This window comes from Pseudomonas sp. B2021 (assembly GCF_018135665.1).
Classification (GTDB): domain Bacteria; phylum Pseudomonadota; class Gammaproteobacteria; order Pseudomonadales; family Pseudomonadaceae; genus Aquipseudomonas; species Aquipseudomonas lactis.
Genome location: NZ_SMOF01000001.1, coordinates 1,479,493 through 1,587,567, shown reverse-complemented (window position 1 = coordinate 1,587,567; position 108,075 = coordinate 1,479,493). Strand labels below are relative to the sequence as shown.

Annotated in this window: 110 protein-coding genes and 3 pseudogenes; 40 read left to right on the top strand and 73 right to left on the bottom strand. The window is 57.9% G+C overall.

What is annotated here, in order from left to right; genetic code table 11:
• Nucleotides 1-282: 282 nt before the first annotated feature.
• Nucleotides 283-1,098, bottom strand: coding sequence for a tRNA cyclic N6-threonylcarbamoyladenosine(37) synthase TcdA (gene tcdA / locus E1K68_RS07095; protein ID WP_212613908.1), 816 nt, complete (start codon nucleotides 1,096-1,098; stop codon nucleotides 283-285).
• Between the two features lie 211 nt (nucleotides 1,099-1,309).
• Here tcdA and E1K68_RS07090 point away from each other — a divergent pair, with 211 nt between their 5' ends.
• The 4 genes from E1K68_RS07090 to E1K68_RS07075 all read left to right on the top strand — a co-directional run bounded on the left by E1K68_RS07090 (nucleotide 1,310) and on the right by E1K68_RS07075 (nucleotide 6,550).
• Entirely contained in the window at nucleotides 1,310-3,901 is a 2,592-nt protein-coding gene (locus E1K68_RS07090; protein WP_212613907.1) for a glycosyltransferase, read from the top strand.
• A 256-nt stretch (nucleotides 3,902-4,157) separates the two neighbouring features.
• The gene (gene dapE, locus E1K68_RS07085; RefSeq protein ID WP_003189136.1) at nucleotides 4,158-5,309 is read left to right on the top strand and encodes a succinyl-diaminopimelate desuccinylase; all 1,152 of its coding nucleotides are present in this window, start codon (nucleotides 4,158-4,160) and stop codon (nucleotides 5,307-5,309) included.
• Entirely contained in the window at nucleotides 5,309-6,118 is an 810-nt protein-coding gene (locus E1K68_RS07080; protein ID WP_169912428.1) for a putative RNA methyltransferase, read from the top strand. Before dapE ends, E1K68_RS07080 begins: the two co-directional genes overlap by 1 nt.
• A 54-nt stretch (nucleotides 6,119-6,172) precedes the next feature.
• The gene (locus tag E1K68_RS07075; protein WP_034134906.1) at nucleotides 6,173-6,550 is read left to right on the top strand and encodes a hypothetical protein; all 378 of its coding nucleotides are present in this window, start codon (nucleotides 6,173-6,175) and stop codon (nucleotides 6,548-6,550) included.
• A gap of 137 nt (nucleotides 6,551-6,687) precedes the next feature.
• On the opposite strand, the gene E1K68_RS07070 is transcribed toward E1K68_RS07075, so the two are convergent.
• A complete protein-coding gene (locus E1K68_RS07070) occupies nucleotides 6,688-6,897 on the bottom strand; it encodes a cold-shock protein (RefSeq protein WP_003189131.1) in 210 nt (69 codons plus the stop codon).
• 181 nt (nucleotides 6,898-7,078) lie between these two features.
• Here E1K68_RS07070 and plsB point away from each other — a divergent pair, with 181 nt between their 5' ends.
• The 3 genes from plsB to E1K68_RS07055 are packed head-to-tail and all read left to right on the top strand — an operon-like array spanning nucleotide 7,079 to nucleotide 10,768.
• Entirely contained in the window at nucleotides 7,079-9,598 is a 2,520-nt protein-coding gene (gene plsB / locus E1K68_RS07065; protein ID WP_003189128.1) for a glycerol-3-phosphate 1-O-acyltransferase PlsB, read from the top strand.
• 51 nt (nucleotides 9,599-9,649) lie between these two features.
• On the top strand, nucleotides 9,650-10,051 hold the full coding sequence (locus E1K68_RS07060; RefSeq protein WP_003189126.1) for a YbaY family lipoprotein: 402 nt from the start codon (nucleotides 9,650-9,652) through the stop codon (nucleotides 10,049-10,051).
• A 27-nt stretch (nucleotides 10,052-10,078) separates the two neighbouring features.
• The gene (locus E1K68_RS07055; RefSeq protein WP_212613906.1) at nucleotides 10,079-10,768 is read left to right on the top strand and encodes a DUF4197 domain-containing protein; all 690 of its coding nucleotides are present in this window, start codon (nucleotides 10,079-10,081) and stop codon (nucleotides 10,766-10,768) included.
• An 81-nt stretch (nucleotides 10,769-10,849) separates the two neighbouring features.
• On the opposite strand, the gene E1K68_RS07050 is transcribed toward E1K68_RS07055, so the two are convergent.
• From E1K68_RS07050 to E1K68_RS07040, 3 genes are all read right to left on the bottom strand, one after another.
• Nucleotides 10,850-11,089, bottom strand: coding sequence for a hypothetical protein (locus tag E1K68_RS07050; protein ID WP_034134904.1), 240 nt, complete (start codon nucleotides 11,087-11,089; stop codon nucleotides 10,850-10,852).
• A gap of 142 nt (nucleotides 11,090-11,231) precedes the next feature.
• Entirely contained in the window at nucleotides 11,232-14,297 is a 3,066-nt protein-coding gene (locus tag E1K68_RS07045) for an efflux RND transporter permease subunit (RefSeq protein WP_169855399.1), read from the bottom strand.
• A 5-nt stretch (nucleotides 14,298-14,302) separates the two neighbouring features.
• Nucleotides 14,303-15,403 carry an efflux RND transporter periplasmic adaptor subunit gene (locus tag E1K68_RS07040; RefSeq protein WP_034134902.1) on the bottom strand — a complete coding sequence of 367 codons (1,101 nt, stop codon included), beginning with the start codon at nucleotides 15,401-15,403 and terminating at the stop codon, nucleotides 14,303-14,305.
• A gap of 93 nt (nucleotides 15,404-15,496) precedes the next feature.
• On the opposite strand from E1K68_RS07040, the gene E1K68_RS07035 reads away from it, so the two are divergent.
• Nucleotides 15,497-16,153 carry a TetR/AcrR family transcriptional regulator gene (locus E1K68_RS07035; protein WP_169855398.1) on the top strand — a complete coding sequence of 219 codons (657 nt, stop codon included), beginning with the start codon at nucleotides 15,497-15,499 and terminating at the stop codon, nucleotides 16,151-16,153.
• Nucleotides 16,154-16,722: 569 nt separating this feature from the next.
• Here the strand turns inward: E1K68_RS07035 and E1K68_RS07030 are convergent.
• Entirely contained in the window at nucleotides 16,723-17,505 is a 783-nt protein-coding gene (locus tag E1K68_RS07030) for a class I SAM-dependent methyltransferase (RefSeq protein WP_044272264.1), read from the bottom strand.
• Nucleotides 17,506-17,601: 96 nt separating this feature from the next.
• Between E1K68_RS07030 and E1K68_RS07025 the strand changes: the two genes are divergently transcribed.
• The gene (locus E1K68_RS07025) at nucleotides 17,602-18,222 is read left to right on the top strand and encodes a hypothetical protein (RefSeq protein ID WP_003189113.1); all 621 of its coding nucleotides are present in this window, start codon (nucleotides 17,602-17,604) and stop codon (nucleotides 18,220-18,222) included.
• A 3-nt stretch (nucleotides 18,223-18,225) separates the two neighbouring features.
• Here E1K68_RS07025 and E1K68_RS07020 read toward each other — a convergent pair whose 3' ends face one another.
• The 6 genes from E1K68_RS07020 to ppc all read right to left on the bottom strand — a co-directional run bounded on the left by E1K68_RS07020 (nucleotide 18,226) and on the right by ppc (nucleotide 24,608).
• Entirely contained in the window at nucleotides 18,226-18,924 is a 699-nt protein-coding gene (locus E1K68_RS07020; RefSeq protein ID WP_003189111.1) for an extensin family protein, read from the bottom strand.
• 10 nt (nucleotides 18,925-18,934) lie between these two features.
• Nucleotides 18,935-19,795: a DUF72 domain-containing protein gene (locus E1K68_RS07015; RefSeq protein WP_003189109.1), complete on the bottom strand. Its 861-nt coding sequence runs from the start codon at nucleotides 19,793-19,795 to the stop codon at nucleotides 18,935-18,937.
• Nucleotides 19,795-20,097 carry a hypothetical protein gene (locus E1K68_RS07010; RefSeq protein ID WP_032893222.1) on the bottom strand — a complete coding sequence of 101 codons (303 nt, stop codon included), beginning with the start codon at nucleotides 20,095-20,097 and terminating at the stop codon, nucleotides 19,795-19,797. The genes E1K68_RS07015 and E1K68_RS07010 overlap by 1 nt, the downstream gene beginning before the upstream one ends.
• 160 nt (nucleotides 20,098-20,257) lie before the next feature.
• The gene (gene tsaB, locus E1K68_RS07005; RefSeq protein ID WP_003189106.1) at nucleotides 20,258-20,944 is read right to left on the bottom strand and encodes a tRNA (adenosine(37)-N6)-threonylcarbamoyltransferase complex dimerization subunit type 1 TsaB; all 687 of its coding nucleotides are present in this window, start codon (nucleotides 20,942-20,944) and stop codon (nucleotides 20,258-20,260) included.
• A gap of 90 nt (nucleotides 20,945-21,034) precedes the next feature.
• Nucleotides 21,035-21,682, bottom strand: a complete 648-nt coding sequence (gene adk, locus E1K68_RS07000; RefSeq protein ID WP_003189104.1) for an adenylate kinase — start codon at nucleotides 21,680-21,682, stop codon at nucleotides 21,035-21,037.
• 280 nt (nucleotides 21,683-21,962) lie between these two features.
• On the bottom strand, nucleotides 21,963-24,608 hold the full coding sequence (gene ppc, locus E1K68_RS06995; protein WP_212613905.1) for a phosphoenolpyruvate carboxylase: 2,646 nt from the start codon (nucleotides 24,606-24,608) through the stop codon (nucleotides 21,963-21,965).
• Between the two features lie 196 nt (nucleotides 24,609-24,804).
• Here ppc and E1K68_RS06990 point away from each other — a divergent pair, with 196 nt between their 5' ends.
• Nucleotides 24,805-25,113, top strand: coding sequence for a hypothetical protein (locus E1K68_RS06990; RefSeq protein WP_212613904.1), 309 nt, complete (start codon nucleotides 24,805-24,807; stop codon nucleotides 25,111-25,113).
• Between the two features lie 88 nt (nucleotides 25,114-25,201).
• Nucleotides 25,202-25,522 (top strand): hypothetical protein, encoded by a 321-nt coding sequence (locus E1K68_RS06985; protein ID WP_101267180.1) that lies wholly within the window; start codon nucleotides 25,202-25,204, stop codon nucleotides 25,520-25,522.
• A gap of 34 nt (nucleotides 25,523-25,556) precedes the next feature.
• Here E1K68_RS06985 and E1K68_RS06980 read toward each other — a convergent pair whose 3' ends face one another.
• The 3 genes from E1K68_RS06980 to E1K68_RS06970 are packed head-to-tail and all read right to left on the bottom strand — an operon-like array spanning nucleotide 25,557 to nucleotide 29,921.
• The gene (locus tag E1K68_RS06980; RefSeq protein WP_212613903.1) at nucleotides 25,557-27,329 is read right to left on the bottom strand and encodes a P-loop NTPase fold protein; all 1,773 of its coding nucleotides are present in this window, start codon (nucleotides 27,327-27,329) and stop codon (nucleotides 25,557-25,559) included.
• Nucleotides 27,329-28,324, bottom strand: a complete 996-nt coding sequence (locus E1K68_RS06975) for a hypothetical protein (RefSeq protein WP_244858781.1) — start codon at nucleotides 28,322-28,324, stop codon at nucleotides 27,329-27,331. Before E1K68_RS06975 ends, E1K68_RS06980 begins: the two co-directional genes overlap by 1 nt.
• Entirely contained in the window at nucleotides 28,317-29,921 is a 1,605-nt protein-coding gene (locus E1K68_RS06970) for a hypothetical protein (RefSeq protein WP_346344322.1), read from the bottom strand. Before E1K68_RS06970 ends, E1K68_RS06975 begins: the two co-directional genes overlap by 8 nt.
• Nucleotides 29,922-30,151: 230 nt before the next feature.
• On the opposite strand from E1K68_RS06970, the pseudogene E1K68_RS06965 reads away from it, so the two are divergent.
• From E1K68_RS06965 to E1K68_RS06955, 3 genes and pseudogenes are all read left to right on the top strand, one after another.
• Nucleotides 30,152-30,250: pseudogene (locus E1K68_RS06965) on the top strand (pilin assembly protein); the annotation flags it as partial.
• Between the two features lie 283 nt (nucleotides 30,251-30,533).
• Nucleotides 30,534-30,959 (top strand): DUF4398 domain-containing protein, encoded by a 426-nt coding sequence (locus E1K68_RS06960; RefSeq protein WP_003189094.1) that lies wholly within the window; start codon nucleotides 30,534-30,536, stop codon nucleotides 30,957-30,959.
• A 56-nt stretch (nucleotides 30,960-31,015) separates the two neighbouring features.
• Nucleotides 31,016-31,801, top strand: coding sequence for an OmpA family protein (locus tag E1K68_RS06955; protein ID WP_003189093.1), 786 nt, complete (start codon nucleotides 31,016-31,018; stop codon nucleotides 31,799-31,801).
• A gap of 74 nt (nucleotides 31,802-31,875) precedes the next feature.
• Here E1K68_RS06955 and E1K68_RS06950 read toward each other — a convergent pair whose 3' ends face one another.
• Entirely contained in the window at nucleotides 31,876-32,244 is a 369-nt protein-coding gene (locus tag E1K68_RS06950; RefSeq protein WP_003189092.1) for a hypothetical protein, read from the bottom strand.
• A gap of 191 nt (nucleotides 32,245-32,435) precedes the next feature.
• Between E1K68_RS06950 and E1K68_RS06945 the strand changes: the two genes are divergently transcribed.
• A complete protein-coding gene (locus E1K68_RS06945; protein WP_212613902.1) occupies nucleotides 32,436-32,678 on the top strand; it encodes a hypothetical protein in 243 nt (80 codons plus the stop codon).
• 779 nt (nucleotides 32,679-33,457) lie between these two features.
• Here E1K68_RS06945 and E1K68_RS06940 read toward each other — a convergent pair.
• From E1K68_RS06940 to E1K68_RS06870, 15 genes are all read right to left on the bottom strand, one after another.
• Nucleotides 33,458-33,871: a hypothetical protein gene (locus E1K68_RS06940; RefSeq protein WP_169855394.1), complete on the bottom strand. Its 414-nt coding sequence runs from the start codon at nucleotides 33,869-33,871 to the stop codon at nucleotides 33,458-33,460.
• 125 nt (nucleotides 33,872-33,996) lie between these two features.
• The gene (locus E1K68_RS06935) at nucleotides 33,997-34,323 is read right to left on the bottom strand and encodes a hypothetical protein (RefSeq protein ID WP_003189087.1); all 327 of its coding nucleotides are present in this window, start codon (nucleotides 34,321-34,323) and stop codon (nucleotides 33,997-33,999) included.
• On the bottom strand, nucleotides 34,320-35,225 hold the full coding sequence (locus E1K68_RS06930) for an alpha/beta hydrolase (protein WP_192002019.1): 906 nt from the start codon (nucleotides 35,223-35,225) through the stop codon (nucleotides 34,320-34,322). The genes E1K68_RS06935 and E1K68_RS06930 overlap by 4 nt, the downstream gene beginning before the upstream one ends.
• 147 nt (nucleotides 35,226-35,372) lie before the next feature.
• A complete protein-coding gene (locus tag E1K68_RS06925) occupies nucleotides 35,373-36,650 on the bottom strand; it encodes a flavohemoglobin expression-modulating QEGLA motif protein (RefSeq protein WP_003189084.1) in 1,278 nt (425 codons plus the stop codon).
• A 52-nt stretch (nucleotides 36,651-36,702) separates the two neighbouring features.
• Nucleotides 36,703-37,419 carry a TetR family transcriptional regulator gene (locus tag E1K68_RS06920; RefSeq protein WP_003189083.1) on the bottom strand — a complete coding sequence of 239 codons (717 nt, stop codon included), beginning with the start codon at nucleotides 37,417-37,419 and terminating at the stop codon, nucleotides 36,703-36,705.
• Nucleotides 37,420-37,563: 144 nt separating this feature from the next.
• Entirely contained in the window at nucleotides 37,564-39,066 is a 1,503-nt protein-coding gene (lysS, locus tag E1K68_RS06915) for a lysine--tRNA ligase (protein ID WP_003189082.1), read from the bottom strand.
• A gap of 79 nt (nucleotides 39,067-39,145) precedes the next feature.
• A protein-coding gene (gene prfB / locus E1K68_RS06910; protein WP_096001736.1) for a peptide chain release factor 2 occupies nucleotides 39,146-40,241 on the bottom strand; the annotation gives its coding sequence in 2 pieces (ribosomal slippage) (nucleotides 39,146-40,168 and nucleotides 40,170-40,241; 1,095 coding nt in all).
• Between the two features lie 236 nt (nucleotides 40,242-40,477).
• Entirely contained in the window at nucleotides 40,478-41,479 is a 1,002-nt protein-coding gene (locus E1K68_RS06905; RefSeq protein WP_014717198.1) for a PleD family two-component system response regulator, read from the bottom strand.
• 52 nt (nucleotides 41,480-41,531) lie between these two features.
• Nucleotides 41,532-42,542: a chemotaxis response regulator protein-glutamate methylesterase gene (locus E1K68_RS06900; protein WP_003189079.1), complete on the bottom strand. Its 1,011-nt coding sequence runs from the start codon at nucleotides 42,540-42,542 to the stop codon at nucleotides 41,532-41,534.
• The gene (locus tag E1K68_RS06895; RefSeq protein WP_003189076.1) at nucleotides 42,539-44,815 is read right to left on the bottom strand and encodes a hybrid sensor histidine kinase/response regulator; all 2,277 of its coding nucleotides are present in this window, start codon (nucleotides 44,813-44,815) and stop codon (nucleotides 42,539-42,541) included. Before E1K68_RS06895 ends, E1K68_RS06900 begins: the two co-directional genes overlap by 4 nt.
• Nucleotides 44,812-45,513, bottom strand: a complete 702-nt coding sequence (locus E1K68_RS06890) for a chemotaxis protein CheW (RefSeq protein ID WP_003189074.1) — start codon at nucleotides 45,511-45,513, stop codon at nucleotides 44,812-44,814. The genes E1K68_RS06895 and E1K68_RS06890 overlap by 4 nt, the downstream gene beginning before the upstream one ends.
• Nucleotides 45,510-46,772, bottom strand: coding sequence for a protein-glutamate O-methyltransferase CheR (locus E1K68_RS06885; RefSeq protein ID WP_212613901.1), 1,263 nt, complete (start codon nucleotides 46,770-46,772; stop codon nucleotides 45,510-45,512). Before E1K68_RS06885 ends, E1K68_RS06890 begins: the two co-directional genes overlap by 4 nt.
• Nucleotides 46,769-47,281 (bottom strand): chemotaxis protein CheW, encoded by a 513-nt coding sequence (locus tag E1K68_RS06880; RefSeq protein ID WP_003189072.1) that lies wholly within the window; start codon nucleotides 47,279-47,281, stop codon nucleotides 46,769-46,771. Before E1K68_RS06880 ends, E1K68_RS06885 begins: the two co-directional genes overlap by 4 nt.
• The gene (locus tag E1K68_RS06875; RefSeq protein WP_014717193.1) at nucleotides 47,281-48,903 is read right to left on the bottom strand and encodes a methyl-accepting chemotaxis protein; all 1,623 of its coding nucleotides are present in this window, start codon (nucleotides 48,901-48,903) and stop codon (nucleotides 47,281-47,283) included. The genes E1K68_RS06880 and E1K68_RS06875 overlap by 1 nt, the downstream gene beginning before the upstream one ends.
• A gap of 210 nt (nucleotides 48,904-49,113) precedes the next feature.
• On the bottom strand, nucleotides 49,114-49,821 hold the full coding sequence (locus tag E1K68_RS06870; RefSeq protein ID WP_034135789.1) for a tellurite resistance TerB family protein: 708 nt from the start codon (nucleotides 49,819-49,821) through the stop codon (nucleotides 49,114-49,116).
• A gap of 304 nt (nucleotides 49,822-50,125) precedes the next feature.
• On the opposite strand from E1K68_RS06870, the gene E1K68_RS06865 reads away from it, so the two are divergent.
• On the top strand, nucleotides 50,126-51,751 hold the full coding sequence (locus E1K68_RS06865; protein ID WP_056790149.1) for a glucan biosynthesis protein D: 1,626 nt from the start codon (nucleotides 50,126-50,128) through the stop codon (nucleotides 51,749-51,751).
• A gap of 54 nt (nucleotides 51,752-51,805) precedes the next feature.
• Here E1K68_RS06865 and E1K68_RS06860 read toward each other — a convergent pair whose 3' ends face one another.
• The 4 genes from E1K68_RS06860 to E1K68_RS06845 form a co-directional block, all read right to left on the bottom strand.
• Complete coding sequence (locus E1K68_RS06860) at nucleotides 51,806-51,991, bottom strand: hypothetical protein (protein ID WP_003189066.1); 186 nt, start codon at nucleotides 51,989-51,991, stop codon at nucleotides 51,806-51,808.
• A 303-nt stretch (nucleotides 51,992-52,294) separates the two neighbouring features.
• On the bottom strand, nucleotides 52,295-53,401 hold the full coding sequence (locus E1K68_RS06855) for an NADH:flavin oxidoreductase/NADH oxidase (protein ID WP_003189065.1): 1,107 nt from the start codon (nucleotides 53,399-53,401) through the stop codon (nucleotides 52,295-52,297).
• 135 nt (nucleotides 53,402-53,536) lie between these two features.
• Complete coding sequence (locus E1K68_RS06850; protein WP_034135790.1) at nucleotides 53,537-55,438, bottom strand: potassium transporter Kup; 1,902 nt, start codon at nucleotides 55,436-55,438, stop codon at nucleotides 53,537-53,539.
• Nucleotides 55,439-55,631: 193 nt separating this feature from the next.
• Complete coding sequence (locus E1K68_RS06845) at nucleotides 55,632-55,814, bottom strand: hypothetical protein (protein WP_133298353.1); 183 nt, start codon at nucleotides 55,812-55,814, stop codon at nucleotides 55,632-55,634.
• A gap of 33 nt (nucleotides 55,815-55,847) precedes the next feature.
• Between E1K68_RS06845 and E1K68_RS06840 the strand changes: the two genes are divergently transcribed.
• The 7 genes from E1K68_RS06840 (at nucleotide 55,848) to tsaA (ending at nucleotide 60,758) form a co-directional block, all read left to right on the top strand.
• Nucleotides 55,848-56,171 (top strand): type II toxin-antitoxin system RelE/ParE family toxin, encoded by a 324-nt coding sequence (locus tag E1K68_RS06840; RefSeq protein WP_003189063.1) that lies wholly within the window; start codon nucleotides 55,848-55,850, stop codon nucleotides 56,169-56,171.
• A complete protein-coding gene (locus E1K68_RS06835; protein ID WP_003189062.1) occupies nucleotides 56,168-56,503 on the top strand; it encodes an addiction module antidote protein in 336 nt (111 codons plus the stop codon). The genes E1K68_RS06840 and E1K68_RS06835 overlap by 4 nt, the downstream gene beginning before the upstream one ends.
• 193 nt (nucleotides 56,504-56,696) lie before the next feature.
• Nucleotides 56,697-58,025, top strand: coding sequence for a 30S ribosomal protein S12 methylthiotransferase RimO (rimO, locus tag E1K68_RS06830; protein ID WP_169855583.1), 1,329 nt, complete (start codon nucleotides 56,697-56,699; stop codon nucleotides 58,023-58,025).
• A gap of 100 nt (nucleotides 58,026-58,125) precedes the next feature.
• Nucleotides 58,126-58,596 (top strand): GNAT family N-acetyltransferase, encoded by a 471-nt coding sequence (locus E1K68_RS06825; protein WP_057711497.1) that lies wholly within the window; start codon nucleotides 58,126-58,128, stop codon nucleotides 58,594-58,596.
• Between the two features lie 222 nt (nucleotides 58,597-58,818).
• Nucleotides 58,819-59,529: an rRNA pseudouridine synthase gene (locus E1K68_RS06820; RefSeq protein ID WP_003189059.1), complete on the top strand. Its 711-nt coding sequence runs from the start codon at nucleotides 58,819-58,821 to the stop codon at nucleotides 59,527-59,529.
• A gap of 68 nt (nucleotides 59,530-59,597) precedes the next feature.
• Nucleotides 59,598-60,059 (top strand): DUF1456 family protein, encoded by a 462-nt coding sequence (locus E1K68_RS06815; protein WP_003189058.1) that lies wholly within the window; start codon nucleotides 59,598-59,600, stop codon nucleotides 60,057-60,059.
• Between the two features lie 3 nt (nucleotides 60,060-60,062).
• Entirely contained in the window at nucleotides 60,063-60,758 is a 696-nt protein-coding gene (gene tsaA, locus E1K68_RS06810) for a tRNA (N6-threonylcarbamoyladenosine(37)-N6)-methyltransferase TrmO (RefSeq protein ID WP_212613900.1), read from the top strand.
• Nucleotides 60,759-60,894: 136 nt separating this feature from the next.
• On the opposite strand, the gene fpr is transcribed toward tsaA, so the two are convergent.
• Nucleotides 60,895-61,674, bottom strand: coding sequence for a ferredoxin-NADP reductase (gene fpr, locus E1K68_RS06805; protein WP_003189055.1), 780 nt, complete (start codon nucleotides 61,672-61,674; stop codon nucleotides 60,895-60,897).
• Between the two features lie 125 nt (nucleotides 61,675-61,799).
• Here fpr and E1K68_RS06800 point away from each other — a divergent pair, with 125 nt between their 5' ends.
• Nucleotides 61,800-62,726, top strand: coding sequence for a LysR family transcriptional regulator (locus tag E1K68_RS06800; protein WP_003189054.1), 927 nt, complete (start codon nucleotides 61,800-61,802; stop codon nucleotides 62,724-62,726).
• 3 nt (nucleotides 62,727-62,729) lie between these two features.
• Here the strand turns inward: E1K68_RS06800 and E1K68_RS06795 are convergent, their stop codons facing one another.
• The 3 genes from E1K68_RS06795 to E1K68_RS06785 all read right to left on the bottom strand — a co-directional run bounded on the left by E1K68_RS06795 (nucleotide 62,730) and on the right by E1K68_RS06785 (nucleotide 64,789).
• Nucleotides 62,730-63,092 (bottom strand): diacylglycerol kinase, encoded by a 363-nt coding sequence (locus tag E1K68_RS06795; RefSeq protein WP_003189051.1) that lies wholly within the window; start codon nucleotides 63,090-63,092, stop codon nucleotides 62,730-62,732.
• Nucleotides 63,093-63,167: 75 nt separating this feature from the next.
• Nucleotides 63,168-63,818 carry a response regulator transcription factor ErdR gene (erdR, locus tag E1K68_RS06790; protein WP_071488746.1) on the bottom strand — a complete coding sequence of 217 codons (651 nt, stop codon included), beginning with the start codon at nucleotides 63,816-63,818 and terminating at the stop codon, nucleotides 63,168-63,170.
• A gap of 251 nt (nucleotides 63,819-64,069) precedes the next feature.
• Complete coding sequence (locus tag E1K68_RS06785) at nucleotides 64,070-64,789, bottom strand: tRNA-uridine aminocarboxypropyltransferase (RefSeq protein WP_034135794.1); 720 nt, start codon at nucleotides 64,787-64,789, stop codon at nucleotides 64,070-64,072.
• Nucleotides 64,790-64,967: 178 nt separating this feature from the next.
• Here E1K68_RS06785 and E1K68_RS06780 point away from each other — a divergent pair, with 178 nt between their 5' ends.
• Nucleotides 64,968-65,402 (top strand): PA3611 family quorum-sensing-regulated virulence factor, encoded by a 435-nt coding sequence (locus E1K68_RS06780; protein WP_003189047.1) that lies wholly within the window; start codon nucleotides 64,968-64,970, stop codon nucleotides 65,400-65,402.
• 294 nt (nucleotides 65,403-65,696) lie between these two features.
• Entirely contained in the window at nucleotides 65,697-66,809 is a 1,113-nt protein-coding gene (locus E1K68_RS06775) for a TIGR00730 family Rossman fold protein (RefSeq protein ID WP_003189046.1), read from the top strand.
• A gap of 62 nt (nucleotides 66,810-66,871) precedes the next feature.
• Here E1K68_RS06775 and recX read toward each other — a convergent pair whose 3' ends face one another.
• The 24 genes from recX to E1K68_RS06655 form a co-directional block, all read right to left on the bottom strand.
• The gene (recX, locus tag E1K68_RS06770) at nucleotides 66,872-67,339 is read right to left on the bottom strand and encodes a recombination regulator RecX (protein ID WP_003189043.1); all 468 of its coding nucleotides are present in this window, start codon (nucleotides 67,337-67,339) and stop codon (nucleotides 66,872-66,874) included.
• 8 nt (nucleotides 67,340-67,347) lie between these two features.
• A complete protein-coding gene (gene recA / locus E1K68_RS06765) occupies nucleotides 67,348-68,406 on the bottom strand; it encodes a recombinase RecA (RefSeq protein ID WP_003189042.1) in 1,059 nt (352 codons plus the stop codon).
• A gap of 83 nt (nucleotides 68,407-68,489) precedes the next feature.
• Entirely contained in the window at nucleotides 68,490-68,990 is a 501-nt protein-coding gene (locus E1K68_RS06760; protein ID WP_003189041.1) for a CinA family protein, read from the bottom strand.
• A gap of 81 nt (nucleotides 68,991-69,071) precedes the next feature.
• The gene (locus E1K68_RS06755; RefSeq protein ID WP_034135795.1) at nucleotides 69,072-69,566 is read right to left on the bottom strand and encodes a lysis system i-spanin subunit Rz; all 495 of its coding nucleotides are present in this window, start codon (nucleotides 69,564-69,566) and stop codon (nucleotides 69,072-69,074) included.
• Nucleotides 69,554-70,111, bottom strand: coding sequence for a glycoside hydrolase family 19 protein (locus tag E1K68_RS06750; protein ID WP_003189037.1), 558 nt, complete (start codon nucleotides 70,109-70,111; stop codon nucleotides 69,554-69,556). Before E1K68_RS06750 ends, E1K68_RS06755 begins: the two co-directional genes overlap by 13 nt.
• Before the next feature lie 42 nt (nucleotides 70,112-70,153).
• A complete protein-coding gene (locus E1K68_RS06745; protein ID WP_003189035.1) occupies nucleotides 70,154-70,915 on the bottom strand; it encodes an N-acetylmuramoyl-L-alanine amidase in 762 nt (253 codons plus the stop codon).
• Between the two features lie 63 nt (nucleotides 70,916-70,978).
• Nucleotides 70,979-71,995, bottom strand: a complete 1,017-nt coding sequence (locus E1K68_RS06740) for a contractile injection system protein, VgrG/Pvc8 family (RefSeq protein WP_212613899.1) — start codon at nucleotides 71,993-71,995, stop codon at nucleotides 70,979-70,981.
• Between the two features lie 9 nt (nucleotides 71,996-72,004).
• Nucleotides 72,005-72,217: a tail protein X gene (locus E1K68_RS06735; RefSeq protein ID WP_003189032.1), complete on the bottom strand. Its 213-nt coding sequence runs from the start codon at nucleotides 72,215-72,217 to the stop codon at nucleotides 72,005-72,007.
• The gene (locus E1K68_RS06730) at nucleotides 72,210-72,593 is read right to left on the bottom strand and encodes a phage tail protein (protein WP_003189031.1); all 384 of its coding nucleotides are present in this window, start codon (nucleotides 72,591-72,593) and stop codon (nucleotides 72,210-72,212) included. The genes E1K68_RS06735 and E1K68_RS06730 overlap by 8 nt, the downstream gene beginning before the upstream one ends.
• Entirely contained in the window at nucleotides 72,593-74,422 is a 1,830-nt protein-coding gene (locus E1K68_RS06725) for a phage tail tape measure protein (protein WP_137204980.1), read from the bottom strand. Before E1K68_RS06725 ends, E1K68_RS06730 begins: the two co-directional genes overlap by 1 nt.
• A 127-nt stretch (nucleotides 74,423-74,549) precedes the next feature.
• Nucleotides 74,550-75,122 carry a phage tail assembly protein gene (locus E1K68_RS06720; protein ID WP_003189027.1) on the bottom strand — a complete coding sequence of 191 codons (573 nt, stop codon included), beginning with the start codon at nucleotides 75,120-75,122 and terminating at the stop codon, nucleotides 74,550-74,552.
• Between the two features lie 181 nt (nucleotides 75,123-75,303).
• Nucleotides 75,304-75,810: a phage major tail tube protein gene (locus E1K68_RS06715; RefSeq protein WP_003189025.1), complete on the bottom strand. Its 507-nt coding sequence runs from the start codon at nucleotides 75,808-75,810 to the stop codon at nucleotides 75,304-75,306.
• Nucleotides 75,810-76,976 (bottom strand): tail protein, encoded by a 1,167-nt coding sequence (locus E1K68_RS06710; protein ID WP_032877508.1) that lies wholly within the window; start codon nucleotides 76,974-76,976, stop codon nucleotides 75,810-75,812. The genes E1K68_RS06715 and E1K68_RS06710 overlap by 1 nt, the downstream gene beginning before the upstream one ends.
• A 2-nt stretch (nucleotides 76,977-76,978) precedes the next feature.
• Nucleotides 76,979-77,152, bottom strand: a complete 174-nt coding sequence (locus E1K68_RS06705) for a hypothetical protein (protein ID WP_212613898.1) — start codon at nucleotides 77,150-77,152, stop codon at nucleotides 76,979-76,981.
• Between the two features lie 90 nt (nucleotides 77,153-77,242).
• A complete protein-coding gene (locus E1K68_RS06700; RefSeq protein ID WP_034135801.1) occupies nucleotides 77,243-77,479 on the bottom strand; it encodes a tail fiber assembly protein in 237 nt (78 codons plus the stop codon).
• Between the two features lie 9 nt (nucleotides 77,480-77,488).
• Nucleotides 77,489-78,241: a hypothetical protein gene (locus tag E1K68_RS06695; protein WP_034135802.1), complete on the bottom strand. Its 753-nt coding sequence runs from the start codon at nucleotides 78,239-78,241 to the stop codon at nucleotides 77,489-77,491.
• 53 nt (nucleotides 78,242-78,294) lie between these two features.
• Nucleotides 78,295-78,825, bottom strand: a complete 531-nt coding sequence (locus E1K68_RS06690; RefSeq protein WP_014717163.1) for a tail fiber protein — start codon at nucleotides 78,823-78,825, stop codon at nucleotides 78,295-78,297.
• On the bottom strand, nucleotides 78,822-79,460 hold the full coding sequence (locus E1K68_RS06685) for a phage tail protein I (RefSeq protein WP_212613897.1): 639 nt from the start codon (nucleotides 79,458-79,460) through the stop codon (nucleotides 78,822-78,824). Before E1K68_RS06685 ends, E1K68_RS06690 begins: the two co-directional genes overlap by 4 nt.
• On the bottom strand, nucleotides 79,457-80,452 hold the full coding sequence (locus E1K68_RS06680; RefSeq protein ID WP_212613896.1) for a baseplate J/gp47 family protein: 996 nt from the start codon (nucleotides 80,450-80,452) through the stop codon (nucleotides 79,457-79,459). Before E1K68_RS06680 ends, E1K68_RS06685 begins: the two co-directional genes overlap by 4 nt.
• Nucleotides 80,449-80,781: a phage baseplate protein gene (locus tag E1K68_RS06675; RefSeq protein ID WP_044272184.1), complete on the bottom strand. Its 333-nt coding sequence runs from the start codon at nucleotides 80,779-80,781 to the stop codon at nucleotides 80,449-80,451. Before E1K68_RS06675 ends, E1K68_RS06680 begins: the two co-directional genes overlap by 4 nt.
• 9 nt (nucleotides 80,782-80,790) lie before the next feature.
• A complete protein-coding gene (locus E1K68_RS06670; RefSeq protein WP_169855383.1) occupies nucleotides 80,791-81,402 on the bottom strand; it encodes a phage baseplate assembly protein V in 612 nt (203 codons plus the stop codon).
• A gap of 3 nt (nucleotides 81,403-81,405) precedes the next feature.
• Nucleotides 81,406-81,921, bottom strand: coding sequence for a hypothetical protein (locus tag E1K68_RS06665; protein ID WP_212613895.1), 516 nt, complete (start codon nucleotides 81,919-81,921; stop codon nucleotides 81,406-81,408).
• A 23-nt stretch (nucleotides 81,922-81,944) separates the two neighbouring features.
• Nucleotides 81,945-82,283, bottom strand: coding sequence for a phage holin family protein (locus E1K68_RS06660; RefSeq protein ID WP_032893298.1), 339 nt, complete (start codon nucleotides 82,281-82,283; stop codon nucleotides 81,945-81,947).
• Between the two features lie 590 nt (nucleotides 82,284-82,873).
• On the bottom strand, nucleotides 82,874-83,617 hold the full coding sequence (locus E1K68_RS06655) for an XRE family transcriptional regulator (protein WP_169855582.1): 744 nt from the start codon (nucleotides 83,615-83,617) through the stop codon (nucleotides 82,874-82,876).
• Between the two features lie 224 nt (nucleotides 83,618-83,841).
• Here E1K68_RS06655 and E1K68_RS06650 point away from each other — a divergent pair, with 224 nt between their 5' ends.
• Both E1K68_RS06650 and E1K68_RS06645 read left to right on the top strand, forming a co-directional pair.
• Nucleotides 83,842-84,330: a type II toxin-antitoxin system antitoxin SocA domain-containing protein gene (locus tag E1K68_RS06650; protein WP_003189004.1), complete on the top strand. Its 489-nt coding sequence runs from the start codon at nucleotides 83,842-83,844 to the stop codon at nucleotides 84,328-84,330.
• Nucleotides 84,323-84,694 carry a hypothetical protein gene (locus E1K68_RS06645; RefSeq protein WP_032893301.1) on the top strand — a complete coding sequence of 124 codons (372 nt, stop codon included), beginning with the start codon at nucleotides 84,323-84,325 and terminating at the stop codon, nucleotides 84,692-84,694. Before E1K68_RS06650 ends, E1K68_RS06645 begins: the two co-directional genes overlap by 8 nt.
• Before the next feature lie 285 nt (nucleotides 84,695-84,979).
• Here the strand turns inward: E1K68_RS06645 and E1K68_RS06640 are convergent, their stop codons facing one another.
• Nucleotides 84,980-85,528: a hypothetical protein gene (locus E1K68_RS06640; protein ID WP_212613894.1), complete on the bottom strand. Its 549-nt coding sequence runs from the start codon at nucleotides 85,526-85,528 to the stop codon at nucleotides 84,980-84,982.
• A 413-nt stretch (nucleotides 85,529-85,941) separates the two neighbouring features.
• Here E1K68_RS06640 and E1K68_RS06635 point away from each other — a divergent pair, with 413 nt between their 5' ends.
• Nucleotides 85,942-86,223: a DUF3077 domain-containing protein gene (locus E1K68_RS06635; RefSeq protein WP_032893303.1), complete on the top strand. Its 282-nt coding sequence runs from the start codon at nucleotides 85,942-85,944 to the stop codon at nucleotides 86,221-86,223.
• Nucleotides 86,224-86,757: 534 nt separating this feature from the next.
• Here the strand turns inward: E1K68_RS06635 and E1K68_RS27715 are convergent.
• The 4 genes and pseudogenes from E1K68_RS27715 to E1K68_RS06620 form a co-directional block, all read right to left on the bottom strand.
• Nucleotides 86,758-87,093, bottom strand: a pseudogene (locus E1K68_RS27715) (autotransporter domain-containing protein); the annotation flags it as partial.
• A 143-nt stretch (nucleotides 87,094-87,236) separates the two neighbouring features.
• A complete protein-coding gene (locus E1K68_RS06630) occupies nucleotides 87,237-88,262 on the bottom strand; it encodes a sensor histidine kinase (protein WP_212613893.1) in 1,026 nt (341 codons plus the stop codon).
• Entirely contained in the window at nucleotides 88,255-88,899 is a 645-nt protein-coding gene (locus E1K68_RS06625; protein ID WP_212613892.1) for a response regulator transcription factor, read from the bottom strand. Before E1K68_RS06625 ends, E1K68_RS06630 begins: the two co-directional genes overlap by 8 nt.
• Nucleotides 88,900-89,776: 877 nt before the next feature.
• Nucleotides 89,777-90,316, bottom strand: a complete 540-nt coding sequence (locus E1K68_RS06620) for a hypothetical protein (RefSeq protein ID WP_212613891.1) — start codon at nucleotides 90,314-90,316, stop codon at nucleotides 89,777-89,779.
• 128 nt (nucleotides 90,317-90,444) lie between these two features.
• Between E1K68_RS06620 and E1K68_RS06615 the strand changes: the two genes are divergently transcribed.
• The 3 genes and pseudogenes from E1K68_RS06615 (at nucleotide 90,445) to E1K68_RS27705 (ending at nucleotide 91,807) form a co-directional block, all read left to right on the top strand.
• Complete coding sequence (locus E1K68_RS06615; RefSeq protein WP_212613890.1) at nucleotides 90,445-90,642, top strand: excisionase; 198 nt, start codon at nucleotides 90,445-90,447, stop codon at nucleotides 90,640-90,642.
• Nucleotides 90,643-90,704: 62 nt separating this feature from the next.
• Nucleotides 90,705-90,791 (top strand): annotated as a pseudogene (locus E1K68_RS27710) (DUF3596 domain-containing protein); the annotation flags it as partial.
• A 380-nt stretch (nucleotides 90,792-91,171) separates the two neighbouring features.
• Complete coding sequence (locus E1K68_RS27705) at nucleotides 91,172-91,807, top strand: site-specific integrase (RefSeq protein WP_244858780.1); 636 nt, start codon at nucleotides 91,172-91,174, stop codon at nucleotides 91,805-91,807.
• Between the two features lie 33 nt (nucleotides 91,808-91,840).
• Here the strand turns inward: E1K68_RS27705 and E1K68_RS06605 are convergent, their stop codons facing one another.
• Nucleotides 91,841-93,151 (bottom strand): PIN domain-containing protein, encoded by a 1,311-nt coding sequence (locus E1K68_RS06605; protein ID WP_212613889.1) that lies wholly within the window; start codon nucleotides 93,149-93,151, stop codon nucleotides 91,841-91,843.
• A 231-nt stretch (nucleotides 93,152-93,382) separates the two neighbouring features.
• Here E1K68_RS06605 and mutS point away from each other — a divergent pair, with 231 nt between their 5' ends.
• Together mutS and fdxA are read left to right on the top strand one after the other, a co-directional pair.
• Nucleotides 93,383-95,962 carry a DNA mismatch repair protein MutS gene (mutS, locus tag E1K68_RS06600; RefSeq protein ID WP_212614874.1) on the top strand — a complete coding sequence of 860 codons (2,580 nt, stop codon included), beginning with the start codon at nucleotides 93,383-93,385 and terminating at the stop codon, nucleotides 95,960-95,962.
• A gap of 142 nt (nucleotides 95,963-96,104) precedes the next feature.
• Complete coding sequence (gene fdxA, locus E1K68_RS06595) at nucleotides 96,105-96,428, top strand: ferredoxin FdxA (RefSeq protein ID WP_014717148.1); 324 nt, start codon at nucleotides 96,105-96,107, stop codon at nucleotides 96,426-96,428.
• 522 nt (nucleotides 96,429-96,950) lie between these two features.
• Here the strand turns inward: fdxA and apbC are convergent.
• The gene (gene apbC / locus E1K68_RS06590) at nucleotides 96,951-98,045 is read right to left on the bottom strand and encodes an iron-sulfur cluster carrier protein ApbC (RefSeq protein ID WP_034135812.1); all 1,095 of its coding nucleotides are present in this window, start codon (nucleotides 98,043-98,045) and stop codon (nucleotides 96,951-96,953) included.
• Nucleotides 98,046-98,217: 172 nt separating this feature from the next.
• Here apbC and metG point away from each other — a divergent pair, with 172 nt between their 5' ends.
• The 4 genes from metG to E1K68_RS06570 all read left to right on the top strand — a co-directional run bounded on the left by metG (nucleotide 98,218) and on the right by E1K68_RS06570 (nucleotide 102,314).
• Nucleotides 98,218-100,269, top strand: a complete 2,052-nt coding sequence (metG, locus tag E1K68_RS06585; protein ID WP_034135813.1) for a methionine--tRNA ligase — start codon at nucleotides 98,218-98,220, stop codon at nucleotides 100,267-100,269.
• An 87-nt stretch (nucleotides 100,270-100,356) separates the two neighbouring features.
• A complete protein-coding gene (gene rsxB / locus E1K68_RS06580; protein ID WP_212613888.1) occupies nucleotides 100,357-101,325 on the top strand; it encodes an electron transport complex subunit RsxB in 969 nt (322 codons plus the stop codon).
• A gap of 60 nt (nucleotides 101,326-101,385) precedes the next feature.
• A complete protein-coding gene (nth, locus tag E1K68_RS06575; protein ID WP_003188989.1) occupies nucleotides 101,386-102,024 on the top strand; it encodes an endonuclease III in 639 nt (212 codons plus the stop codon).
• A 107-nt stretch (nucleotides 102,025-102,131) separates the two neighbouring features.
• Nucleotides 102,132-102,314, top strand: coding sequence for a hypothetical protein (locus tag E1K68_RS06570; RefSeq protein WP_003188987.1), 183 nt, complete (start codon nucleotides 102,132-102,134; stop codon nucleotides 102,312-102,314).
• Between the two features lie 83 nt (nucleotides 102,315-102,397).
• On the opposite strand, the gene E1K68_RS06565 is transcribed toward E1K68_RS06570, so the two are convergent.
• From E1K68_RS06565 to E1K68_RS06555, 3 genes are all read right to left on the bottom strand, one after another.
• A complete protein-coding gene (locus E1K68_RS06565) occupies nucleotides 102,398-103,030 on the bottom strand; it encodes a response regulator transcription factor (protein ID WP_003188986.1) in 633 nt (210 codons plus the stop codon).
• A gap of 625 nt (nucleotides 103,031-103,655) precedes the next feature.
• Entirely contained in the window at nucleotides 103,656-104,873 is a 1,218-nt protein-coding gene (locus E1K68_RS06560; protein WP_003188984.1) for an argininosuccinate synthase, read from the bottom strand.
• 129 nt (nucleotides 104,874-105,002) lie between these two features.
• Nucleotides 105,003-105,911 (bottom strand): OmpA family protein, encoded by a 909-nt coding sequence (locus tag E1K68_RS06555; RefSeq protein ID WP_003188982.1) that lies wholly within the window; start codon nucleotides 105,909-105,911, stop codon nucleotides 105,003-105,005.
• A 156-nt stretch (nucleotides 105,912-106,067) separates the two neighbouring features.
• On the opposite strand from E1K68_RS06555, the gene pyrC reads away from it, so the two are divergent.
• Both pyrC and rnt read left to right on the top strand, forming a co-directional pair.
• A complete protein-coding gene (gene pyrC, locus E1K68_RS06550; protein ID WP_032893318.1) occupies nucleotides 106,068-107,114 on the top strand; it encodes a dihydroorotase in 1,047 nt (348 codons plus the stop codon).
• Nucleotides 107,111-107,782 carry a ribonuclease T gene (gene rnt / locus E1K68_RS06545; RefSeq protein WP_003188980.1) on the top strand — a complete coding sequence of 224 codons (672 nt, stop codon included), beginning with the start codon at nucleotides 107,111-107,113 and terminating at the stop codon, nucleotides 107,780-107,782. Before pyrC ends, rnt begins: the two co-directional genes overlap by 4 nt.
• Nucleotides 107,783-108,075: the final 293 nt, after the last annotated feature.

Here is a 108,075-nt window from a genome sequence, read left to right as displayed (position 1 = left end):
AAAGTGACCCGCTGTCAGAGCGGAACCCTAAGTAGCCGTTACCGCAGCAATGGATATGTACACAATCCAACTGTGTTGACTGCCAAGGCGCCTTCGCGAGCAAGCCCGCTCCCACATTGAGATCGTGGGGTGTCAGGTAGATTGCCGTCGGCTGGCAGGGCTTCATCGCAGGCAAGCCAGCTCCCACATTTGGATCGAGGTGCGTCAGTGAGATCAGCGTCGGCTGTCAGGCCGTCACGGGAGCAAGCTCCCACAGTTTGAATCTCTGTCGGGTGGTGAGATCTAGGTGCGCTTGATGCGCTCTGAGGGACGGCGCACCCCCGCCACAATCTTATCCACCGCCTTGGTGGCCGCTACCATGCCGAACGTGGCCGTGACCATCATCACCGCGCCAAACCCTCCGGCGCAGTCCAGCTTCACGCCATCGCCGACAAAACTCTTCTGCAAACAGATGCTGCCATCAGGCTTGGGATAGCGCAGTTGCTCGGTGGAAAACACGCACGGCACGCTGTAATGGCGGGTCACAGTGCGCGAGAAGCCATAATCGCGGCGCAAGGTAGAGCGCACTTTCGAGGCCAGCGGGTCATTGAACGTGCGGTTCAGGTCGCACACCTGGATCAGCGTGGGGTCAATCTGCCCACCGGCACCGCCGGTGGTGATGATCTGGATCTTGCGGCGCTTGCACCAGGCAATCAGCGCCGCCTTGGCGTTGACCGCGTCGATGCAGTCGATCACACAGTCGATCGTCGGAGTGATGTACTCGGCCATGGTATCGCGGGTGACGAAGTCTGCCACCGCGTGCACGGTGCAATCGGGATTGATACCGCGCAGGCGTTCGGCCATCACTTCGACCTTGGGCTTGCCCACGGTGCTGTCCAGGGCATGCAATTGGCGGTTGCTGTTGCTGACGCAGACATCGTCCAGGTCAAACAGCGAAATCTCGCCCACCCCACAACGGGCAATCGCTTCCGCCGCCCAGGAACCTACGCCGCCGACGCCGACAATCGCCACATGGGCGGCTTTCAAGCGTTCCAGGCCCTCAAGGCCGTACAAGCGGGCGACGCCTGCAAACCGCGGATCTTCTGTACTCATCATCATTACCCCAAAAACCGGCGCGCATTATAGGGCTACGCCGCGACAAGTTCGACGCTTGCAGCTACAAGTAAAGAACTTAAGCGGACTTTCGCAGACTAACGTCCGGCTTTTCTCTGTCTGCTGTACGCTCAGGGAAGGGCCGGTGTAGGATGCGCGCCGTTCGGCGTAGGCCGACACCTCTTTCGTTCCGCACCCTTTGGAACCCGACATAACCATGGCATCGCGTAAATTTGGACTCAACCTGGTGGTGGTGCTGGCAATTGCCGCGCTGTTCACCGGTTTCTGGGCGCTGATCAACCGCCCGGTCACCGCTCCCAACTGGCCCGATCAGATCTCCGGTTTTTCCTACTCGCCGTTCCAGCAGGGCCAGTATCCGCAGAAAGACCAGTACCCTACCGACGAACAGATGCGTCAGGACCTTGCGATCATGAGCAAGCTGACGGACAACATCCGTACCTACTCGGTGGACGGCCCCCTGGGGGATATTCCCAAGCTGGCCGAAGAGTTCGGCCTGCGCGTGACCCTGGGGATCTGGATCAGCCCGGACTTGGAACGTAACGAGCGGGAGATCCAGCGCGCTATCGAGATCGCCAACACCTCGCGCAGTGTCGTACGCGTAGTGGTGGGTAACGAAGCGTTGTTTCGGGAAGAAATCACCCCTGAAGCCCTGATCGTGCTGCTCGACCGTGTGCGCGCCGCCGTGAAAGTGCCGGTGACCACCTCCGAGCAATGGCACATCTGGGAAAAGAACCCGCAACTGGCCAAGCACGTCGACCTGATCGCCGCGCACATCCTGCCGTTCTGGGAATACATCCCGATGGACAAGGCCGGCCAGTACGTCCTCGACCGCGCCAAGGATTTGAAGAAAGCCTTCCCGAAAAAGCCACTGCTGCTGTCGGAAGTGGGCTGGCCGAGTAATGGCCGTATGCGCGGTGGCAATGAATCATCGCCGGCAGACCAGGCCATTTACCTGCGTACGCTGGTGAACAAGCTCAACCGCCAGGGTTACAACTACTTCGTGATCGAAGCCTTCGACCAGCCGTGGAAGGTCAGCGACGAAGGCTCGGCGGGCGCGTATTGGGGCGTGTTCAACGCCGCGCGCCAGCAGAAATTCAACTTTGATGGCCCGGTGGTGGCGATTCCGCAATGGCGGGTACTGGCCATCGGTTCGGTGGTGCTTGCGCTGCTGTCCCTGACCCTGTTGATGATCGACGGCTCGGCCCTGCGCCAGCGTGGCCGTACCTTCCTGACCTTTATTGCGTTCCTTTGCGGGTCGGTGCTGGTGTGGATCGGCTACGACTATAGCCAGCAATACAGCACCTGGTTCAGCGTGACCGTTGGCGTGTTGCTCGCGCTCGGCGCCCTGGGTGTGTTTATCGTGTTGCTGACCGAAGCCCACGAACTGGCAGAAGCAGTGTGGACTCACAAGCGCCGGCGTGAATTCCTGCCCGTGGAAGGCGACTCGGACTACCGCCCGAAGGTGTCGATCCACGTGCCGTGCTACAACGAGCCACCGGAAATGGTCAAACAGACCCTCGACGCCCTGGCCGCCCTCGATTATCCGGACTACGAAGTCCTGATCATCGACAACAACACCAAGGACCCGGCGGTGTGGGAGCCGGTGCGCGATTACTGCGAAACCCTGGGCCCGCGCTTCAAGTTCTTCCACGTCGCGCCCCTGGCCGGTTTCAAGGGCGGCGCGCTGAACTACCTGATCCCGCACACCGCCAAGGATGCCGAAGTGATCGCGGTGATCGACTCGGACTACTGCGTATCGCCCAACTGGCTCAAGCACATGGTGCCGCACTTCGCCGACCCGAAAATCGCCGTGGTGCAGTCGCCCCAGGATTACCGCGACCAGAACGAAAGCACCTTCAAGAAGCTCTGCTACGCCGAATACAAGGGCTTCTTCCATATCGGTATGGTCACCCGTAACGACCGCGACGCGATCATCCAGCACGGCACCATGACCATGACCCGCCGCTCGGTGCTCGAAGAGCTGGGCTGGGCCGACTGGTGCATCTGTGAAGACGCCGAACTGGGCCTGCGTGTGTTCGAGAAAGGCTTGTCGGCGGCGTACTACCACGACAGCTACGGCAAGGGTTTGATGCCGGATACCTTTATCGACTTCAAGAAACAGCGTTTCCGCTGGGCCTATGGCGCGATCCAGATCATCAAGCGCCACACCGCCAGCCTGATACGTGGCAAGGACACCGAGCTGACCCGCGGTCAGCGCTACCACTTCCTCGCGGGCTGGTTGCCGTGGGTGGCCGATGGTATGAACATCTTCTTTACCGTCGGCGCCCTGTTGTGGTCTGCGGCGATGATCATCGTGCCGACTCGGGTCGACCCGCCATTGCTGATTTTCGCGATCCCGCCGTTGGCGTTGTTCGTGTTCAAGGTCGGCAAGATCATCTTCCTCTACCGTCGTGCGGTAGGCGTGAACTTGAAAGATGCGTTCTGCGCGGCCCTGGCCGGTTTGGCGTTGTCCCATACCATCGCCAAGGCGGTGCTGTATGGTTTCTTCACCACCAGCATTCCGTTCTTTCGCACGCCGAAAAACGCCGATAACCACGGCTTCTGGGTGGCCATTTCCGAAGCCCGCGAAGAAATGTTCATCATGCTGCTGCTGTGGGGCGCGGCGCTGGGGATCTACCTGGTGCAAGGCCTGCCGAGCAACGACATGCGCTTCTGGGTGGTGATGTTGCTGGTGCAGTCGCTGCCCTATGTGGCGGCGCTGATCATGGCGTTCTTATCGTCGCTGCCCAAACCTTCGGCGGCGCCCGAGCCCGCACCGGCGGCGTAAAAAGTGACGCAATGCACTAAACGGCGGCCCTTGGCCGCCGTTTTGCTATAAGATAACGGCCCTTTTGTGAGGCTTGGCCTGGCCCAATTCTATGTGGGAGCTGGCTTGCCTGCGATACAGACGCCGCGGTCTGACAGGCACACCGCAGCGATGCTATCGCAGGCAAGCCAGCCCCCACATTGGAGTTGCGTCGCTCCAGGCTCTGTATTTCCACATTCGTCCTGCGCCCCATCACACGCTTTCCGGAGTTCCCCCCATGACGGCCCATGCCGACCTTTCGCCGACCCTTCAACTTGCCATCGACCTGATCCGTCGCCCGTCGGTCACGCCGGTCGATGCCGATTGCCAGAAGCTGATGATGCAGCGCCTGGGCGACGCCGGTTTTGCGCTTGAACCGATGCGCATCTTCGACGTGGACAATTTCTGGGCCACCCATGGCAAGCATGAAGGTCCGGTGCTGTGCTTTGCCGGTCACACCGACGTGGTGCCGACCGGCCCGGTGCAGGCCTGGCAGAACGACCCGTTCGACGCGCTGATCGATGAAAACGGCATGCTCTGCGGCCGTGGCGCGGCCGACATGAAAGGCAGCCTGGCGGCGATGCTGGTGGCAGCGGAACGTTTCGTCACGGACTACCCGGACCACAAGGGTTCGGTCGCCTTCCTGATCACCAGCGACGAAGAAGGCCCGGCGCACCATGGCACCAAGGCCGTGATCGAACGCCTGGCCGCACGCAAGGAGCGCCTGGACTGGTGCATCGTCGGCGAGCCGTCGAGCACCAGCCTGGTGGGTGACGTGGTCAAGAACGGGCGCCGTGGCTCCCTCGGTGCCACCTTGACCGTGCGCGGTGTACAAGGCCACGTGGCTTACCCGCACCTGGCGAAGAACCCGATCCACCTGGCCGCACCGGCCCTGGCCGAACTCGCCGCCGAACATTGGGATGACGGCAACACCTTCTTTCCGCCGACCAGCTTCCAGATTTCCAACCTCAACTCGGGTACCGGCGCCACCAACGTGATCCCGGGTGACCTGACGGCGGTGTTCAACTTCCGTTTTTCCACCGAGTCCACCGTCGAGGGCCTGCAGCAACGGGTCGCGGCCATTCTCGACAAGCATGGCCTGGACTGGCATGTGGAGTGGGCGCTGTCGGGCCTGCCGTTCCTCACCGAGCCGGGCGCTCTGCTCGATGCGGTGTCGGCCAGCATTCTGGCGATCACCGGGCGTGAGACCAAGGCATCCACCAGCGGCGGCACCTCCGATGGGCGCTTCATTGCGACGCTGGGCACCCAGGTGGTCGAACTGGGGCCGGTCAACGCGACGATCCACCAGGTCAACGAACGCATCCTGGCCAGCGACCTCGATGTGCTGACCGAAATCTACTACCAGACCCTGATCAAGTTGCTCGCCTGATGCTTGCCTGCCCCATTTGCAGCGCACCGCTCAATACCTTGGACAATGGCGTGGCGTGCCCGGCCGGGCACCGCTTCGACCGCGCACGCCAGGGTTACCTGAACCTGTTGCCGGTGCAGCACAAGAACAGCCGCGACCCGGGCGACAACCTGGCCATGGTCGAAGCGCGCCGCGACTTCCTCAACGCTGGGCACTACGCCCCGGTGGCCAAGCGCCTGGCCGAACTGGCCGCCGAGCGTGCACCGCAGCGCTGGGTGGACATTGGCTGTGGCGAGGGTTACTACACCGCGCAAATCGCCCAGGCCCTGCCCAATGCCGATGGCTACGCGCTGGATATCTCCAAAGAGGCGGTCAAGCGCGCGTGCAAACGCAACCCGGCGCTGACCTGGTTGATCGCCAGCATGGCCCGCGTGCCATTGGCCGACGCCAGCTGCCAGTTCCTCGCCAGCGTGTTCAGCCCGTTGGACTGGCAAGAGGCCAAGCGCCTGCTCAGCCCCGGCGGCGGCTTGATGAAAGTCGGCCCCACCCGCGGCCACTTGATGGAACTGCGCGAGCGCCTGTACGACGAAGTGCGTGAATACACCGATGACAAACACCTGGCCCTGGTGCCGGATGGCATGCACCTGGCGCACAGTGAAACCCTGGAATTCACCCTGAGCCTGGCCGAACCCAAGGACCGCGCCAACCTGCTGGCGATGACGCCCCACGGCTGGCGGGCCAGTGCCGAGCGCCGCCACGAGGTGATCGAGGCGGCTGAGCCGCTGCAGGTCACGGTGTCGATGCGCTACGATTATTTCGTGCTTCAATGACCGATTTTTACCCATCCGCGAATGGATTTTCGAATCCCGCAACGAGGAACATCCATGCGCCAACCCGATATTGAGATTTACCTGAAGGACGCCGACGTCGATCACAAGGCCATCGCCGCCTGGCTGGGCGCCGCCCTGGGCCCGTGCACCGACTGGGTCCAGAAAGGCCAGACCTACAAGTGCAAGGCCGGCAGCGTGCCGGTGACCTGGCTGCCCAAGGCGGTGGGCAAATGGAACAGCCTGTACCTTGAAAGCGACCAGACCCCGTGGGACGACGACATCGCCTGCGCCCGCGCCGCGTTTGCCGCGCTGAATGTTGAAGTGCGCTGCGCGCCGGGCACCTGGGTTGAAGAAGAGGGTGAAGAAAGCGCTGATCGCTGGATTCGCATCAGCGCAGACGGTGAAGAAGAGATCACGTGGAAAACCGCCTGACAGCGGATTGCTAACCCAATCAATGTGGGAGCTGGCTTGCCTGCGATGCAGACACCTTGGTCTATCAGTCAGACCACAGTGATGCCTTCGCAGGCAAGCCAGCTCCCACAGTTGATTGGGTTAGCAAAACAAAGTGGTTACAGGCCCACCACATCCTCCGCCTGCAAGCCCTTCTCGCCGGTCACCACGGCGTACTCCACCTGCTGGCCCTCGGCCAACGAGCGGTGGCCTTCACCGCGAATGGCGCGGTAGTGCACAAACACATCCTTGCCATCTTCACGCTGGATAAAGCCGTAGCCCTTTGCATCGTTGAACCACTTCACATTGCCGGTTTCACGCGTTGTCATCTGTTCACTCCCACTGGTTTTTTTATTGTTGAGTCGCTCGCATTGAACTGCCGAGTATAAGACAGGCTCAAAAACCATCAACTCAACTTTACATCGCTGCTTTTTTGCCGATTTTCGGCGAATACGGCACACTACCCGCCCGAGCGCCTGCTCGGTTTTTTCCACTTGAAGCAGTTCGCCTATGACCCGCTCCCCGTTCCGCCGTCTGGTGTTTGGCACCTTGCGCCGACTGTTGTACCTCTGGGTTCGCTCAGAGACGATCAACCAGTCGTCCCTCACCCTTAACCTGGACCGCAGCCGGCCGGTTTTCTACGTCCTGCAATCACCTTCCCTCACCGAGTTGGCGGTGGTCGATGCCGAGTGCACCAAGGCTGGACTGCCGCGCCCGGTGCTGCCGGTATCGGTGGGGCCGTTGATGGAGCCCGCGGCGTTCTTCTACCTCACGCCAGACCCGGATTGGCTCGGCCGCCAAGACAAGCGCGGCGCGCCCCCAACTCTGACGCGCTTGGTCAACACCCTCACCGAACACGCCGAAGAGAATGCACAAATCATTCCGGTCAGCGTGTTCTGGGGCCAATCCCCCGAAAGCGAGTCCAGCCCGTGGAAGTTGTTATTCGCCGACAGCTGGGCGGTCACTGGGCGTCTACGCCGGCTGTTGAGCATCCTGATCCTGGGGCGCAAGACCCGCGTGCAATTCTCCGCGCCTATCAACCTGCGTGAATTGATCGAGCACAATAAAGGCCACGAACGTACCGTGCGCATGGCCCAGCGCATCCTGCGTGTGCACTTTCGTAACCTGAAGACGGCGGTGATCGGCCCCGACCTGTCCCACCGGCGTAATCTGGTCAAGGGCCTGGTCAACATGCCGCTGGTGCGCCAAGCCATTGCGGATGAAGCCGAACGCGAAAAGATCGCCCCGGAAAAAGCCAAGGCGCTGGCCCTGCGCTATGGCAACGAAATTGCCTCGGACTACACCTACACCGCGATCCGCTTCCTGGAAGTGGTATTGAGCTGGTTCTGGAACAAGATCTACGACGGCATCAAGGTCAATAACATCGAAGGCGTGCAACAGGTGGCCCAGGGCTACGAGGTGATCTACGTGCCTTGCCACCGCAGCCACATCGACTACCTGCTGCTGTCCTACCTGCTGTTCAAGAACGGCCTGACCCCGCCGCACATCGCCGCCGGCATCAACCTCAACATGCCGGTGATCGGCAGCCTGCTGCGCCGTGGCGGTGCGTTTTTCATGCGCCGCACTTTCAAGGGCAACCCGCTGTACACCTCGGTGTTCAACGAATACCTGCATACCCTGTTTACCAAGGGCTTCCCGGTGGAGTACTTCGTCGAAGGCGGCCGCTCGCGCACCGGGCGCATGCTGCAACCGAAAACCGGCATGCTGGCGATCACCCTACGCAGCTTCCTGCGCTCCTCGCGCATGCCCATCGTGTTCGTACCGGTGTATATCGGTTATGAGCGCGTGCTTGAAGGCCGCACTTACCTGGGCGAACTGCGTGGCGCGAGCAAAAAGAAAGAGTCGATCTTCGACATCTTCAAAGTGGTCGGCGCGCTCAAGCAACGCTTCGGCCAAGTGGCAGTCAACTTCGGCGAGCCGATCAAACTGGCAGAATTCCTCGACGCCGAACAACCGGACTGGCGCGCCCAGGAACTGGGGCCGAACTACAAACCGGCCTGGCTCAACGAGACCACCAATCGCCTCGGCGAACAGGTGGCGCGCCACTTGAACGAAGCCGCTGCGGTGAACCCGGTGAACCTGGTGGCGCTGGCGCTGCTATCTACCACCCGCCTGGCCCTGGATGAACAAGCCATGGCCCGCCAGTTGGACCTGTACCTGGCGCTGTTGCGCCGCGTGCCCTACTCGCCCCACACCACCCTGCCGGAAGGCGATGGCCTGGCGCTGATCAAGCACGTCAAGGACATGAACCTGTTGTCGGAGCAGAGCGATGCCCTGGGTAAAATCGTTTATCTGGATGAGCAGAATGCCGTCCTGATGACCTACTACCGCAACAACGTGCTGCACATCTTCGCCCTGCCAGCGTTGCTGGCGAGCTTCTTCCAGAGCAGTTCGCGCATGAGCCGCGAGCAGATCCTGCGCTACACCCACGCGCTTTACCCATACCTGCAATCGGAGCTGTTTATCCGCTGGTCGCTGGAAGACTTGGACAGCGTGGTCGACCAATGGCTGGACGCGTTCGTTGAACAAGGCCTGCTGCGCTTCGAAAACGCCGTGTACCTGCGCCCGGCGCCGAGTTCGCGGCACTTTGTGCTGCTGACGCTGCTGTCCAAGAGCATCGCCCAGACCCTGCAACGCTTCTACATGGCGATCTCGTTGCTGCTCAACAGCGGCCAGAACAGTATCAGCGCCGAAGAGCTGGAAGACCTGTGCACGATCATGGCCCAGCGCCTGTCGATCCTGCACGGCCTCAACGCTCCGGAATTCTTCGACAAGAGCCTTTTCCGACATTTCATCCAGACGTTGCTGGAGCAAGATGTGCTACGTCGCGATGAAGCTGGCAAGCTGGGCTATCACGACCTGCTCGGCGAACTGGCCGAAGGCGCGGCCAAACGCGTATTGCCCGCGGATATTCGCCTGTCGATCCGCCAGGTGGCCTTGCACCGCGTGGACGGCGCAACCGAGGCCGCGGCCGAACCGGTTGCCGTCAACCCTGAAGAAAACCGCTAGATTGAACGAGGCGCCGGGCGGATTCCGGCGCCGTTGAAAAGGAGCTGCACCGTGAAAAAACTCATCCTCCTGGGCCTGACCGCCCTGCTCGGAGCCTGCCACTCGATGGCCCCAACCCCGAAGGCCAGCCTGGACGGCGAAGTGTTCTACCTGCAACGCATCGCCCTGCCGCCGGCTGCCACCTTGAGTGTCAGCCTGCAGGACGTGTCCCTGATGGACGCCCCGGCCGTGACCCTCGCCGAACAGAAAGGCCCGGTCAAAGGCCAGGTGCCGCTGCCGTTTCACCTGAGCTATGACCCGGCCCAGGTCAAACCGGGCCACACCTATTCGGTCAGCGCTCGCATCGAGCTGGACGGCAAGCTACTGTTTATCACCACCGAGCGGCACACCGTGCAACTCAACGGCCAGGACCCACAACCGCTGCGCCTGCGGGTAGATGCGGCCGCACATTGATCATTCCCACGTCATAAGGAAGCGCCCATGCTCCGCAAATCTCTTCGCCTCACCGCCCTGTGTGCTGGCTTGCTGTTCGGCGCCAACGCCATGGCCCTGGATCTGGGCAGCCTGTCCCAGGGCGACGCCAGCGGCGGCCTCAAGGATGCCTTGACCCAAGGTGCACAGATTGCTGTGAAACAACTCGGGACGCCCGGTGGTTTCAGCAACAACCCGGACGTGAAGATCGGCCTGCCGGGCAAACTCGGCAAAGTCGCCGACAAGCTGAAAATGTTTGGTATGGGTGACCAGGTCACGCAACTGGAAACCAGCATGAACAAGGCCGCAGAAACCGCCGTGACCCAGGCCCAGCCAATTCTGGTCAACGCCGTGAAGAACATGAGCGTGACCGACGCCAAGGGCATTCTCAGTGGTGGCCAGGACTCCGCCACCCAGTACCTGAACAAAAGCAGCCGTGAAGAAATTCGCGCCAAGTTCCTGCCCATCGTCAAGGCAGCCACCGACAAGGTTGGCGTAGCCCAGCAGTACAACGCCCTGGCCGGCAAGGCCGCAGCTTTTGGCGCGCTGGATGCCAAGAGCGCCAACGTTGAGAACTACGTGACCGAACAAGCGCTGGATGGCTTGTTCAAGATGATTGCGCAGCAGGAAGAAACCATTCGCAAGAATCCGGCGGCGGCAGCCACCAGCTTGGCCAAGAAGGTGTTTGGGGCGCTTTAAACCCCCTTTACTGAACGTACGCTGCAAACACTCTGCGGATGCAGAGTGTTTGCAATGGCTGAATATCAAAAATCAGCTCATTCAACGGCCGATTTGAGTATTGGTATTGGCGTTGCTATTCGCGTTGGCGTTGGCGTTGTTAATCGTAATATTACTGGTCGGCTGGGGACGATCATATTGGAGCGATTTTAGCGCGTCGGAAAGCTCACGCCGACTGACGGAGTCATTATGGGAATGTTTGGCGCAAGCGCCGCCCATCTGACCGCCGCCCAGCATCATGCCGATCCCAGAGTAAAAGTTACCCAATGCTTGTAGGAGCATATCTATTTCGCCTCTATGAACGTTCTGGAAACGTTATCCAGGTGATAAAAACCACCGGATAACGTACCTGCGAACAGGTAACTCTCTGTGGTGAGCCTGAAAAAAAGGTTCCCATTGGGCCCACCAAAAAACAGTCACAGATTTACTCCACGTCCTTCCTGATCCTGAACCAAGCCGCGTACAACGCCGGCAAGAACAACAACGTCAACGCCGTTGCCACAATCAACCCGCCCATGATCGCTACGGCCATGGGGCCGAAGAACACACTGCGTGACAACGGAATCATCGCCAGTACTGCCGCTAGCGCCGTCAGCACAATCGGGCGAAAGCGTCGGACCGTGGCTTCGATAATTGCCTGCCAGGGTGCCAGGCCAGCCTTGATGTCTTGTTCGATCTGGTCCACCAGAATCACCGAGTTACGCATGATCATCCCCGACAGCGCGATGGTGCCGAGCATGGCGACGAAACCGAAGGGTTGGCGGAACACCAGCAGGAACAAGGTAACGCCGATCAGCCCCAAAGGCGCGGTGAGAAAGACCATCGCCGTGCGCGAGAAGCTGCGCAGTTGCAGCATCAGCAAGGTCAGCACTACCACGATAAACAGCGGCACGCCGGCCTTCACCGAGTTTTGCCCACGGGCAGAATCTTCCACCGTACCGCCCACTTCCAACAGGTAGCCGTCCGGCAGTTCGGCACGCACATCGGCAAGCGTCGGCAAGATCTGCTGCACGAGAGTCGCTGGCTGTTCCTTGCCATAGATATCAGCCCGCACGGTCACCGTCGGCAAGCGGTTGCGATGCCAGATAATCCCCTCTTCGAATCCATATTCAAGGGTGGCAATCTGCGACAGCGCCACGCTTTTACCATTGTCGGTGGGCACGGCAAGGCTCGGCAGACGCGACAGTTCACTGCGCTCATGCACGGTGCCGCGCAGGAGGATCTCGATCAATTCGTTGTCCTCACGGTACTGGCTGACGCTGGAACCGGTCAGGGAACTTTGCAAGAATTTCGACAGGTTGGCGGTGCTCACACCCAGGGCACGTGCACGGTCCTGGTCGATATTCAGGTACACGATTTTGCTCGGTTCTTCCCAGTCCAGGTGCACATTGACCACATGGGTGTTTTCGCGAACCTTGGCCGCCACTTTGCGCGCCAGCGCGCGCACCTCTTCGATGTGCTCGCCGGTTACGCGAAACTGCACCGGGTAGCCTACGGGCGGGCCGTTCTCCAGGCGCGTCACGCGCGAGCGCAGCTCGGGGAATTGCTCGTTGAGGGTTTCGATCAGCCAGGTGCGCAGGCTTTCACGCTCCTCGATGGTGTTAGCCAGCACCACGAACTGGGCGAAGCTGGCAGCGGGTAATTGCTGGTCCAGTGGCAGGTAGAACCGCGGCGAACCGGTGCCCGCATAGGCAACATAGTTGTTGATGCCGGCATGCTCCTTGAGCAACGCCTCCAGGCGCTTGACCTGCTCGGCGGTGTTGCTCAGGGAAGCGCCTTCGGCCAGTTTCAGGTCGACCATCAACTCCAGGCGACCGGAAGCCGGGAAGAACTGTTGCGGCACGAAGCGAAACAGCGCAACCGAGCCGATAAACAGCAGCAAGGTCAGCACAATCACTGTTTTACGCCGCCGCACGCACCACTCCACCAACCGTCTTACACGCTGGTAGAAGGGTGTGCCGTAAGGGTCCGGGCCGTCGGTGCCGTGTTTGGCGGCGTGAATCTTCGCCAGGTCGGGCAGGAGTTTTTCCCCCAGGTACGGCACAAACACCACGGCCGCCACCCAGGAGGCCAGCAGAGCGATGGTCACAACCTGGAAGATCGAGCGGGTGTATTCGCCGGTGCTCGATTGCGCGGTGGCAATCGGCAAGAAGCCCGCCGCCGTGATCAGGGTGCCGGTGAGCATGGGGAATGCGGTGCTGGTCCAGGCGAAACTCGCGGCTTTGAGGCGGTCGTAGCCCTGCTCCATTTTGATCGCCATCATTTCCACGGCGATGATCGCGTCATCCACCAGCAAGCCCAAAGCCAGGACCAAGGCGCCAAGGGAAATCTTGTGCAGGCCGATGCCCAGGTAATACATGGTGGCAAAGGTCATCGCCAGTACCAGCGGGATCGCCAGGGCGACGACCATGCCAGTACGCACGCCGAGGGAGAAAAAGCTCACCAGCAAAACAATCGCCAACGCTTCAGCCAGCACCTGGACGAATTCACCGACGCTGGTCTTTACCGCTGCCGGCTGATCCGACACTTTGCGCAGTTCCATACCGGCAGGAAGGTTCTTTTGCAGGCGTGCGAATTCAGCCTCAAGTGCCTTGCCCAGTACGAGGATGTCGCCACCGTCGCGCATGGCCACGGCCAAGCCGATGGCATCGGCGCCCATGTAACGCATGCGCGGTGCTGGTGGGTCGTTGAAGCCTCGGTGAATGTCAGCGACGTCACCGATGCGAAAGGTGCGATCACCCACGCGGATCGGAAAGTTGCGGATCTCCTCCACCGTCTTGAAGTTGCCTGAAACGCGCAGCTGCACGCGCTCGGTGGGGGTTTCAAAGAAGCCGGCGGTGGACACCGCATTTTGTTCCTGCAAGGCCTGCTGTACCGCGGCCAAAGGCAAGCCGAGGGTGGCGAGCTTGAGGTTCGACAGCTCGATCCAGATCTTCTCATCCTGCAAGCCGAGCAGCTCGACCTTGCCTACATCCGGCACCCGTTGCAGCTGGATCTGGATACGGTCGGCGTAGTCCTTGAGCACCGCATAGTCAAAGCCGTCGCCAGTCAGGGCGTAGATATTGCCGAAGGTGGTGCCGAACTCGTCGTTGAAAAACGGCCCCTGGATATCCGGCGGCAAGGTGTGGCGAATGTCGCTGATTTTCTTGCGCACCTGGTACCACAGCTCGGGAATCTGCGCCGAACGCATCGAATCCCGGGCAATAAAGGTGACCTGGGATTCACCGGGCCGCGAGAACGACACGATGCGCTCGTACTCACCGGTCTCCATGAGTTTTTTCTCGATGCGTTCGGTGACCTGGCGCGAAACCTCCTGGGCCGTGGCCCCGGGCCAGTTGGTCTTGATCACCATGGCTTTGAAGGTAAACGGCGGGTCTTCGCTTTGCCCCAGCTTGGTGTAGGACAAGGTGCCAACCACGGCCAGCAGGATCATCAGGAACAGTACGATCTGGCGATTACGCAACGCCCATTCGGAAAGATTGAAACCCATGGGGACTACTCCTTGGCCGCCAGATTCACTACACGGTTGGAGCGATCCACCGGACGCACTGACTGGCCCTCATGGAGCACATGCACGCCTGCGGCCACCACCCAATCGGTGGCGGCCAAGCCTTCGAGTACCGGCACGGTGTTTTCGCCAAACGCACCAATGCGTACAGGGGTGCGTTCAAGGGTGTTGTCCGGTTTTACACGCCAAACGTAGGACGCACCGTTCTCGGCACTCAGGGCAGACAGCGGTACCGATAGGGGAATGACACCGTCGGCCTGGATGAACACCCGTGCGCTTTGGCCCAGTTCGGCGGGCACTTTGCCGCCGGTGAAGGCTACGCGCGCGGCGAAGGTGCGGGATTTGGGGTCGGCGGCAGGAGAGAGTTCACGAATGCGCCCGGCGAAGCGTTGCTCTGGCTGGCTCCACAACTCCACCGACACCGGCTGGCCGATCTTGAAGCGGCCAAAGCCCTGCTCGGGCAGGCTGATCAACACTTCGCGCTCGCCATCGGTGGCCAGGGTGAACACCGTCTGGCCAGCGGAGACCACTTGCCCCACCTCTACGGCACGCTTGGCGACCACACCGTCCTGAGGCGCGCGCAACACGGCGTAGCCGGCCTGATTGCTCGACACATCGAACTCGGCCTTGATCTGCTTCAGGCGTGCTTCACCGGCTCGGTAGAGGTTTTCGGAATTGTCGTACTGCGACCGACTGACCATCTGACGGTCCATCAAGGTCTTGTAGCGATCCCGCTCCGCACGTACCAGGCTCAGATTGGCCTCGGCGGCGGCCACTTGGGCACGGGTGGCTTCCAATTGTAGACGCACGTCCTGGGGGTCGAGTTCGGCCAGCGGCTGGTTGGCCTTGACCCGCTCGCCCTCCTCCACCAGGCGCTTGCTGACTTTGCCGCCGATGCGAAAGGCCAGGTCCGGCTCATACCGGGCACGCACCTCACCTGGGTAGCTGTCCATCGCCTGCGCCGAAGGCTGCGGTTGCACCACCATGGCCGGGCGCACGGTGGTCTGAGCCGCGTCTTCATGGCCGCAAGCGGCCAACAGGAAGATCAGGCTGACAGGCAAAGCAAGGGGCAGGAAAGCGCTGCGCATGCTGAAGGACCTTTCGCAAATAGAGCTTGGAATAATTATACTGGCCGGTATGTTATTAATACCAAACTCACCAGTCCAGTATTAAAGGTGAAAATGTCCGACAATCCTCTGAACACCGCAAGCCCCGGGCGTCCCAAGGACATGGCAAAACGCCAGGCAATCCTCGAATCGGCAAAATCGCTGTTCCTGGACAAGGGCTATGCAAACACCAGCATGGACGCCGTTGCCCTGGCGGCCGGCGTATCGAAACTCACGGTCTACAGCCACTTCACCGACAAAGAGACGTTGTTCACCGCTGCGGTGGTGGCCAAATGCGAAGAGCAATTGCCGGTGATGTACTTCGAGCTGCCCGTAGGCATGCCCGTCGAGACGGTGCTGCTTAACATCGCCCGCGGCTTTCATCGACTGATCAACAGCGAAGAGTCGGTAAACCTGCATCGCCTGATGATGACCACCGGTAATCAGGACGTGAAACTCTCCCAGATCTTCTTCAACGCCGGCCCCATGCGCATGCTGCAAGGCATGGAGCGCTTGCTCGGCAAGATTGACCAGAGCGGCGCCTTGAGCATCGACACACCGTTCAAGGCCGCGGAGCACTTCTTTTGCTTGCTCAAGGGCACGGCGAACTTTCGGTTGTTGTACGGGTGTGGAGGGCAATTGAGTGCGCAAGAGGCCGAGGAGCATGTGCAGGACGTGGTGAAGTTGTTTATGCGGGCCTATCGCAGCCAGGGTCCAGAAACACCTAAGTAAGTTGCACCAACCGACAGTAACCACGATGCGAAGCGAGTCGCTCTTGATCTGCTTTTGATCTTAGGCGCCCCGTTAAACCACGCTGGCCGAACGCAGGCTTGAATTCGTGGGTAACCCGGCAGGACGCCGGGTTAGCCGCCCCGCGCCAGGGATGGCGCGTGGCGGCGGCCCACGGATTCAAGCCTGCGTTCGGGCACACCGAGCCCAAGCGAGGTGCCGAGTGGTGGGGCAAGAGCGTTTTGCTCACTTTTGCGCTCTTTTCAAAAGTGAGCCGCCGTCAGGGCGGAACCCTAAGTGGCCGTTACCGCAGGAATGGATATGTACACGATCCAACGGTGTTGACTGCCAGGCCGCCTTCGCGAGCAAGCCCGCTCCCACAGTTTGGATAGGGGGGTGTCAGGTAGATAGGTGTCGGCTAGCTGGCCGTCATCGCAGGCAAGCCAGCTCCCACATTTGGATTGCGGGGTGTCAGGGAGATAGTTGTCGGCTGTCAGGCAGCCATCGGGGGCAAGCCCCCTCCCACATTTGGAGCTCGCCGCATCAGCAAGATGAGCGCTGTTGCTTGCCGCTTAAGCCTTGAGCGCCTTCTTGGGATAAATATCGTAGCGGCTGGACTTGCCATCCAACGCATGGCTCGGCTTCGGCCCCTCAATACAGGGCGCCTTGCGCGGCCGCTTGACCACCACACGATGGCTGGCTAGCGCCAGAGCCGCCGCGAGCAACGCCGGTGCATCCGGATCATCACCCACCAACGGCCGAAACAGGCGCATTTCCTTCTTCACCAACGCAGTTTTCTCACGATGCGGAAACATCGGGTCCAGGTAGATCACCTGGGGCGGCTCCCCCTGCCAATTGAGCATCACGTCGATGGAGTTGCCCTTGAGCAACTTCATGCGCGCCACAATCGGCGCCACCTCAAAATCCTCGGCAGCGCGGGCCAAGCCATCTTCGAGCAAGGCGCCGATCAACGGCTGGCGCTCGATCAGGCTCATCTCACACCCGAGGCTGGCCAGCACGAACGCGTCCTTGCCCAAGCCCGCCGTAGCGTCCAGCACCCGCGGGCGCACGCCCTGGGCGATGCCCACCGCCTTGGCGATCATCTGCCCGCTGCCGCCGCCATACAACCGCCGATGCGCCGCGCCGCCTTCGACAAAGTCGACCCGCACCGGCCCTGGCGCATCAGGCCCAAGCTGTTGCAACTGCAAGCCGTGCTCCCCCACTTGCAGGGAAAAATCCGCATCGGCCACCTGCAGAGGCAACCCCAGCAGCGAAGCCCAGTGTTCGGCGCGGGCCTGGAAACTGTCAGCCAAGGCTTGGACCTGGATGCGGCTGGCCGCTGGTTGTTCGTTCATCAATCGCCACGCTCAAAAATATTAAGGATCGGCAAACAACGGCCGATAAAAATCACAGTCAGGTATTTTGCCAGAGCTGAGCGTCGACCGAGAAAAATGTCAGACATTCTTCCCCTTTCCATCGGTGTACTGCCGACCCACAACCACTATGGCCTGCGCAATACCCAAGCGCTGGCTGGGGTGAGTCATGTGTGGCAGGACTTCTTCGCCCGAGCGTTGGCCGAGCAGCTGGGTGAAACGCCAGACGCGCTCGCCGCCAAGGCGCCTGCCCCGGCAGACCCGGCGGTAGAACCCCGCGAAGGCGCCGACCTGCTGGCGCAGATCCTCACCCAGCGTGAGTGCGATGTGAAAGACGCCGAGATCGTGCCACCTGAGCCACTGTTCCTGCCGATTGCCGAGTTCGAAACCGAACTGCTGCCACCGGCCGCGACGCCGTTCCCGGAAGAAGAAATAGTCGCCCAGCAACGCCAACAAGCGTTTGAGAGCGAGTGGGTGCGCCCCGTTGTGCTGAACGCCGGCCAACCGCTACCCGAGCCAGGCCCGGCGCCACAACCACGCCCCCTGCACCTGCCAATTGCCGAATTCGAGCTGGACCTGCTGCCACCGGCCGCCACGCCGTACCCTGAAGAAGAATTGCTGGCGCAGCAAAAGGCCTTGGATTTCGATTACTACTGGGCGCGCCCGCTAGTGACCCACAACTTGCGCCTGGCCGCCTGAACCTTAGCGACACACCCACCAACGCCCCATGTCCAGATGGAAATGGTTGCGATGGGCGGCGTTGTAGTCCGGGCTCAACACCACGTTGAAATCATCACAGGCGCCATCGCGTACCAAGCGCAGGAAACGCGCGCCGTCGCCCTGCCCTGGCCAATCCTTGAGCACGCTGATGCTGCGCCCATCCGCCAGGCGAAAACCGGCGATATCCAGGGCATTGGCCGAGGCGTGCTGGCTGAGCCTCCCGTCGGCGCGATTGTAGATATTACGGCAGGCAAAACTGCCCAAATGCTCGACTCGGCTCACCGCTTGGCCAAACACGGCCTGGGCCGCCGGTTGCAGGCTGTGGCGCTCGAACAACGCGAACGCCACCGCCAGCGGGCAACTGGCGAGAAAGCTGCTGCTCAAAGCCACGTCAGCGCCCTGCACACGCAGGACATTGCGCAAGGGGCACGCCGCATCGGCCGATGTATCAGCCTGGCGACTCACGCGCAAACCGGAGGTGTTCAGTACCTGGTCACACAACGCCGGATCATCCTGTAAACGACTGAGCTTGTAGCGCGTCAACAGGTTGGGGCTCGCTCGCACATCCAAAGGCGCCCAGGGGTTCCACTCAGACGGCATCGGCACCCAACCGCGCCAGACAGCCAGCGCAAAGGCGCCCACCAGCACCAGCAACACACTCAACGCCTTGACCACACCCACGGCTAAATCCTCAAAGTAGCCCGAGCTGCTCCGCCACGGGTTCTCGATGCAAGGTGGGCAGCGGCGGTAAACCTGGCAGGCGCACCATCAGCTTGGCGTGGAAGCGTAGCGCCAGCTGTGCCGCCAGACGGTTGTCCGACGTGTGCAGGAACATATAGGGCGTGCGGCCTTCTTCGATCCAACTGGCGATCTTTTCCACCCATGGAATCAGGAACGGGTCATTGGCCTCAAGGTCCGGATGCCCGATGAAGCGCACCTGGGGAAACTGCGTCAGTGCCGCTGGGCGCGGTGGCACCCGGGGCTTTTTGGACTGGGCATGCAGCACTGCTTCCGAGGTGGAAGTGCAACTGAACAGGGCACGTGGATCGAGGCAGATGCGCTCGACACCGCGATCGCGCAACAGGCGGTTGAGCATGCGCTCAGCATCACCCTTGGCGAAGAACTGTTCATGACGCACCTCCACGGCCAGCGGTCGATCGATGCCATCGAGAAATCCAGCCAGCTCCGCCAGGCGTGGCGGCGTAAAGCCCTTTGAGAGTTGCAACCACAGCGGTGAAACGCGCTCACCCAACGGGCTCATCAAGCCGACAAAGCTTTCTGCCGCCGGCAATTGTTCACGCAAATCGCCAGCATGGCTGATATCGCCGGGGAATTTGGCGGTGAAGCGAAAGTCGTCAGGCATGATTTCGGCCCAGCGCTGCACAGTGGCGGCCGAGGGGCGAGCGTAAAAAGTGGTATTGCCTTCAACGGCGTTGAAGACCTGGGAATAGAGCCCGAGGTAATCGTTGGAGCGTGCATCAACCGGATACAGGTACTCGCGCCAGGCGTTTTCACTCCAAGACGGGCAGCCGATGTAATAAGGCAAACGCATCAGATATGGATATCGAGACCCAGCACTTCCATATCCCATTCGACAAAGCCGGCGGTGGTCAGGTAGCTGGCCAAGGCGGTGGCAACGCTTTTGCTCATGGAACGGGGAAAGACCATGTCTTGCTGACGGGCAGGAACGCCGCTGATACGTGCACTCGCGGCGCCTTGCGCTTTGGAAGGCGTATCGGTGTGTACTTCGATGAAGTCCGGTGAATCCTCGACGGATTCGTCTACCGTCACGCTCGCCTTGCGCGGCTTACGCTTGAGGGGGTACGACTGTGAGGAAAAACCGTCTATACGCATACATGCAGACTCGGCATCAATGATGGCAATTTAGCGGCACTTTCCATGGCGCGCAAATGCTCTGGTGATAACTAGAACACATAATTTGTAAAAGGTTTAAAAACCCAGGCAAATTCTGACGATTGGAGAAATTTGCCGCGCAATGCCCACATTTCTGGCGTCAAATAATCCCGCGCTCGGCCTTGGTTTGTGCGACTTTATCGCGCAGATACACCGGTGCGGCCTGGTCCGCCGCAATCGCTTCGCCGCGCTCGAATGCGAAACGCGCCAACGCCAGCAGGTCTTCAGCGTGGGGCAACATCGCCGCGTCCTGCTGCGTACACGTCATCTTGATGCGTTCGCCATAACCCCAGCCCGTGCCGGCACCGAACCAATCGCCGCTGGCATCAGCGGGCAACTGCGCCGCTTCGGGGGCCAGCACCGCTTCGGCACCGACCAGGCGCATTTCGCCTGCGGTCTCACGGTAGCAACCCCAGTAGACTTCATCCATGCGCGCATCAATGGCCGCTGCCACCTGCGACGCCCCGTGCTCACGCAACGCGCGCTGGGCCAGTACCGCAAGGTTGGACACTGGCAACACCGGACGCTCCAGGGCAAAAGCCAGGCCCTGCACCACGCCAATAGCGATGCGCACGCCAGTGAATGCACCGGGGCCACGGCCAAACGCGATGGCATCCACCGCCGCCAGGGTGGTACCGGCGTCTTCAAGCAGTTGCTTGATCATCGGCAACAATTTCTGCGCGTGCAGGCGCGGGATCACCTCGTAGTGGCTCGTGACCTTGCCATCGTGCAGCAAGGCAACGGAGCAAGCTTCAGTCGCGGTGTCCAGGGCCAGCAGGGTACTCATCGGTGTCGGTGTCCAAGTCGGAAAAAAGTGCGCCAGTATAAACAACAACGACCCGCAAGCGGGCCGTTGTCTGTGCCGCCGATCACAGGATCAGCTCAGTGCTTGCAGCACCTTGGCGGTGATGGCCTCTACCGAGCCCACACCTGGGATGTGGCTGTACTTCGGCTTGCCCTGGGCTGCGGACAGCTTCTGGTAGAAGTCCACCAGGGGTTTGGTCTGGGAATGGTAGACCGACAGGCGATGACGCACGGTTTCTTCGGTGTCGTCTTTACGCTGCACCAGGTCTTCGCCGGTGACATCGTCCTTGCCTTCGACTTTCGGCGGGTTGTAGACAATGTGGTACACGCGGCCCGAGCCTTCGTGAACGCGACGGCCAGCAATGCGCTGAACGATCTCTTCGTCTTCAACTGCGATCTCGACCACGGCGTCCAACTCCACGCCCGCCTTCACCAGGGCTTCAGCCTGGGGAATGGTGCGTGGGAAGCCGTCGAACAGGAAACCGTTCTTGCAGTCTTCCTGGCTGATGCGTTCCTTGACCAGGTTGATGATCAGGTCGTCGGAGACCAGGCCGCCGCTGTCCATCACGCTCTTGGCGATCAGGCCCAGCTCGGTGCCAGCCTTGACGGCCGCACGCAGCATGTCGCCGGTGGAGATTTGTGGAATGCCGAATTTTTCAGTGATGAACTTTGCCTGAGTACCTTTACCGGCCCCGGGAGCTCCCAGCAGAATGACGCGCATCGATGTGCTCCTCAATTTTTTATAGAGATGACGCTCGGATTCGCCGCGTGGGGCCAATCTCGTAAAAATGTGGTTCTAGGCCGATCAAACGGCCAAAGGCTGATCAAGATACACAGCGGGCCCTCACCATACAAGCCGCCAAAAGTAGGAGAAACCCGCGCCGCACATGCGTCAGCGCCAGGGTGTGCCTGAGCGCAACCCACCCCCTCAAACGACGACCGCCCGTTTCCGGGCGGTCGTCGCGGCTTATCCGCAAGCCATTGAGTACACGCAAAAAACCTCAACCGGTGTTGCGCAAACCGGCCGCAATACCGGCCACGGACACCAGCAGCGCCTGTTCCAGAGGGCTGTCTTGCGCAGCCTCCTGCTGACGCGAACGTGCCAGCAACTCGGCCTGCAACAGGTGCAGGGGGTCGAGGTAGGTGTTGCGCAGGCGGATGAACTCCAGGGTGTCGGGGCTATGGGCCAGCAGCTGCGACTGGCCGGTCAGGCCAAGCACCACGTCGCACGCCTGCGACAATAGGTCGCGTAAGTGCGCACCCAATGCCAGCAGGTCCGGCTGCACCAGGCGCTCATCATAAAGACGGGCGATATCGGCATCGGCCTTGGCCAGCACCATCTCCAGCATGTCGATGCGCGTGCGAAAGAACGGCCACTGCTCGCGCATCTGCCCCAGCAATTGACCTTCACCGCGCTCCAGCGCCTTGCTCAGTGCCGCTTCCCAACCGAGCCAGGCGGGCAGCATCAGGCGCGTCTGGGTCCAGCCAAAGATCCAGGGGATGGCGCGCAAGCTTTCAATCCCGCCTGCACGACGTTTGGCCGGGCGGCTGCCCAAAGGCAAACGGCCCAACTCCTGCTCCGGCGTGGACTGGCGGAAGTACTCGACGAACTGCGGATTTTCCCGCACAACGGCGCGGTAAGCGCTGACACCGTCTGCCGCCAATTCGTCCATCAGGTGACGCCAGGTAGGCTCGGGAGGCGGCGGCGGCAACAGGGTCGCTTCCAGTACCGCAGCCAGGTAGAGATTGAGGTTCTGCTCGGCGATATCCGGCAGGCCGAATTTGAAGCGAATCATCTCGCCCTGTTCAGTGGTACGGAAACGCCCCGCCACCGAGCCCGGCGGCTGCGACAGGATGGCCGCGTGCGCCGGGCCGCCGCCACGACCAACGGTGCCGCCGCGACCGTGAAACAACAACAGCTCCACCTGTTGCTCGCGGCAGATATCCACCAGGCGTTCCTGGGCGCGGTACTGCGCCCAGGCGGCGGCCGTGGTGCCGGCGTCCTTGGCCGAATCCGAGTAGCCAATCATCACTTCCTGCGGGCCCTGCAAGCGCGCGCGGTAACCCGGCAGTTGCAGCAGGCGCTCCATCACTGGCCCTGCGTTATCCAGGTCGGCCAGGGTCTCGAACAGCGGCACTACGCGCATCGGCCGTTGAACGCCCGACTCTTTCAACAGTAGTTGCACCGCCAGCACATCCGACGCAGCGCCGGCCATGGAGATGACATACGACCCTAGTGATGCGGCCGGTGCGGCGGCGATTTCCTTGCAGGTATTGAGCACCTCGGCAGTGTCCGCCGACGGCTTGAAGTAACCCGGCAGCAACGGCCGACGATTGGTCAGTTCCTGGGTCAGGAAGCTGATACGCGCCTCTTCATCCCAGTCCTCATAACGCCCCAGGCCCAGGTAATCGGTGATTTCGGTCATGGCCGCCGAGTGACGGCTGGAGTCCTGGCGCACATCCAGGCGCACCAGGAACAGGCCGAACGTCACGGCACGGCGCAGGCAGTCGAGCAGCGGGCCATCGGCGATCACGCCCATGCCGCATTCGTGCAGGGACTGGTAGCACAGCTGCAGCGGGTCGAGCAGGTCGCGGTTGTTCTGCAACACGTCGGCCGGTGCCGGGGTGGTGCTGGTCAACGAGGTGTGGGCCCACTGGCGCGTGGCGCGCAGGCGTTCACGCAGTTGCTTGAGCAAGGCCCGATAAGGTTCGACGCTGTCGCCGACTTTGGCGTGCAGCGCCGGGCTGGCCTGTTGCATCGACAGCTCGGAAGCCAGCTGATCAATGTCGCGCAGATACAAATCCGCCGCCATCCAGCGCGCCAGCAACAGCACTTCGCGAGTGACCGGCGCGGTGACGTTCGGGTTGCCGTCACGGTCGCCGCCCATCCACGAAGCAAAGCGAATCGGCGCTGCCTCCAGGGGCAGGCGCAGGCCGGTGGCGGCGTGCAGGGCCTGGTCGGCCCTGCGCAGGTAATTGGGGATGGCGTGCCACAGCGAATGCTCGATCACCGCAAAGCCCCATTTGGCTTCATCCACCGGCGTGGGGCGCACGCGCCGGATTTCTTCGGTGTGCCAGGCTTCGGCGATCAAGCGTTGCAAGCGCTCACGAATCTGCTCGCGCTCGGCGGTGGTGAGGTCACGGTGATCCTGCAAAGCCAGTTGCGCAGCAATGGCGTCGTATTTTTGGATCAGCGTGCGGCGGGCCACTTCGGTGGGGTGGGCGGTGAGCACCAGTTCGATGTCCAGCCGCGCCAATTGCCGGGCCAGGGATTCATTGCTGTGCCCCTCGCTTTGCAGACGGGCCAGCAACTCTGGCAAGACCCGGGATTCGAACGGCGCGGGTTGCGACTCATCGCGCCGATGAATCAACTGATATTGCTCGGCAATGTTGGCCAGGTTGAGGAATTGGTTAAAGGCCCGGGCCACGGGCAGCAACTCCTGCTCCTGCAACTGGTTGAGGCTGGCGCTCAACTCATCGCCAGCGGTTTTCTCTGAAACGGCTCCGCGACGGTCGGCCTTGGCGCCTTTGCGGATCTGCTCGATCTTTTCGAGGAAAGCCTCGCCGTACTGCTCTCGAATGGTGTTGCCCAACAGCTCACCCAGCAGGTGAACATCCTCACGCAAGCGTGCATCGATATCACTCATCAGCCAATCTCCAGCCAGAAATCCGGGACGCGCAGGGGGTTCAGAGTGCCGCCGACGTCGGTTTCTGACAAGGCCGAACGCAAACGACTTTAAACCTTGGCGCTTACAGCTAGTCTCAACGGTAGGTCGCCGCGTTATTCCGCAGGCGGCTGGTCACTCATCACCGCCTGCCCTCGCAGGCTTTATTGAGGTAGCCATGAAAATTCGAGAACTGGCCCAGCATTGGGAAGAAACCGCCAAGGGTCGTTTGACCAAGACTGAATACGCGATTCATCTGGATGTGGAAGCCGCCGCCCGGCTGGCGGCCATCGCCGAGATGTACCCCAAGCGCCACGTTGAAGAACTGCTGGGCGAGCTGATCGGCGCCGCCCTGGAAGAGCTGGAAGCCAGCTTTCCTTACATCCAGGGCCAGCAGGTGATTGCCACCGATGAAGAGGGTGACCCGCTGTATGAAGAAAGCGAGCAGGCAATAGGAAAAACTCAATATCTCTTGAAAGCCGCGTAGAACATGGCTTAGCGATCATTTCAGAGAACCATGAGTGGTAAAGACAGTCTTAGATTTACGACATATGTAGCCACGCCGGAGACTCCCCATGGACACCTTCAAAACGATGCTCAGCAACTGGGAAAACAAAGCTCACGAAACCTCGAAGCTTGTTGAGATCACCCTGACCATTCGCCATCAAGACCTAGTGAAAATCAAGGCGTTTGCGGAAGCCTATGGACTGGATCAAAGCATCATCACGGAAGGTCTGATTCACTCTGCTATAAAAGAAGCGGAAACAGCCATGCCCTACGTCAAAGGGACTGAGGTGATCAGAGTGGAGGAAGGTGAAGAGATTTTTGCCGACGCTGGTAAGACACCCGCCTACGTCGAAGCTGAACAAGCAATTTCAAAGACCCTACGGGGATAGGGTCTTAGATACGAAACACTAGCCTCGCAAGGGGCTATTCAACCTTACCTTGGCGAGAGAGTATTTCCTTTTCAATCTGTGCGTAAAGCTTTTCGTAACCTTGAAATTTACTCATTCTGGCTTTATTGAGCGGAGAGCCTTCGCACATTTTCATTAGGCAACGGTACATCTTGAAAAAAATATCATGATAACCATCCTGAATATCATTATCAGGAGAACTAACCTGACCGCATTTCAAGCACATCCGCACAAGGTTTGTGAAATTATAATCATCTAAGCTTGAAAAATATTCTAAGAATTCAGCTTCTGTTTTTTTGGCAACGCTATTTCTAACATCAGTATTTTCAAAACCAGAAACGTTATAAGCGTAATTTATCAAATCAGGCAGACTCTTTTCTATTACCAGACCATCAAAAAACTCTTCAAGCTTCTGTTGAATATAGGGATTCGCAGGCCAGCGAAACACATCGCTTTTTTCACGTATATCACTTGGTGCAACAACCTCAATAAAATACTTATCTATGTCGCTGTTTATTTTATCGATCCGCCCTACATCGTAATAAATAGAAGCAACCGAATCTAAATCATTTATTGAAAAATTGACCAAAGACACATCTATAGCTAAATCGAATGCGGCAAAAACCTCATCATCATTTTTTGAAAAAGAAGCGTGGAAGACATTCCAAGCTTTCTGTAACAAAGCAATATCTTCATCATGCTTAATTTTGACTTCCAACGCGACGACTAAATCTCGCATTGACTGATCGTCAGCATAACCTTTTCTAACTAAATTTATGATCGCAACGTCGAATTCATCAGTGGAACTGAATCCATAATCTTGCAAATATTCAATCTTAAGGTCTATTTCTGCGAGTAATTTTATTTCTTCTGGGGATCGATCATCATCAGGCATACGATACCCAGATAAGCTACCTTGGTAAGTCAACAGGAAGTCGATATCTACGCCTGCCGAATTCCCGCCATAGATTGAAAGAACTGCAAGAGGCAACGTCCTATAAGCCTGCCGCTGCACAAGCTCATTACAACCATTCAGCCGCTCATGCAGAAGACCTGCGAAATAATCAATTTTCTTGAGCAAACGAACATTGTTTATTTTCAGCTTAATGGCGTTTTCCGAAACTATCTTACGTGCCTCACCGGATGGGCTAAAAACCAAAGAGGCTGATTCTTGCACCGAAGGACTAAAAACAATCTCATAATCAAAAACTTTTTCACTGTATGTGAAAAACTCATCATCCGGTTTGAGTGACCCTTCATTCAAAATTAAGATGACCGAGCAATTCTTTTTCTCGATCAAATTTGAAACCAATCCTAATACATCCCGTGCAGATAAAGAATTACCACGACGCTCAAAATCGTCAATGCAAATGATTGTTTCTGTAACAAGAGAGTATTGAATCGAATCAATAACTCCGCCAAAGCTTCCGACAAAGGGAATTTTTGCTTCCCGCCCATAGCCGAAAATCTTTCTTAAACCTACAACGCCATCACTGAAATCCAACTTCTTGATATTTTCAACAACAGAGTTTTTGGTAGTGACATCACCGGCACTTTTGCTGGGAACGGTATTCTCAAAAACTGAACGCTTTAAGTCAGCTAACGAATTTATTCCGAAAAGTGAAACGTAAGAATAGTTCACACGAGCAAAATTAGACCGATTCTTTGCAATTACAGAATTCCAGAGATAGGTTTTACCCGTGCCCCACTCCCCTTTCAAAACAATTGCAGAACCCATTCTCTTAACAGCGAAATCATTCAGTGCCTTTTCAACTTGAATGACAGACATCAGTTTATCCCTTTAGCTTTATCATCATCCTTTATGAAATCAGGATATTTTTGTGGTTGCAGAATAAAAATATATTTAACAAATTTGAGATTGAGAGCTTCGTCCAACGCCTTCTGAAAATTGGAAATTGAATGAAGGGGCGATTCATCAACAAGCAAAGATCGCCAATGTATATTATTTTCAGCATCAGACTTTTTCAGCTTCAACAAAGTCTCTATTGCTCTATGTGCGACATTGCCAACATCAGAACGCACAGTAAAACTTTGCCTGATAGTTTCATCATCAATCTCAGTATTTTCATCTAGCTCGCAGGTATTTAATATCGAGAGCGTCCTAGGCGAAAACGTGTAATTTTTATCTCCATTGTAATCCTGCAAATAGACATCTTCTATTTTAGTTTTCCAAGTCTCTGTATCATCACTTTCATGAATTTCATCTTTTCGCAATTTCAGGTGCAGCCCCACGCCATCACCTAATTGGTAATGCATATCACCGGCTAGCAAACTCATCAAACTATTCGACAAAGCTGAAAAGAAATTCACACGATAGTTTTTGTTAAATCTCTCAAATAGAGAAATATCGAAAAGGGTCCAAATGCTGTGACGCTTCCAAGCAAACAATATCGGGATACCCAACAACTCACTATACTTGATTAGCCTTTCCCGATCTTTCGCTCTAAGAGTAAGGTTTTCATCCTGCTTGGTTTTTACTTCGATCAAAACTCTGTATTGATTATTATCAGTGTTGAAAACGGCCAACAAATCAGGAACCTGAAAGGTTTCTTTAGAAGATTTCGGAATTTGTTGTTGATCCAATTTGTGGACAAGTGAACATTTACCGAGCCAGCTACAGATGACGGCAAATTCGTCTTCTGCGGGTAAACCGAGATCTAGACGCAAAACCCGCTGAACCACTTGATCAGCATTTTCCCAACCACACTGTTCAAGTGCCTCATGAAGAATTCGACTCCGATCCATCAGCATAAGCTCATCCATGTATTTCATCCTCATCACTGCAAATCAGCGGAATTTCATCGGGTGCAATGGAAATCACCGAATCACTAGAATGGTTTGCTCTTCCAATACACCATAGAGATTTCCAGTCTTCTTTTCTAATGCTCGAGAAGAAAACCAGATCGAAACACGATACTTTTTTTGACATTCTTGGCAATTTAATAACATTACCAAAAAAATCTATTATAGGAGATTTAGCAATCACAACCTCAGTTTGTTCTTCTGAACAGAAAACCTTGATTGCTCTGCTTTCTATTTCATCTATACGGGCAGTGAAAATACTTTCTCCATAATCAAGCTTGCGAATCACATCACCTTTGAATAGCTGGGCGTAGAGTTCTATGTATCGTTCATCCGGCAGCGTTAAGTCTAAAGTTTTCAATCTTAGCTGTTCAGGGATTTTCGAGGCGATGACTTTGGAGCACTCAGCAACCTCAACGATCTTTTTCAACCTATTGAAAAGCTCAGTGTAGTCACCATACGTTCCATCCCAAAGCCGCATAGGTTCACCATTCAGAACAATTTCGACTGAAATTCTGGACTTTGGATATTTTTTAACAAAGTCATAGGCTCGCTTGATACGGTGATAATGCCTCAAATTGTTGATGGGCTGACCCAACCATCCAGCAACGTCGAATGTATAAGTTGCATCTACCTTATATCGATCATGAATAAAATAACGAAAAGTAAAGAATCCGTTTAACGCAGAACCTGCAATATCGAACTGTTTAGACCCCTTACCCATGAATGATTCAGTTGAAGCCAGCTCAAATTCGGCTTCATCACTCACAAAGTAGATACTAGTTTCAAGTCGTCGTTTACCGGGCGTGAGGGTAAGGGTTCCACCTACAATGACATCATTAAGATGTTCGAATAGTTTTGAACCTACGAATTTGAAATCATTTGTAGGTATGTGAATCGGCTCCCCCACTTCAGTCATTTTTTGCCATGCCTGATCAGCAGAAGCATTGGCTTCGTCATCATTAAAAACTATCTGAATTTCTGGTGCAGGATCAGTGATCGGAATCAGCTCATGAACGACAGAACCGCTTGTAGCAGTGACTACAACCTTAAAATTTGGATCAATGCTATTTATTGATTGTTCATAACCTTCAACGACCGCCGAGACGTCGAAATTTCCCGGACTACCTGCCTTCGTAATCAGGGATATGGTTGCTTCGATAATCCCCGCACGAATTTTGTTTTCAGCCTCAAATGGTGCCATCGGAATCACACCAACCAGCGAAGAAACGTAGGATTGATGAACGGCCTTCATCTCTTTCAAATGAGCGACAGTGTGAAACGTCTCTTCGTTGTCGATCAGCTTGGAGCACGAATAGCACATCCAAATACCGTTATCGAAATGTCGTCTTTGGGCTTTTGTCTGAGTTGGGTCATACCGTTTGGCACCCGGCCCGCTCGCAGCAGCACAAATATGTGCAGCGACACCGATACTATTTTTCCTGTCACCCGCATCCGTTGAGCCAATCGTGAAGACACGACAACGGGAACAGAGGTTCGCGGCCCTCACAAGCAACTCAATCTTTGTCGTTTCAGAAAAGTCGTCACGGGTGCTCACGCCGGCCCCTTCTTCAACAACCTTTGGTGCTTTGTTCTTCCGTGGTGCCATCGTGCGTAACTCGCCATCGTGTGAGCGGAATCCTGTACAGGCGTTTTAACATCGAACGCTTGGGCACACCAAGAAATGGTGCTGGGATCGACACCCGGAAACGACCACAACCCAAGACAGTATTGGGCTACGCTGAGCTGTGCTGGCTTACCTCGACCGCAAAATTTTCCTTCGTAGTCCCGCTTTCCGAAGACGTCGGCCCCACACCACGTTTTCTCACGTTATCCCGTCGCCACTTGCACGATTTGTCGGCCGCTACTGACGAACAAAAGCACTGATAAACATTTATTGACGTCAATTAAACCCACGTATTCCGGGCCTTTTACGGGCCCGGAGGTACCGCCGCGCGCCGCGAAAGTTCCATTTTTCAAACACTGACCAGTCAGTCAGATATTTTTTTAGGCAAATCGCCATATCCGCTGAACTTTTGAAAAAAGCCTCCGGTCACAGCCAGTAGCCATCACGTGTGGAACGGTCGTTTGAACGGACGCCATGTGCTTTATCGACGGGCCCGAAATCGATACGCCCCGATGGATTTTGATGTTTTTCAGGAGTTATCCAATGGAGTTGAAGACGATGAACACCAGCACTGCCAAATCCTCGTTTAACCATCTGCGCGGGCTCAAATTGGCCGCGCTGGCAATCGGCACCAGCTTCGTTCTGGCTGGCTGCGCCGGCAACCCTCCAACCGAGCAGTACGCCGTAACCCAATCGGCCGTCAACAGCGCAGTCAGCGCCGGCGGCACCGAGTACGCGGCGGTGGAAATGAAGTCGGCCCAGGACAAGCTCAAAGAAGCTGAGATTGCCATGCACGACAAGAACTACGACAAGGCTCGCCAACTGGCTGAACAAGCCGAGTGGGATGCCCGCGTCGCTGAGCGTAAAGCCCAGGCTGCCAAGGCTCAACAGGCTGTGAAGGACTCCCAGAAGGCTGTTGACGAACTGCGTAAAGAAGGCATGCGCCCAGCTGCAATCATGCAGAAGTAAGCCGCAGCCTCTTGACTGCATCGCACCTGATATCGAATTGAAAGGACGACACGACTATGCGTAAACAATTGATGATCCCTGCCCTGCTGGCGATGAGCGTTGCCTTGGCGGCCTGCTCCACCCCGCCGAACGCGAACCTGGAAAATGCGCGGACCAATTTCTCGTCCCTGCAAACCAACCCGCAAGCCACCAAGCTGGCCGCGCTGGAAACCAAAGATGCCAGCGACTGGCTGGACAAGGCTGACAAGGCCTACCGCGACAAAGAAGACGAGAAGAAAGTCGACCAACTGGCCTACCTGACCAACCAGCGCGTTGAAGTGGCCAAGGACACCATCGTCCTGCGCGAATCCGAAGCCAAGCTGAAAAACGCCGGTGACGAACGTGCCCGCGCCCTGCTGGACGCCCGTGATGCGCAAATCAAGCAACTGCAAAACAGCTTGAACGCCAAGCAAACCGATCGCGGCACTCTGGTAACGTTCGGTGACGTGCTGTTCGCCACCAACAAGTCCGACCTGAAATCCAGCGGCCTGGTGAACATCACCAAGCTGGCTCAGTTCCTGCGCGATAACCCAGACCGTAAAGTGATTGTCGAAGGCTACACCGACAGCACCGGTTCCGACTCGTACAACCAGAGCCTGTCTGAGCGTCGCGCCGCTTCCGTTCAACGTGCACTGGCTCAGCAAGGCGTGGATATCTCGCGCATCGTGACCCAGGGTTACGGCAAGGAATACCCGGTTGCCGATAACGGCAGCGTTTCCGGCCGCGCCATGAACCGTCGCGTTGAAGTGACCATCTCCAACGACAACCAGCCGGTCAAGCCACGGTCTTCCGTCGCTAACTGATCAATAGCCTGGTAAAAAAGCCCCGCCTTTAGGCGGGGCTTTTTCGTTGCCGTTCATGAAAGCGCATTCAAGCTTTAGTCATTGAAGTATCTGAAGCTGCTGCGGTTGCCGTTCTGGCCAGAATTGATGTAACGGCTGGAATCGCCCGAGTTGCCGTTATTTCCGTAGTTACCATAGTTACCGTAACTGCCGTAATTACTATAGCCTTCAAAGTGACGGTAGTTCCCCGGCGCGCCCATCATGTCATTGCCGTTGCGCCCATGGTTTTCATAGTGACTGCACCGCCCGCTATTGCCGTTATTGCCATAGTTACCATAATTGCCATTGTTGCCGCCACTTCCCCACACCCGCTGACCCGGTGTGGAATGGCGGGGTTGCTCTTCAGCATAACGTGGAGGCCAAGCAACATACTGTGCAGGTCGCGAACCAAATAGATGAGTCATCTTATCTTCCCTGTCAAAATTTAATAATAGTGTATGCATTGACGACACATAAGCTGCATGCTGCGCAGTGCATCGTCCCTTTAGGTGGAGAATCGCTGCGAGCAGTTCCACTGCGAACACTCTAAAAACCACATCAAAATATGCACAGCAACGCAGTCACATTGTTTGTTTCAATCTTGAAGGCGCCGAGCATGGCCATTACCGACCGGCCTATGCCTGGAGGTCAATTGACGATTGCCGTTACTGCCATGATTGGAATAACCACTGTGGCTTCCGCTATTACCGTTATTGCCGTAATTGCCGAAGTTACCGTCATTCATGCTGTTATTACCGTTATTGATATGCACACCCACTTGCGCCGATTTTACGCCACCGACCGTCACATAATTAGTATTGAATACATAGGTCACGTAGTTGATCGTAGGCGGCTGTGAAGCCGTCGCCTGAGTACGCGGTGGCGGCCCCATGTAGCGAACGGTTCCACGATTCAAAGGTTGAGTTCCGGCATACCGTGGACGCCGACTCGATTGATAGTGATTGTAGTTATAGGTTTTACCCACTTGAGGGTATCTCCACCCCATACGCTGCCCCGTGACAGCGTTCCATGTATTGGACATGACCCCCATGGTATTCGTGAGCGCTGTATTGAAAAATGAATCTAACCTCATTCCTTGACTCCAAATGATTTCCCATACGCCCAGGTTTAAACTCCTGGCAACTATAAGAGTGGTCGGCTACGTCTATCAGTTCCCAACGGTATAATCCTGATATAAGTAGGGGCTCACCTGTTGGTCGCCCAAGCCGGTCATCTATCGCTGATGGATAAGATTGAAACGAAAAAAAACCACCAGTAACGGTGGTTTTTTTGACTAGGGAAACTTGATCTTGCGATCAGTATCTTCATCTGGCGGCGTTATCTTTTTGTTATGAGAGGAGGTATCAGACGAGCAACCTGCCAACTGATTACGCGCCTGTTCTTGCGCATCCGCCCGTTCCAACGCCTGATGCGCCCTGGCCATGGCCAGCATATTGCAAATCGCATCAATTCTTATCACTGCCTTCCCGCCCCCACTTTGCGTAATTACATTGCCTTTTGTGGCACCTGATGCAATTGGGTTCCAAACAATTTCGTTACGAGATCCGCGATGATGACCGTGAGGCCGCTGATATGAAAAACCCGCCGCTAAAAGGCGGGTTTTTGTAGGGTTGCCGATCAGTAGTTGATCGAGCCTTGACTCTCACCGCCGCCCATCTGGATTTGGCCTTGGCCCGATGCGCCACTTTCACCGCCTTGTGCCCCTTGGGCCGCTTTTTCTTCTGCCATCAGTTTCACCAGTTTTTTGAGCAACTCTTCAAGACTCTCATCCCCCCCAGCGCCTTGGGAGCCATTGGAACCCTGAGCGCCTCCCGCCCCTTGAGAGCCACCGGAACCACCGGAACCGGAATCTTGGGACCCCTCACCGCTTTTAGCTTGAATTTTCTCCCGGAGCTGCTGAATTTGCTGATCAAGACCTTGCGAAGGTCCCTGGATGCCTCCCGAATTGCCCGCGCCAACTGAAGGTGCTGCGCCAATACCATCCATAAACTCGTACTCCAGAGTGATAAATAAAGTGGACTGATCAGCCAAACCAATCAGTCCATCATCTGTGGCGCACGAGCGAAGATGGTTCCAGCCTATAAAAGTTCGGGCGGTCCCTGAACGACTAACCGGGAAACTCAACGGTATTTTTCATACCACGCAAAAACCCAGGCTCACTGTTGCAACTGCGGGGTTTCCTGGCCCATGCAACGCACAGCCTGCTTCTTATTGTTCACCAGCACGCCGCTCAAGCCTTTCTGTTCGGTATCAAACATCACCAACACGCCGTCAACGCACTGCGCCACTTGCGCCGCTGGGGTCAGGGAGACCTTGTAATCCTCACCCGGCACGGTCTTGAGCATGGTGAAGTCGCTGAGCAGCAACGCATCTTCCGGCTTGGCAAAGTGCAGGTAGCCGTAGTACCACAGGCAGCCAACGGTACCGATGATGGTGCCGATGCCGGTGAGAATCAGCGGGATCATGTTGCGTTCTTCGCTCATTGCGGGCTCTCTGATGAATCAACTTTAGGAATAGGGTAATTCGGAATTTCGCCCAGGCGGCGCAAGCCGTTGAAGTGCTGCGGGTCGTCCAGGTAACGCAGCATCACGGTCTGCCAGGTTTTATTGGCAAAGGTCTGCACATGGCCGCCACGGGTCAGTTGCAACACCCTGGGCGGCGGTGCGGCCTGATACAGGCGGATGCCATTGGCCACCGGCACGATGGGATCATCCAGGCTGTGGAACAGCAGCTTGGGCACGCTGGTCACGCGGGGCATGGCATTGATCGCACTGTCGGCGTCGGGCACCAGCCATGACAGCGGCACCTGCAACGGCCAGGTTAACCAGGAAGTGCTCAAGGCGAATTGTCCTACGTCACGATAACTGGCTGGCACGCCGTCCAGTACCAGAGCTTTGAGTTGGGCTTGACGCTCCGGGTGGGCTGCCAGGTAATGCACCGCCAGTGCACCGCCCAGGCTTTGCCCGAGAATAATCAACGGTTTACCCTGGGTTTCAGGCGCCTTGTCGATCCAGCCGAATGCGGCGTCGATATCCTGGTAGACCGCCGGCAACGATGGCTTGCCTTCCGACAGCCCATAGCCACGATAGTCCAGCAGCAGCACTTGATAGCCCTGTTCCGGCAACCACCAACTGCCCCCCAGATGCCAGGCGAGGTTACCGCCGTTGCCGTGCAAATGCAGGATGGTGCCTTTGAGTGGCACACCCGCTTTGGCTGGCAGCCACCAAGCGTGCAGCTTCACCCCGTCTGCGGTGGTGAGCGTGACGTCGCGGTATTGCAGGTGGGCTTTTTCCGGGGTGAAGGGCAGGCCGGGCTCGGGGTAGAACAGTAAGGAGCTGCAGCCGTTCAATGTGAGTAGCAGGCATAAAATGCCGAGGATTCTCATCCGTTGAAGCCTCATGGTGATTGACGCCCACTGTAGGAGCGAGCTTGCTCGCGAAGATCGTCAACGATAACGCGCTAATACTGAAGAAACGCGGTGCCTGAGCGTTCTTCGCGAGCAAGCTCGCTCCTACAAATAGCATTGCTGTGCTCAGAGGATATTGGAGTAATCCGCCTCGATCCGGTCCAGGCTCAAGTGGTTGAGGAAGTTGGAGAAGCACATCCAGGCCGCCAGCGCGTTCATGTCGCGAAACTGCTCCGGCAAATACTTGGGCGGCACCACCAGGCCTTCGTCGACCAATTGGCGCAGGGTGCGCATGTCCTCAAGGGTGGTCTTGCCGCAGAACAGCAGCGGCACCTGTTCCAGCTTGCCTTTACGTACGGCGAGCTGAATGTAGTTGTAGACCATGATAAAGCCCTTGAGGTAGGACAAATCCTTGGTAAATGGCAGACCGGTGGGCACCGAACCACGGAATACCCGGCTGGCATTCCCATAGCTTTCGGCCATTTCAAAGCCTTGCTCGCGGAAGAACTCAAACACCTGCAGGAAGTCGGCACCCTCCTCCACCATATGGATGGCGCGTGTCCGGTTGGTGAGTTTGCGCAGGCGGCTGGGGTAGGAAGCAAACGTGATGATTTCCATCAGGATCGCCAGGCCTTCCTGGGTGACGGTGGACGACGGCGGGCCCTTGGACAGGAACGTGCAGATCGGCTGGTTCTGGCCGTTGAGGGTGGTGCCCACATGCACCAACCCTTCATGCACTTCGAGGGCGCGAACGTCGCGGTCGTTGAACATCGCATCGGCGCGGATCTTGATGTAGTCGGCGCCCGCCGCTGCGTCGGCGACGATGCCGTCGGACTCGAATACGCGGATGGTCTCTTCGGCTTCGCCAAACACCTTGTTGAGGCGGGTTTGCAGCAGGCTGACCGCATCTTTGGCGGTGAGGGTCTTGGCTTCGTCCTTGAGGTCACCCCGACCGTCGATGTTGTTGAGGTAGTCGGAGAGCATCAGGCCAAGGTCGGCCAGGGTCGGGTCGCCAGCGTGGAACGCATCGGAGGCGGCGCCGTACAGCTCTTGGGAAATCAGGCCGAAGTCCTCGGTGCCGCGCGCTTCAAGCATGCGCACCACCATCCGGTATTCGCGGCACATGCGCCGCATGATCTGCCCCACCGGACTGAATTGCCCAAGGCGTCGAGTGATGTCGCGCTCGATGTTCTGGAACTCTAGCTTCACCGCACTGGAATCGAACGACAGCGGCCGGCTCAGGTAGTAATCACGGTCTACGGCAGGCATCGCCTTGCCTTTGGCCTTGAGGAATCCCTGGCGAATGTTCTCGTCCCATTTCACCGCATCAAGGACGCGGATCGGTGTTTGCGCCAGCACAATGCGATCGGACAAGGTGCGTATCGTCTGCTGGTAATCGTCCACCCGGTGCTTCCTCTTTAAACGTTGAACGTTATCAGGCTTTCATCGAACGCTGTCAGACCGAGGCCAATACCAGGTGCATGTAGCGCTTGAGGATTTCAAGCATCTCTTCCCCGGTCAGAGGCTCTGCGCCGCCCAACAGGCCCTGATATTCCATCCGACTGATGATAGCCGTCAACACCTTGGCATCCTGCTGCGGCTCACGGGAACCCAATACCTGGAAAAACTGCCCGGTGCCCTGCAACAAGATCTGTTGATGGGAGCGTACCAGTTCGGCCAGGCGTGGATTGAGCAGGGCTTCCTGGCGAAAGGCCTGCTCGGCCATCAGGTATTCGCGGCGATTGGTCAGTTGGCGTAGCACATAGTCGGCGGTCAGGCGCGCGATGTCATCGGCCAGTTGCGAGCGCGACTCCGGGCTGCCGTCGCCATAGGCGACCATTTCGCGTAACAGGCCTTCGTTACGTACCCACAGCTTGCCCATGAACGCGGCGCTGCGTTCCACGTACTGGGCGAAGGTGTCGGTGAGCAGGTCGTCGATGTCTTTGAAGTAATAGGTGGTGGCCGACAGCGGCACCCCCGCCTCTGCCGCCACTGCCCGGTGACGCACGGCCCGCACGCCATCGCGCACGACGATACGCATGGCCGCATCGAGAATGTCTTGCCGGCGTTGCTCGCTGCCCCGCCGACTGGCCTTGCGGCCCTGGTACTGAACGCTTTCAGCCACGGCAGCAGCAATGCCGGCGGCACCTTCTTGAGCTATTACGCGGTTCACCACACTTCTTCCTTTAGAGGTGACGCGGAGCGTCACAGGGTGCATTCCCACGCGGAGCGTGGGGAACGATCACTGACGAGCACCACTTGAACAGGCCACATAAAAAAGCCGCCTTATAAAAGGCGGCTTCGGATTTCGCTACGGTTACGCTTGTGGCCGCATGTGCGGGAACAGGATCACATCGCGGATCGACGGCGAGTTGGTCAACAACATCACCAGACGGTCGATGCCGATGCCTTCACCGGCAGTGGGCGGCATGCCGTATTCCAGGGCCCGTACGAAGTCGGCATCGTAGTGCATGGCTTCGTCGTCACCGGCGTCCTTGTCGGCCACCTGGGCCATGAAACGCTCGGCCTGGTCTTCCGCGTCGTTAAGCTCGGAATAGGCGTTGGCGATTTCGCGGCCACCGATGAACAGCTCGAAACGGTCGGTGACGTTCGGGTTGTCGTCGTTGCGACGGGCCAGCGGCGACACTTCGAACGGGTACTGGGTAATGAAGTGCGGCTGTTCCAGCTTGTGCTCCACCAGCTCTTCGAAAATCATCACCTGCAGCTTGCCCAGGCCTTCGAAGCCCAGCACCTTGGCGCCGGCTTTCTTGGCAATGGCACGGGCCTTGTCGATGTCGTTGAGGTCGTCAGCGGTCAGCTCGGGGTTGTACTTGAGGATCGAGTCGAACACCGACAGGCGCACGAACGGCTCGCCGAAGTGGAACACCTTGTCGCCGTACGGCACGTCAGTGCTGCCCAGCACCAGCTGTGCCAGCTCGCGGAACAGCTCTTCGGTCAGGTCCATGTTGTCTTCGTAGTCGGCGTAGGCCTGGTAGAACTCCAACATGGTGAATTCTGGGTTGTGACGGGTCGAGACGCCTTCGTTACGGAAGTTGCGGTTGATCTCGAACACTTTCTCGAAGCCGCCAACCACCAGGCGCTTGAGGTACAGCTCCGGCGCGATACGCAGGAACATTTCCATGTCCAGCGCGTTGTGGTGGGTTTCGAACGGCTTGGCTGCGGCACCACCCGGGATGGTCTGCAGCATCGGGGTTTCGACTTCCAGGAAGTCACGCTGCATCAGGAAGCTGCGGATGTGAGCAATGACTTGCGAGCGCACGCGGAAGGTCTGGCGCACGTCTTCGTTGACGATCAGGTCAACGTAGCGCTGGCGATAGCGCTGTTCGGTGTCGGTCAGGCCGTGGTGCTTGTCTGGCAGCGGGCGCAGGGACTTGGTCAGCAGGCGCACGTTGGTCATCTCGACGTACAGGTCGCCCTTGCCGGAACGGGCCAGGGTGCCTTCGGCTGCGATGATATCGCCCATGTCCCAGGTTTTCACCGAGGCCAGGGTTTCTTCGGACAGGGTCTTGCGGTTGACGTAGACCTGGATGCGACCGGTCATGTCCTGGATCACCATGAACGAGCCACGGTTGAGCATGATGCGACCTGCCACCTTGACCGGGATCGCAGCCTCTGCCAGTTCTTCCTTGGTCTTGTCCGCGTATTGCTTCTGCAAGGCATCGCAGTAGTTGTCGCGGCGGAAGTCGTTGGGGAAGGCGTTACCCTTGGCGCGCTCGGCAGCAAGCTTTTCCTTGCGCAGGGCGATCAGGGAGTTTTCTTCCTGTTGCAGGGCTTGCGGGTCGAGTTGTTGGTCGCTCATGTCTTTAAATATTCCATCAGGTTCGTTGCCCCCAGCCTTCGGCGGGGGATCGCGGGCAAGCCCGCTCCCACAGAGGGTATTAGAGGCCGGATTTCAGGCTGGCTTCCAGGTATTCGTCGATATCGCCGTCGAGTACCTTGTCGCAGTCGCTGCGTTCGATGTTAGTGCGCAGATCCTTGATCCGCGAGGCATCGAGCACGTACGAACGGATCTGGTGACCCCAGCCGATATCCGACTTGGTGTCTTCCAGCGCCTGGGAAGCGGCGTTGCGCTTCTGCATTTCCTGCTCGTACAACTTGGCCCGCAGCATTTTCATGGCGGTGTCCTTGTTGGCGTGCTGGGAACGTTCGTTCTGGCAGCTGACCACGGTATTGGTCGGTACGTGGGTAATACGTACGGCTGAGTCAGTGGTGTTTACGTGCTGGCCACCGGCACCGGAGGAACGGTAGGTGTCGATCCGCAGGTCGGCCGGGTTGATCTCGATTTCCACCTTGTCGTCGATCTCTGGCGAGACGAAAACGGCGGAGAACGACGTGTGGCGACGGTTGCCGGAGTCGAACGGGCTCTTGCGCACCAGGCGGTGCACGCCGATCTCGGTGCGCAGCCAGCCAAAGGCGTATTCGCCCTTGATGTGCACGGTCGCGCCCTTGATACCGGCCACTTCACCGGCAGACAGTTCCATGATGGTCGCGTCGAAACCGCGCTTGTCGGCCCAGCGCAGGTACATGCGCAGCAGGATGTTGGCCCAGTCCTGGGCCTCGGTGCCGCCGGAACCGGCCTGGATATCCAGGTAGGCGTTGTTCGGGTCCATTTCATGGCTGAACATGCGGCGAAATTCAAGCTTGGCGAGGTTTTCCTCGAGACGGGCCAGCTCGGCGACGACATCGCCCACTGCGCCTTCGTCGTTTTCTTCGACGGCCATGTCCAGCAGGTCGCGGCAATCACCCAGGCCGGTGTTCAGTTCGTCGAGGGTATCGACGATCTGTGCCAGCGCAGCGCGCTCGCGCCCCAGTTCCTGGGCGTATTCAGGTTTGTTCCAGACACTCGGATCTTCAAGCTCGCGATTGACCTCGGTCAGACGCTCATGCTTTTGATCGTAGTCAAAGATACCCCCGAATAGTTTCGGAGCGCTCGGACAGGTCCTTGATGGTGTTAAGGATCGGGTTGATTTCCATGGCGGGCAGCACTCGTTGGCGAACTTTTGAAAGCCGGCGAGTATAACGGCAAACGGCTGGAAACGGCAGTCCGCTTGGCCGAAAAGGCGGGGGTTTGTACACGATCCGCAGCCAGATAGAGATCAAATGTGGGAGTGGCTTTCCTGCGATGGCGGTGTACCAGTCGATACTTGTGTGACGGATACACCGCCATCGCAGGCAAGCCAGCTCCCACAGGGGTTGAGCGGCGCGTGGGATTACTCGATGCCCACCTGATTACGCCCATTGTTCTTGGCCGTGTACAACCCCTTGTCCGCCGCCATGATCAACTGCCGACAGTCCGTGCCCTGGACCGGTGTCAACGTCGACAGCCCAATACTGATGGTCAGGCTGGCACCTTCAGCCGGGGCGATGTGCGGGATTTTCAACGCCGCCACCGCCATGCGCAGTTTTTCCGCGACCAGGCGTGCGCCGCCCGGCGAGGTGTTGGGCAGGACCAGCGCGAACTCCTCGCCGCCGTAGCGCGCCGGCAAATCCGAAGGGCGGCTGCTGGCTTCACGGATGGTGTTGGCGACTTTGCGCAGGGCTTCGTCGCCCTCGACGTGGCCGAAGCTGTCGTTGAAGGTCTTGAAGAAGTCCACGTCGATCATCAGCAGCGACAGTTGGGTCTGGTCGCGCATGGCGCGGCGCCATTCCAGCTCCAGGTATTCGTCGAAGTGGCGGCGGTTGGACAGCCCGGTCAGGCCATCGGAGTTCATCAGGCGTTGCAGCACCAGGTTGGTGTCCAGCAACTGTTGCTGGCTGACGCGCAACGCGCGGTAGGCCGCGTCGCGCTGCAACAGGGTCATGTAGGACCGCGAGTGATAGCGGATGCGCGCCACCAACTCGATGTTGTCCGGCAGCTTGACCAGGTAATCGTTGGCCCCGGCCGCAAAGGCCGCGCTCTTGATCAGCGGGTCTTCTTTGGTGGACAGCACGATGATCGGAATATTCGCGGTGGCCGGGTGATTGCGGTATTCGCGCACCAGAGTGAGGCCGTCCAGGCCCGGCATCACCAGGTCCTGCAAGATCACTGTGGGCTTGATGCGGATCGCCTGGGCAATCGCCTGGTGCGGGTCGGCACAAAAGTGGAAGTCGATGTTTTCTTCATGGGCCAGGCCACGCCGCACGGCTTCACCGATCATGGCCTGGTCGTCGACCAGCAACACCATGGCGGCGTTTTCGTCGGTCTTGAAGTCGTCGAGCTGTAAATCATTCATGTGCAGTCACCTGAATTACTACCTGCAAGCCAGCACGGCGGGAGATTTTTGTTCATTTTGCAAAGACCTCCAGCAATCGGGGCGCAATTCTATCCAGTGGGCGAATTTCAACAGCGGCATCAATCGCCGCCGCCGCTTTGGGCATGCCATACACCGCCGAACTCTGTTGGTCCTGGGCGATGGTCAAATATCCTTGTTCCCGCATCAGCTTGAGGCCCTGGGCGCCGTCGCGCCCCATGCCCGTGAGCAAGACACCGACGGCGTCACCGTTCCAGTGGCTGGCGACGCTTTCGAAAAACACGTCGATCGACGGCCGGTAAATCTCGTTCACCGGCTCTGCGGTATAGGCTAGCGTGCCATTTTTCAACAAGCGAATATGGTGGTTGGTGCCGGCCAGCAATACCACGCCGGGTTGAGGCGGCTCGCCTTCACAGGCCAGGCGCACCGGCAGGCCGGAAGCGCTGCTCAGCCACTCGGCCATGCCAGCGGCAAACACCTGGTCCACATGCTGCACTAGCACGATGGCGGCAGGGAAATCCCGGGGCAACCCCTTGAGCAGAACTTCCAGGGCCGCCGGCCCACCGGCCGAAGAACCAATCGCCACCAGCCGTTGACGCTTGCCGGTGACCCGCTGCGGCGGGGTTTCGGCACGCACCCGCGTGCCGCGCTGGCCGATCAGCCAGCCAATATTGAGGATCTTGCGCAACAGGGGCGCCGCCGCATCCTTGGGGTTGCCCACGCCCAGTGCCGGGGTGTCCACCACATCCAGGGCGCCGTGGCCCATGGCTTCGAATACACGGCTGACGTTAGCCTGGCGGTCGACGGTGACGATCACGATCGGGCATGGCGTGTCGGCCATGATTTGCCGGGTCGCCTCCACGCCGTCCATCACCGGCATGATCAGGTCCATCAGGATCAGGTCCGGGGTCAGCTCGGCGCAACGCTGCACCGCTTCCAGGCCATTGCTGGCCACCCACACCACTTCATGGGCGGGCTCGTAACTCAAGGCACGACGCAAGGCTTCCACCGCCAGAGGCATGTCATTGACGATCGCAATCCTCATGCCCGGGCGCCTCCAATCAGTTCAACCACGGCGTCGAGCAAGGCGTCGTCATGGAAACTGGCTTTGGCTAAATAATAGTCGGCCCCGGCGTCGAGGCCACGGCGGCGGTCTTCTTCACGATCCTTGTAAGAAACCACCATCACCGGCAACGATTGCAGGCGACTGTCACGGCGCAAAAGTGTGACCAATTCAATACCGTCCATGCGAGGCATATCAATATCCGTGATAAGCAGGTCGAAGTCCTCGGAGCGCAATGCGTTCCAGCCATCCATGCCATCGACCGCAACGGCAACTTCATAACCACGGTTGAGTAACAATTTGCGTTGCAGCTCACGTACCGTCAGTGAGTCGTCCACCACCAGCACGCGCTTGCGCGGCGCTTCGGTGGCCTGCTGGCTACGCCGGGCGATGCGCTCCAGACGGCCAGTGTTGAGCAATTTATCCACCGAACGCAGCATGTCTTCGACGTCGACGATCAACACCACCGCGCCGTCATCGAGCAAGGCCCCGGCAGAAATGTCCTGGACCTTGCCCAGGCGATCATCCAGCGGCAACACCACCAACGTGCGCTCGCCGATAAAGCGCTCCACGGCAATCCCGTACACGGCATCGCGTTCGCGGATCACCACCACTTTCAAGGTATCTGAAGGGGTCTGCCCCGGCGGGCGCTGCAGCAACTGGCTGGCGGCAACCAGGCCGACGTGTCGGCCTTCATGCCAGAAGTGCTGGCGGCCTTCCAACTGCACGATGTCGTCGGGGGCCAGGTCGCACATGCGTTCGATATGCGCCAGGGGAAACGCATAGGCTTCTTCGCCGACTTCCACCACCAGGCTGCGCACCACCGACAAGGTCAACGGCACCTCCAGATGGAAGCGGCTACCCTGCCCTGCTGTCTGTTCCAGCACCACCGCGCCGCGCAGTTGGCGAACCATATGTTGCACCGCGTCCAGGCCAACGCCACGACCGGACACCTCGGTGACCTTGTCGCGCAGACTGAACCCCGGCAGGAACAGGAACGTGAGCAGCTCTTCTTCGCTCAGGCGCAAGGCCGTTTCCACCGGCGACAGGTGCCGGTCGACGATGGTGCCGCGCAGGCGCTCGAGGTCGACACCGTTACCGTCATCGCTCAGCTCCAGCACCAGCAGCCCGGCCTGATGGGACGCCCGCAGGCGAATCAAGCCTTCCGCCGGTTTGCCCGCCAACACGCGCTGCTCAGGGGTTTCGATACCGTGGTCGACCGCATTGCGCAATAAATGGGTGAGCGGCGCTTCGAGTTTTTCCAGCACGTCACGGTCGACCTGGGTCTTTTCGCCTTCAATCTCCAGGCGCACTTGCTTGCCCAGGCTGCGACCGAGGTCACGCACCATACGCACCTGCCCGGCCAGCACATCGGCAAACGGCCGCATGCGGCAGGCCAATGCGGTGTCGTAGAGCACCTGGGCGCGCTGGCCGGCCTGCCAGCCGAACTCATCCAGCTCGGCGTTTTTTTCCGCCAGCAGGGCCTGGGCTTCACTCAGCAGGCGACGGGTATCGGCCAGGGCTTCCTGGGCTTCCAGGTTCAGATCCAGGGATTTTAGCTGGCCATCCAGGGCATCCAGTGCACGCAAGCTGTTGCTCTGAATGCGCTTGAGGCGTTGCAGGCTGGCCAGGTACGGCTTGAGCCGCTGGGTTTCCACCAGGGATTTGCTGGACAAGTCCAACAGGCTGTTCAAGCGCTCAGCCGTCACCCGCAGCACACGCTCGCCGCCTTCTGTCATGCGTTTGCTCTGGCGCGGCGCTTCACTGCTGACCGGCGCGGGCTCCAGCTCGGGCTCCAGCAGCAATGCGTCAACCCGCGGCGCGGGGATGGGCTCGGGATTTGGCACGGGCGTGGCAATCGGCTGCGAGGGATCGAGCAAGCGCTCCATCAGCGCTACGTACGCCTCGATATCCGCCGGCCCCACGTCATTGCCCGGCGTGGCGATTCGCATCAGCAGGTCGGTGCCTTGCAGCAACGCGTCGATATGTTCAGGTTGCAGGTACAGGCGGCCTTCCTGGGCACTGACCAGGCAGTCTTCCATGACGTGGGCCACGCTGACCCCGGCATCCACGCCGACAATCCGCGCCGCCCCTTTAAGTGAATGCGCGGCGCGCATGCAGGCTTCGAGCTGGTCGGCCTGGGTCGGGTTGCGTTCCAGCGCCAGCAGGCCCGCGCTCAACACCTGGGTCTGCGCATCGGCCTCCAGGCTGAACAGTTCCAACAGCGAGGCATCGCGCATCTGGTCGGGGGTCATGCGAGGCTCCGGGTCACGGCGGACAACAATTGCGCTTCGTCCAGCCAGCGCAGGCTGCGGCCTTTCCACTGCAACACGCCTTGGGTGTAGCGTGCGCTGGCCTGGGTGCCGGACACCGACGCGGCCTTCAAGGTGCGCTCATCGATGGCGTGAATGCCGTCTACTTCATCCACCGGTACGACGACCGGCCCGTCCTGGGCGGCGATGATCAGCATGCGCGGCATGATCCGCCCGCCGCTGGCGCCGGTACTGGTGCTGTCCAGGCCCAACAGTTCCACCAGCGACAGGCATGCCACCAGCGCCCCGCGTACGTTGGCCACGCCCAGCAGCGCCCGGGAGCGCTGGTGCGGCAGCGAGTGGATCGGCTGCAACGGCGCCACTTCCACCAGGCAGCGGGTCGCGATGCCGAGCCATTCTTCGCCGAGGCGAAACATCAACAGCGAACGGGTGACCACCTCGTTATCCGCTTCGGCAGTTGCCTGCGCGTGATGGTCGTCCTGTTGCAGTGCGTAGCGGTCGAGCAGGCGCGTGGCGGCGGCGGAATACACCGAGCAATTGCGGCAGTGGATGTGCTCAGCCAACAACGGGCAGGACTTGTCGCCATGAATACCGATGCGGTTCCAACAGTCGTCAATGGCTTGGGTATCGGTCAGCGTCAGGTCCAGGCCTGCGGTGTCGAGCGCGTCAGGGCTACTCATCGTTTGGACTCACTGTCAGCTCGCTCGCTACGGGCGGCGCGGGCCTGAAGACGACGCGCGCCGGCACTGTCGCCCTGGGACTCGAGCAACGCGGCCAGGTGCATCAGGGCCTGGGGATGCTGCGGTTCCAGATACAGGGCTTTTCGGTAATACCCCTGGGCCTCCAGGGCGCTGCCAGCCACATCGCTGAGCAGCCCCAGCCAATAAAACACCTGGGCGGCCGGTGGGTGGCTGCTCAAATAGCGCTCGCAGGCCGCACGGGCCTCGGCACTTTTGCCCTCGTTGGCCAGGGTTGCGATCTGGCTGAGCAAATCCCCGGCATCGGTAGGCACCCCTTTGACCGGTGGCACGCGGGGGCTGACCGTGCTGAACGGCCGCGGCTTGAGCGGTATCGGCGCCGCCCTGCGCTGCGGCAGCGGCGCGGGCGTCGGTTTGACCAGAGGTGCTGGCGGCGGGGTCGGTTCTACATGCCGACTGAAAGCGAAGGACTGCGGTACGCCGATGGAGCGCATACCGTGGCGCCCCAGCAGGCTGCCCTCGGCCGGGCCGATAAACAGCACGCCGTCCACGTGTGTCAACGCCTTGAGCACATCAAAGACCTGTTTCTGGGTCGGCTGGTCGAAGTAGATCAGCAGGTTGCGGCAGAACACAAAATCGTAGGTTGGCTCGTTCGCCAGCAGTGCCGGGTCCAGCAAGTTGCCGACTTGCAGGCGCACTTGCTCACGCACTCGGTCGGCAATGCGGTAACTGCCTGCGTCTTCAGTGAAGTGGCGGTCGCGAAACTCAAGGTCAGCGCCGCGAAACGAGTTCTTGCCATACACGCCCCGCCGCGCGCGCTCCACCGACAGCGGGCTGACGTCCATGCCCTGTACTTTGAACTGGTGGGGCGCCAGCCCCGCATCGAGCAAGGCCATGGCAATCGAATAGGGCTCTTCGCCGGTCGAACACGGCAGGCTGAGAATGCGCAGGGCGCGCATCTGATTGATCTCGGCCAGGCGTGCCTGGGCCAGGCGAGCCAGGGTTGCAAAGGATTCGGGATAGCGGAAAAACCAGGTCTCGGGGACGATCACCGCTTCGATCAGCGCCTGCTGCTCGTCATGGGAGGTTTGCAGGTGTTGCCAGTAAGCCTCCGCCGACGGCGACTGGGACGACTGGCAGCGCTGGCGCACCGCGCGCTCGATGATCGCCTCGCCCACCGAAGCGACGTCCAGGCCGATGCGTTCTTTCAAGAACGCGAAAAACCGCGGGTCATTGCTCATAGGCTCAACTCGGCGCAGAACAACAAGGCGCGCACTGGCGCGGTCAACAGATCCGCGACGCCAATCCACTGCATCAAGCCTTGGGCATCCTCGCGCACCGGCCCCAGGTACGGCGCCTGCTGGTTGTCAAGGCCATAGGGCTGGAACTCGGCGGGGTCGCAACGCAGGGTGTCGGTGGCCTGTTCTAGGATCAGCCCCAGCCAACGCGCCTCACTCCAGGGCTGCGGTTGGTAATTGACCAGCACCAGGCGCGTACTGGTGCGCGCCTGGGCCGAAGTGCCGAACGTCAGCGCGCTCAAGTCGATGACCGGCACCAGCACCCCACGATGGGCGAAGATACCCGCCACCCATAACGGCGCTTGGGCGATGGGTTTAAGGGCCAGGCGCGGCAGCACCTCGGCCACTTCGGTGGCCTTGAGGGCAAAGCGTTCGTTGCCGATGCGAAACACCAGGAACAACGCCTTTTTCGCTGCCGGGACGGCACCGCGTTTAGCCGCGAGCTCGCTCATCAGACTTTGAAACGCGAGACGCCGCTGCGCAGACCGACCGCAACCTGGCTCAGTTCATCAATGGCAAAGCTGGCCTGGCGCAGGGATTCGACGGTCTGGCTGCTGGCATCGCCCAATTGCACCAGCGCATGGTTGATCTGCTCGGCGCCGGTGGCCTGGGCCTGCATGCCTTCGTTGACCATCAACACCCGCGGCGCCAGGGCCTGTACCTGATGGATGATCTGCGACAGTTGCTCGCCCACTTGTTGCACCTCGGACATGCCGCGACGCACCTCCTCGGAAAACTTGTCCATGCCCATCACCCCCGCCGACACCGCCGACTGGATCTCACGCACCATCTGTTCAATGTCGTAGGTCGCCACGGCGGTCTGGTCGGCCAGGCGGCGCACTTCGGTGGCAACCACGGCAAAGCCGCGCCCGTATTCACCGGCTTTCTCAGCCTCGATGGCCGCATTGAGCGACAACAGGTTGGTCTGGTCGGCCACCTTGACGATGGTCACTACCACCTGGTTGATGTTGCCGGCCTTCTCATTGAGGATCGCCAGCTTGGCGTTGACCAGGTCGGCGGCGCCCATCACCGAGTGCATGGTTTCTTCCATGCGGGCCAGGCCCTGCTGGCCGGAACCTGCAGCCACCGAGGCTTGGTCGGCGGCGGTGGAGACTTCGGTCATGGTGCGGACCAAGTCCTTGGACGTGGCGGCAATTTCGCGGGAAGTGGCGCCGATTTCGGTGGTCGTGGCCGCGGTTTCTGTCGCGGTCGCCTGTTGCTGCTTGGAGGTCGCGGCAATCTCGGTGACCGAGGTAGTGACCTGCACCGATGAACGCTGCGCCTGGGACACCAGGGCAGTCAGCTCGGTCATCATGTCGTTGAAGCCGGTTTCAACCGCGTTGAATTCGTCCTTGCGCTCCAGATTCAGGCGCTTGCTCAGGTCACCGGTGCGCATGACTTCGAGGATTTGAACGATGCGCTGCATCGGCGCCATGATCGCGCGCATCAGCAACAGGCCACACAGCGCGGCGGCGAGAATCGCCAGCAATAGCGAAACGCCCATGCTGATCTTCGCGGCCGCTACCGCATCATCGATGGCGGCGGTGGCGTTGTCGGCGACCTGCTTGTTCTCATTGATAATGTCATTGAGCTTCATGCGGCCTGCTGTCCAGGCGGGGGTCAGTTGCTCGTTGAACAACCTCAGTGCTTCGGCGGCGTTATTGCTCTGATGGGCCGCCAAAACCTGGGCGAGAATCTGGTTGTAGCTCTGGTGCAGTTTTTCGAAGGCATCGAATTCGGTGCGATCCTGGGTGATATTGATCGTCCCTGCGTAGCTGGCCATATGTTGCTCAAGCCGAGCCTCGAAAGACTTGTAGTCCTGTTTGTCGGTTTCGGAAATACCCTGGTTCTCGTGGATTCCGACCAACTCCTGGGTTTGCAGGTAGCTGTCGACCCAGGCGCTGCGAATCATCGAGCTGAAAAACACCCCGGGCACCGCATCGTCCCGCACTGAGTTTTCGCTGATTTCGATTTTCAGCAAGCGCGAATACGAGACCACGACCATCAGCAGCATGATCGCGATAATTACCGCAAAGCTCGCCAAAATCCTTTGGCGCAGGGTCCAGTTCTTCACAGTAATTCCTCGCAGGGCCATTCAAATGGAGGGGAGTATAGCTGAGCGGCTGCGCGCTTTTATCAAGGCTTTTGATGTGCAGTGCACAGAATGCAAAAGTGGGCGCGGGCTTGCTCGCGGATGCGGTGAGTCAGCCAGAAATAGAGTGACTGGTCTACCGCATTCGCGAGCAAGCCCGCTCCCACATTTTTGATGGGCGTGAGGCCTTGTTTATGCGTTAAGCCGCACTTGTTTTTCCAACTCCAGCTTCAAGCCTGGCTCAAGTTTCAGTTGGCGGGCCAGTTCGTCCAGGTAGGCTTTTTCCATGAAGTTTTCTTCGTCCACCAGCATCACGCTGGCGATGTACATTTCGGCGGCCATTTCCGGGGTGCTGGCGGCGCGGGCGACGTCGGTGGGGTCCAGGGGTTTGTTGAGCTCGGCGTGTAGCCAGTGTTGCAACTCCTGATCATTGTCCAGCTTGGTAAATTCGCCTTCGATCAAGGCGCGCTCGCGCTCATCCACATGCCCGTCAGCCTTGGCCGCGGCTACCAGTGCCTTGAGAATGCCTTGGCTGTGTTGTTCGACCTGGGCCGCTGGCAGGCGGTCGATGGTTTGCGGCTCGCCTTGGGGCGCGCTGGCCTGCTGGGCTTGCCAGTTGCCGTAAGCCTTGTAGGCAATCACACCGAGTGCGGCCAGGCCGCCGTAGGTGAGTGCCTTGCCCCCGAATTTGCGGGCTTTTTTGTTGCCCAGCAGCAAGCCCATGGCTCCCGCTGCCAGGGCGCCGCCGCCGGCACCGCCGAGCATGCTGCCGAGCCCGCCACCGTTGAGCAAGCCGCCGAGGGCGCCCTTTTCATTGGCTTTGCGTTGGCCGCCGGCCTTGTTTTGCAACATGTCCTGGCCAGACTTGAGCAGTTGATCGAGCAATCCACGGGTATTCATTCGTAGCCTCCAGACACTTGGGTTCGTAGGACCAATAGGCCTCCAGCGTAAAACTAAGTGCCAAAAAGCCGTGATCTAGAGTGCTTCCAGATGTAACGCTCAGTTGCGATGCTGGAAATGTCTTGTTGCACATGCAACGCCATCATCCCGCCATCAATCAATTTGCCTTGCTCATCGAACCGCTTAAGCTATCCGGCGTCTGTTTATTGTCCGTTGCGTTTGGCCGAAGGCATGTCCGAACCGTTATTTCTGATCCGCTACGTGCCAGGAACGGCGCGGGATTTGCTCACGACAGGTTGTCTCTATGCACCGCAGGAATTTGCTCAAAGCATCCATGGCCATTGCGGCTTACACCGGTTTGTCGGCCAGTGGCCTGCTGGCCGCGCAGGCCTGGGCCGGTAATCGGGCTGCCGATGGCAAGGCCGTGGCGTTCGATTTCGAATCGCTCAAGGCCCAGGCCAAGCAGTTGGCCACCCGTGGCTACCAGGACACTAAGCAGGTGCTGCCGCCGACCCTGGCCACCATGACCCCGCAGAACTTCAACGCCATCGGCTATGACCGTAACCATTCGCTGTGGAAGGAGTTGAACGGCCAACTGGACGTGCAGTTCTTCCACGTTGGCATGGGTTTCAAGACGCCGGTACGCATGCACAGCGTCGACCCCAAGACCCGTGAAGCCCGCGAAGTGCACTTTCGCCCTTCGCTGTTCAACTATGAAAAAACCACGGTGGACACCCAGCAACTGACCGGCGACCTGGGTTTCTCCGGCTTCAAGCTGTTCAAGGCGCCGGAACTGGACCGCCATGACGTGCTCTCGTTTCTGGGCGCCAGCTACTTTCGCGCAGTGGATTCCACCGGCCAGTACGGCCTCTCGGCGCGTGGCCTGGCGATTGATACCTACGCGAAAAAACGCGAGGAATTCCCTGATTTCACGCAGTTCTGGTTCGAAACCCCGGACAAGAACGCCACGCGCTTTGTGGTCTACGCCCTGCTCGACTCGCCAAGCGCCACTGGCGCCTATCGCTTCGACATCGACTGCCAGGCCAACCAAGTGGTGATGGCGATTGACGCGCACATCAATGCGCGCACCGCCATCGAACAACTGGGCATCGCGCCCATGACCAGTATGTTCAGCTGCGGCACCCATGAGCGCCGCATGTGCGACACCATTCACCCGCAAATCCACGACTCAGACCGCCTGGCCATGTGGCGCGGCAACGGCGAATGGGTCTGCCGGCCCCTGAACAACCCGGCCAAGCTGCAATTCAACGCGTTCGCCGACACCGACCCCAAAGGCTTCGGCCTGGTGCAGACCGACCATGAGTTCGCCAGCTACCAAGACACCGTCGACTGGTACAGCAAACGCCCAAGCCTGTGGGTTGAACCGACCACGGCCTGGGGCGAAGGCTCGATCGACCTGCTGGAAATCCCCACCACTGGTGAAACCCTGGACAACATCGTGGCCTTCTGGACTCCGAAAAAACCGGTGGCCGCCGGTGATTCGCTCAACTACGGCTACAAGCTGTACTGGAGCGCACTGCCGCCAGTGAGCACGCCGCTGGCACAGGTCGACGCGACCCGTTCGGGCATGGGCGGTTTTACCGAAGGCTGGGCACCCGGCGAGCATTATCCGAAAGTATGGGCCAGGCGTTTTGCCGTGGACTTCAAGGGCGGCGGCCTGGATCGCCTGCCGGCGGGCACTGGCATCGAGCCTGTGGTGACCTGTTCCCACGGTGAGGTGAAGGACTTCAGCGTGCTGGTGCTAGACAACATCAAGGGGTACCGCATCCTGTTCGACTGGTACCCCACCAGCGACAGCGTGGAGCCGGTCGAGCTACGCCTGTTTATTCGCACCCAGGACCGCACCCTGAGTGAAACCTGGCTGTATCAGTACTTCCCGCCTGCGCCAGAACAGCGCAAGTACACCTGATGCCACACTGCACGATCATTCCCACGCAATAACGTGGGAATGATCGGATTTGGCTCAGAACCGCGACACGCTTTTCATCGCGCCAATCAAATAGCGCATCGCCACCTGATCGCTCTCGGTCAGCGCCCGATATTGCGCCAGCAACTCCATTTCATCTGAACTCAACCTTCGACCCCGTAAAGACATCCGGCGGCTCAGAAAAGACGCCACCGCACCCGCTACGCCATAGGACTTGGCCATGGACCGCTACTCCTGATATCAGTCAAATACTCCTGGTGCCCATTTCCCAACTCCCGAGAAGCGCAACGGCTTCGCGGACCAACCGCCTGTCTCCCTGGGCCAGAAGTCGGGCTTACCCTTAGCGTAGAAACTATCTCATCATTCGTGGGATTTTTTTAGAGTATTAACTTAAAAAATAACGTCGGTAATAAAAGCCTACAGCGATTGCTCACAGGGTGGTCGATATCGGCTGCGCAACGCCTACAACGCGCGCAAGAAAAAACCCACCGTGTCAGGGTGGGTTTGGCACAGAGGTGAACAGGGTCAATCCCGCAGGTCTGACTCATGGATCGGCTGATCCCGGTGGGTCGCCCGTTGGTATTGCGCCGGCCAGATTGCCTTGCGCCCACCCAGGTCATCGTCGGCGTGCAGTGGCCAGTAGGGGTCACGCAGCAGTTCGCGGGCCAGGAAAATAATGTCGGCCTGGCAGGTACGCAGGATGTGCTCGGCTTGAGCGGGTTCGGTAATCATGCCGACGGTGCCGGTGGCCATGCCCGATTCCTTGCGCACGCGCTCGGCGAAGCGCGTTTGGTATCCGGGGCCGGTAGGAATCTCGGCATTCGCGGCGGTGCCACCGGACGACACGTCGATCAGATCCACCCCCAGATCTTTCAGGCGGCGCGCCAACTCCACGGTTTCATCCGGGTTCCAGCCGTCTTCCACCCAGTCAGTGGCCGACACGCGCACAAACAGCGGCAACTCATCAGGCCACACGGCGCGCACGGCCTTGGTCACTTCCAGCACCAGGCGGATGCGGTTTTCAAAAGAGCCGCCGTAGTGGTCCTGACGCTGGTTGCTGATCGGCGAGAGGAACTGGTGCAGCAGGTACCCGTGGGCGGCGTGGATTTCCACCACTTCAAAGCCTGCGGTCAAGGCGCGCTTGGCGGCGGCGACAAAGTCGGCGATCACTTGCTGGATCTGCCCTTCGTCCAGTGGCTTGGGCTGCGTGTGATTGGGGTCGAAGGCAATCGGCGAAGGCCCCACCGGCACCCAGCCGCCCTCCTCCGGCTTGACGCTACCATGTTTGCCGATCCATGGCCGATGGGTGCTGGCCTTGCGCCCGGCATGGGCCAGCTGGATCCCAGCCACCGCGCCCTGGGCCGCGATAAAACGGGTGATGCGCCGCAACGGTTCGATCTGGGCGTCGTTCCACAGGCCCAGGTCCTGGGCGGTGATACGGCCATCGGCGGTCACCGCCGTGGCCTCGGTAAAAATCAGCCCGGCGCCACCCACGGCCCGGCTGCCGAGATGCACCAGGTGCCAGTCATTGGCCAGGCCATCGTCGCTGGAGTATTGGCACATGGGTGAAACCGCGATGCGGTTGAGCAGGGTCAATTGGCGCAGGGTGTAAGGTTCGAGCAGCTGACTCATGGCGCACCTCTTCTGGGCTTCATAGGCATTTTTGTAGGAGCGAGCTCGCTCCTACCAGCCTAGTCGACAACCGTCGTTTGCACAGGGTTCAGAAGGAAAGCGGGAGCCGATTGCCGGCTCCCGGTAGGCAGCGCCTTACATCTCGACCTGGGTGCCCAGCTCGATCACACGGTTGACCGGCAGTTTGAAGAACCGCAGGTTGCCGTTGGCGTTTTTCAACATGAAGGCAAACAACACTTCGCGCCAACGGGCCATGCCTTTGATGCGCGAGGCGATCACCGTTTCACGGCTAAGGAAGTAGGTGGTGCGCATCGGGCTGAAGTCCAGCTCATCCAAGTGGCACAGCTTCAACGCTTCGGGCACGTCTGGTTCATCGGTAAACCCGAAGTGCAGGATCACTCGGAAGAAGCCTTCGCCGTAGGCATCCACCTCGAAGCGCCGCGCTGAAGGCACCCGTGGAATGTCTTCGTAAACCACGGTCAACAGCACCACTTGCTCATGCAGCACCTGGTTATGCAGCAGGTTGTGCAACAGCGCATGAGGCACGGCGTCGGGCCGCGCGGTGAGGAACACCGCCGTGCCCTGCACGCGATGGGGCGGCTGTACGCGGATACTGCTGATGAAGATCGGCAATGGCAAGCCACCCTCGTCGAGACGGCCGACCAGCAATTGCTTGCCGCGCTTCCAGGTGGTCATCAGCACAAACAGCACGATCCCCGCCAATACCGGGAAGGCGCCGCCCTGGAGGATCTTCGGCGCGTTGGCGGCGAAGAACAGACCGTCCACCAACAGGCAGCAGAGCAACAGCGGCACGGCCAGCACCGGTGGCCATTTCCACAGCAGCAGCATGACCGCCGATACCAGGATGGTGGTCATCAGCATGGTGCCCGTCACGGCGACACCATAGGCCGAGGCCAGGGCACCGGAGGATTCGAAGCCCAACACAAGCAGGATCACGCCGACCATCAACGACCAGTTCACCGCACCGATGTAGATCTGGCCCTGCTCGGCACTGGAGGTGTGCTGGATATGCATGCGCGGTATGTAACCCAACTGGATCGCTTGGCGGGTCAACGAGAACGCGCCGGAAATCACCGCCTGGGAAGCAATCACCGTGGCCATGGTGGACAAGCCCACCAACGGCACCAGCGCCCAGCTTGGCGCCAGCAGGTAGAACGGGTTGCGCGCCGCCTCCGGATCGCCCAGCAGCATCGCGCCCTGGCCGAAATAGTTGAGCACCAGCGCCGGCAGCACCAGCAGAAACCACGCACGGGCAATGGGTTTGCGGCCGAAGTGGCCCATGTCGGCGTACAACGCTTCGGCGCCGGTCAATGCCAATACCACCGCGCCGAGGATCGCCACGCCAATACCGGGGTGCACCATAAAGAAGCGCACGCCCCATGCCGGGTTCAGAGCATTGAGCACTTCGGGTTGCTGCAGAATGCCATACACCCCCAGGCCGCCCAACACCAGGAACCAGGTGACCATCACCGGGCCGAACAGCTTGCCGATGCGGTCGGTGCCGTGTTTCTGGATCAGGAACAGCGCCACCAGCACCACCAAGGCAATGGGCACCACCCATTTTTCCAGGCCGTCGAACGCCAGTTCCAAGCCTTCGATGGCCGACAACACCGAAATCGCCGGGGTGATCATACTGTCGCCGTAGAACAGCGCCGCGCCACACAGGCCACATACCACCAGGAAACTGCGCAATTTCGTGTGCTTCCCGGCAGCTCGCCGGGCCAACGCGGTGAGGGCCATGATGCCGCCCTCGCCCTGGTTGTCGGCACGCAGCACGAACAGCACATACTTGATCGACACCACCCAGATCAGCGACCAGAAGATCAGCGCCAGGATCCCCAAGACGCCGTCATGGTTGACCTGCACCCCATAACCGCCGTTGAACACCTCTTTAAGGGTGTAGAGCGGGCTGGTCCCGATATCGCCATAAACCACCCCGACCGCCGCCACCAGCATGCCAATCGGCTTGGCTTTTGAATGCTCGGCACCTGCTGCCTGACTACTTGCCTGACCCATCAACCACTCCTGCCCTTTGACCTGAGGTCTTTTATAAACAGCGCTTCTAAGCTGACCCTAGCATGCGCTGTTTTACTTCTCGTAACAGACGTTTTATTGACCCAAGGGCTTTACCCGTGTGCAACGGCGCGAAGCATAGCGCAGCACTCGTCGCATTTCCCTGCTCAAGTGATTTGGGTGTCGTTTTAGGCAGTCAGTAATAGATGACAAGGCGTTTTGGAGCCTTTTTGCCTGCATTGATCACATTTACCGTCAGCCGTATATTTTTGGCCCGACTCGGTAGAGCTGCCTTAGCGGCGTAAGCCGGGACTCCAGCTTGCTGATCAATAAAAAGCGTGCCGACTGTCTGGCGCTCGCGGTCGATATAAAAACTCAATCATCGACCTGTCTCTTTTAAGGTACATTCCGCATGTACGAAGTGAAACATGTACTGTCAGTCAATGGCGTGGATATCTATCAAGCTTGGCTAGATACCGTGCAAGACACGCGTTCAAAGGCACGAATCACCACCAGAGTGGACCGAGCATCCCTTGGTCACTTTGGAATTACCGAGCCGGTGGGTGATGGGGTCTTTGAGATGAAGCTCGACTTCGGACCTGGCTTTCGCGTGTATTACGCAATCCAAGATCGAAAAATTGTTTTCCTGTTGGGTGGTGGTTCAAAGGCCAGACAGCAAAACGACATCGATCAGGCCAAGGCTCTCTGGAAATCTTACAAGGTGCAGCAAAAATGACCATTCGTACTCGCTCTCATGAAGATAGCGTTCTTGAAATGCTCCGAGACGACGAAGCGTTTGCTCTCGAATATCTTTCTGTCGCACTTGAGGAAATTGATGAAGCGGGTGGTGAGGACGCCTTCCTTGTCGCTGTCCGCCGAGTCGCGGAAGCCCGTGGCGGAATGCTCAGCTTGTCGCAGAATACGGGCCTCAATAGAGCAAATCTCTACAGATCCATCGCCGTCGGCGGCGACCCGAAGCTCTCCACTCTCCTGAAAGTGCTTCAGGCGTTAGGTGTGGGCATGTCTAAAGTTGTATCGCACCGCGCAGAGCAAGACGTCCGGGCTTAAGAGAGTGGTAACGGCTGTAAGAATGCCCCGATACAGCACTCGTCGCATTTCCCTGCATAAAGCTGGTCAAGTGCGCTGCCCGCCGATAGAATTGCGCACTTTTTGATCAGAGGCGCACCAAGCGCCCATCCGTTGCCTTGTCGTGCACGACCGGCAGCGTCATTCAATACCGAGGTTAGACATGTCCACCACCATCGCAAAAGCCAACCCCAAGGTTGGCTTTGTTTCCCTGGGTTGCCCGAAGGCGCTTGTCGACTCCGAGCGCATCCTCACGCAATTGCGTATGGAAGGCTACGACGTCGTGTCCACTTACCAGGACGCCGATGTGGTGGTGGTCAACACCTGCGGCTTCATCGACTCGGCCAAAGCCGAATCCCTGGAAGTGATCGGCGAAGCCATCAAGGAAAACGGCAAGGTCATCGTGACCGGCTGCATGGGGGTGGAAGAAGGCAATATCCGCAACGTGCACCCGAGCGTGCTGGCCGTGACCGGCCCGCAGCAGTACGAGCAGGTGGTCAACGCTGTGCACGAGGTGGTGCCGCCACGCCAGGATCACAACCCGCTGATCGACTTGGTGCCGCCTCAAGGCATCAAGCTGACCCCGCGCCACTACGCGTACCTGAAGATTTCGGAAGGCTGCAACCACAGCTGCAGCTTCTGCATCATCCCGTCGATGCGCGGCAAACTGGTGAGCCGCCCGGTGGGTGACGTGCTCGACGAGGCCCAGCGCCTGGTCAAGTCTGGCGTCAAGGAGCTGCTGGTGATCTCCCAGGACACCAGCGCCTACGGCGTCGATGTGAAATACCGCACCGGTTTCTGGAATGGCGCGCCGGTGAAAACCCGCATGACCGAGTTGTGCGAAGCCCTTAGCAGCCTGGGCGTGTGGGTGCGCCTGCACTATGTTTACCCTTACCCGCACGTGGACGAGTTGATCCCGTTGATGGCCGCGGGCAAGATCCTGCCGTACCTGGACATCCCGTTCCAGCACGCCAGCCCGAAAGTGCTCAAGGCGATGAAACGCCCGGCGTTCGAAGACAAGACCCTGGCACGCATCAAGAACTGGCGCGAGATCTGCCCGGAGCTGATCATCCGCTCCACTTTCATCGTCGGCTTCCCCGGCGAGACCGAAGAAGACTTCCAGTACCTGCTGGACTGGCTGACCGAAGCGCAGCTGGACCGCGTCGGTTGCTTCCAGTACTCGCCGGTGGAAGGTGCTCCGGCCAACCTGCTGGACCTGGCCGTGGTGCCGGACGACGTCAAGCAAGACCGCTGGGAGCGCTTCATGGCGCATCAGCAGGCCATCAGCTCGGCACGCCTGCAACTGCGCATCGGCAAGGAAATCGAAGTGCTCATCGATGAAGTCGACGAGCAAGGCGCGGTGGGCCGCTGCTTCTTTGACGCCCCTGAAATCGACGGTAACGTGTTTATCGACGATGCCAGCGGCCTGAAGCCGGGTGACAAAGTGTGGTGCACCGTGACCGACGCCGACGAGTACGACTTGTGGGCCGAAAAGCGCGACTGATCGCCCGATGATAAAAAAGCCCCGCCTCTGAGAAGATGCGGGGCTTTTTTAGGTCTATCGTATTGCCCATCAACCCCGAATACAGCAAGGGACAGCGGGTATGCGTCAGCATTCGGTGATTCACACACCTAGAACCAGCGACTACGCGCGCCTGGTGCAGATCTGGGAGGACTCGGTACGCGCCACCCACGACTTCCTCCCGGACAGCTATATCGACATGTTGAAAAACCTGGTGCTGACCCGCTACCTCGATGCGGTGATGCTGATCTGCACCAAGGACTCGCGCCAACGCATCAACGGATTCGCCGGCGTGTCGGCGGGCAAGGTGGAAATGCTGTTTATCGACCCGCACTACCGTGGCCAGGGGCTGGGCCGGCAATTGCTGGGTTACGCGATCGAACACATGAATGCCGATGAACTGGACGTCAACGAACAGAACCCCCAGGCCTTGGGATTTTATCTCAAGCAAGGCTTCGAGGTGATCGGGCGAACAGAACATGATGGGCTTGGGCAGCCTTATCCGTTGTTGCACCTGCGTCTGCGCCAGCAGCAACAGGCCCGTAATGCCTGAAATCATCCCGTACAAACTGTGGGAGCTGGCTTGCCTGCGAAGGCGTCGGGTCAGTCTACCCATCCGGTGCTGGTATACCGCCATCGCAGGCAAGCCAGCTCCCACATTTGGCCCGTGTTGCGTCAGTTAAATAATTGTTAGGGCACATGCGCTGAAATGGAGCCGGGATTAACCGGCGCCAGGCAGGTACAATAGTGGCCCCCTTTTGTTACGGCCCTTGTCATGACTGACCCCATACGCCTCTCCAAACGCCTTATCGAACTGGTCGGTTGCTCCCGTCGGGAGGCTGAGCTGTTTATCGAAGGCGGCTGGGTCTCGGTGGACGGCGAAGTGATCGACGAGCCGCAGTTCAAGGTCACTGACGAGAAAGTCGAGCTGGACCCAGAGGCCAAAGCCACCGCGCCAGAGCCGGTGACCATCCTGCTGCACGCCCCCGCAGGCGTGGATGCTGAAACCGCCATGGCCTCGATCAGCGCCGATACCCTCTCTGAAGAACACCGCTTCGGCAAGCGCCCGCTCAAGGGGCACTTTCTGCGCCTGAGCGCCAGCGCCGACCTGCAAGCCAAGGCCAGTGGCCTGCTGGTGTTCACCCAGGACTGGAAGATTCTGCGCAAGTTGACCGCCGATGCCGCCAAGATCGAGCAGGAATACGTGGTGGAAGTCGAAGGCGACATGGTTGCCCACGGCCTCAACCGCCTGAACCACGGCCTGACCTACAAAGGCAAAGAGCTGCCTGCCGTCAAAGCCAGCTGGCAGAACGAAAACCGCCTACGCTTTGCGATGAAAAACCCGCAACCCGGCGTGATCGCGCTGTTCTGCGAAGCCGTTGGCCTGAAAGTCATCGCCATCCGCCGTATCCGTATCGGCGGCGTGTCCATCGGCAAGGTGCCGGTGGGCCAATGGCGTTACCTGTCCGGCAAAGAAAAGTTTTAAGCCGTTCCCTTTTCCCGACACCGCCTGATTCCGGCGGTGTCATCCGTTGAATACCAGGATTGCCCACCATGATTCACAACGACGTACTGCGCAGCGTGCGCTACATGCTCGACATCAGCGACAACAAGATGGTCGAGATCATCAAGCTCGGCGGCATGGACGTGACCAAGGAAGACCTGCTGACCTACCTCAAAAAAGATGAGGAAGAAGGCTTCGTGTTCTGCCCGGATGACGTCATGGCGCACTTCCTTGACGGTCTGGTGATCTTCAAGCGCGGCAAGGACGAAAGCCGCCCGCCGCAACCAATCGAAACCCCGGTGACCAACAACATCATCCTAAAAAAGCTGCGTGTGGCCTTCGAACTGAAGGAAGACGACATGCATGCAATCCTCAAGGCGGCGGAGTTCCCGGTGTCCAAGCCAGAGCTGAGCGCGTTGTTCCGCAAGTTCGGCCACACCAACTACCGCACCTGTGGCGACCAGTTGCTGCGCAACTTCCTCAAGGGCTTGACCCTGCGGGTTCGTGCTTAAGCCATGAGCTATCAGGTCTCCCCGGTCGGCTTCGTGCGCTCTTGCTTCAAGGAGAAGTTCGCCATCCCGCGCCAACCGCAGTTGGCGCCGGCTGCCCGCGGCGTGCTGGAGTTGGTGGCGCCGTTCGACCAGGGTGAGGCGGTGCAGGGGCTGGAGCAGGTCAGCCATGTGTGGCTGCTGTTCCTGTTCCACCAAACCCTGGAAGACAAGCCACGCCTGAAAGTGCGCCCGCCACGCCTGGGGGGCAATACCTCCATGGGTGTATTTGCTACCCGTGCGACCCATCGTCCCAATGGCATCGGCCAGTCGGTGGTGAAACTGGACAAGGTGGAGCCGGGGCGACTGTGGATTTCCGGCATAGATTTGCTCGATGGCACGCCGGTGCTGGATATCAAGCCGTATGTGCCCTATGCCGATAATGTTGATGCAGCCACCAACCACATCGCCAGCGATGCCCCCCAACTGATCGGCGTGCAATGGCTCAAGGCCGCACTGCAACAGGCGCAAGGCCATGCGCAGCGCCTTGGTGAACCGTTGGTAGAGTTGATTGATCAATGCCTGGCGCAAGATCCGCGACCGGCCTACCAAACGCCCGGCCCTGAGCGTGAATACGGTGTGCGCTTCTGGGACGTGGATGTGCGCTGGCACTACCCGGAGCCGGGAATGATTTGTGTGCTGGAAGTGGTTTCGGCTAACTAAATAGGGCGAAAACCAAATGTGGGAGCTGGCTTGCCTGCGATAGCATCACCTCGGTTCAACTGAACCACTGAGGTGTCTGCATCGCAGGCAAGCCAGCTCCCACACTTTTTGGATCGCTGGTGTTACTGACTCCGTATCACTTCTCGACGAACGCACGCTCGATCAGGTAGTCACCCGGCTCACGCATCCGTGGCGAAACCTTGAGACCGAAGCTGTTCAACACTTCGCTGGTCTCGTCCAACATGCTTGGGCTGCCGCACAGCATGGCGCGGTCGTCCTCGGGGTTGATCGGCGGCAGGCCGATGTCGCTGAACAGCTTGCCACTGCGCATCAGGTCGGTCAGGCGGCCTTCGTTTTCGAACGGCTCGCGGGTCACGGTCGGGTAGTAGATCAACTTGTCACGCAGGGCCTCGCCGAAGAACTCGTTCTGCGGCAGGTGCTCGGTGATGAATTCGCGGTAGGCGACTTCGTTGACGTAGCGCACGCCGTGGCACAGGATGACTTTTTCGAAACGCTCGTAGGTCTCTGGGTCCTGGATCACGCTCATGAATGGGGCGAGGCCAGTGCCGGTGCTGAGCAGATACAGATGCTTGCCCGGCTTCAAATCGTCAAGTACCAGGGTGCCTGTCGGTTTTTTGCTGATGATGATCTCGTCGCCTTCCTTCAGATGCTGCAACTGGGAAGTCAGCGGGCCATCGGGCACCTTGATGCTGAAGAACTCCAGATGCTCTTCCCAGTTCGGGCTGGCAATGGAGTAAGCGCGCATGAGCGGGCGGCCGTTGGGCTGTTGCAGGCCGATCATCACGAACTGACCGTTCTCGAAGCGCAGGCCCGGATCGCGGGTGCACTTGAAGCTGAACAGAGTGTCGTTCCAGTGATGAACACTGAGGACACGCTCGTGGTTCATGTTGCTCATGTACGGGGGACTCCTGGAAATGGGTCTGCGCCAAAGGTAAGGATGCGCAATTGCACAGCATTCTAATGGCGGCGACAATATCTGTTAACTGGATTATTAAGATAAGGGTTATCGGTTATATCGATATGCGATTTACTCTCCGTCAACTGCAAGTTTTCGTCGCCGTCGCCCAGCAGGAAAGCGTCTCGCGCGCTGCTGGCCTTCTGGCCTTATCTCAATCCGCCGCCAGCACCTCAATCACCGAGCTGGAGCGTCAATCCAGCTGCCAATTATTCGACCGCGCCGGTAAACGCCTGAGCCTCAACGCCCTCGGTCACCAACTGTTGCCCCAGGCCGTTGCGCTGCTGGACCAGGCCAAGGAGATCGAAGACCTGCTCAACGGCAAGTCCGGCTTCGGCTCCCTTGCGGTCGGCGCCACGCTGACCATCGGCAATTACCTGGCGACGCTGTTGATTGGCAGCTTCATGCAGCAACACCCCGAGAGCCAGGTAAAGCTGCATGTGCAGAACACTGCGCATATCGTGCATCAGGTTGCCCATTACGAAATTGACCTGGGTCTAATCGAAGGCGACTGCAGCCATCCGGATATCGAGGTGCAAACCTGGGTAGAAGATGAGCTGGTGGTGTTTTGCGCCCCTCAGCATCATTTGGCCAAGCGCGGCGTGGCAACCATGGACGAATTGACCCACGAAGCGTGGATCCTGCGGGAACAAGGCTCGGGCACGCGCCTGACCTTCGACCAGGCCATGCGTCATCACCGCAGCGCACTCAATATCCGCCTGGAACTGGAACACACGGAGGCAATCAAGCGGGCCGTGGAGTCAGGCTTGGGGATTGGCTGCATTTCGCGGCTGGCGCTGCGCGATGCCTTCCGCCGTGGCAGCCTGGTGCCGGTGGAAACCCCGGACCTGGACCTGGCCCGGCAGTTCTACTTCATCTGGCACAAGCAGAAGTACCAGACCTCGGCGATGCGCGAGTTTCTCGAACTGTGCCGCGCCTTCACCGCTGGGGTGCAGCGCAGCGACGAGATCGTGCTGCCGAGTATCGCGTGATCGTCAGATCAGGATCACGGCCCATACCAGGGTGATCATGGTCAGTGCCACGAACTGCGCGGCACTACCCATGTCCTTGGCGTTCTTCGACAGCGGGTGGCGGTCCAGGGAGATACGGTCAATGGCCGCTTCTACCGCTGAGTTGAGCAATTCAACGATCAGCGCCAACAAACACACTGCAATCAGCAGCGCCCGTTCAACCCGGCTGACCTGCAGGAAAAAGCTCAGGGGGATCAGGATGACGTTCAACAATACCAACTGGCGGAATGCCGCCTCGCCAGTGAAAGCTGCACGCAGGCCATCCAGGGAATAGCCCCCTGCGTTGAAGATACGTTTGATACCGGTTTGACCCTTGAAAGGCGACATAGATGTAGGCAACTGAACCAAAGAAGTGGGGAAGCTAGATCACGCAAAGTCAAAAAAGCGTGAAGCGGCTGTAACTTAATGTTGCGAGATAGACTCAAGTTGCTGCAGCAGCAACGCCGCCTGGGTGCGCGTACGCACGCCTAACTTACGGAAAATCGCCGTAACGTGGGCCTTGATGGTCGCTTCGGACACACTCAACTCGTAGGCAATCTGCTTGTTCAACAACCCTTCGCAAACCATGGTCAATACCCGGAACTGCTGGGGCGTCAAGCTGGCCAGGCCATCGCGGGCGGCCTTGGCTTCATCGGACACATTGATTTGTTCAAACGCCTGGGGTGGCCAGGACACATCGCCGTCCAACACCGTACGCACGGCTTTCTGGATATCTTCCATCGCGCTGGACTTGGGAATGAAACCGCTGGCGCCAAACTCTTTGGAACGCACCACCACATCGGCTTCTTCCTGGGCCGACACCATCACCACCGGTATTTGCGGATATTGCCCACGCAACAGCACCAACCCGGAGAAACCGTAGGCACCCGGCATGTTCAGGTCGAGCAATACCAGGTCCCAGTCGGATTTTTCGGTGAGGCGGGCTTCCAGTTCGGCAATGCTGGCCACTTCGACCAGACGTACATCGGGGCCAAGGCCCAGGGTTACGGCCTGATGCAGCGCGCTGCGAAACAGCGGGTGGTCATCGGCAATCAGGATTTCGTATGTGGCCATTGGTTAAATGATCCTGTTTTTTATGGGAGCCCTGATGGGTTCAGGGTTCACCAATACACGAGGCGACGGCCAGGCAGCGATCGCCACAGGGCCCGCTCAACGTCAAAAACACATGAAACGACGTCGATAATTCACGGTTGCACCCAATCGGCGCACAGCATGCCCAGCGTAGCCTGGAGGGTCAAGCACTACGCCCGTGGGGATTTTAGCGGGTTGCGGGCTTACAGTGCCATCATGCAAACGTCGTCTGGTTATCCCGCCGGGATGTAGGGTGCGAGGCGCGTATGCACGGCGTCCGCAGCATCCAATGGCAGTTGGAACTTGGCAGCCAGGTAGTGGGTGCTGAACACATCGAGGTAGGCATCCAGCACTTCGCTGGCGCCCAGGTCATCAGCCAGCTCCAGGCACAGCGCCGCCACCTCGGCGGTGCAGAAATGGTCATCACGCTTAGAGCGCCGTAGCTTGTAACGCGACAGCTGCTCGGGCGCCAGGCTCAGCACGGGTAAATGTTCCAGGTAGGGGCTTTTGCGAAACATCTTGCGCGCTTCGCTCCAGGTACCGTCCAGCAGAATGAACAGCGGGCGCTTGCCCACATCCACGCACACTTCACTGACCACCCGTTGCGGCGCCACGAATTCGCCGGGAAATACGATATACGGTTGCCACTGCGAGTCGGCCAGCAACCTGAGCAGCTCGGGGTCGACTTCGGTACGCGACCAGGCGAACGCGGTGGTGTCGTGTATGACATCGGCGATCAGCCAGCCCGTGTTGCTGGGTTTCATCGGCTCTACGTCATGCATCAACAGGCACATGGCGGACTTGGCTTCTACCTGCGGCCGCCAGGCACATAGGCAGTATTCAGGAATGACCCGACAGCCGGGACAGCGTTCAGCACGCGAACCCCGATTGAGAAACGGCCTGACGGCACGCGCCAGACGCTGGGTACGCAAACGGGAGACGGCGTGGCTCATCGGGCACGCGGCGAAGAAAAGGAAATCGACACGGAACAAACTCGTGAAAAACAGAAGTCCCGCAGTTTACCAGCGATACGCCTGGCTGTAGTGGCAAGGGCTCACCTATAATTGCGCGCCACTGAACGCACAGCCCAGTGGCTGGTCTATGCACCAGTAACCGAATCAGGAGAGTTTCATGCTGCGTTCCATGCTGCGCCTTGTTGCCCCATCCGTCGCCCTTGCGCTGGTCTTGCCTATGGGCGCCCATGCGGCCTCGCTGCTGGAGGCTCAAATGAACAAGAAGCTGCAAAGCGTCGCGGCCGAAAGCAACAAGGACCTGCCCCGGGAAATCGATGAAAAAACCCTGGAAGTCGCCTACACCGTTGAAGGCATGCAGTTGATCGATCACCTCAGCGTGCTGCCTGACCGTGCCGAACAGATGCGCGCCAACCCCAAGGCTGTGTATTTCCAGCTGGGGCGCAGTGTGTGCACCAACCCAGGCTATCGCGAGCTGATGGCCAAGGGCGCAGTGATGCGCTATGAAATCACCGAGAACAAGACCAATCGCCCGGTGGCTTCGGTCAAGTTTGCAGAGTCCGATTGCCCGGCTCCGGCGAAGAAGAAAAAGTAACCTCTGCTTGCCCCTCCGGCGCCGCTGTCCAGCGGCGCGCACGCCCGTGCTGCGTTTGCTGCCTGCGACTGAACTGCGTAATGAGCCACCAATAAGCGGTTGCCAGCCAAGGGTTTTTCGGCCCATCATCCGTTTAGCCCGGCTACCCGCCCACCACAGTTTTTAATGCTGCTCTGTCATATTTTCAGGACAAAAAAGGCCTGCCCTCCTGCGGCATGCCGCGACACAAGCAGTGTCGTGGCCCAAGCGACGTTCTCGTCGACTACCAGGCCCTGTAAAGAAAGGAGAAATTGAATGCCTTATGAATCGAATGATTTGCTGCTTCGTCATTTTGAAGAAAACGGGACCGACCTTACTCAGCAGGTCGACGCACAAATTCAGTTGATCGCTCCCAACAGTCCGAATATCCCTCTTTATCGAGACATGATCCTCACCGTCCTGCGCATGGCCCAGGACGACCGTGACCGCTGGAACGCCAAAATCACCCTGCGCGCCATCCGCGAATTGGACCATGCCTTTCGCGTTCTCGAACAGTTCAAGGGCCGGCGCAAAGTCACGGTATTCGGCTCGGCGCGTACACCAGTGGAAAGCCCCTTGTATGCGCTGGCCCGAGAAGTGGGTGCCGCGCTCGCACGTTCCGACCTGATGGTCATCACCGGCGGCGGTGGCGGCATCATGGCCGCAGCCCACGAAGGCGCGGGCCTAGAGCACAGCCTGGGGTTCAATATCACCCTGCCCTTTGAACAGCACGCCAACCCGACCATTGATGGCACCGAAAACCTGCTGTCATTCCACTTCTTCTTCACCCGCAAGCTGTTCTTCGTCAAAGAAGCCGACGCGCTGGTGTTGTGCCCTGGCGGTTTCGGCACCCTCGACGAGGCATTGGAAGTGCTGACCCTGATCCAAACCGGCAAAAGCCCGCTGGTGCCGGTCGTGCTACTGGATGCGCCGGGCGGTGGGTTCTGGCAAGGCGCCCTGGACTTCATCCGCGGCCAGTTGGAAGCCAATCGCTATATCCTGCCCACCGACCTCAAACTGGTCCGCCTGGTGTACAGCGCCGAAGAGGCCGTGGACGAAATCAACCAGTTCTACGCCAACTTCCACTCCACCCGTTGGCTTAAGCGTGAGTTCGTAGTGCGCATGAATCATCCGCTGAGTGAGCGCGCCCTGGCCCATATGCAACAAGCGTTTGCCAGCCTGCGGCTCAGTGGCGAGTTCCAGCAACTCGCCTATACCGGCGAAGACCATGACGAACCGAGATTCAGCCATTTGACGCGCCTGGTGTTCAATTTCAACGGTCGCGATCAGGGGCGGCTGCGGGAGTTGGTGGATTACATCAACCTGCCGGAGAACTGGGCACAGGCTCAGGGCAAGGCGCAGCAACGGATGACGCCAGAGACAGCGTGATTTTTTACAGGCGAAAAAAAAGGCCCACTATTTTCATAGTGGGCCTTTTGTTTTTTTGGCGTTCAGTCGTCCATATCCCGACCGCTCAATAAGCGGCTGATCATGTCCATCGAAAACCCGCGATAACTCAAGAAACGACCTTGCTTCGCACGCTCCCTGGCATCAATTGGAAGGTGGCCCGCAAACTTGCGACGCCAGGTTTCCTCCAATTGCGACTGCCAACTGATACCGCACTCACGTAGCGCGAGGTCGATATCGGCACGTTGCAGGCCACGTTGGCTCAGTTCTTCACGAATCCGCGCAGGGCCGTAACCGGAACGTGCGCGGTAAGACACAAAACTTTCAAGGTAACGGGCTTCCGACAACAGCCCTTCTTCCGTCAACCGGTCGAGGGCTGTTTCGATCATCTCAGGCTCTGCGCCGCGCTGACGCAGCTTACGTGTCAGCTCGACTCGACCATGCTCGCGGCGAGCGAGCAGGTCCATCGCAGTGCGCCGAACGGCGACGAGTGTATCAAGTACAACAGTCATCGTTTGCTTCAGATGTCAGTGTCGGCTTCTTCCACTTCTTCAACCGGCTCACGGTTGGCAGCCGCTTTTACATCTGGCGCGGCAGTCAGCAGCTTGTCGCGGATCTGCTTCTCAAGCGTGGCAGCGATATCCGGGTTATCCGCCAGGAACTTGGCCGAGTTGGCCTTACCCTGACCGATCTTGCTGCCGTTGTAGGCATACCAGGCACCGGACTTCTCGACGAAACCGTGCAGTACGCCCAGGTCGATCATCTCGCCGTTCAGGTAAATACCCTTACCGTAGAGAATCTGGAACTCTGCCTGACGGAATGGCGGCGCTACCTTGTTCTTCACAACCTTGACGCGGGTTTCGCTACCAACAACCTCGTCGCCTTCCTTCACCGCGCCGGTACGGCGGATATCCAGACGGACAGAGGCGTAGAACTTCAGCGCGTTACCACCGGTGGTGGTTTCCGGGCTGCCGAACATCACGCCGATCTTCATACGGATCTGGTTGATGAAGATCACCAGGCAATTGGCGTTCTTGATGTTACCGGTGATTTTACGCAGCGCCTGGGACATCAGGCGGGCTTGCAGGCCCACGTGCATGTCGCCCATTTCGCCTTCGATTTCAGCCTTGGGCACCAGGGCCGCCACGGAGTCGACCACGATCACGTCGATGGCGTTGGAGCGCACCAGCATGTCGGTGATTTCCAGGGCTTGCTCGCCGGTGTCCGGCTGGGAAACCAGCAGGTCATCGACGTTGACGCCCAGCTTGCCGGCGTACTCAGGATCCAGGGCGTGCTCGGCATCAACGAACGCACAGGTGGCGCCCATTTTCTGCGCCTGGGCAATCACCGACAGGGTCAGGGTGGTTTTACCGGAAGATTCAGGACCGTAGATTTCAACGATACGGCCTTTTGGCAGGCCGCCAATGCCGAGTGCGATGTCCAGACCCAGAGAGCCAGTGGAAATAGCCGGGATCGCCTGACGGTCGTGATCGCCCATACGCATTACGGCACCCTTGCCGAATTGACGTTCGATCTGACCCAGGGCCGCAGCCAAGGCTTTCTTCTTGTTGTCGTCCATTAAAGTCCTCACGTAATCAATAAGGCCTGACGGCCAACACCTGTATAAGTAGACAGTATTGTTCCACAAAGATCGGTGATCGCCTACCCCTGATTGTCTATTTCTGCTGCAGCTCGTCGCAACAAGCCCTCCAGCGCGGCTTTTACCGTTTGTCGGCGGACCTCGTCGCGGTTGCCGGGGAAGTGCGCAAGCTCGGCCGTAATTTCGTCGCCCACGGCAAAGGCCAGCCAAACGGTACCCACCGGCTTGTCCGGCGAGCCGCCATCGGGGCCCGCGACCCCACTGACCGCCACGGCAAACCGCGCCAGGCTTTTTTCCTGCGCGCCGCGGGCCATCGCTTCCACCACTTCCTGGCTGACGGCCCCGACTTTGGCAAACAGCTTTTCCGGCACATTCAGTTGCCGGGTCTTCTGCCGGTTGGAATAAGTGACATAGCCCGCCTCGAACCAGGCCGAACTGCCCGGGATCCGCGTGATGGCTTCGGCAATACCGCCGCCGGTACAGGACTCGGCAGTGGTGACGTGGGCACTGAGCACCTGCAAACGGCGCCCCAGTTCGGCAGCCAGTTGAGTGATTTCCTTCACGGTCGTCTCCAAGAATGGGCGGGGGTTTGCCTACCCTACAGGAGCCTATCGACCATGCAAGACACAGAGTGCATCAAGAGACTAATGCGCGACGGCCTGCACGTAGGCCTGGCAAGCACGCAAGGCGATCAGGGCGTTATCGCCGTCGTCGGTGATGCGGATAATTCGCTGAGCATGCGCCGGGTCAAGTCGGGCTCGCGAGGCTGCATGAACCACGCCGCCGGCGCTGGGGGCGGCTGGCACTGTGCAGCCACTGGCGACGGTGGCGAGAAGGACTGACAGCCGCACATCAGCAGTGGCCAGGCGATCGCGCAGAGCCGCTTGGTTGCGTTGGGCATCGTTCAATTCCTGAATGTATTGATGGTCACTAGTAGAGAGCTGTTGTTCAAGGGCCTGGCGTTTGGTCTGTTCGGCCTGTTGCTGGTCGAGGATTGCCTGGTTTTGCTGGCTGAGCGCCTGTGCATGTCGGACTGATTGCAGCTCCAACTGCGCCCCGTATCGCCATGCCTGCACCTGCCACACAAGCGCCATGAGCAGACACACACCGATCAAGCCAAACGCGCCTAGGAAACGCATAGCACCGCCTTCGCCCGCGCCCACAATTGCAAACGGGCGTCCAGGCCATTGAGGCCGCCGTTGATGCGGCGGGTGATGGTGGTGAACTGGCCTTTGTCGGCGAGCTCGTTGAGGCCGTTGCTTTGCCAGAACCAGGCTGCGGATTCGCAGGCCCATTGTGGCTGCTCCAACAATTTTGGTTGTCGCAGCAGGCGATCGTCACCGAACAGCGCTTGGCTGCACGCCATGTAATTGCGACGCCCGGTTATCTGGATCAGCCCCCTGCCCCGATACATTTGCCCATCACCGTCCGCTTCTGGGGTGTTGCCCAGGCGCGCCGCCAAGGTGCCTGTGTCGTATTTGCTCAGGTATTGATCACTGCCCAGTTCGCGGACATAGAACAACTGACCCGACTCATGGCCCACTTGGGCAAGGAATGCGGCAGTGCGCTGGGGTGTGGTGATTTGGTAACGAGACATGGCCGTGTTTAAGACCGAAATGAAAACTCCCGCTTTAAGGCGGGAGCTTGGTAACACTTTAATTAGCTGTTGCTCAGACACAACCATGCAGCCCTCCTCCCTGAAGTCGAGTGTTAAATGACACACGACTCAAGCGTATTTTTCATTCAGTGCATACAAAATCGCGCACGTTTCTGCATCAAGCACACCGTTATAGTTTTCAGGGCGAAAGTGCAGTTGAAAAGCACGTACCAACGCACTAAAGAACACATCAGAGGCGGGCGCATCAATGCCGTAGCCATAGCTGGCAAAAGCCTCGACCACTTGCTCTCGCCCAGGCATTTGGCAATTGAACCGCCGAAGGTATTTGTGTTTGATTGAGTCGTCGTACCAAGCGCCAATACCGGCCTCAGCAAGTTCTTTCCAGGGAAGCTTCGGACCCGGGTCTGATTTGCGACCGACTGCAATATCTGAATGGGCGATCACGTTTTTCGGCGTCATGTCCGGGTAACGTTGCAGAATATTAATCGCCAATTGCTTGAGGGCTAGGATTTGTGAAGCCTCGTAGTCGGGGAACGTGAATACACCGTCGACATCCGTGGCCTGATTGACGATCTCGATACCGATAGAGGTATCATTCAAGCCTGAGCGTCCGGCCCACTGGCTAACGCCCGCATGCCACGCACGGTCCTCTTCCGCCACCAAGTTGAAAATTTTCTGCCCTTTGTGACCCGCGGCAATGTAGCTCGAATCTGTTGGATCCGGGATCAGATAATGAGCACTTGCAGCGCCGGTGGTCAGAGACTTTATCGACTCAGAAAAATCCTGGGCAGTGTAATGCAACACTAAGAAGCGTACGCGTTTGCCGTAGGGTTTAAGAGTGCGATACGCGTTGTAGTCAATCGTATACATGGAACAGACCTCTTTCCTATAAGTACGTTGTTGGGGGGCTTAAGCGGGTCTGAACAATGCGCGTCAGGCCTGTTCCGCCAAACCACCAGCGATGATCGAACTGCGATATCCCGTCGCTGGATCACCAACGTGGGTCACCTTGGTGATCGACCAGCGCCCCTGCATGTACACAGGCCAGGTGTCATCCAGCATCAGCAACCCTTCGGCCGCCAGCAACGGGTTACCTGGGCAATCGATCTGTAACTTCAAGCCTTCACGGCCCACGCGACGCAGTTCGCCTTCGGCCACGGCACGGGCTTCGGCTTCGTTCTGGCAGGGCTGGCGCAAGGTCTTGAACGGGGCAATCCCGACCTGGACCACGCGCTGCTTGCCGGCGGCGGCGTCCCACCATCTGACGCGGCTGCCCATGTATTTGGAGCGTGATTTTTCATCAAGTTTGGCGGTGATAAAGGCCTGGTTTCCCGGGCGGTTGTCGTGTGTCACGGACAGCTTCACTTCGGGCAATAGCTGGCCGGTGAGTGATTTGGCTTGCCCCGCTTCGGCCAGCACATAGAGTTCGTTGAACGGCTTGGTGACCGCGTTGTAACGCTTGGCCAGGCGGGTGATGAAGGCCATGTCGCTTTCGTTTGACTGATCGATATGCTCAATCGCAATACCGTCCAACGTCGGTGCCACACGCGGTGAAAAACCATGACGGCTGACCAGTTGGCGAAACAAGGCGCCCAAGGTGGTCGGCCCATGGCTGGCGGAACGGCGCTGGCGGTAGCCGCTTTTATCCACCACGCTGAAGGGCGCGGCGGTGGCGACGATCATCAGGCGCATCGGAAACAGCACCGGGGTTCGCTGAGTGATCACAAATTCGCCTTTTTCCACCAGCCCCGTTTCCTTATATCCGACGCGCAGGCCGATCTTGCCACTGAGGCTGGGCAAGCCTTCCAACCCTTCGATATTAAGGGTCAGTTCCAGTCGATCGGTCTCGATGCCTGCAGCGTCGGTGTGGCTCCAGTGCATCAGGCGTTGATTGAGCAGCGCCGCGTTGGCGCCGTAGAACTCCACGATCGGCGTAAATCCCTGTGCCATGCAGCCTCCTCAATCCCAGGCCAGAACGGGCCGCATGGCAGCCGGTCGTGCTTGTATCTCAGGCACGATCACCCAGACACCGGCTGGCAGTACCGGGCCGTATTCGGCGAGTTCGGGGTTCAAGCGCCAAAGGGTTTCTTCGGCGGTGTCATCGCAACGGCCCAATTCGCGGTAAAGCAACAGGTTGACCGAATCACCGGCAATACTTCGTACTCTACGCATTGACGAATTCCTCCAGCTCAAGGGTCCAGTTCATGACCATGGCGGTGCCGTCATCGATCACATTGCTTTGGGCTTCCACTACCGAGTTGATACGCCACAGGCCCCAGTTGCGGCCGATGCCATCCACCAGCGGCAACGGCGCTCGCGCATTTTGCAAAGCGCGCAATTCGTCCAGGCGCTGCATGCCAGTGGCGCGCATGGCTGTGCCGCTGAACGTGAGTTTTTCCAGCTTCTGGCCGTTCTGCCGCGACTGGGGTTTGCTGGCGATAATCGCCAGGTCGCTCCAACCGCCATCGCTGTTGCGGGTCAGTGTGGAATAGGCGAACCCTCGGGATAACCCGAAAATAAAGTCGCCCAGTACCATTTGTTGTCGCATCAATCACCTCCTGGATCGGCCAATGCCGCGTTGCGTCGAATGCCCAGGGAATCAGTGACCATCGGCACGCATTGGAACTGCAGGGCCTGGATCACTTGATTGACGACTTGCTGGGCATCCGCCGGGTTAACGCCGGTAATCTGGATGCTCGGTGAGAGCGTGACCTGGACATTGTCGGTACGGGCACTGTTGAGTTCCTTGCTCAGCGCGTTGGGCGCCGGTAGGCGATCATTTGCGCCAAACACCTTGTCACCCAGCCAACTGCCCGCCTCGCTGCCCAGCAGGCCACCGATGGCGCCGCCGATTGCGGTGCCGACACCGGGGAAAACCAGGGTACCGAGCGCGGCGCCAGCGGACGCTCCGGCCCAGGCGCCACCGGCGGTGCTCAGGCCAGTCCCGACTGCCTTGGCATCCCCGTTGCGTACGCCCTGAATCACATCCAAAGCAGTGTCGGCGTACCTCATCGGGCCAAGGCGGCGAGCACCGGCCACTCCCAATTTGCTCACTGTTCCCAGCGGGTTGGAAGGCATCTTCAGCGGGCCAGGCAAAGCCTCACGACTGAAATGGCGAGTATGGGGCGCAGCAGCAGTTACCCGGCCTTCGGAAGACATGGGGATAAGCTTGCGCTCTACTGCCTCGATCAGCCCAGGGCCTCTGCTCGCTGTCGACTGGCCTGAAGATCTGCTCTTGCTTGGACGGTTCGCCGCGACCGCACGCGGTTGTAACCTTTGAACCGCCCGCCCCTCATCGAAGCCTAAGAACGGCGCTGGTAACAATGCCTTTGCATCACGTTCGAGGCTGGTTATCAGCCTGGCAAATACGCCGCCTTTTTTGCTGGCAGGCGATCGTTTGGTCGAGCCTGTCTTGGGCACTAGCGGCTGTTTTTGCTGCCTGATCTGAGAGCGCTGAGTGTTGTAAGAGCTCTGCTTTTTTTGCGACTTCGACTGACGAGGGCTCTTTTTCCCGCGCGAGCCCTGCGAGCGCGAACGAGGACTTTCGATAGGGTGCTGAGTGGCCGTCGCACAACAGCACGATTTATCTTTCGCAGAACCGCCATCCTTGAACAGCTTGCCAACGCCGGGAAGCTTACCCAGCGTCGCATCAACCACGTTGCCAGCAACGCGGTTTTTTATCGTGTCTCCCACACTTGAAAAAAAGCTGGAAAACACCGGCGTAATAGCTCCAGCCGTTTTAATCGCGCCAGCCAGAGCCGGTGAATCTTTAGCCACGTCACTGGCGCTGTCCATCAGGCCCGTCTTGGCTTTCAGCCAAAGCGCTTCGCCCAATACCGGCGTGGCATCCAGGGTCGTAGAGAAACGTTTGCCGCTTTCGCTGGACTCCTCGCGCAGCACCTTGATCGACTTTTCCGACGTTGCGGTTTTATCAAACTTCAGTTGGCTGCCTGAATGCTGCAGCGCACTTGCCAGGTCGATTATCTGCGCGGTGCCCAGCGTCATGGCCTCGCGGGTATGGCGCAAATTCTCTGAGGTAGTCGAAGCGGATTCAGACACTGTCTTCGATTCTGCCTGCTCACCCAGCTTGGGTGAACGCACCTCAATTGCCCTCAGCGACGACAGCGCCGTGTCGAGAGAATCCACACCCTCACGCAATGAGCCGAGCGACAGTGCGAGCTCATCAAGTTTGAGCGTTGCGCTGGTGAGTGCGGCAACGGTTCCGGACAAGGCAGCCAAATCTGTTGACGGGGTTGAGCTGCCAACCGACAACGCGCCAGGGCTGAGGATATCGGCGTCATGTGCGCCGTCTGTACTGCCGAACGCATCCCGGCCATTCCTGGCGACGGCATAGGCGAGCGAATAATTGTCCTGCATCTCGCTTACTCCTGTTTGACGCCAAGGCGAGTGATCGCAATGTCGTAGCGGCGCAATGCTTTTCCGGCGTCCCAGTCGAGGATCTCCGCCTCATTGACCGAGTAGATCAGCGGCACCACATCGAGGATTACTTCGATGTCGCGCTGCGAAAGAAGGCCGCCGGTTGATTTAAAAAATCGTCGATACGCTCCTGCAGTTCGGTCCAGTCGGGCACGGTCAAACCGGCCAGGTCGGGGATCATCAGGCCGGTGCAATGGGCGGTGATGAACTCGGCGCGCTCTTTGTTGGTGGCGAGTTTTTTCATCACCTTGGTGGCGCGCAGGGCCGGCATTTCCAGGGGCAGTTCGGTGAGGGTTCGGCCAGCGGCTTCCAGGGGCAAGAGCAGAGGGACAGGCTGATCGTGGGGCGTCGCTTCGTGCTCATTCAAAAAGAACGAAGCCGGCCGCGTCGACATTTCGTGTACGTATTGAGCAATGCTTACGTAGTCCGGGCGCTTGAGTTGGTCGAGCTCTTTTTCCGACAGGCCGGTGGCGAGTTTCGCCAGTTCGAAGAACTGGTCGTCCTCGTCATCACCGGCCCGGGCCAGCGCGTCTTTTTGCGCGGCGTAGAACAACGGTTTGAGCTGAACCTGCTGGATCGTCGCACCGGTATCGGCGGTGATCGGGGACAGCAGGATGTGCAACGGTGGCATCCAGGCCATGGGGCAATTCCTTGTTGAGCAGTGTTGAAAAGCACCGCAAATCTAAATCTGCGCGCGGTCCGTGTGGGAGCTGGCTTGCCTGCGATAGCATCCACTCGATACACCAGATACACCGAGTCGCCTGCATCGCAGGCAAGCCAGCTCCCACATTGATCGTGCCCGCCTTAGATAGCAGTCATCTTTAAGGCATCAGCACGGCACGGCGCGCATCGCCAAGAATGTCGACGCCGTTGAGCACAAACTTCTGGGTGCGTACATCGATGTCGATCACCGAAATGCCATTTTCCAGACGGTTGTAGGTACGGCAGGACAGCTCCAGCGTGGTGGTGGCCTTGTCGCCCATTTTCAGCTTCGCCTCCTCCAGGGATTTGAGCTTGCCGCCGACGGTGTGGTAGGTGAAGTAGGTCTTGCCGTCCTGGTCCTGACCGGCTTCACGCACGTTCAGCAAAATGTCGTCGCCCATGCGCACGCCCAGGGCCAGCATGATTTCCGGGCCGGCACCTTGCAGCACCAGCTTGGCATTGAGCACCTTGCCGCTCTTGGCCATTTCCTCGGCAATAAAGCGCCCGCCGGACATGGCTTCCATGTCGAACTCGATCTTCGGCGGGGTGAACTCTTCTACGGTTGCGGACAACGGCAGGCCTTGAAGGGTGGCCGCAATGGCCTGTCTGACTCGGTTGGTAAACATTAGAGAACGTCCTCCAGGAACTGCTCGATGATTTCATCGCGGGCGTTGAGTTGATAAACCATGTGTTCGTTCGGCGCGTAGCGGCCGTAGTCGATGACGATGAACCAGGTACCGTTCTTGTACTTCTCGACGCTGTTCAGTTCCGGGTGCAGGTACACGCTGCCGCCGGGAATGGTTTCGTCGGCCACCAGGGTTTGCAGCCAATCGTTGATGCGCTTGACCTCCTGGTCCATGAAGGACTTGGTGAGGTTCTTGGCCATGGCTTTCTGGCCGGCCTTGACCAGCTTGCGGCTGATGGCATCTTCCAGGCCGACGTAGCTGATGAACTTGCCGGTGATGGAGCGGTTACCCAGCAGGGAGAAGCCGCCGAGGATGGTGCGGGCGTAGTAGCTCACGCCGTATCGGTTGAGCAGGTCGCCTTCGGTGGAGGTGTCGAGGATGTTGTACTCGACCACGCGAGAAACGTCCTCGGCGAAGGTCACCTGATTACCCGGGCTTTCCCACTGCTTGACCTTGGCCAGTGCGGCGATGGCCAGCGAGGATGGCGACAGGAACACATTCTTCTTCGCAGCCTTGGAGTACACCGACGGCATGTTGTGCACCAGCAGGCAACGGTCGAAGCCCAGGTCGGCACCGCCCAGCTCGCCGCTGTAGGTCACTTGGTCGGCCACCGACGCGTCCTTGCCATCGAGCACCACACGGGCCTTGATGCGTTTGCCGAACGAGGCGAACTCACCGGCTACGGCTTTGGTGCCCGTGAAGCCTGGAGCGCCGATGATGGTCAGGTCTTCAGGGACGCTGCTCAGGGCAGCCAGGCCCAGCTTGCGACCGGTGACCGGGTCGTTGCCGCCGATCACATTGTTGATCGTGTCGGCCGGGGTAGCGCCCTCTTCGACGATGACTACATAGACCGGCACCTTGACCACTTTGAGGATCTGGTACACCGCCTGGAACAAGGTGCCCGACTCAGTGCCGGTAGGGTCCAGCAGCGCCTGGGTGGTGAAGCTGTTGATGCGAAACGGCGCGTTTTTGGGGATCGACGCGTGGGCATTCGGCGCAGTGCCGACCAGGCCAATGACGTTATCGCCAAGGCCACCCATGGCCTCGGGGGATTCAGTGGCATTCACAGTGATGCCGTTGTGCTCGAAGTTCAGGACTTCTGCCATGGTTATTCAGCCTTCTTGGGGGTGGAGTTGAGGACGCTGGTCAGTTCCAGACGGCCAGCGGTGCGCAGGGCGGATGCTTCGACGTCGAGCAGTTCCAGCTCCTCGCCAGCGGTGGACCAATGGCCGTTGCCGATGGGGAATGGGATGAGGACGGTGTAGGTTTGGCAGGTGGGCATGGGTGGAAATCTCCGGGTGGGAAAATGCAAAAAGCCCCTGCGGGGAGGGGCTTTGGGGAGGCGAAAAAAAACTGCTTTCGCGGTAATCAGTTATTTCAGAAAATCGGGTTTGGATGGCCAGAGCACTGCGTCTGGATCTTCTCCCTGATCTGGAATATCACGCAGTTTTTGACGATACTCAGCGAAGATAAGCTTATGGCTTTCGAGCATCGGATAGTCTGGCATTGCAGCATAATCACTCGCCGACAAGTCTTGATCCCTTGCCTTACGGATCATTTCCCACTTGATAATCGGATGCAGTTCAGCAGGTACAAATAGCGGTTTCATATTTTCTCCTCAGCCTAGAGCCAACATCGTTCCCCAATCACCTGGGTTGGTTACAACGCCTGTGCAAGCCCCTGCCAGCATCACCTCAACAACGCCAGTGGATGAGGTGCGCATCGGGTGCAGATGGTAATAACTCCCAAACAGTTCAGTAGGAGAAATAACACTGGAACACCAGCGCCATTTGCCTTTCTCAACACCATTACTCCATGCACCCGATACGTTACCTTCCAAAAGACGCACGAAGGCGCCTACCGTCAGGTAGGAGTTCTGCGGGACTGCACCAGAGCCATTCGCGAGCGCCATATCGACCGTGTATGGGAACGCAAGCCAAGGACTAACGTCTGACACCGACCACTTCATTTGCCACAGATATACAAACGTGCGCCAATAGTCGCTCGCCCTGATTTCAAAGCTTGGATATTGTTCACGCACATCTGCCTGCACTTGGAGCATGAAATCTACATCAGCTTGCGGGCGTCCGGCCGCTTGAGAAACAGGGGTGATAGTTCGCAGCTTAGTGGGCGTCACTTCAGCATGAATCCCCCAATTTTCAATCAGTGTTCCGTCGGCGTTGGGGGAAAGATTGAAGTTCTTGGTGACCGCTAACCTTGGGAGTCTATTTTTCAACTCCGCCAATTGTGCGTCATACGCCAAGCGGGCATCGGCTATCGCCTTGTCAATTTCTCCGACTTTTCCGGTAATTATATTAGTCAAGTTGTTTGCCGCACTAACGACGGCAGCAAGTTGCTGTTCAGTACTCAAATGGATGCTCCTAAACGCTTGGTGAGCGTTATGTAAATTCAATTAAAAACGCCCTATTTCTTTTCGACTTCCATCACCCGAAATAGAACCCCTACACCGCGTGCCATATTGTCTATGCTCGCGGCCGATAAGGCCGCAATTTCATCAGTCAATAGCACATTCAAATTGTCATTCCCCACCACAATCGTCACGCTATCCGCCGGCAACGGCGAAACATCCAGCGTAAACTTCTGCAGCACCCGCGCCGCCGCCGCTTTATACGTCAGCAACTTACCCGCCACGGAATACACCGCCAGCAAGGTGCCGCTGGCGAGGTAAAACCCGAACTCGCCAATCTCATACTCGCCGTCGCCGTCAAACAGCGCGGCCATCCTGAGTTGGCGCTCGCCCAGGTCTTCGTAATCGACGATGGCCACCCGTTGGCGCTCGTCACGCAAGGCCACTTCCGTGCCGTCGGGGTTGTAGCGGCCGGTGCCGGCGCCGATGTGGGTGATTTCGCCTTTGAGGCCCTGGTTCTTTGCCTGCAGCACTTCATCCAAACCTTTGGAGGTGAAGCGCACCAGGCGCGTGATTTCATCTGTCATGGCTGCGCCCTGAGGTCGTAATCGTTAATGGTGTAGTGCTGGGCAACCCCGGCACTGTTGAGCCGAGCTACCAGCGACAATTCCGGCAACGCGCCGTTCAGGTAGAACTCACCGTCGCTTAAAGGCGCGTCGAGCACTTGCGTGAGCGCGAGCTGGCCTTCGGTCTCATGCACGATGGTGATCGTCGCCTGATCGCGCTCACTCTTGGCCGCATTGATACGCCGGATCAGCCGGTTGTGGTCGCCGCTGGACCAACTGCGTCCGATGATCGCCTGCACGTCGAAGGTGTAAGGCACGCCCAGCGGACGTTGCTGGTACCAGGCGCTGATATTGGGCGTGAAGCCCAATGACTCCACCGCATGGCTCAGTGCCTTGGGTGTGCCGGCCTGGCGCTGGATCTGCCAGGACAAGGCCACGGTCAGGCGTTTTTCCGCCTCGCTGGCCTCGGCATCCCACTCGCTGACGCCACGGTCTGCGGCCAGGTAAGGCAGGAATTCGCTGGGGGTGTGCAGCGGGTTCATCAGCGCCGGAAACGGCGGAGTGACGCGCTCAAGCAATGTGCCGAAGCCCAGGTCCAGGGCCTTTTCCAGCGGTGAGCTGTTGGCCGGCAGCAAACTTGCGTTGGGTTCACTCATAGCGTGCGCACCTCCACCTCGACACCCGTGCAATACGGGGCCTGGAACGCGGTGCTGGCAATCGGCGCCAACGGTTCCAGGATGTGCAATTGCGCAGCGCCGGCACTGTGGATGGCGTAGTCGATCCAGCTGGGGTCCACCCGCCCTTCCAGACGGTGGCAGGACTCGGCGTAGTCTTGCAGCAGTTTCTGCGCGGCCACTTGGGTCAGCCCCGAGTCCGGGCCGGCGTTGATCTTGGCCACCACGCGAATTTTGTAGGGTTGAATCTGCGCGCCCTGGACGCTGACCAGGTCGGTTTCGGGCCGTACATCCGGCCGTGCGAAATGTCGACGTACACCGTCAAGCAAGTCGGCAGATGGCGTGCCGTCGCCTTCCCTGGAAAGCACGGTGACCATGACTTCACCCGGTGCGGTGCGGCGAGCGTTGCCGTCCTTGACCTGGGCCGCGTAACCGTCGGGGTCGAAGGTGTAGGTGACCGTGACCACACCGGGCGTCGCACTTTGCACTTTCACTGCTGGGCGCTCGCCCAAGGTGAACACTTCACGGCGATACTGCATGCGCGAGCCCGCCGCTGGGGCGTGGGGCGCCAGGTAGTAACGCAGGCGGGCGTCGTCGTCGCTTTCCAAGGTGGGCGGCACCGGCGGGAACGCGGCCGGGTCGCCGGGGTCGAGTACTTGGCGTTCCAGGCCCATATCGGCCAGACGCGCATCCAGGTTGCTGCCGGTGGCCCACCACGCCAGCATCTGCTTGATGCGGGCGTTGTATTTGCGCTCATGGGTTTGCAGGCGCACGCAAAAGGCTTCCAGAGCCAGGGTCAGCAGTTCGCTTTCGTTGTCGAGGCTGACCTGGAGTTTGGCCGCGCTTTGCGGTGCGCGGGTGGCGACATAGTCGATGACAAACGCTTTGAATTCGGCCAGCAACGGTTCGAACTCATCGACCTTGATGATGGTCGGTTCCGCCAGTTGGTTCTGGCCGGGGATCAGCATGCTCATGTCACGACCTCGAAGGATTGTTGGCGGTTTTTCCAGGTGCCGGCAAACCGCAGCAGCAGGCCGGCGCCTTGGCGGGTGGCGACGATGACCTGAGGGTCGAAGTCGCCGATACCGTTGTGGGTGTTGTAGAAGGCCTGCGCGGCGTGGCTCTGGGCGAGGATCAACAGGTCGTCGCCGAGGTTCTGGCCGAGCAACTGCGGGATCAGCGAGCCGTACAACGGGCGCTTTTGCCGCGTTCCGATGGGGGTGGTCAGCGCTCGGGTGGCGCGCTGCACAAATTGCAGCCAGTCGTCGACGGCCGCCCCGGTGTTCCTATCGATTCCGAGCATGGGGTGTCCTTATCGGGGGCTGATGACGCGTCCTTGATGGTCCACCACCGGGCCGCTGAAGTGCGCGCCGCCGGCATCCAGCAATAGGCTGGTGCCGCCGACTTGCAGGGTGATGCCTTGGGCGCTGAGGGTCAGGCTGGCGGCGCCGACCTTGACGTCAACCTGTTCGCGGGAACCGCTGAAGGTGGTAGGGCCATTGACCCAGTTGAAGGTGTGGCTGGCGTCGTCGTAGTCGCTTTGGGTGCCGTCTTGATGCCGGCGCCGAGTCAGCGTTGCCACGTTGGAGACCGGCGGGAAGCGATCACTGTTAAGGCCGAACAGAGCCACGGATTGCACACCGCCCTCCCCTCCGCCGTAGTTGAGCAGCAGGCATTGCTCACCCACCGTGGGGATGCGGGTTTCGGTTTGTGCACCGGCACTGGGGTTGAAAAAACGGATCGCCGGGGTGAGCAGGTCACCGTGGCTGACCTTGCAGGTGTTGCTGGCCGCATCAACCTGCTGGCAAATACCGATCCGACAGAAGCTCTCGGCGCGGCGGTAGAGGTCCTCGAGCTGGGACTCCATCTCGGCCAGGCGTTCGACGATCGGTCCCAATTGCATGCGTAACAGCGCGTCGAACATGGGCTACTCCGCCAGTGGCTTGTATTGGGCCGGGTCGTCGATGTTGGAGACGTCCCAGGTGCAGGCAAATAGCGGTTGGCCTGTGGGATCGTCGAGTAACGTCGGCCCTAGATAGAGGGTTTGAGTGAAGGAAACCGTCCAGGTGTCGTAGCCCGTTTCCACGGAAGTGCGCACAGCGGGAGCCGCGACGATATTCGCCGGCAAATCGCACTGCGCCTGGGGCAGGTACCAACGGTTATCCAGCACCAGGTCCATGAGCTGGCTGGCCAGGTCGCAGGCGTCGAACGGCAATGCACCGGGGGCGACCATGGCCCTAAGTGAAATGGCCAGGACGTGGGCCTTGCGCCCCTCGCGAGAGCGAATGCCCGGGCCATTGCCTTCGACCGTGACCATTACGCCGGTTTGTTCAGCATCGCCTTGAAAGTCTTGGTGACTGCCGACCTTGATGTCCGGGAAGGCCGCATGCAGCACCGCGCCGATGGCTTGGGGCAGTTGGGATGGCTTTTCGATAAACGTCATTTTAAGTCGCGTCCTTGCAACGATTAGTGCGGGTCCTGGCCAGAGCCTTGGTTGATCCCGATGCGCTTGGCCGCCCATCGCTCATAAAGGCCGATGGCCACGTCGGCACCGGCCATGGCGGTCAGGCAACCAATGGCACCGGCGGTCCAGATCGACATGCCGGCGGCGTAGCACAGCATCAGGGCCGACACCCCACAGACCATGCACGCCCCGGAACGCAGGGCCAATCGGCGGATCAGCGACCAGCCACGTGCGCCTTCTTTATCGGCGCGCCACATTTCACCTGACACCCCGCCGATCACCGCCAATATGATGACCAGCCAGATAGGCATTTCCGCTAACGCTTGCTGTTCATTTGTCATGTCACGCCTCCTGGCTGAGCAATAAATAGTCCGTATTTCATTTACAAATGCTTGGATAGGTAGGCATTCCAAAAAGCCCGGTCGCCCGGGCTTTTCAGTAATGATGTCCTCGGACTTTCGGCGCTACTGGCGCGGTACGGTCCTTTCCTCAATGTTTTTCCGACCACGATCCCTGTCTGCCGGATAACTGCTTCTGGTGCTTTACGCTGCACACCCGGGTCAGTTGCCAACCCTCTGAACCGTTAAGGCCGGTTCATCGCTGCCTGTTGTTGAAGCGTTGAAACTAAAGAGCGTCGGCATCCTTGCCGGTGTTGCCTGGCATCCCTGCCATCGCTTCGATGGCGTCCTTGCCGATGTTGCGTGCCTTCCTTGTCTTCCTTGGCAGCATCCTTGCCGCCTCCACCAGGCCTTGTTGGCTGGCTTGAGATGAAGAATATGCATGTATGCATATACAGTCAATGCACAGATGCATTTATTTTTGCCCTTAAAATGCACGAATGCATTGGAAGCCTTGCGGGCTTGGGCTTGGCCGGTTTTCTAGGGGCGAAAAAAAACCCGCACATGGGCGGGTTTCTTCTTACGCGTGGAGGTTAGCGGGCGTACATGCCCCACCAGAAAACATGACCGAGGATACTGATCTGCTCATCCTGGATCTCCTGGAAGCTGTAGTCCTCATCGGGGTGTTCATCACGGTTGAAGCTGCGCAGGCGAATCCCGGAAGGCAGGCGGTAGAGCTGTTTAACCCGCAACTGGCCGTTGTGATTGATGGCATACAGGTCGCCATCCACGATGTCGCCAATGCCGCTCTTGCCGGCATTCACCCCTACCGTGGCCCCGTCGCGCAACACCGGCAACATACTGTTGCCGCGCACCGTCACGCACTTTGCCTGGTCGAACTGCACACCGTTATGCCGCAGGCTGCGCTTGCCGAACCGCAGGCTGGCCTTTTCGCTTTCCTCGATGACGAATCTTCCTGATCCAGCAGCCAATTCAACCTCGCGCAGAAAGGGGATCGACACCTCGTCATCATTAACGGGGGTGTCGTCGTCCCACAGGCTTATGTCCTTGAGTTCCGAATGCATCGGGTCGCGCCCGTCATCGCGCAAAGCGCCCACTGCTGCGCGCCCGCGCAGGTAATCAGTGCTCACGCGAAAATACTCGGCGATACGGGAGATGTGTTTATCCGACGGATCAACGATCTTGCCGCTGAGGATCCGGGACAGTGTGGATTGAGGCACGCCAGTGCGTCGGTGAAGCTCCGTGGGGGAGATCCGGTCGCGGTCCAGCAATTCTCTTAAGACGATAGAAACGTTGCGTTTTTGCATAGCGCGGATAGTGACGGGAGTTTTTGGGGTTGGCAAATGCTAATTTGCATATTTATGCATTAAACATCAAATTTCAATTACCCCGAAACAAAATACTGTATATGAAACCAGTTATTTGAACTCTATTATTGCGCCACCTTGATATTGCCGCACGACAACACCTTGCATGTCGACAACTCAAGGCCTATGTATAAAACTCTTTGACAACGTAGCCAGCAAAGACGGAGGTGCTCATGGCTTATTCAGCGCTAGCTGTCGCTAACGCCTTCATTGAACGTGCGAAGGAAGGCAAGCTTTCGGGCCTGACGCCCATGAAGCTGCAAAAACTGCTGTTTTATACGCAGTCCTGGCATTTGCGCGAACGGGATCAGCCCCTTATGGATGATCACTTTGCCCGCTGGCAATATGGTCCGGTCATCCCGTCGCTTTACCATGAGTTGAAATCCTACGGTAATCGTCCGGTGACGTCGTTGCTCAGCAATCTGAAGCCCGACGCCGAAGATATTGTGTTCGTGACACCGAGAGTGCCTGAGAGCGACACCTACACCCATCGTTTGATTGACCGGATCATCAACAAATACGGCAAGTGGTCTGGCACCCAATTGTCCAACCTCTCCCACGAGGACGGCACAGCCTGGGCCCTCAAGGGCGCCGACGGTTCCGCCATCGACTGGGAAGACATGGCAACACTCATTCACCCAAAGAGCCGCATCCGTGAGTGAAGAACTCGACAACCTGGAACTCACCCTGCCCCCCGCGGCAGGGCCTGACCAGGACACCCAAGCCGGTGGCGAGCAAGCCATAGGCACCGACGATGAAAGAAACCAGAACCTCAAAGACCAGAAGGCCGAAAGGCAACTGCGCAAGAAATATGCGGGTCGGGCGTTTTGGTTTGCCGCTTGTGGTGTGATCTTCTGGGCGGTTTTACTGGTGTGGAATGGGTGGTCGACGTATTACTCGGGCAAAGCGCCGTTCTCGGACAATGTGTTGATTGCTATCACTACGGCGACTTCAATCAATCTGTTTGCGGCGTTTCTTGGGGTGATCCGAGGGTTGTTTCCGGCTAGTGGGCGTAGGTCAAAATAGCCTATTGGACCGCGCAGTCATTCCAACTTTGAAGGATTAATATGCTGCGAAAAAGCCAGATCATCACCTTCCCGGCATTGATCGCATCGGCTTTGAACCGAAGAGTAAAATGATTCTGGTCTGCCTGCCTTATCCCAACGTGACAGATTGTAAAAATGGCGCTGGAAAAAAAGAGTGATCAGAGCGATGAATCGCTGAGTTATGGCGGTGTTACTGCTTGGTGATTCGGCGCGAACTGCTTCCAGAGCGGCCGGTAGCTAATCATTCAGAAACGCAGAAATGGACTTAGCTGAAGTCAAGCGACTCGAAAACTCCTCCCGTAGCTTCACCCGAGGAGATGCAGACTTTGAACGGATACCAGCAATCGTCTACATACCATCCCTCCCCTGTAATGATCCCATCCGCGAGCGAGATTTGGATATTTCTAATCCCGTCCAGAGACAGGCGCTCAGAGCACCAGACCTCAGCCTCGCCTTTAACAAGCCTGAGCCACACCCCATTTGAAACAAGGATGCTGTCTAATTCTGGAATGCTGACCAAGTACTCGATATCGCCACCGAAATGCTTCAAGAGAAAGCCGCTACGAATGTCCACGATATAACCCTGACCACCGGCAACTATCATCACATGAAAAGTTGAACCCAGCGTCAGAACACAACTGAAGCGGCAAAAACCCGGTTGAAAATTCCCCACCCAAGAAGGCTTCGCCTCTGGCGAGAACCTGATGACGAATCCTTCACTATGGTGCCCTTGGCCGGTAGCGCTGAACTGCAAAGGAAGAGGCCCTTCGCCCGGTAGCCCAGCAAGAATCTGATACTTCAGGGTACTCGTCATAAATTTTCCAGGTTGCGAAGTTCAAACTAGTCGAATCATGATATTACCTGCCACATCGTTCTAGGAGGCGTGTTTCTCCAATGCTGCCTACTGGAGAAAAGCGGACGCATTTATTTCCAGGACACAGTTTCCCAGTTGCACCCTCCCTATCACCACGCTACCCTTCCATTCGTCGCTGCCAATTCAGCGACCGGGCCTGATAACCCGTCAAGATGCAGGCGCAACAAGCGCCACCAAACCCGATTTGCAGGCGTTTTTTTTCGCCCCTCATTTCGTGCAATGGCGGCTGTGCGTGGGAGACCTTCGGGTCTGCCGGGTTCCTGTATCTCCGGTTTATCAGCCTGCGCACAGCTGCCACCCCATTCGCCTGATAACGAACGTGGTAGCTCTCACTTGATATGGGAGTTTTACCGATGACCGCTACAAATCCGCCTGCGTTAACCACCCTCGGCGTCACCCCCTTCTCCTTTCACTCCGACCAACCTCTATTCCGCGTCAACAGCGGTGTTTCCCTGCAAGAAGCCCTGCACCACGCCTCCGATCTTCTCCATGTCGCCAAGCTGCTCGCAGAAGATGCGGCGATGACCAAGGAGACGGACCGTTATGCGTGGGCGTCGCATTACTTGCAGGAGATGGTCAAGGCGGTAGTTGATGATGTGGTGAAGGTGTTGGATTCGCCCGGCAACATTCAGTAAGTAGCTAGGAAGAGGAGCGCGGCGCATTTGAATAAATGCGTCGCCTCTTTTTGTGTTTTTACCTAGCCGAGAACCGACAGAACAACACCGGCGCCCTGTCCGCGTTACTCCGTACTGCAAATAGGAGCGACATACTAGAAACGAACAGTCTCTGCTGCGCAGCAGGTATCATTACTCCTCCAAGCGCCACTATGTACAGTCCTGAAATAGGTTTACATCTGTTTCAGGCCTAGACAGTACGTTCATCTCAGCAATCCGTGAGCAGGTTAGGTCGGCCACTGTTCGACGGATCCTTGGGCATCATGTCGCTTCTCCTTTTTTTGAACAGAGTGATCCATTGGGCCTCAGTGGCCACTGGATCCAATATTAGACAAAGAAAGGGGGCGGGGAATTGCGTATTAGGGTGGGTACTATGAATAAACGTCGAGTTAAAATTAAAAAACCCAAAATATCGGCGAGTAAATTTCAAGAAAAAAGATTATTGTTTTTGGGGATGACAGGGGCTCGCAAGAGCTCCCGTTCGCGTCCCCCCCTAAAACGCGTACGCGCCTTGACCATCACTCCGTTAACATCAAGCCCGCTACGCGCTTGGCGGGTATAGCTAGCGCACACCGTCAGCACCGACACTTGATAATTCAGGCCAAGGCTGGCTTCGTATCTGTCACGTGCAACCGAAGCGCCAGTGACGGTAAACGCAAGCACCAAACTCCTCCACTCCATAGCGCTGCGAGCCAGTGCTCAGCGCCGCTGAAGAGCCCTTCTCGGTGAAGCTATCCATCCGCACGTGGAATAACGCGCCGCCACTCGCGGTTCAATCACGGCAGCATCCGACATCATGAAGCTGTGGCCGCCCAGTACTCTGGCTCACAACTGTCCAACCTAAGCCTTCCGTATCCTTGGCGTTCAATAAGCAAAAATAAATCCGTGCTGTTTTTTAGAACTCAAAAATCAAAGAACTAATTTTAGAAATTCGCTCGGGAACGTCATTACACAGTACCAAAATATGCACAACCTTATCCAGCAGACTTTAAGCTAAGTACAAATGAGTTTCGAGCATAAGTATCACTAATCATAGGTCTGCCAGCATGCAGATATAGACCGCCTTCATTCAAACGCGCCATCTCGCGAGCTAAGAACAAACCAATACCGGCACCACTTAGCTTCTCATTCACAGCATATTTTCCTGACACAGCCTCATCAAACACACGACCTTGCTCTTCCGGAGCAATAGCTAGACTTTCCATTTCAAAGCGAATATCTATATAACCATTTCCGTCTTCTGAGGTTATAACATTGAGAACACTGTTACGCATTGTATATTTTACAGCATTCTCAACTAGATAATATATACAGGTATGAATAGAGTCGTAATCAAACACGGCTTGAAGCCTAGTCGGCTCTACATACGCCTTTACTTTCTTCGCAAGGAACTCTCCAAAAAATAGATAAAAAACATTCATCAGTACGCGATGAACATCATGCGATTCCATTTTCATTGACCCAACTTTTCCAGAGAGCTTTTCGAACGCAGAAAATTCGGCCTTTTGAGCAAGTTGGTTCTTCAGAATTTCAATAATCGCTCTTGCAGTATCCTGAGAGTTATCTCTGACCTCCCCAGAAACATACTCAATAGATTCTCTAGGAGAAGAGAGCAACATCTCTTGCTTCACTATGTAGAAAATTTCTTGACTTGTTTTCGCAGTTAAACTTTTCAGGTTATGTATTAACCTACGACTGCGCTGTTCAGCATGTTTAGTGGAAGCATCAATAGTGGGGGCAGCCAGTACAACAACATTCACCTCTAAGTCCATCAATTTCTTACTTTTGAGGCGATCTGTATCTGAAGAAGCTGCAATTACGGTATACCCTTGCTCAGACCTGCGAGTCAGACGCGTAACTTTACCATCCAACCGAATAATTTTGGACCCATCCGCAGGGAGTTCAGATTGACATACTTGCAAATACTCTCCTAGCTGGTTAATAAATGGTTCGGCACGCTCCTGCGACCACAAAGCTACCCTAGCAAATCGCTCAGCCATTTTTTAGCACTCGAACAATAGTTTCTTCAAAACGTATAGGTTCTGCTGTCTTAGGCAAGCTGTAATCTGCCTCTTGTAGAGCATCATGAAAACGCGCGCCTTCTTCTTCAGCTGAATATATAATTATCTTTTTCTTCTGATAACGACGTTTAATAGCCAAAGCAAGGCCTAAACCCTCGTCAACGTAGAACATTGATTTCCCCACACCTTGAATATCTACAAATACCACATCAGCATCAGATAGCACAGCCTCTTCGAGTGAGTTAATATCTTCAACAATTCTAGTATTCTCCCACCCCATCTTCTTGAGAATACCAACAATTTTAAATCCCTGATCATCATCAATAAAAAGTATTTTTATCTTTCTTTTTAATGCAGAAATATCAAAAATCGCATCTGCCGTTTTCGGAGAAGAGTCAGCAACTGATTCAGCAGCAGGACTTACATTTACCGTTAAATTATTAGTATTTGAGTTTTGTAGTGAATTATGAGCCTCGCCACCAGTAGAAACAGGGAGTACCTCGGGAGAGGACTTCGAACCCGACACTTTATTTTTCACAAAAAGATAAGAAGCTATAGCCAAGCACCCAACTATCAACGACACAACTTTTTCCGTTGTATCCAATGTAAGTTCCACGTCCATACCATCGACCAATCAATAGATTAATTATTATAAAATAAATACTCAGCCCCCAACCAACAAAGGTTGTGCACAGACTAATTATTTCAGTCTTTATAAAGAACAACGAGCCTCACAATTTTGGACCAACATTACCAAGGACATTTAAACTACTTGCGGCTTTCAACTTGAAAACCATTCTCAAGCATACGCCAACTCGCAAGGCTACTATTTTGACATCATCATGTCTAGTGGAGTACTGCTCGAATTTCAAATTTGATCTAAACGGCCCAATGGGTTCAATGGGGCTTTCAAAGAACATAGATACGGAGAAACGCTAGCAAGCCGCGTCGAGCACACCCATCCCCCAAAGGTATTCATATGATCCCGATTCTTCCTGCATAGCTAGCTCTATAGGTTCAGGTACCCCGACAAGTAAATAGGAATGGAGTCCAATGACCAAGGCTTCGCTGATTCAAAAAGAGGACAGATTTGAATGGCACTTATTTAACCTTTTTTCGGGTGTCCGTTTTTCCTGACCTCAATCCTTACCGCGGAACGCGTTTGCATAAGCATCCAGTGAGGCTTGGGTCTTCGTTTGATGGCGGGAGGCTCAATACGTCCCGGTCGGTTTCCGACACGCTTTCTAGTGATCAATCTGAGTAAATCCGGTACCCCACCGTCTTGTTCATCGGCACCGTACTGCCGCATCGCAAGCCATAACTAAAGAAAAATGAACACAGGGAACAGATTTATTCTTCAAAATGCCGACTCAGTTATATCCCGCGAAAAGCTGCGCGGGGCAGCGCTCAGTGATGCAACGCTAACCGATCAGAAACGGCCGCTCGCGCATCCTGCCGAAGAAGGTAAAAAGGCTCTCGCCCTAACCATTAATTTAGCCAAGAAGCCCATGTTTCTCACAGAAGTCCTCCAGGTATCCATGGACGACGCTGAGGACGTGAGCAACAGGCAACGTATCCACGCCATTGGAAATCATCACTACTGCAGCCGGAGAGTTCAACGCGTCCCCTGCTCGTGCAATCCCTGCCCTTGCCGGAAAAGAAGTAAACCAAACGGAGGCAGGCTTGACCGCTTCATCGGTATGACGATCTGGGGCGTAATGTTTGAAGGAGTTCGCGATCTCACGACATACCGTGAGGTTTGGGCAAGCATCTCTCAGATTCAACTGGAAGTTTGTCTTGGTAGGCTCCCCTACCTTCTGACCTTTTCCCCAAATCGCACGCTGCGACTCATTTCCGCTGTGCCAGATCCAGTCACAAATATGGAACGCCGTGAGGGCGCCGTTGATTGCAAAATAACTCGACGTGGAAAGGCTATCCACCGCATTGGAGATGTAACTGCGCTGCAGCTGACTTATCTCCCAGTCCAGCTTCAATAACATGTCATTGATACTTTTCACTTGGAACGTGTGCACCGATTAGCCTCCCTTTATCCCCGTTTTGCGAGTAGCGCCCCTGCTCACCGACGTGGGGGTGGCCTTGAGCAATACCCACTGTCAGTCCGCTCAATGTCGCATGACAGCAGCCTGTGGAGGGGAAAAATATGAGATTTCCACGCTGGGTAATGATCAGCCGCGCCTCAGAACTTACTGGCTACAGCGAAGACGCCATTCGCCACAAAGTGAAAAACGGCACCTGGGCCCAAGGCCGCATCTGGCGCAAGACGCCGGACGGCCGCATTGCAATCAACATGACGGAGTATGACAAGTGGGCCGAGAGCGCACCTCAGGAAGCGGCCTAGAAACCGAGCTGGCAAAGCACAGGGGGATTGAGATACACGGCGGCAATTTGCGCGTCGTGTTCATGTGGCGGCGTATACGCTGCCGCGAACCCCTCGGCCTTCCGATCACCAAAGCCAATATCAAACACGCCGCCCTCTTAAGGGCGGCAATTCTTCACGAGATCAAAACCGGTCATTTTGAATATGGACGGCACTTTCCTAACTCAAAGCACGCGACCAACTACAGCAGTGCCAAGGACGAAAGGCTTGGGGCGTTGCTGGAACGGTACAAGCCGTTGAAGGCAGTCGACATCACGCCCATGACCGAGGAGAAGTACGGCTATGCCTTAGACATCTGCACTGCCTTGGTTGGAATTGATCGTCTCGCCGGAGTTTTGTTGCCCGAAGACATTCAGTTGCTAAGGACGTTGCTGATTGCAGATCGAGCACCGTCAATCACTACCTGGCGACGTTCGCCGGTTTCCTGGGCTGGTGCGAGACCAATGGATACTGCCGCAAGGGATTATCAGAAGCGTGCAATCGGTTCGCAATGCAAGGCCAAGAGCCGGATCCGCTTACTCGTGACGAATTCCAGCTGCTGGTTGATAAAGGATGCCTTCACCCCCAGGACGCTGCGGCGATTACTTTGGCCGTGTATACCGGGCTTCGACCAAGTGAGATATGTGCGCTGGCTGTTGAGGACATCGACCTGGACGCAGGACAGATCAACATCACCCGCGCCATAACAGCCAACGGCACGTTCAAAGTACCTAAGACCGGGAGGCCGCGCTCAGTATTATTAATGCCACCAGCGGTCGAAGCCTGCAAGGTACTGCTGTCGCTAGTTGCCGATCATCCTGCACGCGTCATCGAGGTGTTCCAGAACAGGCACGAGAGCCGGAAAGAGAGTGTTACCCCAGTACTCTCCCCCTCAACCCAGGCGCGCAAGAAGATTATAAATTTCTGGTATGTCCCCACCGCTTGGAATACCAAATGGGCAGCAATCCAGAAACGATCAGGCATCCGCCCCAGACGACCTTATCAGACTCGCCATACATACGCGTGCTGGTGTTTAACAGCCCGAGGAAATCTTGCATTCATTGCAAAACAGATGGGTCATAAAGACTTCACAATGCTAGTACAGGTATATGCAAAATGGATGGATGATGAATCCAAAAGAGCTTGAAAAAATATGGCAATCTCTCAACATTGCGAAACACTAAAAACCGTCTCGAGACAGCTTTCTCTCAAGGGCATTCAAAGTTCTCTTTTTAGCACGCAGCAATCTAAACTCATGCAAATACGAATCTATAGCACCATCAACTCTGAATAGATTCTTATCAGCAACAACAACGCGTTCATCATCTAAGGGGACACCAGCCGAAGTTAACGCGGCCTTAGCAAGGGAAAGCTCGCCACGCTCAGCTCTATAAAGCTCTAAATATGACGACAGAGCTTTCGCTCTTTGCAAAATCACTTCCTTTTCATTTGCTATCGACTGAGAGGTTGAGCCTCTCACATACTCATCCGCATTTGAAGAAAGAATATCGGCATCATATTTTATATGCCACCCCTTCAAGGTAGCTATACGGGACCACGAATCTTCTAACGAGTCTTCTAAAAACTCACCTCTCAAACCATCCATCTTGTCCGCGTCAGCCTTGTTGATTGCGCGAACCTCCTCCATAACATTATCCGAAGTATCTTGTTTGAGATATTCATTAGCTTTAAGCAAAAATCTATCAGTCGAATAAAGATAAAAATCTTGTTTTACCGTGCTCATAAACTCCCTGCTGAGGGCTGGCAAGGCAGTTACCAATAGCTTATCTGACTTAAGCCACCAATCATCTTTCTTTTCACCGGTAACTAAAATCACAGACTTATTTTTAAGCACTGCATGATCAATTAACTGCTTCCACAAAATCAGATCACCAAACTTTTTGAGCTTAAACTTAGTCGTAGTAGCTTCAGGCATTTTCCCGCCATCTTGAAATCCAGGAGGTATCTTCTCTAAATATCTACTCTCACCCTCCACCGCTAACTCACTTAGCTTTTCTTCAGAATACGGCTCACCTACCCGCCCAGACAGAACCTCCCCGATCCTTTCCTTTACAAGATCAACAGTTACAAAAGAGTTATAAATATCCTTCTTACTCTCTAACTCAGCAATCATTGAGTCATATGAAGATATGAATGTTCTAAAAACATCATCAGAAACGAAAGGGTGTTTTGTACCTGCGTTAAATTTTTCTTTCGCGGCTTTTAGCCCAGAAATAGACTTAGCATATGCATCAGACTGATCCTCGATCACACCTAGACGATTTTCGAAATACTCATAAGCAACTTGATAAGGAACCCATAACCGATCCCCTAACGACTCCATAACTTTGAAAAGAGCATCTCTCGCGGAATCAGAGAATCTATAAAGATCAAGTAGAACATTTGTGTCCAATACGAAGATGCAATCCGCCCATAGCTTCTTCTGTCGCTCGGGCTCCCCTACAAAATGCTCTGGAAAAGCTGCTTTCATTTTTTTTTGCCTGCGGAAAATGATCTGCGAGCTTGATAGCACACCGCCATACATTTCGCCAAGGCTGGATGGCGTTCACCGAGTGAGCAGTTGCTCACCCTGTGTTAGTCTTTTATGCATACGTCCAACCAAGCGGTGGCGCGGCCCCCATCAAAATTCTAACTGATGAAATGCCCCATTTTCGCCCAAGACCTCTGAACAGATAGCGCTAAGTCACTGATGAATAAAGCAATTTCCGATCTCTCCTCCCACACCCCGATGATGCAGCAGTACTGGCGCCTGAAAAACCAGCACCCTGATCAGTTGATGTTCTATCGCATGGGCGACTTCTACGAGATCTTCTATGAAGACGCGAAGAAGGCCGCCAAGCTGCTGGACATCACCCTGACCGCGCGCGGGCAGTCGGCGGGGCAGTCGATTCCGATGTGTGGGATTCCTTATCACTCGCTGGAAGGCTACCTGGTCAAGCTGGTGAAGCTGGGCGAGTCGGTGGTGATCTGTGAGCAGATCGGCGACCCGGCCACGAGTAAAGGGCCGGTGGAACGCCAGGTGGTGCGCATTATTACGCCGGGTACGGTGAGTGATGAGGCGTTGCTGGATGAGCGTCGCGATAACCTGATTGCGGCGGTGTTGGGCGATGAGCGTTTGTTCGGCCTGTCGGTGCTGGATATCACCAGCGGCAATTTCAGCGTGCTGGAGATCAAGGGCTGGGAGAACCTGCTGGCGGAACTTGAGCGTATCAACCCGGTGGAGTTGTTGATCCCGGATGATTGGCCCAAGGACTTGCCGGCGGAGAAACGTCGTGGGACCAAGCGGCGTGCACCATGGGATTTCGAGCGCGATTCGGCGCTGAAAAGTCTGTGCCAGCAGTTCTCGGTGCAGGACCTTAAAGGCTTCGGTTGCGAAACGCTGACCCTGGCCATCGGCGCTGCTGGCTGCCTGCTCAGCTACGCGAAGGAAACCCAGCGCACCGCCCTGCCGCACTTGCGCAGCCTGCGTCATGAACGGCTGGACGATACCGTGGTGCTCGATGGCGCCAGCCGTCGAAACCTGGAATTGGATACCAACCTGGCCGGCGGGCGCGATAACACCCTGCAATCGGTGGTCGACCGTTGCCAGACTGCAATGGGCAGCCGCTTACTGACCCGTTGGCTGAACCGTCCGCTGCAGGACTTGACCGTGCTGCAAGCGCGTCAAACCTCTATTACCTGCCTGCTCGACGGCTACCGCTTCGAAAAGCTGCAGCCGCAACTGAAAGAAATCGGTGATATCGAGCGTATCCTCGCGCGAATCGGCCTGCGCAATGCGCGGCCCCGCGACCTGGCGCGCCTGCGTGATGCCTTGAGCGCCCTGCCGCAGTTGCAACTGGCAATGACGGAGTTGGATACGCCGCACCTGCAACAGCTGGCGGTGACTGCCGGCACGTACCCGGACCTCGCGGCGCTGCTGGAAAAAGCCATCATCGACAACCCACCCGCGATCATCCGTGACGGCGGCGTGTTGAAAACCGGCTACGACAGCGAGCTGGATGAGCTGCAGTCCCTGAGCGAAAACGCCGGGCAGTTCCTGATTGACCTGGAAGCCCGCGAAAAAGCCCGCACCGGCTTGGCGAACCTTAAGGTCGGTTACAACCGTGTCCACGGTTACTTTATTGAGCTGCCGAGCAAGCAAGCCGAGTCTGCGCCTATCGACTATCAACGTCGCCAGACCCTCAAGGGCGCCGAGCGTTTTATCACCCCCGAGCTCAAAGCATTCGAAGACAAGGCGCTGTCGGCCAAAAGCCGCGCCCTGGCGCGGGAAAAGATGCTCTACGAAGCCTTGCTCGAGGACTTGATCAGCCGCCTGGCGCCGTTGCAAGACACCGCCGCCGCCCTGGCGGAGCTGGATGTGTTGAGCAACCTCGCCGAACGTGCGCTGAACCTGGACCTCAATTGCCCACGGTTTGTCAGCGAACCGTGCATGCGCATCGTGCAAGGTCGTCACCCGGTGGTGGAGCAAGTGCTGACCACGCCGTTCGTCGCCAATGACCTGTCGCTGGACGACGATACCCGCATGCTGGTGATCACCGGTCCGAACATGGGCGGTAAATCCACCTACATGCGTCAGACCGCGTTGATCGTGCTGTTGGCGCATATCGGCAGCTTCGTACCGGCAGCCAGTTGCGAGTTGTCCCTGGTGGACCGCATTTTCACGCGGATCGGCTCCAGCGATGACCTGGCCGGTGGCCGTTCGACCTTTATGGTGGAAATGAGCGAGACCGCCAACATCCTACACAACGCCACCGAGCGCAGCCTGGTGCTGATGGACGAAGTGGGCCGCGGCACCAGCACCTTCGACGGCCTGTCCCTGGCCTGGGCGGCGGCTGAACGCTTGGCGCATTTGCGTGCGTACACGTTGTTTGCCACGCACTACTTCGAGCTGACGGTGCTGCCGGAAAGCGAGCCGCTGGTGGCCAACGTGCATCTCAATGCCACCGAGCACAACGAGCGCATCGTGTTCCTGCACCATGTGCTGCCAGGGCCGGCAAGCCAGAGCTACGGCCTGGCCGTAGCGCAATTGGCCGGAGTGCCGAACGAGGTGATCACCCGCGCCCGTGAACACTTAAGCCGCCTGGAAACCACGGCGCTGCCCCATGAAACCGTGGTCGCCAGCCCGGCCAAGGCCAGCAAGAAACCTGCCGCGCCGCATCAGAGCGATATGTTCGCCAGCCTGCCCCATCCGGTGCTGGATGAGTTGGCAAAGCTTGACCTGGATGACTTGACGCCGCGTAAAGCGCTCGAAATGTTATATGCACTGAAGACTCGGATATAACGCAGACGCTTGCAAGCTGATAGAATCTCGCGCGGTTTGGGATGCTGCGGGCTTTTAGCCTGGTCCGCAGACTATCGCTCTCAAACCTCGCGAACCCCACCATAAGGGGTTTCGCTGCCGCCGCCTGAGGAGAAAATTAGAAATGACCTTCGTCGTCACCGACAACTGCATCAAGTGCAAGTACACCGACTGCGTAGAAGTCTGTCCGGTGGACTGCTTCTACGAAGGCCCGAATTTCCTGGTTATCCACCCGGATGAGTGCATCGACTGCGCCCTGTGTGAACCAGAATGCCCGGCCGTCGCGATTTTCTCCGAGGACGAAGTGCCTGCGGGCATGGAGCAATTCATTCAGTTGAACGTCGAGTTGGCAGACATCTGGCCAAACATCACTGAGCGCAAAGATCCGATGCCGGACGCCGCCGAATGGGATGGCAAGCCCAACAAGATTGAGCAACTAGAGCGCTAAAGCGCCACTGCCCAACAAAAAAAGGCCCTTGAGGGCCTTTTTTGCGTTCGGGTGCCTGGGTTCACTTTTCTACAGGCAAAAAAAGGGGCGGTATGACCCGCCCACATTTTTTCCCTAGTCCCTGTATTCCTTTTCATCATCCTGATGAATCGCATCCTGCGACGTTCCTTCAAACCATCGTTCCTTGATGGCTGTGCCAATCCGTGGACACAGGGCTGATGTTAGAGCGTTCCGAGGGAAGTTCAACGCGATGCCCTCAGCGGTCTGACAAACTCTACCGCTCTCACTCGCGAAAATAATCGTTATCTTTCAATAAGATAGATAATAGCTTCGTCATTTCAAGACGTACGCAACAGCCAAAAAAACCAAACACTTACGAAAAAGTAAGCGAATGCTTACACGCGCATTACGCAAAGTAGCAACAAGCCCTATTCACACCCCACCTGTAGGAGCGAGCTCGCTCGCGAAAAACCCGAGAGCACCACGGGTCGTCAGGCTTTTCGCGTATCCGTTACAGCCTAATCAATCGTCGCTCACGGTAATGGTCGGCATCGCCGGTGCCGTCGCTTCCTGCAAGACAATCCGCGCACCGACATGACGGGCCAACTCCTGATAGATCATCGCAATCTGCCCATCAGCCTCGGCCGCGACGGTAGGTTTGCCACCATCGGCCTGCTCACGAATCTCCATCGCCAATGGCAACGATGCCAGCAGTTCAACGCCATACTGAGTAGCGAGCTTCTCGCCCCCGCCCTCACCGAACAGATGCTCGGCATGCCCGCAGTTGGAACAGATATGCACCGCCATGTTTTCCACCACGCCCAGCACCGGGATGTTGACCTTGCGGAACATCTCCACACCTTTCCTGGCGTCCAGCAACGCCAGGTCCTGAGGCGTGGTGACGATCACCGCACCGGCCACCGGCACTTTCTGCGCCAGGGTCAACTGGATGTCACCGGTGCCTGGCGGCATGTCGATCACCAGGTAGTCGAGGTCACCCCACGCCGTTTGTGTGACCAATTGCAGCAACGCGCCGGAGACCATCGGCCCGCGCCAGACCATCGGCGTGTTGTCATCGGTGAGAAACGCCATGGACATCACTTCCACACCCAGCGACTCGATGGGCACAAACCATTTCTGATCCTTGACCTTCGGCCGTGTGCCTTCGGCGATGCCGAACATCACGCCCTGGCTCGGCCCGTAGATGTCGGCATCGAGAATGCCCACGCGCGCACCTTCCCGCGCCAGGGCCAGGGCCAGGTTGGCCGCGGTGGTGGATTTACCCACGCCGCCCTTGCCGGACGCCACCGCCACCACATTCTTGACGTTGGCCAGGCCCGGGATCTGCGCCTGGGCCTTGTGCGGCGCGATCACGCATTGGATGTCGACCTTGGCCGAACCCACACCGTCGAGGCCCTCGATGGCCATTTGCAGCATCTGTGCCCAACCGCTTTTGAACAGACCCGCGGCATAACCCAGTTGCAACTGCACCGACACCTGGTCGCCCTGGACCTCGATGGCACGCACACAGCCGGCACTGACCGGGTCCTGGTTCAAATAAGGGTCGGTGTACTGGCGAAGAACGGCTTCCACCGCTGCGCGATTGACGGCGCTCATGGGCTACTCCCGAAAAAAGACTGACTGAAACAGGCGGCTATCCTAACCGTTCCAGCCGCTGAACGGCATGCTTTCGAAGGCGTGGAAGATTCTGAAACAGCGTCACGGGGTGAAATAAATTTCCCGGCGCTTTATAGTGGCCGACCTCCGTTTCATCAAGTAGCCGAGCCCCATGTCCGAGCCACGCAAGATCCTCGTCACCAGCGCCCTGCCCTATGCCAATGGTTCGATCCATCTTGGCCATATGCTTGAGTACATCCAGACCGATATGTGGGTGCGCTTCCAGAAGCATCGCGGCAATCAATGCATTTATGTCTGCGCGGACGACGCCCACGGTTCGGCCATCATGTTGCGCGCCGAAAAGGAAGGCATCACCCCAGAACAACTGATCGCCAATGTGCAGGCTGAACACAGCGCCGACTTTGCCGAGTTCCTGGTGGACTTCGACAATTTCCACTCGACCCACTCCGAAGAAAACCGCGAGCTGTCGAGCCAGATCTACCTGAGGTTGAAAGAAGCCGGGCACATCGACCAACGTTCGGTGACCCAGTATTTCGACCCGGAAAAGAAAATGTTCCTGGCCGACCGTTTCATCAAGGGCACCTGCCCGAAATGCGGCACCGAAGACCAGTACGGCGACAACTGCGAAAAATGCGGCGCGACCTACGCACCGACCGACTTGAAGGATCCCAAGTCAGCGATCTCCGGCGCCACGCCGGTGCTCAAGGACTCGCAGCACTTCTTCTTCAAGCTGCCGGATTTCCAGCAAATGCTGCAAACCTGGACGCGTAGCGGCACCTTACAGGACGCTGTGGCCAACAAACTCTCCGAATGGCTCGACAGTGGCCTGCAGCAGTGGGACATCTCCCGCGACGCGCCGTACTTCGGCTTCGAGATTCCGGGCGAGCCGGGTAAGTATTTCTATGTATGGCTGGACGCGCCGATCGGCTACATGGCCAGCTTCAAGAACCTGTGCGATCGCACCCCGGAGTTGGACTTCGACGCGTTCTGGGGCAAGGACTCCACCGCCGAGCTGTACCACTTCATCGGCAAGGACATCGTCAACTTCCACGCGCTGTTCTGGCCGGCAATGCTTGAAGGCTCTGGCTACCGCAAGCCGACCGGCATCGCCGTGCACGGCTACCTGACGGTCAACGGCCAGAAAATGTCCAAGTCCCGTGGCACCTTTATCAAGGCGCGCACCTACCTGGACCACCTGTCGCCGGAATACCTGCGCTATTACTACGCGTCCAAGCTGGGCCGTGGTGTGGACGACCTGGACCTGAACCTGGAAGACTTCGTACAGAAGGTCAACTCGGACCTGGTGGGCAAAGTCGTCAACATCGCCAGCCGTTGTGCCGGGTTTATCCACAAGGGCAACGCCGGTGTACTGGTAGCCGAGAACGCCGCACCGGAGTTGACCGACGCCTTCCTGGCCGCCGCACCGAGCATCGCCGACGCTTATGAAGCCCGCGACTTTGCCCGCGCCATGCGCGAGATCATGGGCCTGGCCGACCGCGCCAACGCCTGGATCGCCGACAAGGCGCCTTGGTCCCTGAACAAGCAGGAAGGCAAGGAAGCTGAAGTCCAGGCTATCTGCGCCACCGGGGTCAACCTGTTCCGTCAGTTGGTGATCTTCCTCAAGCCGGTGCTGCCGTTGCTGGCCGCCGATGCCGAGGCGTTCCTCAATGTGGCGCCGTTGAGCTGGAACGATCACACCACCTTGCTCGGTAATCATCAGTTGAACGCGTTCAAGCCCTTGATGACCCGTATTGACCCGGTGAAAGTCCAGGCCATGACCGACGCTTCGAAAGAAGACCTGGTCGCCAGCCAGACCGATACCGGCCAATCCGCGCCGGCGGGCAATGGCGAGCTGGCCAAGGACCCGATTTCCCCGGAAATCGATTTCGACGCCTTTGCCGCCGTGGATTTGCGCGTGGCGCTGATCATCAAGGCCGAAGCCGTGGAAGGCGCCGACAAGCTGCTGCGCCTGACGCTGGATATCGGCGACGAACAGCGCAACGTGTTTTCCGGCATCAAGAGCGCTTACCCGGACCCGTCCAAGCTCGATGGTCGCCTGACCATGATGATCGCCAACCTCAAGCCACGGAAAATGAAGTTCGGCATTTCCGAAGGCATGGTGATGGCGGCCGGCCCTGGCGGCGAAGAAATCTACCTGCTGAGCCCGGACAGCGGCGCGAAGCCGGGCCAACGCATCAAGTAACCTCTGAAAAATGCCCCGCTGTTGCTACGGCGGGGCCTCTCAGCTTGCCCTTCTCCCTGGGCCGGGCGTCAACGCTATGATCACAGCATGAACCTCATTCAACGTATCGACGCGCTGCTGCCGCAGACTCAATGCGGCAAGTGCGGGCACCCGGGTTGCAAACCTTACGCAGAAGGCATCGCTAAAGGCGAAGCCATCAACAAGTGCCCGCCCGGCGGGCAGGAAACCATCGTCGGGCTTGCACAACTGCTGCGCCTGCCGGTACTGGACCTGGACACGAGCCGTGGAGATGCGCCTGCGCAAGTCGCCTATATCCGCGAGGCCGAATGCATCGGTTGTACCAAATGCATCCAGGCCTGCCCGGTGGATGCCATTGTGGGTGCCGCCAAGCTGATGCACACCGTGATTGTCGACGAGTGCACCGGTTGTGACCTGTGTGTTGCGCCCTGCCCTGTCGACTGTATCGAGATGCGTCCGCTTGCTGACGTTCTGCCTATCGTCGGTGACTTGGCCAGCAACGATAATGAACGGCGTGCACGCGACTTCAAACGCAACCGGGCGCGGCGGCGCTTCGAACAACGTAACGCCCGCCTGCAACGTGAAGAGGCTTGCAAGCTCGCCGAACGCCTGGCACGCGCCAAGCGCACAGCGCCGATGGCGGTGGCACCGGTCGATGACTCTCAGGCCGCTCAGGACGCCGCGATCAAACAGGCCAAAACCAACGTCGCCATGAGTCGCGCGCAGTTGCACAAATCCTTGAAAGCGTTTGGGCATCCGCCGACCTTTGAGCAACAGTCGCAATTGATTATGCTGCATCGACAGTTCGAGGCATCCGAGCAGGCGCTTGCCGCACTTGAGGCCAACAGCTCACCGCAGCCACCAAAGACGGCCGCTAAAAGTACCGAGTTCAAGCGCGCAAAGATCCAGTTGGCCATGCGCCGGGCTGCGTTGAAAAAGGCTCAGGATCAGCAAGCTGATGCGCATGAAATCGCAACCTTGAAAGCCGCATTGAACGCCGCCGAGCAAACGCTGCAGGATGCCGAGGCCAACGGCTGACCCACTGCACTGTGTATTGCTAACATCACGCCGACCGCCTGCAAGGAAACGCCTGCCCCTATGAATGCCGCAAAACGCCTGGAAATTTTCCGCAGGTTTCACGAAGACAATCCGGAACCGAAAACCGAATTGGCCTACTCCTCACCGTTCGAGTTACTGATTGCGGTGATCCTCTCGGCTCAATCCACGGACGTTGGCGTCAACAAGGCCACGGCGAAGTTGTACCCCGTGGCCAATACACCCGCCGCGATTTACGCCCTGGGTGTGGAAGGCCTGTCCGAATACATCAAGACCATCGGCCTGTATAACAGCAAGGCCAAGAATGTGATCGAAACATGCCGCCTGCTGTTGGAGCTGCATGGGGGGGAGGTGCCACAAACCCGCGAAGCCCTGGAAGCCTTGCCAGGCGTGGGCCGCAAAACGGCGAACGTGGTGCTCAATACGGCATTCCGGCAGTTGACCATGGCGGTGGACACGCACATTTTCCGCGTCAGCAACCGAACCGGCATTGCACGGGGCAAGAATGTGGTTGAGGTAGAAAAGCAGTTGATGAAGTTCGTGCCCAAGCCCTATTTGCTCGACTCCCATCATTGGCTGATCCTGCACGGACGCTACGTTTGCCAGGCCCGCAAGCCGCGCTGTGGGAGCTGCCGTATCGAAGACTTGTGCGAATACAAGGACAAAACCTCCGACGATTGAGCGATCATTGGTTTTTGTGATCAGACGATTGAAAAAATCTTTTTTACCCGTCCGCGGATTATCGCTATAAGGAGCCCCAACGGCAGTCTTAGCCTGGAGTTGACCTTATGAGCGCTGGCAACGAACAACTGGAAGTGGAAGACGACCTCGTTGAGTCGGATGACGATGTGGTAGAGGCACCGGTGGCAGAGGTGGCCAAGACCAATTTGAGCAAACGCCGCACTATCGACAATCTTCTGGAAGAGCGACGCTTGCAAAAACAGCTGGCCGATTACGACTTCGATTTCTGATCGAGCCGTTGGCGGCCGGAAGCCTCCCTGACGGAGGCTTTTTTCTGCCGGTTACACGGGTATTCAAGGGGTGCAATATCCTCCTAAACCAGGCCGTTGCGCTGGGCCAGTTCGATCAGGTCCACAAGGGACCGGGCATTGAGCTTGAGCAGCAAGCGCGTCTTGTAGGTACTGACGGTTTTGTTGCTGAGGAACATGCCATCGGCAATCTCCTTGTTGGTTTTGCCACGGGCCAGCTGCTGCAGCACCATCATCTCCCGCCCCGATAAGCGTTCGACCATGTCGGCTTCACTGGCATTGCCCATGGTTGAGCGTACCGAATTGAGCGCCTGGTTCGGGAAATAGCTATAGCCGGAAAGCACCGCCTTGATGGCACTGAGCAACTCTGTCAGATCCTGCTGCTTGCACACATAGCCGGCGGCCCCCGCCTGCATGCAGCGCATGGAAAAATGGCCGGGGGCCTGGGACGTCAGCACCAGCACCTTGAACGAGACGGCTTGCTTGGTTGATGCCAGCCGACAAATAACTTCCAGGCCGTCAAGCTTGGGGATTCCGATATCCAGTATCACAATATCCGGCATATGTTCCCGTGCAAGTTGCAACGCATCGACACCGTTATCAGTCTCGGCAACGACCTCATAACCATGACGCTCCATTAGCATGCGCACAGCAAGACGAATGACGGGATGATCATCCACGATCAGCACTTTATTCATGAGAAAGTCCAATTTCGCTGTTCGAATTATTTAGAGCAAACACAATAGCCTAGTCGATTACTAGTTGGCATAGCATTCCCCCCCGAACGAGAGCAGGCAGAGACCCAACCCACAAGAAGATAGGAATTAACCTACAAAAAATCGCCAACTTAGATGCATAGAGCTTTATGGCTGCTTTCAGACCTTTCTCGACGCGTACATATTTTGAGTGAAATATCGTGCCCATTAGCCCCTGAAAGTAAACGTGCCGCACAACACTTTCAGGAAATGCCCCTTGCTTGTCGCCGTGACGCGCACAAATCAATCCGGAACAACCGTTCCCATTAGTTCCATTTAACATATTTCAGCACTTCCAAAATTCCTACAGAAAATTCAACAATTCACATATCCATTGCAACTACATGAGTGAATTTTCTGTCAGACATAGTTCCTCCTCAGATGTAAAAAATCATTCAGACTTAAAAACAAATGACAAAACCGGAAAATAATTGCGCAAGTTACGAAAAAATCCTTAAACACAGGCTAAACATTAATACACGGCTCTGTTTTTAAAGCGCCCATAAAAACCCAGGCAAAAAAAATGGCCTCTTGCGCAAGAGGCCATTTTTCACAACAGGCGCGCGACTCAGAACAACGAGCGGCCCTTGTTGGCAGCAATGCGCATGCGCAGTGCGTTCAACTTGATGAAGCCTGCCGCGTCGGCCTGATTGTAGGCACCGCCGTCTTCTTCGAAGGTGGCGATGTTGGAGTCGAACAGCGACTCATCGGACTTGCGACCGGTGACAATCACGTTGCCCTTGTACAGCTTCAGGCGTACGACACCGTTCACGTGAGCCTGGGAGGCGTCGATCATCTGTTGCAGCATCAGACGCTCTGGGCTCCACCAGTAACCGGTGTAGATCAGGCTCGCGTACTTGGGCATCAGCTCGTCTTTGAGGTGAGCGACTTCGCGGTCCAGGGTGATGGATTCGATGGCGCGGTGCGCGCGCAACATGATGGTGCCGCCTGGGGTTTCGTAGCAGCCACGGGACTTCATGCCCACGTAACGGTTCTCGACGATGTCGAGACGGCCGATACCATGCTGGCCGCCGATACGGTTCAGGGTCGCCAATACGGTGGCCGGGGTCATTTCAACGCCGTCCAGCGCGACGATATCGCCGTTGCGGTAAGTCAGTTCCAGGTACTGCGCCTTGTCTGGAGCGTTCTCCGGGGAGACGGTCCATTTCCACATGTCTTCTTCGTGCTCGGTCCAGGTGTCTTCCAGCACGCCGCCTTCATAGGAAATGTGCAGCAGGTTGGCGTCCATCGAGTACGGCGACTTCTTCTTGCCATGACGCTCGATCGGGATGGCGTGCTTTTCAGCGTAATCCATCAGCTTTTCACGGGACAACAGGTCCCACTCACGCCACGGCGCAATGACTTTCACGCCTGGCTTGAGTGCGTAGGCACCCAGTTCGAAACGGACCTGATCGTTGCCCTTGCCGGTGGCGCCGTGGGAAATGGCGTCGGCACCGGTTTCGTTGGCGATCTCGATCAGGCGCTTGGCGATCAGCGGACGGGCGATGGAGGTACCCAGCAGGTACTCACCTTCATAGACAGTGTTGGCGCGAAACATCGGGAAAACGAAATCGCGGACGAACTCTTCGCGCAGGTCGTCAATGTAGATCTCTTTCACGCCCATGGCTTGCGCCTTGGCACGTGCAGGTTCGACCTCTTCACCCTGACCCAGGTCAGCGGTGAAGGTCACCACTTCACAGTTATAAGTATCCTGCAGCCACTTGAGGATCACCGAAGTGTCCAGGCCGCCGGAATACGCGAGAACGACCTTGTTTACGTCGGCCATGCCATCACTCCACGGGGTTGTACGGAAAGGCGACGATTCTACCGATCAAAACCGCGAAATTACAGGGGCGCGACAGCAAATGAAGATAAAGCGACAGATTATGTCGAGTGGGCGACCGATGGTCGCCTCTTATGAGGTCGCCGCCGGGTTGCTCGGCGCAGTGGCCTGGGGCGCCGGTTTCTCAGGCGTAGCCACGCGCTCAAGCTGAATATTCACACGACGGTTACGCGCACGGTTGGCGGCATTGGTGTTGGGCGCCAAGGGGTAGCTTTCGCCATGGAAGCGCATCGTGATCTGCGATTCCTGGATGCCGTTGGCCTTGAAGTAGTCCATCACCGCCAGGGCACGGCGGCGGGACACGTCGCGGTTGGTCAGACGGTTGCCACTGTTGTCCGAATGGCCGTTCAACTCGACATGATTGACCGTGGGATCGGCTTTCATGAAGGCTAGGATCACGGACAACTTCTTCTTGGCCGCCGCGTCCAGCTCAATGCCGCCACCGGGGAAGCCCACTTCGGTCTGTTTGACCTGGTCGTAATTCATGGGCAGCAGCTTGGTGGTGCACAGCTGATAATCGTTATAGGCCTTGTTGAACTTCACCGGCAGCAGGCGAATTTCCGAGTAACCACCTTCACGCCCGTAATGCCGCACCGTCGGGCTGCGCCCTTCGAGCAAGCCGGTGAACAGGCGACCGGCCTGGGCCTGGGAGCTATTGAACAGCACGTCGCCGCTGCCGACACGCACGGCCCCAAGGTTGATATCACCTCGGCCCGGTTGCCACGGCGCCGCAGCGGCCAACAGGGTTGCCGAGCCGGCGCCGAGGCTGCTGCCATAGGTTTTCAGACGAAACGTCGCCTGTTCGCCGGCCCGGCGTACGAATTCACCGGAACCGAAATCGGTGATCGGCTGGGTCAAGCGGCACTCGAACTGATCGCCCTCTACCTTCCACTCAATATTCTCCAGACGTGTCTGGAACGTGAGGGCCGCCGCAGGCAGGCTGGCGAACACACTGAGCAGGGCTAGATAATACTGGCGCACGGGAGGCTCCATGGGTTTCTACAACACTTCACAGCGTCATACATCGTTAAGGCATACCCGGAGATATCGGTAGCATCCGGCAAAACTTGATAGCGAGTGCCTGCAAGAGTCTTTTCCGGTAGCATTCCCACCAGATTGACCCGCCTGGAATCCCCAATGTCCGACCGCCTGACCCTGCTGCGTCCCGACGACTGGCATATTCATCTTCGCGATGGTGCTGCGTTACCCCAAACCGTGGCCGATGTGGCCCGCACGTTTGGCCGTGCCATCATCATGCCTAACCTGGTACCTCCGGTGCGCAATGCCGCAGAAGCCGACGCCTATCGCCAGCGCATCCTCGCTGCACGACCGGCCGGCAGCCGCTTCGAACCGTTGATGGTGCTCTACCTGACCGACCGCACCCAGCCTGAAGAAATCCGTGAAGCCAAGGCCAGCGGTTATGTGCACGCCGCCAAGCTGTACCCGGCAGGTGCGACCACCAACTCCGATTCCGGTGTAACCAGTATCGACAAGATCTTGCCGGCGATCGAAGCCATGGCGGAGGTCGGCATGCCATTGCTGATCCACGGGGAAGTCACCCGTGGCGACGTGGATGTGTTCGATCGCGAAAAAATCTTCATCGATGAACACATGCGGCGTGTGGTCGAGTTGTTCCCGACGCTCAAAGTGGTGTTTGAACACATCACCACCGCCGATGCCGTGCAGTTTGTCAGTGAGGCGTCGGCCAACGTGGGCGCGACCATCACCGCCCATCACCTGCTCTACAACCGCAACCACATGCTGGTGGGCGGGATTCGGCCGCACTTCTACTGCCTGCCGATCCTCAAGCGCAACACCCATCAGGTAGCCCTGCTGGATGCCGCCACCAGCGGCAGCCCGAAATTCTTCCTCGGTACCGACTCGGCGCCCCACGCCCAGCACGCCAAGGAAGCCGCATGCGGCTGCGCCGGCTGCTACACCGCGTTTGCCGCCATCGAGTTGTACGCCGAAGCATTCGAACAGCGTAACGCGCTGGACAAGCTCGAAGGTTTTGCCAGCCTCAACGGCCCGCGTTTCTACGGCCTGCCGGCGAATACCGACCGCATTACCCTGGTTCGTGAAGACTGGACCGCCCCTGCCAGCCTGCCCTTTGGCGAGCTGACCGTTATCCCGCTGCGCGCCGGTGAAACACTGCGCTGGCGCCTGCTGGAGGAAAGCAAGTGAGTGAAGACCATTACGACGACGAACAAGAGCACGGCGGTGGCGGCTCGCGCCATCCGATGGCCGAGCGTTTTCGCGGCTATCTGCCGGTCGTCATCGACGTAGAAACCGGTGGGTTCAACTGCGCCACCGATGCCTTGCTGGAAATTGCCGCAACCACCATCGGCATGGACGAACAGGGCTTTGTGTACCCGGAGCACACGCATTTCTTTCGCGTAGAACCCTTCGAAGGCGCCAATATCGAAGCCGCTGCCCTGGAGTTCACCGGGATCAAGCTCGACCACCCCCTGCGCATGGCGGTGAGTGAAGAAGCGGCGCTGACCGATATCTTCCGCGGCGTGCGCAAGGCGTTGAAGGCCAATGGCTGCAAACGCGCGATCCTGGTCGGCCACAACAGCAGTTTCGACCTGGGTTTCCTGAACGCCGCCGTGGCGCGGCTGGACATGAAGCGCAACCCATTTCACCCGTTCTCCAGCTTCGACACCGCCACCCTTGCCGGCCTGGCCTACGGTCAGACCGTTCTGGCCAAAGCCTGCCAGGCAGCCGGTATCGACTTTGACGGGCGTGAAGCCCACTCGGCCCGCTACGATACCGAGAAGACCGCCGAGCTGTTCTGCGGCATCGTCAATCGCTGGAAACAGATGGGTGGCTGGGAAGACTTCAACGACTGAGCCCCGATGAGCATAGGTACCTACACAATTTTGTAGGTTGTCGCAGCAGACGCTAACCACGATGCGAAGCGAGCCGCTCTTGATCTTGATCTGCTTATGATCTTGATCTCAGGCGCCCCGTTAAACCACGCTGGCCGAACGCAGGCTTGAATTCGTGGCTAACCCGGCAGGACGCCGGGTTAGCCGCCCCGCGCCATGGATGGCGCGTGGCGGCGGCCCACGGATTCAAGCCTGCGTTCGGGCACACCGAGCCTAAGCGAGGTGCCGAGTGGTGGGGCAAGAGCGTTTTGCTT

Bases quoted from the DNA above. Each gene is read 5' to 3' on its own strand.
- tcdA (WP_212613908.1), bottom strand. From the start codon at position 1,098: ATGATGATGAGTACAGAAGATCCGCGGTTTGCAGGCGTCGCCCGCTTG.
- E1K68_RS07090 (WP_212613907.1), top strand. From the start codon at position 1,310: ATGGCATCGCGTAAATTTGGACTCAACCTGGTGGTGGTGCTGGCAATT.
- dapE (WP_003189136.1), top strand. From the start codon at position 4,158: ATGACGGCCCATGCCGACCTTTCGCCGACCCTTCAACTTGCCATCGAC.
- E1K68_RS07080 (WP_169912428.1), top strand. From the start codon at position 5,309: ATGCTTGCCTGCCCCATTTGCAGCGCACCGCTCAATACCTTGGACAAT.
- E1K68_RS07075 (WP_034134906.1), top strand. From the start codon at position 6,173: ATGCGCCAACCCGATATTGAGATTTACCTGAAGGACGCCGACGTCGAT.
- E1K68_RS07070 (WP_003189131.1), bottom strand. From the start codon at position 6,897: ATGACAACGCGTGAAACCGGCAATGTGAAGTGGTTCAACGATGCAAAG.
- plsB (WP_003189128.1), top strand. From the start codon at position 7,079: ATGACCCGCTCCCCGTTCCGCCGTCTGGTGTTTGGCACCTTGCGCCGA.
- E1K68_RS07055 (WP_212613906.1), top strand. From the start codon at position 10,079: ATGCTCCGCAAATCTCTTCGCCTCACCGCCCTGTGTGCTGGCTTGCTG.
- E1K68_RS07050 (WP_034134904.1), bottom strand. From the start codon at position 11,089: ATGCTCCTACAAGCATTGGGTAACTTTTACTCTGGGATCGGCATGATG.
- E1K68_RS07045 (WP_169855399.1), bottom strand. From the start codon at position 14,297: ATGGGTTTCAATCTTTCCGAATGGGCGTTGCGTAATCGCCAGATCGTA.
- E1K68_RS07040 (WP_034134902.1), bottom strand. From the start codon at position 15,403: ATGCGCAGCGCTTTCCTGCCCCTTGCTTTGCCTGTCAGCCTGATCTTC.
- E1K68_RS07035 (WP_169855398.1), top strand. From the start codon at position 15,497: ATGTCCGACAATCCTCTGAACACCGCAAGCCCCGGGCGTCCCAAGGAC.
- E1K68_RS07030 (WP_044272264.1), bottom strand. From the start codon at position 17,505: ATGAACGAACAACCAGCGGCCAGCCGCATCCAGGTCCAAGCCTTGGCT.
- E1K68_RS07025 (WP_003189113.1), top strand. From the start codon at position 17,602: ATGTCAGACATTCTTCCCCTTTCCATCGGTGTACTGCCGACCCACAAC.
- E1K68_RS07015 (WP_003189109.1), bottom strand. From the start codon at position 19,795: ATGCGTTTGCCTTATTACATCGGCTGCCCGTCTTGGAGTGAAAACGCC.
- E1K68_RS07010 (WP_032893222.1), bottom strand. From the start codon at position 20,097: ATGCGTATAGACGGTTTTTCCTCACAGTCGTACCCCCTCAAGCGTAAG.
- tsaB (WP_003189106.1), bottom strand. From the start codon at position 20,944: ATGAGTACCCTGCTGGCCCTGGACACCGCGACTGAAGCTTGCTCCGTT.
- adk (WP_003189104.1), bottom strand. From the start codon at position 21,682: ATGCGCGTCATTCTGCTGGGAGCTCCCGGGGCCGGTAAAGGTACTCAG.
- ppc (WP_212613905.1), bottom strand. From the start codon at position 24,608: ATGAGTGATATCGATGCACGCTTGCGTGAGGATGTTCACCTGCTGGGT.
- E1K68_RS06990 (WP_212613904.1), top strand. From the start codon at position 24,805: ATGAAAATTCGAGAACTGGCCCAGCATTGGGAAGAAACCGCCAAGGGT.
- E1K68_RS06985 (WP_101267180.1), top strand. From the start codon at position 25,202: ATGGACACCTTCAAAACGATGCTCAGCAACTGGGAAAACAAAGCTCAC.
- E1K68_RS06980 (WP_212613903.1), bottom strand. From the start codon at position 27,329: ATGTCTGTCATTCAAGTTGAAAAGGCACTGAATGATTTCGCTGTTAAG.
- E1K68_RS06975 (WP_244858781.1), bottom strand. From the start codon at position 28,324: ATGGATGAGCTTATGCTGATGGATCGGAGTCGAATTCTTCATGAGGCA.
- E1K68_RS06960 (WP_003189094.1), top strand. From the start codon at position 30,534: ATGGAGTTGAAGACGATGAACACCAGCACTGCCAAATCCTCGTTTAAC.
- E1K68_RS06955 (WP_003189093.1), top strand. From the start codon at position 31,016: ATGCGTAAACAATTGATGATCCCTGCCCTGCTGGCGATGAGCGTTGCC.
- E1K68_RS06950 (WP_003189092.1), bottom strand. From the start codon at position 32,244: ATGACTCATCTATTTGGTTCGCGACCTGCACAGTATGTTGCTTGGCCT.
- E1K68_RS06945 (WP_212613902.1), top strand. From the start codon at position 32,436: ATGGCCATTACCGACCGGCCTATGCCTGGAGGTCAATTGACGATTGCC.
- E1K68_RS06935 (WP_003189087.1), bottom strand. From the start codon at position 34,323: ATGAGCGAAGAACGCAACATGATCCCGCTGATTCTCACCGGCATCGGC.
- E1K68_RS06930 (WP_192002019.1), bottom strand. From the start codon at position 35,225: ATGAGAATCCTCGGCATTTTATGCCTGCTACTCACATTGAACGGCTGC.
- lysS (WP_003189082.1), bottom strand. From the start codon at position 39,066: ATGAGCGACCAACAACTCGACCCGCAAGCCCTGCAACAGGAAGAAAAC.
- E1K68_RS06905 (WP_014717198.1), bottom strand. From the start codon at position 41,479: ATGAATGATTTACAGCTCGACGACTTCAAGACCGACGAAAACGCCGCC.
- E1K68_RS06900 (WP_003189079.1), bottom strand. From the start codon at position 42,542: ATGAGGATTGCGATCGTCAATGACATGCCTCTGGCGGTGGAAGCCTTG.
- E1K68_RS06895 (WP_003189076.1), bottom strand. From the start codon at position 44,815: ATGACCCCCGACCAGATGCGCGATGCCTCGCTGTTGGAACTGTTCAGC.
- E1K68_RS06890 (WP_003189074.1), bottom strand. From the start codon at position 45,513: ATGAGTAGCCCTGACGCGCTCGACACCGCAGGCCTGGACCTGACGCTG.
- E1K68_RS06885 (WP_212613901.1), bottom strand. From the start codon at position 46,772: ATGAGCAATGACCCGCGGTTTTTCGCGTTCTTGAAAGAACGCATCGGC.
- E1K68_RS06880 (WP_003189072.1), bottom strand. From the start codon at position 47,281: ATGAGCGAGCTCGCGGCTAAACGCGGTGCCGTCCCGGCAGCGAAAAAG.
- E1K68_RS06870 (WP_034135789.1), bottom strand. From the start codon at position 49,821: ATGAATACCCGTGGATTGCTCGATCAACTGCTCAAGTCTGGCCAGGAC.
- E1K68_RS06865 (WP_056790149.1), top strand. From the start codon at position 50,126: ATGCACCGCAGGAATTTGCTCAAAGCATCCATGGCCATTGCGGCTTAC.
- E1K68_RS06860 (WP_003189066.1), bottom strand. From the start codon at position 51,991: ATGGCCAAGTCCTATGGCGTAGCGGGTGCGGTGGCGTCTTTTCTGAGC.
- E1K68_RS06855 (WP_003189065.1), bottom strand. From the start codon at position 53,401: ATGAGTCAGCTGCTCGAACCTTACACCCTGCGCCAATTGACCCTGCTC.
- E1K68_RS06850 (WP_034135790.1), bottom strand. From the start codon at position 55,438: ATGGGTCAGGCAAGTAGTCAGGCAGCAGGTGCCGAGCATTCAAAAGCC.
- E1K68_RS06840 (WP_003189063.1), top strand. From the start codon at position 55,848: ATGTACGAAGTGAAACATGTACTGTCAGTCAATGGCGTGGATATCTAT.
- E1K68_RS06835 (WP_003189062.1), top strand. From the start codon at position 56,168: ATGACCATTCGTACTCGCTCTCATGAAGATAGCGTTCTTGAAATGCTC.
- E1K68_RS06825 (WP_057711497.1), top strand. From the start codon at position 58,126: ATGCGTCAGCATTCGGTGATTCACACACCTAGAACCAGCGACTACGCG.
- E1K68_RS06820 (WP_003189059.1), top strand. From the start codon at position 58,819: ATGACTGACCCCATACGCCTCTCCAAACGCCTTATCGAACTGGTCGGT.
- E1K68_RS06815 (WP_003189058.1), top strand. From the start codon at position 59,598: ATGATTCACAACGACGTACTGCGCAGCGTGCGCTACATGCTCGACATC.
- tsaA (WP_212613900.1), top strand. From the start codon at position 60,063: ATGAGCTATCAGGTCTCCCCGGTCGGCTTCGTGCGCTCTTGCTTCAAG.
- fpr (WP_003189055.1), bottom strand. From the start codon at position 61,674: ATGAGCAACATGAACCACGAGCGTGTCCTCAGTGTTCATCACTGGAAC.
- E1K68_RS06800 (WP_003189054.1), top strand. From the start codon at position 61,800: ATGCGATTTACTCTCCGTCAACTGCAAGTTTTCGTCGCCGTCGCCCAG.
- E1K68_RS06795 (WP_003189051.1), bottom strand. From the start codon at position 63,092: ATGTCGCCTTTCAAGGGTCAAACCGGTATCAAACGTATCTTCAACGCA.
- erdR (WP_071488746.1), bottom strand. From the start codon at position 63,818: ATGGCCACATACGAAATCCTGATTGCCGATGACCACCCGCTGTTTCGC.
- E1K68_RS06785 (WP_034135794.1), bottom strand. From the start codon at position 64,789: ATGAGCCACGCCGTCTCCCGTTTGCGTACCCAGCGTCTGGCGCGTGCC.
- E1K68_RS06780 (WP_003189047.1), top strand. From the start codon at position 64,968: ATGCTGCGTTCCATGCTGCGCCTTGTTGCCCCATCCGTCGCCCTTGCG.
- E1K68_RS06775 (WP_003189046.1), top strand. From the start codon at position 65,697: ATGCCTTATGAATCGAATGATTTGCTGCTTCGTCATTTTGAAGAAAAC.
- recX (WP_003189043.1), bottom strand. From the start codon at position 67,339: ATGACTGTTGTACTTGATACACTCGTCGCCGTTCGGCGCACTGCGATG.
- recA (WP_003189042.1), bottom strand. From the start codon at position 68,406: ATGGACGACAACAAGAAGAAAGCCTTGGCTGCGGCCCTGGGTCAGATC.
- E1K68_RS06755 (WP_034135795.1), bottom strand. From the start codon at position 69,566: ATGCGTTTCCTAGGCGCGTTTGGCTTGATCGGTGTGTGTCTGCTCATG.
- E1K68_RS06750 (WP_003189037.1), bottom strand. From the start codon at position 70,111: ATGGTTGTGTCTGAGCAACAGCTAATTAAAGTGTTACCAAGCTCCCGC.
- E1K68_RS06745 (WP_003189035.1), bottom strand. From the start codon at position 70,915: ATGTATACGATTGACTACAACGCGTATCGCACTCTTAAACCCTACGGC.
- E1K68_RS06740 (WP_212613899.1), bottom strand. From the start codon at position 71,995: ATGGCACAGGGATTTACGCCGATCGTGGAGTTCTACGGCGCCAACGCG.
- E1K68_RS06735 (WP_003189032.1), bottom strand. From the start codon at position 72,217: ATGCGTAGAGTACGAAGTATTGCCGGTGATTCGGTCAACCTGTTGCTT.
- E1K68_RS06730 (WP_003189031.1), bottom strand. From the start codon at position 72,593: ATGCGACAACAAATGGTACTGGGCGACTTTATTTTCGGGTTATCCCGA.
- E1K68_RS06725 (WP_137204980.1), bottom strand. From the start codon at position 74,422: ATGCAGGACAATTATTCGCTCGCCTATGCCGTCGCCAGGAATGGCCGG.
- E1K68_RS06720 (WP_003189027.1), bottom strand. From the start codon at position 75,122: ATGGCCTGGATGCCACCGTTGCACATCCTGCTGTCCCCGATCACCGCC.
- E1K68_RS06715 (WP_003189025.1), bottom strand. From the start codon at position 75,810: ATGTTTACCAACCGAGTCAGACAGGCCATTGCGGCCACCCTTCAAGGC.
- E1K68_RS06710 (WP_032877508.1), bottom strand. From the start codon at position 76,976: ATGGCAGAAGTCCTGAACTTCGAGCACAACGGCATCACTGTGAATGCC.
- E1K68_RS06705 (WP_212613898.1), bottom strand. From the start codon at position 77,152: ATGCCCACCTGCCAAACCTACACCGTCCTCATCCCATTCCCCATCGGC.
- E1K68_RS06700 (WP_034135801.1), bottom strand. From the start codon at position 77,479: ATGAAACCGCTATTTGTACCTGCTGAACTGCATCCGATTATCAAGTGG.
- E1K68_RS06690 (WP_014717163.1), bottom strand. From the start codon at position 78,825: ATGACAGATGAAATCACGCGCCTGGTGCGCTTCACCTCCAAAGGTTTG.
- E1K68_RS06685 (WP_212613897.1), bottom strand. From the start codon at position 79,460: ATGAGTGAACCCAACGCAAGTTTGCTGCCGGCCAACAGCTCACCGCTG.
- E1K68_RS06680 (WP_212613896.1), bottom strand. From the start codon at position 80,452: ATGAGCATGCTGATCCCCGGCCAGAACCAACTGGCGGAACCGACCATC.
- E1K68_RS06675 (WP_044272184.1), bottom strand. From the start codon at position 80,781: ATGCTCGGAATCGATAGGAACACCGGGGCGGCCGTCGACGACTGGCTG.
- E1K68_RS06670 (WP_169855383.1), bottom strand. From the start codon at position 81,402: ATGTTCGACGCGCTGTTACGCATGCAATTGGGACCGATCGTCGAACGC.
- E1K68_RS06665 (WP_212613895.1), bottom strand. From the start codon at position 81,921: ATGACGTTTATCGAAAAGCCATCCCAACTGCCCCAAGCCATCGGCGCG.
- E1K68_RS06660 (WP_032893298.1), bottom strand. From the start codon at position 82,283: ATGACAAATGAACAGCAAGCGTTAGCGGAAATGCCTATCTGGCTGGTC.
- E1K68_RS06650 (WP_003189004.1), top strand. From the start codon at position 83,842: ATGGCTTATTCAGCGCTAGCTGTCGCTAACGCCTTCATTGAACGTGCG.
- E1K68_RS06640 (WP_212613894.1), bottom strand. From the start codon at position 85,528: ATGACGAGTACCCTGAAGTATCAGATTCTTGCTGGGCTACCGGGCGAA.
- E1K68_RS06635 (WP_032893303.1), top strand. From the start codon at position 85,942: ATGACCGCTACAAATCCGCCTGCGTTAACCACCCTCGGCGTCACCCCC.
- E1K68_RS06630 (WP_212613893.1), bottom strand. From the start codon at position 88,262: ATGGCTGAGCGATTTGCTAGGGTAGCTTTGTGGTCGCAGGAGCGTGCC.
- E1K68_RS06615 (WP_212613890.1), top strand. From the start codon at position 90,445: ATGAGATTTCCACGCTGGGTAATGATCAGCCGCGCCTCAGAACTTACT.
- E1K68_RS27705 (WP_244858780.1), top strand. From the start codon at position 91,172: ATGCAAGGCCAAGAGCCGGATCCGCTTACTCGTGACGAATTCCAGCTG.
- E1K68_RS06605 (WP_212613889.1), bottom strand. From the start codon at position 93,151: ATGAAAGCAGCTTTTCCAGAGCATTTTGTAGGGGAGCCCGAGCGACAG.
- fdxA (WP_014717148.1), top strand. From the start codon at position 96,105: ATGACCTTCGTCGTCACCGACAACTGCATCAAGTGCAAGTACACCGAC.
- apbC (WP_034135812.1), bottom strand. From the start codon at position 98,045: ATGAGCGCCGTCAATCGCGCAGCGGTGGAAGCCGTTCTTCGCCAGTAC.
- metG (WP_034135813.1), top strand. From the start codon at position 98,218: ATGTCCGAGCCACGCAAGATCCTCGTCACCAGCGCCCTGCCCTATGCC.
- rsxB (WP_212613888.1), top strand. From the start codon at position 100,357: ATGAACCTCATTCAACGTATCGACGCGCTGCTGCCGCAGACTCAATGC.
- nth (WP_003188989.1), top strand. From the start codon at position 101,386: ATGAATGCCGCAAAACGCCTGGAAATTTTCCGCAGGTTTCACGAAGAC.
- E1K68_RS06570 (WP_003188987.1), top strand. From the start codon at position 102,132: ATGAGCGCTGGCAACGAACAACTGGAAGTGGAAGACGACCTCGTTGAG.
- E1K68_RS06565 (WP_003188986.1), bottom strand. From the start codon at position 103,030: ATGAATAAAGTGCTGATCGTGGATGATCATCCCGTCATTCGTCTTGCT.
- E1K68_RS06560 (WP_003188984.1), bottom strand. From the start codon at position 104,873: ATGGCCGACGTAAACAAGGTCGTTCTCGCGTATTCCGGCGGCCTGGAC.
- pyrC (WP_032893318.1), top strand. From the start codon at position 106,068: ATGTCCGACCGCCTGACCCTGCTGCGTCCCGACGACTGGCATATTCAT.